The organism is Subtercola boreus (assembly GCF_006716115.1).
In the GTDB taxonomy this organism is placed as follows: Bacteria; Actinomycetota; Actinomycetes; order Actinomycetales; family Microbacteriaceae; genus Subtercola; species Subtercola boreus.
Map to the genome: position 1 here is coordinate 3475188 of NZ_VFOO01000001.1, position 114979 is coordinate 3590166.

105 protein-coding genes (2 of these 105 only partly in view) are annotated in these 114979 nt (G+C 68.7%); 69 read left to right on the plus strand and 36 right to left on the minus strand.

Features of this window, described 5'->3' with window-relative positions; genetic code table 11:
• A protein-coding gene (nirB, locus tag FB464_RS16270; protein ID WP_246093106.1) for a nitrite reductase large subunit NirB crosses the window boundary here: on the minus strand, positions 1 to 1088 show its start. 1504 nt of this gene lie to the left of the window's left edge; the window shows 1088 of its 2592 coding nt (coding positions 1-1088); the start codon lies at positions 1086 to 1088; the stop codon falls past the left edge of the window.
• Between the two features lie 160 nt (positions 1089 to 1248).
• On the opposite strand from nirB, the gene nirD reads away from it, so the two are divergent.
• From nirD to FB464_RS16285, 3 genes are all read left to right on the plus strand, one after another.
• Positions 1249 to 1572: a nitrite reductase small subunit NirD gene (gene nirD / locus FB464_RS16275; RefSeq protein ID WP_116416103.1), complete on the plus strand. Its 324-nt coding sequence runs from the start codon at positions 1249 to 1251 to the stop codon at positions 1570 to 1572.
• Positions 1569 to 2330, plus strand: coding sequence for a sirohydrochlorin chelatase (locus FB464_RS16280; RefSeq protein WP_246093107.1), 762 nt, complete (start codon positions 1569 to 1571; stop codon positions 2328 to 2330). Before nirD ends, FB464_RS16280 begins: the two co-directional genes overlap by 4 nt.
• 130 nt (positions 2331 to 2460) lie before the next feature.
• Positions 2461 to 3714 carry an NADH:flavin oxidoreductase/NADH oxidase gene (locus tag FB464_RS16285; RefSeq protein WP_116416102.1) on the plus strand — a complete coding sequence of 418 codons (1254 nt, stop codon included), beginning with the start codon at positions 2461 to 2463 and terminating at the stop codon, positions 3712 to 3714.
• A 393-nt stretch (positions 3715 to 4107) separates the two neighbouring features.
• Here the strand turns inward: FB464_RS16285 and FB464_RS16290 are convergent, their stop codons facing one another.
• The gene (locus FB464_RS16290) at positions 4108 to 5199 is read right to left on the minus strand and encodes a medium chain dehydrogenase/reductase family protein (RefSeq protein WP_211327419.1); all 1092 of its coding nucleotides are present in this window, start codon (positions 5197 to 5199) and stop codon (positions 4108 to 4110) included.
• Between the two features lie 68 nt (positions 5200 to 5267).
• On the opposite strand from FB464_RS16290, the gene FB464_RS16295 reads away from it, so the two are divergent.
• From FB464_RS16295 to FB464_RS16320, 6 genes are all read left to right on the plus strand, one after another.
• Positions 5268 to 5996 carry a TetR/AcrR family transcriptional regulator gene (locus FB464_RS16295; protein ID WP_116416101.1) on the plus strand — a complete coding sequence of 243 codons (729 nt, stop codon included), beginning with the start codon at positions 5268 to 5270 and terminating at the stop codon, positions 5994 to 5996.
• A 55-nt stretch (positions 5997 to 6051) separates the two neighbouring features.
• Positions 6052 to 7488, plus strand: a complete 1437-nt coding sequence (locus tag FB464_RS16300; RefSeq protein WP_246093108.1) for an MFS transporter — start codon at positions 6052 to 6054, stop codon at positions 7486 to 7488.
• A gap of 191 nt (positions 7489 to 7679) precedes the next feature.
• Positions 7680 to 8732, plus strand: a complete 1053-nt coding sequence (locus FB464_RS16305; RefSeq protein ID WP_116416100.1) for a sugar ABC transporter substrate-binding protein — start codon at positions 7680 to 7682, stop codon at positions 8730 to 8732.
• Between the two features lie 96 nt (positions 8733 to 8828).
• Positions 8829 to 9902 carry an ABC transporter permease gene (locus FB464_RS16310; RefSeq protein WP_116416099.1) on the plus strand — a complete coding sequence of 358 codons (1074 nt, stop codon included), beginning with the start codon at positions 8829 to 8831 and terminating at the stop codon, positions 9900 to 9902.
• Positions 9903 to 9904: 2 nt separating this feature from the next.
• The gene (locus FB464_RS16315) at positions 9905 to 10696 is read left to right on the plus strand and encodes an ATP-binding cassette domain-containing protein (RefSeq protein ID WP_116416098.1); all 792 of its coding nucleotides are present in this window, start codon (positions 9905 to 9907) and stop codon (positions 10694 to 10696) included.
• A gap of 5 nt (positions 10697 to 10701) precedes the next feature.
• Positions 10702 to 11814, plus strand: a complete 1113-nt coding sequence (locus tag FB464_RS16320; RefSeq protein WP_116416754.1) for a transaldolase family protein — start codon at positions 10702 to 10704, stop codon at positions 11812 to 11814.
• A gap of 56 nt (positions 11815 to 11870) precedes the next feature.
• Here the strand turns inward: FB464_RS16320 and FB464_RS16325 are convergent, their stop codons facing one another.
• Complete coding sequence (locus FB464_RS16325; protein WP_116416097.1) at positions 11871 to 12632, minus strand: GntR family transcriptional regulator; 762 nt, start codon at positions 12630 to 12632, stop codon at positions 11871 to 11873.
• 186 nt (positions 12633 to 12818) lie between these two features.
• On the opposite strand from FB464_RS16325, the gene iolC reads away from it, so the two are divergent.
• From iolC to FB464_RS16360, 7 genes are all read left to right on the plus strand, one after another.
• Positions 12819 to 13775 (plus strand): 5-dehydro-2-deoxygluconokinase, encoded by a 957-nt coding sequence (gene iolC, locus FB464_RS16330; protein WP_116416096.1) that lies wholly within the window; start codon positions 12819 to 12821, stop codon positions 13773 to 13775.
• A gap of 1 nt (position 13776) precedes the next feature.
• Positions 13777 to 14688, plus strand: a complete 912-nt coding sequence (locus FB464_RS16335; RefSeq protein WP_170152002.1) for a class I fructose-bisphosphate aldolase — start codon at positions 13777 to 13779, stop codon at positions 14686 to 14688.
• 82 nt (positions 14689 to 14770) lie between these two features.
• Positions 14771 to 16315 (plus strand): CoA-acylating methylmalonate-semialdehyde dehydrogenase, encoded by a 1545-nt coding sequence (locus FB464_RS16340; protein WP_116416095.1) that lies wholly within the window; start codon positions 14771 to 14773, stop codon positions 16313 to 16315.
• Positions 16316 to 16382: 67 nt separating this feature from the next.
• Positions 16383 to 17303, plus strand: coding sequence for a 5-deoxy-glucuronate isomerase (gene iolB, locus FB464_RS16345; RefSeq protein ID WP_116416094.1), 921 nt, complete (start codon positions 16383 to 16385; stop codon positions 17301 to 17303).
• Positions 17300 to 19210, plus strand: coding sequence for a 3D-(3,5/4)-trihydroxycyclohexane-1,2-dione acylhydrolase (decyclizing) (gene iolD / locus FB464_RS16350; protein WP_116416093.1), 1911 nt, complete (start codon positions 17300 to 17302; stop codon positions 19208 to 19210). Before iolB ends, iolD begins: the two co-directional genes overlap by 4 nt.
• Before the next feature lie 51 nt (positions 19211 to 19261).
• Complete coding sequence (locus tag FB464_RS16355) at positions 19262 to 20275, plus strand: Gfo/Idh/MocA family protein (RefSeq protein WP_116416092.1); 1014 nt, start codon at positions 19262 to 19264, stop codon at positions 20273 to 20275.
• A 10-nt stretch (positions 20276 to 20285) separates the two neighbouring features.
• Complete coding sequence (locus FB464_RS16360; protein WP_116416091.1) at positions 20286 to 21155, plus strand: sugar phosphate isomerase/epimerase family protein; 870 nt, start codon at positions 20286 to 20288, stop codon at positions 21153 to 21155.
• Positions 21156 to 21210: 55 nt separating this feature from the next.
• On the opposite strand, the gene FB464_RS16365 is transcribed toward FB464_RS16360, so the two are convergent.
• The 6 genes from FB464_RS16365 to FB464_RS16390 all read right to left on the minus strand — a co-directional run bounded on the left by FB464_RS16365 (position 21211) and on the right by FB464_RS16390 (position 27609).
• Complete coding sequence (locus tag FB464_RS16365) at positions 21211 to 22272, minus strand: Gfo/Idh/MocA family protein (protein ID WP_116416090.1); 1062 nt, start codon at positions 22270 to 22272, stop codon at positions 21211 to 21213.
• Entirely contained in the window at positions 22272 to 23291 is a 1020-nt protein-coding gene (locus FB464_RS16370; protein ID WP_116416089.1) for a sugar phosphate isomerase/epimerase family protein, read from the minus strand. The genes FB464_RS16365 and FB464_RS16370 overlap by 1 nt, the downstream gene beginning before the upstream one ends.
• Before the next feature lie 50 nt (positions 23292 to 23341).
• Complete coding sequence (locus tag FB464_RS16375) at positions 23342 to 24271, minus strand: sugar phosphate isomerase/epimerase family protein (RefSeq protein ID WP_116416088.1); 930 nt, start codon at positions 24269 to 24271, stop codon at positions 23342 to 23344.
• Positions 24272 to 24328: 57 nt separating this feature from the next.
• Entirely contained in the window at positions 24329 to 25771 is a 1443-nt protein-coding gene (locus FB464_RS16380) for a sugar porter family MFS transporter (RefSeq protein ID WP_246093109.1), read from the minus strand.
• 130 nt (positions 25772 to 25901) lie between these two features.
• Positions 25902 to 27191, minus strand: a complete 1290-nt coding sequence (locus tag FB464_RS16385; RefSeq protein ID WP_116416086.1) for an ATP-binding protein — start codon at positions 27189 to 27191, stop codon at positions 25902 to 25904.
• A 13-nt stretch (positions 27192 to 27204) separates the two neighbouring features.
• Positions 27205 to 27609, minus strand: a complete 405-nt coding sequence (locus tag FB464_RS16390) for a DoxX family protein (protein ID WP_116416085.1) — start codon at positions 27607 to 27609, stop codon at positions 27205 to 27207.
• Between the two features lie 221 nt (positions 27610 to 27830).
• Here FB464_RS16390 and FB464_RS16395 point away from each other — a divergent pair, with 221 nt between their 5' ends.
• Both FB464_RS16395 and FB464_RS16400 read left to right on the plus strand, forming a co-directional pair.
• Entirely contained in the window at positions 27831 to 29345 is a 1515-nt protein-coding gene (locus tag FB464_RS16395; protein WP_116416084.1) for a SulP family inorganic anion transporter, read from the plus strand.
• Positions 29346 to 29363: 18 nt separating this feature from the next.
• The gene (locus FB464_RS16400; RefSeq protein ID WP_116416083.1) at positions 29364 to 30065 is read left to right on the plus strand and encodes a PDDEXK nuclease domain-containing protein; all 702 of its coding nucleotides are present in this window, start codon (positions 29364 to 29366) and stop codon (positions 30063 to 30065) included.
• Positions 30066 to 30097: 32 nt separating this feature from the next.
• Here the strand turns inward: FB464_RS16400 and FB464_RS16405 are convergent, their stop codons facing one another.
• A complete protein-coding gene (locus FB464_RS16405; RefSeq protein WP_170152001.1) occupies positions 30098 to 30688 on the minus strand; it encodes a TetR/AcrR family transcriptional regulator in 591 nt (196 codons plus the stop codon).
• A 196-nt stretch (positions 30689 to 30884) separates the two neighbouring features.
• Here FB464_RS16405 and FB464_RS16410 point away from each other — a divergent pair, with 196 nt between their 5' ends.
• From FB464_RS16410 to FB464_RS16445, 8 genes are all read left to right on the plus strand, one after another.
• The gene (locus tag FB464_RS16410) at positions 30885 to 31904 is read left to right on the plus strand and encodes a hypothetical protein (RefSeq protein WP_116416081.1); all 1020 of its coding nucleotides are present in this window, start codon (positions 30885 to 30887) and stop codon (positions 31902 to 31904) included.
• Between the two features lie 131 nt (positions 31905 to 32035).
• Positions 32036 to 33187 carry an ABC transporter substrate-binding protein gene (locus FB464_RS16415; protein WP_116416080.1) on the plus strand — a complete coding sequence of 384 codons (1152 nt, stop codon included), beginning with the start codon at positions 32036 to 32038 and terminating at the stop codon, positions 33185 to 33187.
• Positions 33184 to 34986 (plus strand): ABC transporter permease, encoded by a 1803-nt coding sequence (locus FB464_RS16420; protein WP_116416079.1) that lies wholly within the window; start codon positions 33184 to 33186, stop codon positions 34984 to 34986. The genes FB464_RS16415 and FB464_RS16420 overlap by 4 nt, the downstream gene beginning before the upstream one ends.
• Entirely contained in the window at positions 34983 to 35840 is an 858-nt protein-coding gene (locus FB464_RS16425) for an ABC transporter ATP-binding protein (RefSeq protein ID WP_116416078.1), read from the plus strand. Before FB464_RS16420 ends, FB464_RS16425 begins: the two co-directional genes overlap by 4 nt.
• Positions 35837 to 36562 (plus strand): ABC transporter ATP-binding protein, encoded by a 726-nt coding sequence (locus FB464_RS16430; RefSeq protein ID WP_116416077.1) that lies wholly within the window; start codon positions 35837 to 35839, stop codon positions 36560 to 36562. The genes FB464_RS16425 and FB464_RS16430 overlap by 4 nt, the downstream gene beginning before the upstream one ends.
• On the plus strand, positions 36559 to 37563 hold the full coding sequence (locus FB464_RS16435; protein WP_116416076.1) for a putative FMN-dependent luciferase-like monooxygenase: 1005 nt from the start codon (positions 36559 to 36561) through the stop codon (positions 37561 to 37563). Before FB464_RS16430 ends, FB464_RS16435 begins: the two co-directional genes overlap by 4 nt.
• 20 nt (positions 37564 to 37583) lie before the next feature.
• Positions 37584 to 38189 (plus strand): CMD domain protein, encoded by a 606-nt coding sequence (locus FB464_RS16440; RefSeq protein ID WP_116416075.1) that lies wholly within the window; start codon positions 37584 to 37586, stop codon positions 38187 to 38189.
• Positions 38186 to 38788 (plus strand): alkylhydroperoxidase domain protein, encoded by a 603-nt coding sequence (locus FB464_RS16445; protein WP_116416074.1) that lies wholly within the window; start codon positions 38186 to 38188, stop codon positions 38786 to 38788. The genes FB464_RS16440 and FB464_RS16445 overlap by 4 nt, the downstream gene beginning before the upstream one ends.
• Here FB464_RS16445 and FB464_RS16450 read toward each other — a convergent pair.
• The 3 genes from FB464_RS16450 to FB464_RS16460 form a co-directional block, all read right to left on the minus strand.
• Positions 38751 to 39740 carry an LLM class flavin-dependent oxidoreductase gene (locus tag FB464_RS16450; protein WP_116416073.1) on the minus strand — a complete coding sequence of 330 codons (990 nt, stop codon included), beginning with the start codon at positions 39738 to 39740 and terminating at the stop codon, positions 38751 to 38753. The two genes, FB464_RS16445 and FB464_RS16450, sit on opposite strands and share 38 nt — an antisense overlap.
• 23 nt (positions 39741 to 39763) lie before the next feature.
• On the minus strand, positions 39764 to 41296 hold the full coding sequence (locus tag FB464_RS16455; protein ID WP_116416072.1) for an APC family permease: 1533 nt from the start codon (positions 41294 to 41296) through the stop codon (positions 39764 to 39766).
• A gap of 122 nt (positions 41297 to 41418) precedes the next feature.
• Positions 41419 to 42324, minus strand: coding sequence for a LysR family transcriptional regulator (locus FB464_RS16460; protein WP_116416071.1), 906 nt, complete (start codon positions 42322 to 42324; stop codon positions 41419 to 41421).
• Between the two features lie 126 nt (positions 42325 to 42450).
• On the opposite strand from FB464_RS16460, the gene FB464_RS16465 reads away from it, so the two are divergent.
• The 5 genes from FB464_RS16465 to FB464_RS16485 are packed head-to-tail and all read left to right on the plus strand — an operon-like array spanning position 42451 to position 46735.
• On the plus strand, positions 42451 to 42948 hold the full coding sequence (locus FB464_RS16465) for a YjbQ family protein (RefSeq protein ID WP_116416070.1): 498 nt from the start codon (positions 42451 to 42453) through the stop codon (positions 42946 to 42948).
• A gap of 2 nt (positions 42949 to 42950) precedes the next feature.
• On the plus strand, positions 42951 to 44429 hold the full coding sequence (locus FB464_RS16470; RefSeq protein WP_246093203.1) for an FGGY-family carbohydrate kinase: 1479 nt from the start codon (positions 42951 to 42953) through the stop codon (positions 44427 to 44429).
• Positions 44426 to 45235, plus strand: coding sequence for a sugar phosphate isomerase/epimerase family protein (locus FB464_RS16475; protein ID WP_116416068.1), 810 nt, complete (start codon positions 44426 to 44428; stop codon positions 45233 to 45235). Before FB464_RS16470 ends, FB464_RS16475 begins: the two co-directional genes overlap by 4 nt.
• A complete protein-coding gene (locus FB464_RS16480; protein ID WP_116416067.1) occupies positions 45232 to 45957 on the plus strand; it encodes a triose-phosphate isomerase in 726 nt (241 codons plus the stop codon). Before FB464_RS16475 ends, FB464_RS16480 begins: the two co-directional genes overlap by 4 nt.
• A 10-nt stretch (positions 45958 to 45967) precedes the next feature.
• A complete protein-coding gene (locus FB464_RS16485; protein WP_116416066.1) occupies positions 45968 to 46735 on the plus strand; it encodes an SDR family oxidoreductase in 768 nt (255 codons plus the stop codon).
• A 128-nt stretch (positions 46736 to 46863) separates the two neighbouring features.
• On the opposite strand, the gene FB464_RS16490 is transcribed toward FB464_RS16485, so the two are convergent.
• From FB464_RS16490 to FB464_RS16505, 4 genes are all read right to left on the minus strand, one after another.
• The gene (locus FB464_RS16490) at positions 46864 to 48741 is read right to left on the minus strand and encodes an amidase (protein WP_281279789.1); all 1878 of its coding nucleotides are present in this window, start codon (positions 48739 to 48741) and stop codon (positions 46864 to 46866) included.
• A 113-nt stretch (positions 48742 to 48854) separates the two neighbouring features.
• Complete coding sequence (locus FB464_RS16495; RefSeq protein WP_116416065.1) at positions 48855 to 49754, minus strand: DUF808 domain-containing protein; 900 nt, start codon at positions 49752 to 49754, stop codon at positions 48855 to 48857.
• Positions 49755 to 49845: 91 nt separating this feature from the next.
• On the minus strand, positions 49846 to 50751 hold the full coding sequence (locus FB464_RS16500) for an alpha/beta hydrolase fold domain-containing protein (protein WP_116416064.1): 906 nt from the start codon (positions 50749 to 50751) through the stop codon (positions 49846 to 49848).
• Between the two features lie 191 nt (positions 50752 to 50942).
• On the minus strand, positions 50943 to 51905 hold the full coding sequence (locus tag FB464_RS16505; protein ID WP_116416063.1) for a siderophore-interacting protein: 963 nt from the start codon (positions 51903 to 51905) through the stop codon (positions 50943 to 50945).
• Between the two features lie 36 nt (positions 51906 to 51941).
• Between FB464_RS16505 and FB464_RS16510 the strand changes: the two genes are divergently transcribed.
• From FB464_RS16510 to FB464_RS16530, 5 genes are read left to right on the plus strand one after another with little or no spacing between them, the layout of a single operon-like run.
• Positions 51942 to 52952: a FecCD family ABC transporter permease gene (locus FB464_RS16510; protein ID WP_116416062.1), complete on the plus strand. Its 1011-nt coding sequence runs from the start codon at positions 51942 to 51944 to the stop codon at positions 52950 to 52952.
• A complete protein-coding gene (locus tag FB464_RS16515; RefSeq protein ID WP_116416061.1) occupies positions 52949 to 54022 on the plus strand; it encodes a FecCD family ABC transporter permease in 1074 nt (357 codons plus the stop codon). The genes FB464_RS16510 and FB464_RS16515 overlap by 4 nt, the downstream gene beginning before the upstream one ends.
• On the plus strand, positions 54019 to 54879 hold the full coding sequence (locus FB464_RS16520; protein ID WP_246093110.1) for an ABC transporter ATP-binding protein: 861 nt from the start codon (positions 54019 to 54021) through the stop codon (positions 54877 to 54879). The genes FB464_RS16515 and FB464_RS16520 overlap by 4 nt, the downstream gene beginning before the upstream one ends.
• A gap of 21 nt (positions 54880 to 54900) precedes the next feature.
• The gene (locus FB464_RS16525) at positions 54901 to 55923 is read left to right on the plus strand and encodes an ABC transporter substrate-binding protein (protein ID WP_116416060.1); all 1023 of its coding nucleotides are present in this window, start codon (positions 54901 to 54903) and stop codon (positions 55921 to 55923) included.
• A gap of 44 nt (positions 55924 to 55967) precedes the next feature.
• Complete coding sequence (locus FB464_RS16530; RefSeq protein ID WP_246093205.1) at positions 55968 to 56669, plus strand: alpha/beta fold hydrolase; 702 nt, start codon at positions 55968 to 55970, stop codon at positions 56667 to 56669.
• Between the two features lie 3 nt (positions 56670 to 56672).
• On the opposite strand, the gene FB464_RS16535 is transcribed toward FB464_RS16530, so the two are convergent.
• Entirely contained in the window at positions 56673 to 57941 is a 1269-nt protein-coding gene (locus FB464_RS16535; protein WP_246093111.1) for an acyl-CoA dehydrogenase family protein, read from the minus strand.
• A 97-nt stretch (positions 57942 to 58038) separates the two neighbouring features.
• Between FB464_RS16535 and FB464_RS16540 the strand changes: the two genes are divergently transcribed.
• Together FB464_RS16540 and FB464_RS16545 are read left to right on the plus strand one after the other, a co-directional pair.
• Positions 58039 to 58515: an Lrp/AsnC family transcriptional regulator gene (locus FB464_RS16540; protein ID WP_116416058.1), complete on the plus strand. Its 477-nt coding sequence runs from the start codon at positions 58039 to 58041 to the stop codon at positions 58513 to 58515.
• A 90-nt stretch (positions 58516 to 58605) separates the two neighbouring features.
• A complete protein-coding gene (locus tag FB464_RS16545) occupies positions 58606 to 59061 on the plus strand; it encodes a DUF805 domain-containing protein (RefSeq protein WP_116416057.1) in 456 nt (151 codons plus the stop codon).
• Positions 59062 to 59109: 48 nt separating this feature from the next.
• Here FB464_RS16545 and FB464_RS16550 read toward each other — a convergent pair whose 3' ends face one another.
• Positions 59110 to 59985: an SMP-30/gluconolactonase/LRE family protein gene (locus FB464_RS16550; RefSeq protein ID WP_116416056.1), complete on the minus strand. Its 876-nt coding sequence runs from the start codon at positions 59983 to 59985 to the stop codon at positions 59110 to 59112.
• A gap of 247 nt (positions 59986 to 60232) precedes the next feature.
• On the opposite strand from FB464_RS16550, the gene FB464_RS16555 reads away from it, so the two are divergent.
• Both FB464_RS16555 and FB464_RS16560 read left to right on the plus strand, forming a co-directional pair.
• The gene (locus FB464_RS16555; protein WP_116416055.1) at positions 60233 to 64762 is read left to right on the plus strand and encodes an ExeM/NucH family extracellular endonuclease; all 4530 of its coding nucleotides are present in this window, start codon (positions 60233 to 60235) and stop codon (positions 64760 to 64762) included.
• Positions 64763 to 64861: 99 nt separating this feature from the next.
• On the plus strand, positions 64862 to 65710 hold the full coding sequence (locus FB464_RS16560; protein ID WP_116416054.1) for an alpha/beta fold hydrolase: 849 nt from the start codon (positions 64862 to 64864) through the stop codon (positions 65708 to 65710).
• Between the two features lie 10 nt (positions 65711 to 65720).
• Here FB464_RS16560 and FB464_RS16565 read toward each other — a convergent pair whose 3' ends face one another.
• Entirely contained in the window at positions 65721 to 65981 is a 261-nt protein-coding gene (locus tag FB464_RS16565) for a DUF4190 domain-containing protein (protein WP_116416053.1), read from the minus strand.
• A gap of 104 nt (positions 65982 to 66085) precedes the next feature.
• On the opposite strand from FB464_RS16565, the gene FB464_RS16570 reads away from it, so the two are divergent.
• From FB464_RS16570 to FB464_RS16585, 4 genes are all read left to right on the plus strand, one after another.
• Positions 66086 to 67654 carry an FAD-binding oxidoreductase gene (locus tag FB464_RS16570; protein WP_116416052.1) on the plus strand — a complete coding sequence of 523 codons (1569 nt, stop codon included), beginning with the start codon at positions 66086 to 66088 and terminating at the stop codon, positions 67652 to 67654.
• 114 nt (positions 67655 to 67768) lie between these two features.
• Positions 67769 to 68419, plus strand: coding sequence for a dCTP deaminase (gene dcd, locus FB464_RS16575; RefSeq protein WP_116416051.1), 651 nt, complete (start codon positions 67769 to 67771; stop codon positions 68417 to 68419).
• 117 nt (positions 68420 to 68536) lie between these two features.
• Positions 68537 to 69598: a hypothetical protein gene (locus tag FB464_RS16580; RefSeq protein ID WP_116416050.1), complete on the plus strand. Its 1062-nt coding sequence runs from the start codon at positions 68537 to 68539 to the stop codon at positions 69596 to 69598.
• A gap of 68 nt (positions 69599 to 69666) precedes the next feature.
• On the plus strand, positions 69667 to 70401 hold the full coding sequence (locus FB464_RS16585) for an HAD-IA family hydrolase (RefSeq protein ID WP_116416049.1): 735 nt from the start codon (positions 69667 to 69669) through the stop codon (positions 70399 to 70401).
• A gap of 115 nt (positions 70402 to 70516) precedes the next feature.
• Here the strand turns inward: FB464_RS16585 and idi are convergent, their stop codons facing one another.
• Entirely contained in the window at positions 70517 to 71083 is a 567-nt protein-coding gene (gene idi / locus FB464_RS16590) for an isopentenyl-diphosphate Delta-isomerase (protein WP_116416048.1), read from the minus strand.
• A 33-nt stretch (positions 71084 to 71116) separates the two neighbouring features.
• Between idi and FB464_RS16595 the strand changes: the two genes are divergently transcribed.
• From FB464_RS16595 to FB464_RS16620, 6 genes are all read left to right on the plus strand, one after another.
• Positions 71117 to 72190 carry a polyprenyl synthetase family protein gene (locus FB464_RS16595; protein ID WP_116416047.1) on the plus strand — a complete coding sequence of 358 codons (1074 nt, stop codon included), beginning with the start codon at positions 71117 to 71119 and terminating at the stop codon, positions 72188 to 72190.
• Complete coding sequence (locus FB464_RS16600; protein WP_116416046.1) at positions 72187 to 73125, plus strand: phytoene/squalene synthase family protein; 939 nt, start codon at positions 72187 to 72189, stop codon at positions 73123 to 73125. Before FB464_RS16595 ends, FB464_RS16600 begins: the two co-directional genes overlap by 4 nt.
• Positions 73122 to 75137 carry a phytoene desaturase family protein gene (gene crtI, locus FB464_RS20325; protein WP_246093112.1) on the plus strand — a complete coding sequence of 672 codons (2016 nt, stop codon included), beginning with the start codon at positions 73122 to 73124 and terminating at the stop codon, positions 75135 to 75137. Before FB464_RS16600 ends, crtI begins: the two co-directional genes overlap by 4 nt.
• Before the next feature lie 82 nt (positions 75138 to 75219).
• Complete coding sequence (locus FB464_RS16610; RefSeq protein ID WP_116416044.1) at positions 75220 to 75576, plus strand: lycopene cyclase domain-containing protein; 357 nt, start codon at positions 75220 to 75222, stop codon at positions 75574 to 75576.
• Positions 75573 to 75905 carry a lycopene cyclase domain-containing protein gene (locus FB464_RS16615; RefSeq protein ID WP_116416043.1) on the plus strand — a complete coding sequence of 111 codons (333 nt, stop codon included), beginning with the start codon at positions 75573 to 75575 and terminating at the stop codon, positions 75903 to 75905. The genes FB464_RS16610 and FB464_RS16615 overlap by 4 nt, the downstream gene beginning before the upstream one ends.
• Entirely contained in the window at positions 75902 to 76768 is an 867-nt protein-coding gene (locus FB464_RS16620; protein WP_116416042.1) for a prenyltransferase, read from the plus strand. The genes FB464_RS16615 and FB464_RS16620 overlap by 4 nt, the downstream gene beginning before the upstream one ends.
• A gap of 22 nt (positions 76769 to 76790) precedes the next feature.
• Here the strand turns inward: FB464_RS16620 and FB464_RS16625 are convergent, their stop codons facing one another.
• Positions 76791 to 77288, minus strand: a complete 498-nt coding sequence (locus FB464_RS16625; RefSeq protein ID WP_116416041.1) for a MarR family winged helix-turn-helix transcriptional regulator — start codon at positions 77286 to 77288, stop codon at positions 76791 to 76793.
• Between the two features lie 119 nt (positions 77289 to 77407).
• Between FB464_RS16625 and FB464_RS16630 the strand changes: the two genes are divergently transcribed.
• Positions 77408 to 78169 (plus strand): SDR family NAD(P)-dependent oxidoreductase, encoded by a 762-nt coding sequence (locus FB464_RS16630; protein ID WP_116416040.1) that lies wholly within the window; start codon positions 77408 to 77410, stop codon positions 78167 to 78169.
• An 85-nt stretch (positions 78170 to 78254) separates the two neighbouring features.
• On the opposite strand, the gene FB464_RS16635 is transcribed toward FB464_RS16630, so the two are convergent.
• The gene (locus FB464_RS16635) at positions 78255 to 79598 is read right to left on the minus strand and encodes an MFS transporter (RefSeq protein WP_116416039.1); all 1344 of its coding nucleotides are present in this window, start codon (positions 79596 to 79598) and stop codon (positions 78255 to 78257) included.
• Positions 79599 to 79787: 189 nt separating this feature from the next.
• Here FB464_RS16635 and dnaK point away from each other — a divergent pair, with 189 nt between their 5' ends.
• The 5 genes from dnaK to FB464_RS16660 all read left to right on the plus strand — a co-directional run bounded on the left by dnaK (position 79788) and on the right by FB464_RS16660 (position 84753).
• On the plus strand, positions 79788 to 81662 hold the full coding sequence (dnaK, locus tag FB464_RS16640; protein ID WP_116416038.1) for a molecular chaperone DnaK: 1875 nt from the start codon (positions 79788 to 79790) through the stop codon (positions 81660 to 81662).
• Positions 81663 to 81664: 2 nt separating this feature from the next.
• On the plus strand, positions 81665 to 82312 hold the full coding sequence (locus tag FB464_RS16645) for a nucleotide exchange factor GrpE (RefSeq protein WP_116416037.1): 648 nt from the start codon (positions 81665 to 81667) through the stop codon (positions 82310 to 82312).
• Entirely contained in the window at positions 82305 to 83318 is a 1014-nt protein-coding gene (locus FB464_RS16650; protein WP_116416036.1) for a DnaJ C-terminal domain-containing protein, read from the plus strand. Before FB464_RS16645 ends, FB464_RS16650 begins: the two co-directional genes overlap by 8 nt.
• An 84-nt stretch (positions 83319 to 83402) precedes the next feature.
• Complete coding sequence (locus FB464_RS16655; RefSeq protein ID WP_425472432.1) at positions 83403 to 83819, plus strand: heat shock protein transcriptional repressor HspR; 417 nt, start codon at positions 83403 to 83405, stop codon at positions 83817 to 83819.
• Between the two features lie 52 nt (positions 83820 to 83871).
• Positions 83872 to 84753 carry a hypothetical protein gene (locus FB464_RS16660; protein ID WP_116416034.1) on the plus strand — a complete coding sequence of 294 codons (882 nt, stop codon included), beginning with the start codon at positions 83872 to 83874 and terminating at the stop codon, positions 84751 to 84753.
• 1 nt (position 84754) lies between these two features.
• Here the strand turns inward: FB464_RS16660 and mptB are convergent, their stop codons facing one another.
• On the minus strand, positions 84755 to 86302 hold the full coding sequence (gene mptB, locus FB464_RS16665) for a polyprenol phosphomannose-dependent alpha 1,6 mannosyltransferase MptB (protein ID WP_142206742.1): 1548 nt from the start codon (positions 86300 to 86302) through the stop codon (positions 84755 to 84757).
• Positions 86303 to 86449: 147 nt separating this feature from the next.
• Between mptB and FB464_RS16670 the strand changes: the two genes are divergently transcribed.
• The gene (locus FB464_RS16670) at positions 86450 to 88615 is read left to right on the plus strand and encodes an ATP-dependent Clp protease ATP-binding subunit (protein ID WP_116416032.1); all 2166 of its coding nucleotides are present in this window, start codon (positions 86450 to 86452) and stop codon (positions 88613 to 88615) included.
• 164 nt (positions 88616 to 88779) lie between these two features.
• Here FB464_RS16670 and FB464_RS16675 read toward each other — a convergent pair whose 3' ends face one another.
• Positions 88780 to 89937, minus strand: a complete 1158-nt coding sequence (locus tag FB464_RS16675) for a zinc-binding alcohol dehydrogenase family protein (RefSeq protein WP_246093113.1) — start codon at positions 89935 to 89937, stop codon at positions 88780 to 88782.
• 143 nt (positions 89938 to 90080) lie between these two features.
• On the opposite strand from FB464_RS16675, the gene FB464_RS16680 reads away from it, so the two are divergent.
• Positions 90081 to 91835, plus strand: coding sequence for a M28 family peptidase (locus tag FB464_RS16680; protein ID WP_116416031.1), 1755 nt, complete (start codon positions 90081 to 90083; stop codon positions 91833 to 91835).
• Positions 91836 to 92059: 224 nt separating this feature from the next.
• Here the strand turns inward: FB464_RS16680 and acs are convergent, their stop codons facing one another.
• The 3 genes from acs to FB464_RS16695 form a co-directional block, all read right to left on the minus strand.
• On the minus strand, positions 92060 to 94225 hold the full coding sequence (gene acs, locus FB464_RS16685) for an acetate--CoA ligase (protein ID WP_170151999.1): 2166 nt from the start codon (positions 94223 to 94225) through the stop codon (positions 92060 to 92062).
• A 408-nt stretch (positions 94226 to 94633) separates the two neighbouring features.
• Entirely contained in the window at positions 94634 to 95227 is a 594-nt protein-coding gene (locus tag FB464_RS16690) for a nitroreductase family protein (RefSeq protein WP_116416029.1), read from the minus strand.
• Positions 95228 to 95362: 135 nt separating this feature from the next.
• Positions 95363 to 96433 carry a threonine aldolase family protein gene (locus FB464_RS16695; RefSeq protein WP_116416028.1) on the minus strand — a complete coding sequence of 357 codons (1071 nt, stop codon included), beginning with the start codon at positions 96431 to 96433 and terminating at the stop codon, positions 95363 to 95365.
• Positions 96434 to 96538: 105 nt separating this feature from the next.
• Here FB464_RS16695 and FB464_RS19900 point away from each other — a divergent pair, with 105 nt between their 5' ends.
• A complete protein-coding gene (locus FB464_RS19900; protein WP_170151998.1) occupies positions 96539 to 96709 on the plus strand; it encodes a hypothetical protein in 171 nt (56 codons plus the stop codon).
• 67 nt (positions 96710 to 96776) lie between these two features.
• On the opposite strand, the gene FB464_RS16700 is transcribed toward FB464_RS19900, so the two are convergent.
• From FB464_RS16700 to FB464_RS16715, 4 genes are all read right to left on the minus strand, one after another.
• Positions 96777 to 98225, minus strand: coding sequence for a DUF6421 family protein (locus tag FB464_RS16700; protein WP_116416027.1), 1449 nt, complete (start codon positions 98223 to 98225; stop codon positions 96777 to 96779).
• 197 nt (positions 98226 to 98422) lie between these two features.
• The gene (locus FB464_RS16705; protein WP_116416026.1) at positions 98423 to 98842 is read right to left on the minus strand and encodes a hypothetical protein; all 420 of its coding nucleotides are present in this window, start codon (positions 98840 to 98842) and stop codon (positions 98423 to 98425) included.
• The gene (locus FB464_RS16710; protein WP_116416025.1) at positions 98839 to 99252 is read right to left on the minus strand and encodes a nuclear transport factor 2 family protein; all 414 of its coding nucleotides are present in this window, start codon (positions 99250 to 99252) and stop codon (positions 98839 to 98841) included. The genes FB464_RS16705 and FB464_RS16710 overlap by 4 nt, the downstream gene beginning before the upstream one ends.
• Before the next feature lie 7 nt (positions 99253 to 99259).
• The gene (locus FB464_RS16715; protein ID WP_116416024.1) at positions 99260 to 99706 is read right to left on the minus strand and encodes a YdeI/OmpD-associated family protein; all 447 of its coding nucleotides are present in this window, start codon (positions 99704 to 99706) and stop codon (positions 99260 to 99262) included.
• Positions 99707 to 99818: 112 nt separating this feature from the next.
• On the opposite strand from FB464_RS16715, the gene FB464_RS16720 reads away from it, so the two are divergent.
• The 4 genes from FB464_RS16720 to FB464_RS16735 all read left to right on the plus strand — a co-directional run bounded on the left by FB464_RS16720 (position 99819) and on the right by FB464_RS16735 (position 104947).
• Positions 99819 to 102113: an acyltransferase family protein gene (locus tag FB464_RS16720; RefSeq protein WP_170151997.1), complete on the plus strand. Its 2295-nt coding sequence runs from the start codon at positions 99819 to 99821 to the stop codon at positions 102111 to 102113.
• 32 nt (positions 102114 to 102145) lie between these two features.
• Positions 102146 to 103075, plus strand: coding sequence for an AEC family transporter (locus FB464_RS16725; protein WP_116416022.1), 930 nt, complete (start codon positions 102146 to 102148; stop codon positions 103073 to 103075).
• Positions 103076 to 103195: 120 nt separating this feature from the next.
• Complete coding sequence (locus tag FB464_RS16730; RefSeq protein WP_116416021.1) at positions 103196 to 103735, plus strand: hypothetical protein; 540 nt, start codon at positions 103196 to 103198, stop codon at positions 103733 to 103735.
• 129 nt (positions 103736 to 103864) lie between these two features.
• Positions 103865 to 104947 carry a GNAT family N-acetyltransferase gene (locus FB464_RS16735; RefSeq protein WP_170151996.1) on the plus strand — a complete coding sequence of 361 codons (1083 nt, stop codon included), beginning with the start codon at positions 103865 to 103867 and terminating at the stop codon, positions 104945 to 104947.
• A gap of 127 nt (positions 104948 to 105074) precedes the next feature.
• Here the strand turns inward: FB464_RS16735 and FB464_RS16740 are convergent, their stop codons facing one another.
• A complete protein-coding gene (locus FB464_RS16740; protein WP_116416019.1) occupies positions 105075 to 105914 on the minus strand; it encodes an exodeoxyribonuclease III in 840 nt (279 codons plus the stop codon).
• 203 nt (positions 105915 to 106117) lie between these two features.
• On the opposite strand from FB464_RS16740, the gene FB464_RS16745 reads away from it, so the two are divergent.
• The 5 genes from FB464_RS16745 (at position 106118) to FB464_RS16765 (ending at position 112514) form a co-directional block, all read left to right on the plus strand.
• A complete protein-coding gene (locus FB464_RS16745; protein WP_116416018.1) occupies positions 106118 to 107161 on the plus strand; it encodes an alcohol dehydrogenase catalytic domain-containing protein in 1044 nt (347 codons plus the stop codon).
• A 198-nt stretch (positions 107162 to 107359) separates the two neighbouring features.
• Positions 107360 to 107908 carry an orotate phosphoribosyltransferase gene (pyrE, locus tag FB464_RS16750; protein WP_116416017.1) on the plus strand — a complete coding sequence of 183 codons (549 nt, stop codon included), beginning with the start codon at positions 107360 to 107362 and terminating at the stop codon, positions 107906 to 107908.
• A gap of 38 nt (positions 107909 to 107946) precedes the next feature.
• Positions 107947 to 108642 (plus strand): septum formation family protein, encoded by a 696-nt coding sequence (locus FB464_RS16755; RefSeq protein ID WP_116416016.1) that lies wholly within the window; start codon positions 107947 to 107949, stop codon positions 108640 to 108642.
• Positions 108643 to 108695: 53 nt separating this feature from the next.
• On the plus strand, positions 108696 to 110648 hold the full coding sequence (locus tag FB464_RS16760; RefSeq protein WP_170151995.1) for a DUF2207 domain-containing protein: 1953 nt from the start codon (positions 108696 to 108698) through the stop codon (positions 110646 to 110648).
• 99 nt (positions 110649 to 110747) lie between these two features.
• Complete coding sequence (locus tag FB464_RS16765) at positions 110748 to 112514, plus strand: hypothetical protein (RefSeq protein ID WP_116416014.1); 1767 nt, start codon at positions 110748 to 110750, stop codon at positions 112512 to 112514.
• A 54-nt stretch (positions 112515 to 112568) separates the two neighbouring features.
• Here FB464_RS16765 and FB464_RS16770 read toward each other — a convergent pair whose 3' ends face one another.
• The 3 genes from FB464_RS16770 to FB464_RS16780 form a co-directional block, all read right to left on the minus strand.
• Entirely contained in the window at positions 112569 to 113369 is an 801-nt protein-coding gene (locus FB464_RS16770) for an HAD-IIA family hydrolase (RefSeq protein WP_116416013.1), read from the minus strand.
• 95 nt (positions 113370 to 113464) lie between these two features.
• Positions 113465 to 114337, minus strand: a complete 873-nt coding sequence (gene ypfJ / locus FB464_RS16775; RefSeq protein WP_116416012.1) for a KPN_02809 family neutral zinc metallopeptidase — start codon at positions 114335 to 114337, stop codon at positions 113465 to 113467.
• 55 nt (positions 114338 to 114392) lie between these two features.
• Positions 114393 to 114704 carry a hypothetical protein gene (locus FB464_RS16780; RefSeq protein ID WP_116416011.1) on the minus strand — a complete coding sequence of 104 codons (312 nt, stop codon included), beginning with the start codon at positions 114702 to 114704 and terminating at the stop codon, positions 114393 to 114395.
• A 94-nt stretch (positions 114705 to 114798) separates the two neighbouring features.
• On the opposite strand from FB464_RS16780, the gene FB464_RS16785 reads away from it, so the two are divergent.
• Positions 114799 to 114979: the 5' portion of a metal-dependent transcriptional regulator gene (locus tag FB464_RS16785; protein ID WP_116416010.1), read on the plus strand. It continues 500 nt past the right edge of the window; 181 of the gene's 681 nt are visible here — the first part of the coding sequence; the start codon lies at positions 114799 to 114801; its stop codon lies beyond the right edge, outside the window.

Genomic DNA, 114979 nt, shown 5'->3' on the forward strand with positions numbered 1-114979 from the left:
TTCTGGTAGACCCCGCGCACGGGATCGGCATAGACCACTTCGAGTGCACCCACCGTCGCACCGAGCGCATCGCCGAAGCTCGCGACGTCGACACCGGCGAGCTTCAATTTGGTCGCGTCGTCGACCGTGGTGAACTCGGCCCCACCGCCGAGGATGCGGTCGGCCGCCACCTCGGCCATCGCATTGGCCGGAGCGACGAGCCCGGTGCAACGACCCTCGAAAGAGGCGACCTCACCGATCGCGAAGACGTCTGGGGCCGATGATCGGCAGTCGGTTCCGATGACGACGCCGCCCCGCGGCCCGAGTTCGAGCCCTGCCTCGGCAGCCAGCTCGTCCCGGGGCCTGATCCCGATGGCGAAGACGACGAGGTCGGCCTCGAGGCGCTGCCCGTTGTTCAGCCGCACGCCCACCACGGTGCTACCGTCGGCGGCGAGTTGGATGTCGCGGGGCCGGGTTCCGAGGTGGAGCGCGATGCCTTTGCTGTCGATGACCCGCCCCAACGCCTGGCCGGCGCCCTGGTCGAGTTGTGCAGACATCAGCCACGGCCCGGAGTGCACGAGAGCGGATTTCGCTCCGAGGGCCACCAGCCCGCCGGCCGCCTCAAGTCCGAGCAGTCCGCCGCCTGCGACCACAGCGCGCGGCGGACGACCCAGCGCGTCTGCCAGCCGGGCGACTTCGGCGCGCAGCCAGTCGACGTCGTCGATGGTGCGGTAGACGCGGATCTGTTCGGCACCGGGGATGTCGGGCACCGGCGCCGACGATCCGGTAGCCAGCACGAGCTGGTCGAACGGCAGACGCTGGCCGTCGCTCGTCTCGACGATGTGCCCGATCGGATCGATCGAGGTTGCAGAGATCCCTGACAGCACACGCACATGATCGGGATGCCATTCCGTCTGCGCCTGGAGTGACAGGTCGATCTCCGCATGCAGCCGTTGGCTGAGCGCCACCCGGTCATAGGGCGCGTGCGTCTCCTCGGAGATCACCGTGATCCGCACAGCCAGCTCGGGGTCGCGTGCACGAAGGGCGTCCGCGGCACGGTGGCCGGCAGGGCCTCCACCGATGATGATGATCTCGCGGGTCGTCGACATGTATTCGAGGCTACGTTCGCGGCATGACGCCGTCGTTTCTCTCATGTGACGGTCGCGTGACAGACACCCCTCACTCCGAACCGGTCACTGTGAGGCCCGTTTCACGCGCGCGTAACAGGGCAGCGCGCCAGCCGTAACACAGCCGTCGTAGCGTCGGATCATGACCTGGACCACCGCCTGCGCCACCGCCGAACTCGAGCCGCTCTGGGGCGAGACCGTTCTGCTCGACGGCCACCAGATCGCGCTCATCAAGATCTCCGACGATGAGCTCTACGCCGTCGGCAACCAGGACCCCCACACCGGCGCCTTCGTGATGGCCAGGGGCATCGTCGGCTCCCGCGGCGACGTCCCCACGATCGCCTCGCCGCTGCACAAAGAGGTCTACGACCTCCGAACCGGTGCCGGGCTGTCTCATCCGGACTTGCGGATCGAGAGCTATCCGAGCCGGGTGGTCGACGGCATGGTCGAGGTGCACCTCCCGTGAGCGCGCCCCTGGCAATCGATCCGCCGGCGCTCCTCGCGATCTCCCACGGCACATCGTCGACGATCGGCCAGCGCGCCGTGGCTGCACTCGTCGATGCGGTGGCGATCGGATGCCCGGTCACCGCCCTGCCCGGGCATGTCGACGTGCAGCAGCCCGACGTTCCCACTGTGCTCTCCTCTCTGCCCCGAGGCCGGGCCGCCGTGATCGTGCCCCTGTTGCTGAGTGCAGGGTTCCATGTTCACGTCGACCTGGTGAACGATGCGTCCGTCGACGACCGCATCGTGACCGTCGCCCGTGCTCTGGGGCCCGACGACCGTCTCGTTCGTGTGCTCGCCCGACGCCTCGGTCAGGCGGGCCTCCTCCCTGACGACGCCGTCGTGCTCGGCTGCGCCGGGTCGAGCGATTCGCGCGCCGTCGACGACTGCTTCGAGATGGCCCGCCGCCTCGGAGTGGTGCTGCATCGGCCGGTGACGGTCGGATTCATCAGCGCCTCCGCACCCGCACTGCCCTCCGCCATCGCCGAAGCGCGACGGCTGAACCCGGGCCGCAGGGTGGTCGTCAGCACCTATCTGCTCGCCCCGGGGTACTTCAACGACCTCGCCCACGCGATGGATGCCGATCTGGCCACCGACCCGCTGCTGGTGCAGGATGCCGCGGCGCCACCCGAGATCGTCTCGATCGTGCTCGATCGCTACGCCGAGTCCGCCGCCGAAACCGCTGCCAGGCAGAGACCTCACACGCGCCTCGTGGCCTCGTGAGCAGAACGTTACCGGGCGGCAATCGCCACGAAACCGCCGCCGGTGGTTGCCGATGGTCGACTGTGACCACGACCCACCCACGCTCCGCCCCATCCTCTCCTCACACTCACCCGCTCTCGAAAGGAACCCGATGCCGAATCTCTTCACCCCCTACACGCTGAAAGGCGTCACGCTGCGGAACCGCATCGCGATGTCGCCGATGACCATGTACCGCTCCACCGATGGGAAGCTCGACGACTTCCACCTGATGTACCTCGGGGCCCGCGCGGCCGGCGGCTTCGGTCTCGTGTTCCCCGAACAGATCGCCATCACCCCTGACGGGCGCACCACCACCCACTGCGCCGGTCTCTACAACGACGATCAGATCGAGGGCCACAAGCGCACCGTCGACATGATCAAATCGATGGGCGGCGTAGCCGCCATCCAACTCGGCCACACCGGCCGCAAAGGCAGCCTCGTCACCCCCTGGGAAGGCGGGCACATGCTTCCCCCGGAGCACGAAGCCGGCTGGGAGACCCGCGCGCCCTCCGCGATCGCCTACGGCGGGGACATGCCCTACGTGCCCCGCGCACTCACCGTCGAGGAGATCGCGCAGCTGATGCAGGACTATGCAGACACGGCAGCGCGGGCGGTCGAAGCCGGCTACGAGTGGATCGAGATGCACTTCGCCCACGGCTACCTCGGCAGCGAGTTCTTCTCCCCCCTCGCCAACCAGCGCACCGACCAGTACGGCGGCAGCCTCGAGAACCGCACCCGCTTCCACCTCGAAGCGCTCGACGCCGTGCGCGCGGTGCTGCCCGACCGCATCCCCCTCACCATGCGCCTCGGCATCGACGACCTGCACCCTGACGGCGTCACCGTGGACGAGTCCGTGACCGCGATCGGCTGGATGAAAGACCACGGCCTCGACCTGGCCGACCTGAGTATCGGATTCAACACCGACAACATGAGCGGCGACATCCCGATCGGCGTGCTCGGCGGCATGGTCAAGAACGCCACGCGCGTCAAAGAGGAGGTGGGCATTCCAGTCGCCACCAGCTGGAACCTCGGGCAGCCCGAGATCGCCAACCGCGTCATCGAAGAGAACCTGCTAGACCTCGTCTACCTCGGCCGCCCGGCCCTGGCGAACGCGCACTGGCCGGTCTACGCGGCCCGCGTGCTGGGCTACGCCGACCCCTTCAGCCTGGTGCCCGAGGACTGGGCCTGGTGGCTCCGCAACCTCCGCGGTGCCGATGAAGCCATCGGCTGGCCCGCCGCCACCAACGGCGCCTCCCTCACCCAGGTCGCCGGAGTCGCCGCATCGGCCCCGGTCATCGAAGAGTCGCCGGCCCCCGTGAGCATCGACTTCGCCGAGGAGCGCGAAGAAGAGCTCGAGGTCGCCTGACCTCCAGGCTGATAAACAATGAAGGCTCGAGCCCCCGGGAGGGCTCGAGCCTTCATTGTCTTACCGCAGACGGGTCCCAGTTGAGGAGCTATTGAAGCTTGCGTGTCGATCCTCGGGTCGACTAAGACTCGTAACCAGTGCCCCAGAAAGGTAAGGTTTTCGAGACACAGGACGTGACTGTGGGATGCCGTGCTGAAACGTGTTGTTTTGCAGGAGCCGTGTGTCTAGAAAACTCGTCTTGCTGCACTCGGTGTCTTGTCCCTGATTGGGAGGGTTATTGAGACGCAGGTCGGCGTTTCATTGAACGCCGGGCAGCACCGCGATGGATATGGGCTGGGTGTAGGAGACGACCGTCATGGCGTTGGGGGGACCCGTCGCGCCGGTGCGGGGGCGTCAGGGCAGCAGGATCACCTTTCCGTTCAGGGTGCGGGACTCGGCGAGGGCGAGGGCGGCGGCGGCTTCGGTGAGGGGGAAGCGGGCGGCGATGTTGGCGGCGATGGTGCCGGTGCGGAGGAGCTCGAAGACGTGACTGAGGTCCTCTTCGAGATGACGACGGAAGCGGGCGGGGCGGAACCGGTGGCCCGCCCACAGGTCGTAGAAGGTGGCCTTCTTGCCGTTGGGCAGGGCGCTCCAGAGCATGGCCTTGCCGATGGCTTTCATGAACGGGAGGAGGAGGGGGCCGTCTCCGGCGGCGTCCTTCAGGATGGCGTAGGTCACCAGGGTTCCGCCGCGGCGGAGGAGCGAGAACGAGAGGGCGGTGTTGTCGCCGCCGATGTTGTCGAAGACTGCGGCGACGCCGGCGGGGGAGTGCTGGCGCACGAGAGTGGCCAGGTTCGGGTCGGCGTAGTCGACGGGGATGACGCCGGCGCGAAGGAGCGCATCGTGGTGGCGGGGGGAGGCGGCGTCGATGACGGTGACGCCGTGGTGCTTTGCGAGTTGGAGGAGGATGCCGCCCACCCCTCCGTTTGCGCCGAAGACGAGGATGGTCTGGCCGGGCTCGACCTTCGCAGTGCGGTGAAGCATCTGCCAGGCGGTGACGCCGTTGACGACGACGGTTTCGGCGTCCTCTGGGGTGATTCCGTCGGGCACGAGGATGCTGTCGCGGGCCTCGACGACGACGTGGGTCGCCCATCCGCCGGTCTTGGTCATGGTCGCCATCCGCTTGCCGATCAGTTGCTGGTCACCGCCGGGACCGACGGCGAGAACGCGGCCGACGAGGTCGTAACCGGGGGTGAAGGGGAAGGCGGGCTGGCCGAAGTAGCGGCCACGACGCATGGACTGCTCGGCAAAGGAGATTCCGGTGGCCTCCATCTGCACGAGGAGTTGGCCAGCGGCGGCCGTCGGGGTCTGGCCGGTGGCGAGCTGAAGGCCCGACGGGTCGACCAGGCCGGGCAGCACCACCCGGGTGGTCGTGGTGGGAAGGAGTGTGTCTGAGGGGATCATGGTCATCTTCCGGATCGTCACCACATCGTGGCGAGCTGTCACGAAGTTAGTGGTCTTCACATTAGTGAAGGCCTGTTACTCTGTCAATAACACTTCGGAAGGGTGGCGGCATGAGTTCGACGGCCAGGCCCACAAGGCGCGATGAGCGGCGAGCCCAGACGGTGCAGGAGATCAAGCAGCTCGCCATGGAACAGATCAGGGTGGGCGGCCCCGACGCCGTGTCCCTGAGCGGGATCGTGCGCGAGATGTCGATGTCGCCCGCAGCGGTGTACCGGTACTTCGCGAACCGGGATGCCCTCCTGGCCGACCTCGTCGTCGATGCCTACGACGAGCTGGCCGACTACCTCACGGATCTGGGAGGCGCGCAGGGGTCGCCGGAAGGGCGGTTGGGTGCCGTACTCCGCGGCAGCCGAACGTGGGCCCTCGAGCATCCGAATGCCTATCGGTTGATCTTCCAGACCAGCATCGGCTCCGGCAAGGATTTCGCTGCGGACCGCACCATCCCCGCGGCATCCCGGAGCATGACGGTGATCATCGGCGCCCTGGCGGGAGTGGCCGGGCACGCGACATCCAAGCCCGCGACATCCGGGCCCGCAGGCAGCGGCACGCCCGTGAGCGCAGAGGTGACCGAGACCTTCCGCGTCTGGGCGGAGCGCTCGGGTCTGACCGAATTCCCCGCCGACGTTCTGATGCTCGGGTTCCTCACCTGGACGAGGGTGCACGGAATCATCAGCCTCGAACTCGGCGGCCACCTCGCGGCCACCGGCATCGGCGCCGAGGTCATCTTCGAGACCGAGGTGGCGAACATCCGCTCGCAGGCGGAGCGCCTGCCCCGGTGACGCGTGAGCCTGTTCGGTGCGTGGAGGACGGCGGAGACTGGCAGACTCACATGCTGTGACGTCGCCCCGAACATCCAGGAACCTCGCGCTGCTGGTCGCGGGCACGTTCTTCATGGAGAACCTCGACGGCACGATCGTCACGACGGCGGCGCCCGCCATCGGCAGCTCGCTCGGCGTGAGCCCTTCGGCGGTGGGCGTGACGATCACCGCGTACCTGCTCACGCTGGCGGTGCTGGTGCCGATCAGCGGCTGGATCACGCGGCGGTTCGGCGCCCGCCGGGTGTTCGTGCTCGCGATCGTGGTGTTCACGGTCGGCTCGATCCTCTGCGCGCTGAGCGCCGACCTGCTGCAGCTGACCGCTTTCCGGGTGCTGCAGGCGGCGGGCGGCGCGATGATGGTGCCGGTCGGCCGGCTCGTGGTTCTGGGGGCGACAGAGCGGAAGGATGTGCTGCGGGCCATCGCGCTGCTCACCTGGCCGGCGCTCGCGGCCCCCGTGATCGCGCCGCTGGCCGGGGGCATCATCGTCACGGTCGCGTCGTGGCACTGGATCTTCCTCATCAACGTGCCCCTCGGGGCTGTCGCGATCGTCGCCGCGCTCCGGCTGATGCCGCGCACGGCCCGCGAGGGCTCCGAGCGGCTCGACTGGCTGGGGTTCGTGTTGATCGGGCTGGGCCTCGGCCTGCTCGTGGGGGCCGGTTCGGCGCTCGCTGACGGTGCGGCCGTGGCCGACGGCACGGCGGGTGGGATGTTCGTGCCGATCGCCGCGGCGGCAGGGGCTGCGCTGACCATCCTGGCCGTGCTGCATCTGCTCCGCGCCCGGCATCCGCTGCTCGACCTCCGCGCGCTCGGGATACCGAGCCTCCGGGTGTCGAACGCGGGCGGATCCGTCTTCCGGCTGACGATCAGCGCCATGCCCTTCCTGCTGCCGCTGCTCTTCCAGGAGAGCTTCGGCCTGACGCCGGTGCTGTCGGGAACGCTCGTGCTGTTCCTGTTCGTCGGCAACCTCGCGATCAAACCGGCGACGACGGGGCTGATCCGGCGGTTCGGGTTCCGGGCGGTGATCGTGGCGGCGACCGGGGGAGCGGCGCTCAGCATGTTCCTCACGGCCACGCTCGGCGGCGACACCCCGCTCGGGCTGATCATCGTGCTGATGGTGTTCAGCGGGGTGGTGCGCTCGGTCGGTTTCACGGCCTACAACTCGATCGCCTTCGCCGATGTGCCGGCCGGGGCGATGACCGAGGTGAACACGCTGACGTCGACGCTGCAGCAGCTGGCCGCGGGGCTCGGGGTGGCCGTGGGCGCGCTGGCGCTGAGGTTCGGCGAGGTGGTGCAGGCGGCGGGGGCGTCTGCCGCCGCTCCGGATGCCGCACCGGCGTTCGGCGCGTACCCGTTCGCTTTCGTGCTGCTGGGCATCCTGACTCTCGTGGCCACCGTCGAGGCGCTGCGTGCGCCCGCCACGATCGGCGCGGGGATCCGCCCGCCCCGCTCCTAGCTGCATTCGGCCCTGGGCCATCGATTCCGCGACCGAGCAGAGGTCACGATCGGGTAACGACGTAAGTATGTCTTGACATTCTAACGAAGGCGAACATACGATCAGCACACCCTGGTGTTAGCAAAGCAGCTATCCGTTCGGTCGCAATGCAGCTACCCCGATGACTCAAAGGAAAGGAGCCCAGGGAAATAATGACGTTCTCCAAGCTCTCCAAGCCCCAAGGCCTCACCCGCAAGCGCCTGCGCAACGTGCTGTTGGTTGCACCAGCAGTCGTCGCCATGGCAGCCCTCGCCGGCTGCTCCCCCCAGAACGGCGGCACTGCCGCCTCGACGGGTTCCGCCGACGACTCCAATGTGAACCTCGTCGTCATCGGCGGTGCGTCGGATGACGTGTTCTTCTCGACGGTCAAGCGCGGCATCGACGACGCGGCCAAGGTGCCCGAGGCATCCGGTGCGAAGGTCACCTACCTCGCGCTGAAGAACTACGACAACCTCGGCCCGGATGTGGCCCAGCTCATCACCAACGCGCTCGGCATGAAGCCCAGCGCCATCGCCGTACCCGACTGGGTGCCGACCGCTGAGGACCCGGCGATCCAGTCGGTCATCGCCGCGGGCATCCCCGTCGTCATCTACAACGCCGGAACGTGGGACCAGGCCGACAAGCTCGGCGCGATGACCTACATCGGCACCGACGAGTACCTCGCGGGCAAGGCTGCCGGCGAAGCGCTCGGCAAGGCCGGATCTAAGAGTGCTGTCTGCGTCAACACGGTTCCCGGCTCGACGAACCTCGAAGACCGCTGCTCCGGTGTCAAAGACGGCATGACGGAGTCCGGCGGAACATCCGAGCAGCTCGCCCTCCCCGCGACGAGCTTCGGCAACGCCACGGCCGTGACCCAGGCCATCAAGTCGAACCTGCAGCAGAACACCGCGACAGACGCCATCGTCACCGTCGGCGGTTCCGACTCCGAGGCTGCCTTCGCCGCCCTCACGCAGGCCGGCTCGAGCGCCAAGTTCATCACCTTCGGCAACTCGACGACGGTGGATGAGCGCATCCAGGCCGGCACGCAGCTGGCCTTCATCGACCAGCAGCCGTACGCGCAGGGCTTCTACAGCGTCTCCGCCATGTGGCAGTACGTCGCCTACGGCCTCGAGCTGCCGACCAAGCCGATCCTCACCGGCCCGGCCGTCATCACGAAGGACAATGTCGCCGCTGTCGTCAGCGGTTCGCAGGCCGGCGTCCGCTGACCCTCGCTCCACCCGGGTGCCGGGCCCTCCACCAGGGCCCGGCACCATCCCCACCTCGCTAGCCCCACACCCTTTTCACGTTAGGAAACAGGACACATGGCAATCGCCGCTCCCTCGGAGGTGAAGACAACCAGGCCGGTTGCCGCACCGCCCGCCCCCCGCAACCAGACGTCGTTCGGCCGGCTGTCCCGTCGTCCTGAGACGGGCGCCCTCGCCGGAACCGTGCTGGTCTTCGTGATCTTCACCGTTCTGGGTGGCTCGAACTTCGTCTCCATCGGCGGTGTCGCCAGCTGGATGAACGTCGCTGCCGAGCTCGCCATCATCGCCCTCCCCGTGGGCCTGTTGATGATCGCCGGCGAACTCGACCTCTCGGTGGGCTCTGTGCTCGCCGCCAGCTCGATGACCATGGCCATCGTGTCGGGTACCTACGGCGCCCCGATGATCGTCGGTATCGTCGCGGCCCTCGCCGTCGGCGCGGCCGCCGGGTTCATCAACGGCCTCATCGTCTCCCGCACCAACGTGCCGTCGTTCGTCGTGACGCTCGGCATGAACTTCGGCCTGGCCGGCATCACCCTCGGCCTCTCCCGCCTGATCACGGGCACCACGAACGTTCCGCTCGACCCGGGCCCCTTCTTCAAGGGCCTGTTCGGCAGCCTCCTCGGCGGCCAGTTCGAGGTCGCCATCTTCTGGGCCATCGGCGTCGCACTCGTGATCGTCTGGCTGCTGCAGATGACGCCCTTCGGCAACTGGGTCTTCGCGATCGGCGGCGACAAGGAGAGCGCGCGCGCAACCGGCATCCCGGTCACCCGCGTCAAGATCTCCCTGTTCATGATGAGTGCGATCGGCGCTGCGCTGGTCGGCATCATCCAGACCTGCCTCTACAACGGAGCGCAGACCTCCACCGGCCAGTCGTTCGTGTTCAACTCGATCATCGCGGCGGTCATCGGCGGCGTGCTGCTCACCGGTGGCTACGGCTCCGTGCCCGGCATCATCCTCGGCACGCTCACCTTCGCCATCGTGAGCCAGGGCATCTACACGACCTCGCTGAGCTCCGACTGGGCCAGCTTCATCCTCGGCGCCCTCCTGCTGGCTGCCGTGCTCATGAACAACACGTTCCGCAAGCTCGCTCTCTCCAGCGGCGTGCGGGCCCCGAAGACGAAGAAGGCGTAGCCATGACCGAACCACTGCTCAAGCTCTCCAACGTCGGTAAGAGCTATGCGGGCACCGACGCCCTCGCTGACATCTCGCTGCAGGTGGAGCCCGGCAAGGTACTGTGCCTGCTCGGCGACAACGGCGCCGGCAAGTCGACCCTGATCAAGATCCTCTCGGGCTTCCACACGCCCACGACGGGCACCGTCGAGATCGGCGGCAAGCCCGTCGTCTTCCACAGCCCCCGGGATGCCAGCGCCAACGGCATTGCGACCGTGCACCAGTACGGCGGAACCTTCCCCCTGATGACCGTCGGCCGCTCGTTCTTCGTCGGCGTCGAGCCGACCAAGGGCTGGGGACCGTTCAAGCGGTTCGACAAGGCGAAGGCGAACGAGATCTCGGTGCGCGAGCTGAAGAGCCTCGGCATCACGCGTATCAACGACGGCAACCGCCTGGTCGGTGGTATGTCGGGTGGTGAGCGCCAGTCGCTCGCGATCGCCCGCGCCGTGTACTTCGGTGCGAAGCTGCTGATTCTGGATGAGCCGACCGCCGCCCTCGGTGTGAAGGAGGCCTCGCACGTGCTCCGCATCATCATGCAGGCCCGCAGAAAGGGCATTGCCGTGGTCTTCGTGACGCACAACGTGCTGCACGCGATGACCGTCGGCGACAACTTCTCGGTGCTGATCCACGGCCGGCTGGCCGACAGCTTCGCGAAGGGCGAGCGCACCCGCGAGCAGATCACCGACCTGATGGCCGGTGGCGAGGCGATGGCGGAGCTCGAAGCCGAGATCGCCCAATACGAACAGGAGGCGTGATCGCCATGACGACGATCACCGAGGCGCCGGCCCCGGCATCCACTGCCGACACCGACGTCGAGACGCTTCGTCTCGCCACCCGCTCCACCCCCACGGCCCTCTGGAACGACTCGGCCGACCCTGACGAACTGTCGCGGTCGATCGGTTTCGGTGCCGTCGGTGCCACCTGCAACCCGGTGATCGCGCTGGCCGCCATCCGTGCCCACATGGATGTCTGGGGCCCGCGCATCACGCAGCTCGCCGCTGAGCATCCCACCGCCGGCGAGTCGGAACTCGGCTGGAAGGTCGTGGAGGAACTCTCCGTTCAGGCCGCCGCCCAGCTGCACCCCGCGTTCGTCGCGAGTGGCGGGCGGAACGGTCGCCTGTCGATCCAGACGGATCCGCGGCTGCACCGTGACGCCGACGCCCTCGTCGAACAGGCCGTGCGGTTCAGCGGTCTCGCCGAGAACATCATCGTGAAGATCCCGGCGACCGAGCTCGGAATCCGCGCCATCGAAGAAGCCACGTTCCGCGGGGTGAGCATCAACGTGACGGTCTCGTTCACGGTGGCGCAGGCCGTCGAGGCGGCCGCGGCGATCGAACGCGGGCTCGACCGGCGCACCGCCGCAGGACTCGACGAGCGCGAGTTCGGTTCGGTGGTGACGCTGATGGGCGGGCGCCTCGACGACTGGCTGAAGACGTCGGTCGCACGGGACAGGATCCTGGTCGACCCCGGCTACCTCGAGTGGGCCGGTGTCGCTGCGCTGAAGAAGGCGCACGCGATCTTCACCGAGCGCGGGTACCGCTCCCGCGTGCTCTCTGCAGCATTCCGCAACCACATGCAGTGGTCGGAGCTGCAGGGCGGCGACCTCGTGGTCTCGCCCCCGTTCGACTGGCAGGCCCGCATCAACGAGAACAGGCTGCCCGTCGAGAACCGCATCGACGTGCCCGTCGATCCGCGGATCATCGAGACGCTGCTCGCGAAGGTGCCGGAGTTCCGTCGCGCCTACGAGGTCGACGGGCTGACGCCGGCCGAGTTCGACACCTTCGGGGCGACCCGGGTGACGCTCCGGCAGTTCCTCGACGCCGACGCCCAGCTCGATGCACTGGTGCGCGACATCCTCATCCCCGCAGCGTGATCACGGTGCAGCCCGGCACACGCGGCCGGGTTGCACCGTCCCGCTCGGGGCGGGGGTCATTTGGCGACGAGGGTCGTCTCGAAGCTGTACATGTCGGGGCGGTAGGAGTGGTGACCGTACTCGATGGCGCGACCCGAGCTGTCGAAAGCAACACGTTCCATGGTCAGCACGGGGCCGCCCTTGTCGATCTCGAGCAGTTCCGACTCCTCCCGGTGGGCGCGCCTCGCGCCGATCTTCTGCTGGGCGATGCGGATCGTGACGCCTCGACCACGGAGGATCTGGTAGAGCCCACGCTCCTCGAGCTGCTGGGTGGTGATGTCGGAGAACTCCGGCGGCAGGTAGTTCTCGAGCATCGCCACGGTCACGCCGTCGGTGCTGCGGGTGCGACGCATGTAGACCACGTCGGAGCCTGGTACGACGCCGAGGCTGGTGGCCACGACCTCGGTCGCCGGGCGCATCCCGTGCTCGATGACGTGGGTGCCCGGCTCGTGGTGGGCGCTCTGCAGGTCTTCGTAGAGACTCGTCAGTTCGACCTGCCGGGTGACTGTGCCCTGCACGACCTGGGTTCCGATGCCGCGGCGACGAACGAGCAGGCCTTTGTCGACGAGCTCCTGGATGGCCCGCCGCACGGTGGGGCGGGAGAGGCCGAGGCGCTGGCCGATCGCGATCTCGTTCTCGAGCCGCGCGCCGGGCTGAATGGCTCCGGAGCGGATGGCCGCCTCCAGTCGGCTGGAGACCTGGAAGTAGAGCGGGATCGGCCCGTTGCGGTCGAGATCGAGGAAGAGTTCCTCGGGCCAGACGGTCTCGTCGTTCGCCATTCCAGCTCCTTTGATCGGACATTCGCGACGTTACCGCATATTGTCGGAACAATATTACTCGGCGCGCACTTTGTCGTATCGAACATCGATCACAGCATTGACGAAATGGGACCTTGTGCTATTGTTAGGACATACCTACGGCAGCAATGCCGGCCCACCCTCGATCTGAGAGTTGTACACCGGAGTATGACGGACACACTTCTTTCCTACGACGTTCTGGCGATCGGCCGACTGGGTGTCGACATCTACCCGCTGCAGAGCGGTGTCGGCCTCGAAGACGTGCAGACGTTCGGCAAGTACCTCGGCGGCAGCGCGGCGAACGTCAGCGTGGCAGCCGCCCGCTACGACCACCGCGTCGCCCTGGTCTCCCGTGTCGGCGACGATCCGTTCGGCCGCTACCTCACCCGCGAGCTCGGCCGCCTCGGTGTCGACAGCCGGTACGTTCCCACCGATCCGAACCTGAAGACGCCGGTGACGTTCTGCGAGATCTTCCCGCCGGATGACTTCCCCCTCTACTTCTACCGCGAGCCGAAGGCTCCTGACCTGAACGTCGAGACCGACGACCTCGACATCGACGCCGTGCGCGCCGCCCGCGTCTTCTGGCTGACCGTCACCGGGCTCAGCCAGGAGCCGAGCCGTGCCGCGCACCACGCCGCCCTCACCGCCCGCGGTCGCGCCGAGCACACCGTGCTCGACCTCGACTACCGCCCGATGTTCTGGGAGACCCCGGCCGCGGCGACCGAGCAGGTCGCCTTCGCCCTCGAGCACGCCACGGTCGCCGTCGGCAACCGCGAAGAGTGCGAGGTGGCCGTCGGCGAGACGGAGCCGCTCCGCGCCGCCGACGCTCTGCTCGAACGCGGCGTCACGCTGGCGATCGTCAAGCAGGGCCCGAAGGGCGTGCTCGCGAAGACAGCCGACGAGACCGTCGAGGTTCCCCCGTACTTCGTCGACGTGGTCAACGGCCTCGGTGCCGGCGATGCGTTCGGCGGGGCGCTCTGCCACGGCCTGCTCGAAGGCTGGGGCCTCGAGCGCATCCTGAAATTCGCAAACGTGGCCGGGGCGCTCGTCGCCTCCCGGCGCGAATGCTCCACCGCGATGCCGACGACCGCTGAGGTCGACGCCATCCTTCTGACGGGAGTCTGACATGGGCACCGCCCTCAGCGAATCCGATTTCACCCGTCTCCGCGATCTGCGGGCCAGCCGGCCCGGTGCCATCGCCGACGCCCTGGCCGCGCGAACGCGCCGCGAAGTGCTGCGGGGTGATGGCCGGATCTTCATCGTCGCCGCCGATCATCCCGCCCGCGGAGCCCTCGCGGTCGGCACCGACCCCACCGCGATGGCGAACCGGTACGAGCTGCTCGACCGGCTCGCGATCGCGCTCAGCAGGCCCGGCGTCGACGGAGTGCTCGGCACTCCCGACATCATCGACGACCTCGCTGCTCTCGGCCTGCTCGACGACAAGATCATCGTCGGATCGATGAACCGCGGCGGTCTCCGCGGTGCTGCCTTCGAGATGGACGACCGCTACACCGGCTACGACGTGGCCTCGATGGCGGCGGCGGGCATCGACTTCGCCAAGACGCTCATCCGCGTGAACCTGGCGGATCCCGCGACCGCGCCCACTCTCGAAGCGACCGCCCGAGCTGTGACCGAGGCCGCAGCCGCAGGCCTGCCGATCATGCTGGAGCCGTTCATGAGCCGCTGGGTCGACGGCCGGATCGTCAACGACCTCACCGCCGACGATGTGATCCTCTCGCTCTCGATCGCAGCGGGGCTCGGCGCGAGCAGTGCCTATACCTGGATGAAGCTGCCCGTCGTTCCCGACATGGAACGGGTGATGGCGTCCACCACCATGCCCACCCTGCTGCTCGGCGGCGACTCGGGCGCAGACCCCGACGAGACCTTCGCCGCCTGGGAGGACGCGCTGACGCTTCCCGGCGTGCGCGGCCTGACCGTCGGCCGCACGCTGCTCTACCCGCCCGACGGTGACGTGGCCGCTGCGGTGGACACGGCGGCGCGCATGGTGCACCCGAGCGTGCTCTCCCGGGCATCCTGAACCGCCTGGCCCGCTACACCGCCTGAACCGCCCGGCTCGCTGAACCGCCTGACCCCCGAACCCCCGAATTGAGGAAGAACCCATGAGTACGATCGACCTGAACCCCGACACCACCACCGACGACGCCGTCACCGAACTGCCCACCGTGCCGCACTGGATCAACGGTGCCGCGTACCCCTCGACGAGCGGCCGGGTCGGCGATGTCTACGACCCCGCCCTCGGAGTCGTCACCAAGCACGTCGCGCTCGCCGACAAGGCCGAGATCGAAGCGGCGATCGCCAGTGCCGCCGCGGCCTTCCCCGCCTGGCGCGACACGTCGCTCGCGAAGCGCCAGACGATCATGTTCAAGTTCCGCCAGCTGCTCGACGACCGCAAGGGCGAGCTCGCCGAGATCATCACGAGCGAGCACGGCAAGGTCGTCAGCGACGCCCTCGGCGAGATCAGCCGCGGCCAGGAGGTCGCCGAGTTCGCGACGGGTCTCGCGCACCACCTGAAGGGCGAGTTCAGCGAGCAGGTCTCCACCGGCATCGACGTGTACTCCACCAAGCAGCCGCTCGGCGTGGTCGGCATCATCTCGCCGTTCAACTTCCCGGCCATGGTGCCGTCGTGGTTCTTCCCGATCGCGATCGCTGCGGGCAACGCTGTCGTGCTGAAGCCCAGCGAGAAGGACCCGTCGGCCGCCAACTGGCTCGCAGAGCTCTGGAAGGAGGCCGGTCTTCCCGACGGCATCTTCACCGTGCTGCACGGCGACAAGGAGGCGGTGGATGGCCTCCTCACCCACCCCGAAGTGAAGTCGATCTCGTTCGTCGGTTCCACGCCCATCGCGCGCTACGTCTACGAGACCGGAACCCAGCACGGCAAGCGCGTGCAGGCCCTCGGCGGGGCGAAGAACCACATGCTGGTGCTTCCGGATGCCGACCTCGACCTCGTGGCAGACGCCGCCATCAACTCGGGCTTCGGTTCGGCCGGTGAGCGCTGCATGGCGATCTCGGTCGTCGTGGCCGTCGAGCCGGTCGCCGACCCGCTGATCGCGAAGATCACCGAGCGCATGGCGAAGCTCCGCACGGGGGATGGCCGCCGCGGCTGCGACATGGGACCGCTCGTCACCAAGGTGCACCGCGACAAGGTCGCCTCCTACATCGAGATCGCCGAGGAAGACGGCGCGACGATCGTCGTCGACGGCCGCGATGTCGTGCCGGACGGGGACCCGAACGGCTTCTGGCTCGGCCCGACACTGATCGACAGCATGCCGACCTCCTCGCGGGCGTACACCGAGGAGATCTTCGGCCCGGTGCTCGCCATCGTGCGCGTCTCCACCTACGAAGAGGGCGTCAAGCTCATCAACGACGGTGCATTCGGCAATGGAACCGCGATCTTCACGAACGACGGGGGAGCGGCACGCCGCTTCCAGAACGAGATCCAGGTCGGCATGATCGGCATCAACGTGCCGATCCCCGTGCCGGTCGCGACGTTCTCGTTCGGTGGCTGGAAGGCCTCCCTGTTCGGTGACACCAAAGCACACGGCGCCGAAGGTGTGCGATTCTTCACCCAGCAGAAGGCGATCACCAGCCGCTGGCTCGACCCGAGCCATGGCGGCATCAACCTCGGGTTCCCGCAGAACGACTAGCACGAGTCACCCGCACCACCGCAAAGCACCACCGCCTTCAGCACCACCGCCTTCCCAGGAGCAGCAGATGACCGACCAACGATGGTTCCACCGCCGCGGCACGCTCGCGCAGGGCGGCTGGCAGAGCGTCGTCGACGCCTCCACTCCGGGCTGGGCGCACACGGGCATCCGTGTCGCCGAGCTCGGGGAGGGCGGTGTGCCGAGCCTCGATCTCGCCGAGACGGGGATCGAGCGCATCGTCGTTCCCCTGGCGGGCTCATTCACGGTGACATATTCCGAGAACGGAATGGATGAGGTGGTCGAGCTCGCGGGGCGGCCGACGGTCTTCGACGGCCCCACCGATGTGCTGTACCTGTCGGCCGCGGCCACCGCGACCATCTGGGGAACCGGGCGGGTCGCCGTGGCGACCTCGCCGACCACGGAGCTCCACCCGACACGGCACATTCCGGCGTCGGACACTCCCGTCGAGTTGCGGGGGGCCGCGGCATCCAGTCGCCAGGTGCACAACTTCGGCACCCCTGCGGCTCTGGATGCGGCCCGGCTGATCGTCTGCGAAGTCATCACGCCGGCCGAGAACTGGTCGTCGTACCCGCCGCACAAGCACGACGAACACGTGCCCGGCCACGAGTCGCGGCTCGAGGAGATCTACTACTTCGAGTCGGCGCCGGCGCGGAACGGCAACGCTGCACCCACGCCGGAAGCCTCCTTCGGCATGTTCAGCACCTACTCGTCGCCCGCCGGAGCAATCGAGATCGACGCCCGGGTGCAGACCGGCGACATCGCCCTGGTGCCCTACGGCTACCACGGCCCGGCCGTGGCAGCCCCGGGCTACGACCTCTACTACCTGAACGTCATGGCCGGACCCGATGCCGAACGCATCTGGCTGATCAGCGACGATCCCGCCCACGCCTGGGTACGCACCACCTGGGAGGGCCAGGCGGTCGACGCCCGCCTTCCCTACACGAACCAGAAGGACCAGACCTCATGACCACCAAGCGCATGACCGTGAGCCAGGCACTGGTCGAGTTCCTCGGCCACCAGTACACCGTCGACGGCGACATCAGGGAACGCACGATCCCCGGGATGTTCGGCATCTTCGGCCACGGCAACGTCGCCGGCATCGGGCAGGCGCTGAAGCAGTTCAACGTCGACCAGCCCGACCTGATGCCCTATTACCAGGCGCGGAACGAGCAGGCGATGGTGCACCAGTCTGTGGGCTACGCGCGGATGCACCGCCGCCGGGCGACGTTCGCGTCAGCTGCCTCGGTGGGGCCGGGCGCGGCGAATATGCTGACCGGTGCAGCCCTGGCGACGGCGAACCGGATGCCCGCCCTGCTGCTCCCGAGCGACACCTTCGCCACGCGCGTGGCCGACCCGGTGCTGCAGCAGCTCGAACTGCCGCACGACATCGGCATCACGGTGAACGACGCGTTCCGCCCGCTCTCGCGGTTCTTCGACCGCGTGCAGCGGCCCGAGCAGCTCTACTCCATCGCCCTCGCAGCGATGCGCGTGCTGACCGACCCCGCAGAGACCGGGGCGGTCACGATAGCCCTCCCCGAAGACGTGCAGGCCGAGGCCGTGGATGTTCCGCTGGAGTTCCTGCAGGACCGCGAGTGGCACATCCGTCGACCGCTCCCCGAGCGTGCAGCCCTCGCCCGTGCCGTCGCGGCGATCCGCGCGGCGAAGCGACCGCTGATCGTGGCCGGCGGCGGCGTGCTCTACTCGAGCGCCGAGGGCGCGCTCCGTGCCTTCGTGGAGGCCACGGGCATCCCGGTCGGCACTTCGCAGGCCGGCGGCGGCGTGCTCGACTGGGACCACCCGCAGAACCTCGGCGGCATCGGCGCGACGGGAACCCTCGCCGCCAACCGCATCGCCGCGGAGGCCGACCTGATCATCGGCATCGGCACACGCTACAGCGACTTCACCACGGCCTCACGCACGGCCTTCCAGAACCCGGGCGTGCAGTTCGTGAACATCAACGTGGCCTCGTTCGACGCCTACAAGCACGGCACGCAGCTGCCGGTCGTGGCGGATGCCCGGGAGACCCTCGAAGCGCTCTCGACGTCGCTCGGCGACCTCCGCGTCGACCCCGCGTACGCCGAGCGCATCCGTTCGGAGAAGGCCGCGTGGGACGCGTCGGTCGACGATGCCTTCGCGCCGTCGGGGCTCGCCCTGCCCGGCCAGACCGAGATCATCGGCGTCGTCCAGTCGTCGAGCGATCCCGAAGACGTCATCGTGCAGGCCGCCGGATCACTGCCCGGGGACCTCCACAAGCTCTGGCGCACTCGCGACCCGCTCGGTTACCACGTCGAATATGCCTTCTCGTGCATGGGTTACGAGATCGCCGGCGGGCTCGGCGCGAAGCGCGGCGCCCTCGCCGACGGCTCCGACCGCGACGTCATCGTGATGGTCGGAGACGGTTCGTACCTCATGCTGAACACCGAACTCGTCACGGCCGTCGCCGAGGGCATCAAGGTCATCGTCGTGCTCATCCAGAACCACGGTTACGCCTCGATCGGTCACCTGTCGGAGACGGTCGGTTCCGAGCGTTTCGGCACGTGGTACCGGGAATACGACGGGGCGGCGAAGAACTTCCAGGGAGAACAGATCCTGCCCGTCGACCTCGCGATGAATGCGCGGAGCTACGGCCTCGACGTCATCGAAGTCGAGCCGGGTGCCGGCGCGATCGACGACCTGCGGGCTGCCATGGCGGTGGCGAAGGCGTCGGAGCGTTCCACGTTCATCCACATCAACAGCGACCCCCTGCTCTACTCGCCTGACGGCGCGGGCTGGTGGGATGTGCCCGTCGCCGAGGTCTCGACGATCGAGAGCACGCGGGCCGCCCGGGTCGACTATCTCGAAAGCCAGTCGCACCAGAAGCCGCTGCTGGGCTGACCTTCCCACTCTTCACAGAACAACGACCACAACCTCACAGGAGAAAAAGACATGACTGAAGATCTGCGCGTCGGCGTCGTCGGCGCCGGCCTCATGGGAGCCGACCACATCGCCCGAATCACGAACCGCACGAGCGGAGCCATCGTCTCGGCCATCGTCGAGCCCGACGCGGGCCGCGCTGCTGCGGCAGCCGCGAACGCTCCGGGTGCGCTCACGTTCACGCGCATCGAGGACGCCATCGCCGCCGATGCCGTCGACGCTGTGCTGATCGCGACACCCGGCCAGTTCCACGAGCCGGTGCTCGTGCCCGCGCTCGAGGCGAAGCTGCCGATCCTCTGCGAGAAGCCGCTCACCCCCGACTCCGCCACGTCGTGGAAGATCCTCGAACTCGAGCAGAAGCTCGACCGGCCGCACATCCAGGTCGGCTTCATGCGCCGCTTCGACGCGGAATACCAGAAGCTCCGCGAACTCATCACCTCGGGCGACGCCGGCGAACTGCTGATGCTGCGCGCCGTGCACCGCAACCCGTCTGTCGGCGACAGCTACACGCAGTCCATGCTGATCACCGACTCCGTCGTGCACGAGTTCGACGTCGTGCCGTGGCTCGCCGGCTCCGGAGTCAAGACCGTCGAGGTGAAGTACCCCCGCCGCAACGACCTCTCGCCCGAGCACCTGCGGGAGCCGATCCTCGTGCTGATGGAACTCGAGAACGGCGTCTTCGTCGACGTGGAGATGAACGTCAGCATCCAGTTCGGCTACCAGGTCGCCACCGAGGCCGTGTTCCAGAAGGGTCTCGCCCGCATCGGCCAGCCCTCGGGCCTCCAGACCTGGAAGGACGGAAAGTTCGAGGTCGCCGAGCACACCAGCTTCGTCACCCGTTTCGCCTCGGCCTACGACGTGCAGGTGCAGCGCTGGGTCGACGCGGTTCGCGCCGGTACGCTCGTCGACGGGCCGAACTCGTGGGACGGCTACCGCGTCGCCCTCGCCTGCGAGGCCGGCGTGAAGGCCCTCGACGGTGGCATCATCTCGGTCGAAGCCCCCGAACGCCCCGCGTTCTACGCGTAAGGAGCCAGCCATGGTGCGCATCGCCCTCGACCCCACCCCCTACCACCACGACTTCGGGCTGCTCGAGTTCCCCGACATCGCGGCGCGGCTCGGCTATGAGCACCTGCAGCTGACGCCGCACGTCGACTTCACGCCGTTCTTCCGGTACCCGAAGGCCGACGATGCGCTGGTGCGTGCGCTTGCCAAGCGGGCCTCGGACGCCGGGGTCACATTCCCGGCGATCCTGCCGGTGCAGCGTCTCTCCTCGCCCGACGAGCAGCTCAGGCTGACCGCGGTCAAGAACTTCCACCGCGTCATCCAACTCGCCGTGCAGCTGGAGATCCCGGTGATCAACACCGAGTTCTCGGGCCGGCCCGAGCTGGCCGAGGAGTCGGAGGCGGCGTTCTACCGGTCGATGGATGACCTGCTGCCCCTCCTCGAATCGGAGGGGCTGCGGATCAACTTCGATCCGCACCCCGACGACTTCGTCGAAGACGGGCTGGAGGCGTGGCGGGTGCTCCGCGGGCTCAACTCCCCGGCCGTGGGCTTCGTGTACGTGGCCTCGCACACCTTCCACTACGGCGACCGGGCGGCCACGCTCATCCCGGAGCTCGGTGACCGCCTGGCCACCGTCTACGCAGCCGACACCTTCGACCACCACCGTTCGCACGGGCTGCGCTACATCTCGAACCCGCCCGGCAACACGGCACGTGTACACCAGCACCTGCGGATCGGCGACGGCGACGTCGACTTCGAGGCGCTCTTCGCCCTGCTCGGCACCTCGGGCTTCCTCGACCGCCCCGACTCCCTGATCGTGTCGAACGTCTTCGCCGAAGACGAGGCCGCCGACGAGGTCTCGCGCTTCCAGCTGCAGCGCCTGCGGGAGCTCGCCGGCCTCTGATCGCCCGGTGCGGGTGCGCCGCACCTCGTCCTGCGAGCGGGGGCGGGGTGGGTGGTCAGGGGAGGGGGAGGGTGACCGAGCGGCCCTCCGTGGCGCTCTGGCGCGCGGCATCCAGGATCTCGAGGGTGTGGAGGGCCTCAGTGAGCAACACCGGGGGCGGGCCTTCCCCGCGTACGGCCGCGAGCAGCTGCACGTAGTACTGCGTGTAGTCGCCCGCAGCGGAGGGGATGCTGCGGGGGCCTGCGGCGGTGCGGAGGGTGCCCCAGCGTGCGGGCTCCTCGACGCCCCAACCCGATCCGTGGGTCGCGGGGCGGAGTCCGCTGAAGAGCTGGCGCACCTGCACGTCGGTCATCGCTGAGACGTAGGAGCCGGCGCTGCCATAGGCGAGGATCTCGCGCTCGTGCAGGTGGTTGAGCTTGCTCGACGAGACGGTCGTGTAGACGCCGTTGGCGTGGTGGAGGTTGACGACGAAGCCGCAGTCGACCTCGACGCCATCGATGCGGGTGAGGTCGAGGTGAGCGTCCACGCGGGCGACGGGGCCGAAGAGGTGCGTCATCTGGTCGACGAGGTGGGCTCCGAGGTCGCGGAGCAGCCCGTGGGCGGGCCCGGTCTCCAGGGTGGCGGGGTCGTCGAGATCGAAGCGGGAGTTGACACGCCAGACGTCACCGAGCCCGCCTTCAGTGATGAGGGCTCTGAGGGTCACGATGTCGGTGTCGAGGCGCCTGTTGTGGAAGACGGTGAGGATGCGGCCCGACCGGGCAGCGGCGTCGGCCAGCAGCCGTCCCGCCGCGGCATCCGGGGCGAACGGTTTGTCGGCGACGGTGTGCACGCCGCGCTCCAGGGCCCGGAGCACGAGGTCCTGGCGCGTCTCCGGGGGAGTGGTGATGACGACGGCGTCGACCCCGGCATCGAGCAGGGCGTCGAGCGAGTCGAAGGCGGGGACGCCGGGAGCTTCGGTCGCGAGCAGGGCCCGCCGGTCATCCGATCGTGTGACGACGCCGGTGAGCTCCCAGCCGGGCACGGCCTGGATGAACGGGGTGTGGAAGAAGTGGCCGCCGGCGCCGTAACCGACGACACCGATGCGGCGGCGGTCGGCCGCGCCTATCCGGTCGCCCATCAGGCGGACCCGACCAACGAGGCGCTGAGCGCCGCATCCGCCTCGAGCAGCACGGCGGAGGCCACCTCGAGCCCTTCGATGCGGCCGAGCGAGACGTCTTCGTGCTCGATGTTCACGAGCATGTCGGGGTCGACCTCGTGGAGGGCCCGCAGGAACTCGGTCCAGTAGGCGACGTCATGGCCGCGGCCGAGCGCGACGAAGTCCCACGCGGCATCCTTCGGCCACTCGTTGGCCCACTCGTCGCCGCCCAGGTTGGTACGCGGTTCGTCGGGGGAGAGCCGGCGGAACCGGTTGTCGAGCACGCCGTAGAGCGCCGCCGCCGCGGTGTTGATGCGCACGTCTTTGGCTGCCGCGTGGAAGATGAGGGGGCCGAGATGGCGGATGACCGCGACGGGATCCATCTGCTGCCAGAAGAGGTGGGAGGCATCCAGTTCCACGCCGAGGTTTGTGGCGCCGGTGAGGTCGACGAGCTTCACGATGTCGGCCGCGTTGAAGACGAGGTTCTGTGGGTGAAGTTCGAGGGCGACCTTCACGTCGTGGTCGGCGGCGAGGCGGTCGGTCTCCCGCCAGAAGTCGGCGGCGATCCGCCACTGGTGGTCAAGTACGTCGAGGGCGGCCGAGTTCCAGGCGTTCACGATCCAGCTCGGTTGAGTGACGCCGGGTTCGCCGCCGGGCAGGCCCGACATGGTGACGACGCGGTGCTGGCCGAGACGTTCGGCCAGTCGGATGCTGCGGCGCACGTCTTCGGCGTGCCTGTCGCCGATCGCGGCTGTGGGGTGCAGCGGGTTTCCGTTGCAGTTTAGCCCGGCGATGCTGACCCCGGTGCCCTCGAACAGCCCGAGGAAGTCGTCACGTGCAGTGTCGGAGACGAGGATGTCGTCGAAGGTCGGGATGTGCGTGGCGGGGAGGAATCCGCCGGAGTTCAGCTCGATGCCGGTGAGGCCGAGCCCCGCAATGACCGTGATCGCCTCGGGCAGGGTGCGGTCGTGCAGGATCGCGTTGTAGACACCGAGCTTCATCTTCAGTTCTCCTTCGATGGCGACGAGGTACCCGTCAGTTCTTGTGCCGGTCAGTGGATGCGCGCGTGCGAGGTGCAGCTGAAGATGTTCTCGCGGGTGCGCGTCGCGATGCCGAGCGGCAGATCGATGTCGGTGCCGTACATGTCCTGCTCGACGATGCCGAAGATCGAGGAGTCGAGGGCTGCGACGGCATCGATGATCGGGCCGAGCTCGGGCACGCCGGCATCCGTGCTGCCCGGCTCGCACATGATGCCCTCGGTGACGGCTGTGGCGAACGGCACGTCGTTCTTCAGCACGTCGAAGAGCAGTGACGTGTCGACCTGCTTGAGGTGCAGGTAGCCGATCCGCTCGGGGTAGGCCGCGATGAGCTTCAGGTTGTCGCCGCCGTAGTAGGAGAAGTGGCCGGTGTCGAGGCAGAGGTTCGTGAACGCGGCATCCGTCTCGTGCAGGAAACGCTCGACCTCCTTGTAGGTGCCCACGTGGCTGTCGGCGTGCGAGTGGAACTGCTGCTTCACGCCGAATTCCTCCAGCAACGCCTTTCCGAGCTTGTCGTGGCCCGCGGCGAGCTTCTTCCAGTGCTCGTCGTCGAGGGTGCGCGCCTCGAGCACTTCGCTCGTCGAATCGCTCCGCCAGAGATCGGGGATGACGACCAGGTGCTCGGCGCCGAGTTTCGTAGCGAGCCCTGCCACCTCGAGAGCCTGGTCCCAGGCGCGCTTCCACTGGTCCTCGCCCTTGTGGAATCCCGTGAACACGGTGCCGGCCGAGAGCTTCAGCCCGCGGGACTCGAGCTCGTCCTGCAGCTGGTTCGGGTCGGTCGGCAGGTAGCCGTAGGGTCCGAGCTCGATCCACGAGTAGCCGGCCTTCTGCACCTCGTCGAGGAAACGCGGCCACGGGATCTGGCCCGGGTCGTTCGGGAACCACACCCCCCAGGAGTCAGGGGCGGTTCCGATGCGGATGCTGTGGGTGGATGAATCGGTCATGGCAGTGCTGCTCCTTCGAAGCAAGGGTGTGAGAGGGGGCGAATCGGGCTGCGCGGTTCAGCGCCGGGATTTGGCGAGGGCCGCGTTCACCTGGATGGTCGAGATGGCCTGCGTGCGGAAATCGTTCTCGATCTCCTCCAGGGAGCGACCCTTCGTCTCGGGCACGGTGCGAGCGACGAAGACGAGCGAGATCAGGTTGATCAGCACGAACAGCGCGAAAGTACCGGTGGAGCCGAGCGCCTCGTTCACGATCGGGAACAGGAACGAGATCGCGGCGTTGACGGTCCACAGCACGAAGACGGCGATCCCCATCGCGAAACCGCGGATGGCCAGCGGGAAGATCTCCGACAGCAGCAGCCAGACGCAGGTGCCGATGAAGCACTGCACGAAGGCGACGAACAGCATCATGCAGGCGAGGATCAGGTAGCTCGTGGCATCCGACTGCGGCAGGGTGAACGTGATGGCGAGCAGGGCCTGCGCGGCGACGACGCCGGAGAACCCGATGATCAGCATCTTCTTGCGCCCCACGAAACCGAGCAGCCAGATGCCGAGGATGGTCGTGACGACGCTCGTCGCACCGACACCGATGGTGGCGACCAGCGATGCGCTCACCCCGAGCCCGCTGGACTCCAGGATCGTCGGCGCGTAGTAGTTCACGGTGTTGATGCCGGTCGCCTGTTGCACGATCGCGAGGCCGCAGCCCACGTAGAGCAGGCGCCTCATCCAGCGGTTGGCCTTGAGGTCGCGCCAGGCCTGGCCGCGCTCCTGCGAGGCGTTCTTCGTGCTGGTGACGATCTCGTCGTAGTCGTGCTTCGCCTCGGAGCCCGTGCGGCTCAGTTCGAGGATCTCGCGGGCCCGGTCGAAACGACCCTTGATGGCGAGGAACCGCGGTGATTCGGGCAGGACGAGCATTCCGATCAGCAGGGCGAGCGCGGGGATCGTCGCGACACCCAGCATGACGCGCCAGACCGAGGGGTCGTGGATGAGTGCATCGAGCGCGGCGTTGATGGCGAACGCCAGCATCTGGCCGGTCACGATCATGAGTTCGTTGATCGTCACCATGCGACCGCGGAGGTGCGTGGGCGCCATCTCGGCCAGGTACAGCGGGCAGGTCACGGCCGCGGCCCCCACCCCGAGGCCCAGCACGATGCGGGCGATGATCATCACGGCAACGGTCGGCGCGAGCGCGCAGCCGATGGCACCGATGAAGAAGGTGATGGCGCAGGCGATGAGGGTGCCGCGTCGGCCGATCCGGTCGGCGAGCCGGCCACCGATCAGGGCGCCGCCGGCGGCGCCGGGGAAGAGCAGGGCGCTCACGACGAGCGCCTCCTCGACCGAGTTCATCTGCAGGGCATCCTTCATGTAGAGGAGCGCGCCCGAGATGACCCCGGTGTCATAGCCGAAGAGCAGGCCGCCGAGGGTCGAGATGATGGTGAGTTTGACGAGATAGCCGCGGTGTGCGCCGCCGGCTCGCTGCGAGCCGAGTGAAGCCGAAGTCACGTGATGAACCTCTCCGTTGAGATGAACCGGACCGAGAATCGGTCTCCTCATAAGTTCTAATGTAATGACATAGTAACCCACGAGGTGCGGGAGAGGTCAAGCGGGCGGTCGGTTCGGCCCGGGTAGTGGCTCAGAGCCTCGCGATCCGGTCGATGTCCTCGAGGAACGCTGCCGCGACATCCGCTGACACCGTCGCCCGGGTCTCGCCGATGGCGTGCAGGTAGTCGGCGGTCTGCGGGCCCGACGCGCGAGGCGCGCCATCCTGCTCGGGGTAGAGCGCCGCCTCGAGCGCACGCTGGGAGGCCTTCCGCGCCGCGTACTCGATGTCGGCGGGGGAGAAGCCCTCGGTGCGGGCGACCAGCGCTGCCAGGTCGACGCCGTCGAGGGACTGCGCCGGGATGTAGCGTGCCCAGATCGACGCCCGGGCATCCTCGTCGGGCAGACCGATGGGAATCACATAGTCGAAGCGGCCGTGCCGGAGGAAGGCGGTGTCGAGCGAGCGGATGAAGTTCGTGGCGCACACCAGCAGGCGGTTCGGCTGGTCGCGGAAGGTCGGGATGATCTTCAGCAGTTCGTTCGTCACGCCCTGCATCGCCGACGGCGGCTCGCCGCCCCGCTGCACGGCGATCTCCTCGACCTCGTCGATGAACACCACGGCGTGCTCGAGGTCGGCGATCTTCGTGAACGTCTCTCGGAGGGCGCCGGCGAGGCCCGCCGGATCGCTCGCCAACCGGGACGGGAACACCTCGACGAACGACCACTCGAGCCGCGAGGCGATCGCCCGGGCGAAAGTCGTCTTGCCGGTGCCGGGAGGGCCGAAGAGCACCACCGCGCTCGGCGGTTGCACGCCGAACTGGTCGGCGAGATCACTGTTTGCGAGTGGCATCACCAGCCGGCGTTCGAGCAGCTCCTTCTCCTTCGCCATGCCGCCGATCGAGGTCCAGAGCCCGCGCGGCAGGATCCGTCCGCCCAGTTCGCTGAGGGCGCTGAGCTCGTTCCTCTGAACCGGGATGCGGCGTTCGAGATAGCGGAGGTTCTTCTTCGTCTCGAAGCCCTGCTCGCTGAACGCGCCCACCCGCACGGCTGTCTCAGGCAGCAGCACAGACAGCTTCGACAGGCCGAGCGGCGCCATGCGCTTCTCGAGGGCGGCAAGGAGCGTGCCGCCGATGCCCCGGCGCTGGTGCTTCTCGGCCGTGGCGAGGAACACGATCCAGCCTTGGGCGTGCGCGGCTCGGCCGACGGCTGCACCGATCACCACGTCGTCGACGACGGCGACCACGGCATGGTCCTGCTGGCACGAGGCCAACACCTCGGGCAGGCTGTAGACCGGTTCGGTCTGGGCTAGCCGCATCTCCTCCCAGAGGTGCAGGATGCGGTCGATGTCGTCGGGCTGGAAGTCGCGGATGCGCACCGTGGTCATGGCGGGAGGCCCGTCAGGCCCGGGTGCGCGTCGACCAGAGCGCGACCGCGATGAGGAGCGGCTGGAAGACCAGGCGGATGGCGCGCTTCCGGTCAGTGTCGAGCCCGAAGGCGTCGCGGTGGTGCACGAGCTGGGCGATGTTGCCCGGGAACACTGCGGCGAAGAACGCGGCCGCGATGCCGCCGACGGTTCGGCGGGCGCTGCCCCGCGTCACGAGGAGGGCGGCGCCGAGGCCGATCTCGACGACGCCGGAGGCCAGCACGGTGGTGTCGGTCTTCAGCGGCACGAAATCAGGCACCTGCGCGCGGAAGTCGTCGCGGGCGAAGGTGAGGTGGCTGGCGCCCGCGAAGACGAGCGCACCGCCGAGCAGGAGGCGGGCGATGGTGCGTGCGGGGGAAGTCGACGATGAGCGGGCCATCGCGCCATCCTATCGACGCGGCTTCGCAGTCGTCACCCTCCCGGTCGCCGGGCCGCGGGATGCCGACCTCGTCGTCGTGTCGGATGGTGCGGAGGGACATGCTTGACTTCTCTGCGAGCTCACCGATCCGCGTCATCATGGATGTTCGCAGAACGGTGCGCCGTCTCAGTGCCCACCGGCGCCCCGGCCTTCGAGGCGGGTGCCCACCTCCGAAGGACCTCATGCCCCCCGCCAGTGCACCGAAATCCGCCGCGACGCCGGGGCTCCCCGCGACGTTCGGCGTGCGCGACGTCCTGCGCTCGCCCAGGCTGCTCACCCGTGAGGCGCTCGCGGGCATCGTCACCACGCTCGCGCTGGTACCCGAGGTCATCTCGTTCTCGGTCATCGCCGGCGTCGACCCGCTCGTCAGCCTCGTCTCCTCGATCGTGCTCGTGCTGACGATGACGTTCCTCGGCGGTCGCCCCGCGATGGTCACCGCCGCAGCCGGATCCGTCGCCCTCGTCGTGGCGCCGCTGGTGCACGAACACGGCACGCAGTACGTGCTCCCGGCGGTCATCCTCGCCGGCATCGTGCAGATCGTCTTCGGGCTCACCGGTCTCGCGCGGCTGATGCGGTTCATCCCGCGCTCGGTCATGATCGGGTTCGTGAACGCCCTGGGCATCCTCATCTTCGTGGCGCAGGTGCCGCACCTCATCGACGTGCCGTGGATCGTCTACCCGCTGTTCGCGGTGACGGTGGCGATCATCCTGGTGCTGCCGCGGTTCACGAAGGCGGTTCCGGCGCCGCTGGTCGCGATCGTTGTCGTCACGGCCCTGGTCGTGGCGGCTGGGCTGATGGTTCCGGATGTCGCGGACGAGGGCCCCCTCACCGGCGGGTTGCCCGGCCTCACCCCCTTTCTCGTTCCGCTGAACCTCGAGACGGTGCAGATCATCTGGCCGACAGCGCTCAGCGTGGCGTTCGTCGGGCTCATGGAGACCCTGCTCACCGCGAAACTCGTCGACGAGCTCACCGACACGCCCTCCCACAAGGGTCGCGAGTCCTGGGCGCTCGGGGTGGCGAACATCGCGGCCGGTTTCTATGGCGGCATCGCCGGCTGCGCCATGATCGGCCAGACCATCGTGAACGTGAAGATCGGCCGGGCCCGCACGAGGGTCTCGACGTTTTTCGCAGGCCTTGTGCTGCTCGCGCTCGTCACCGGGCTGAGCGGCGTGATGGGGCGCATCCCGATGGTGGCGCTCGCCGCGGTGATGATGATCGTAGCGATCACGACGGTCGACTGGCACAGCGTGAGGCCGTCGACGCTCCGGCGGATGCCCGTTCCCGAGACCCTCGTGATGGTCGTGACCGTCGTGGTGGTGGTCGCCACCGGCAACCTCGCGATCGGCGTGATCGTCGGGGTGGTGCTCGCGATGGTCCTCTTCGCACGGCGGGTCGCGCACGTCATCCGTGTGGAGCGCCTTGTCGCGGACGACGGGCTGTCGGTGCACTACGTCATCGACGGGCCGCTCTTCTTCCGCAGCAGCAACGACCTCGTCGACCGGTTCTCGTACGCCGACGATCCGCCCGTGGCGACGCTCGACTTCAGCCGGGCGCAGGTCTGGGACGCCTCCAGCGTCGCCGCGCTCGACTCGATCGAGACGAAGTTCGCCGCCCACAGCGTGGCCGTCACCATCAGCGGCCTCGACGACCGCAGCGCGCGGATGCACCGCCGCCTCACCGGCACCCTCGGCGCCTGACCTCCAGCCCCGTCCCTCCTGCGGCTTCGTGACGGGTGGGGCAGCGGTGTGATTGCCCGCCTCGCGGTGGATCTGCGGGCTGAATTCCCGCAGATGACGGGACTTTCGCGAAGCAACCTCCACTACATGCGCGGCTTGGCGGCGGCGTGGCCGGAGCGGTCCGCAATTGTCCAACAGCCTGTTGGACAATTGCCGTGGGGTCATATCACCGTCCTGTTGGACAGGTTCGAGCAACAACCCGCCCGGGACTGGTACGCCGCCGAGGCCGTTGCGCACGGTTGGTCCCGCAACGTTCTGCTCAACCAGATCAAGAACCGCACGCTGGAGCGCTCGGGGGCCGCTCCGAGCAATTTCGAGGCCAAGCTCCCGCATCCCGACTCTGAGCTCGCCCAGCAGATCGCCAAGGATCCCTACGTCTTCGACTTCCTCGGGCTCGGTGAGGAGGTGGCCGAACGGCAGCTTGAGAGGGCGTTGACCGACCGGATGGAGGAGACCCTCCGTGAGTTGGGGCAGGGCTTTGCCTTCGTCGGCAGGCAGGTGCACTTCGATGTCGGCGGTGACGACTTCCTGATCTGCGGCAGCCGCAACGACCACACGGTCCGATACTCGCTCGGCCGGTCGGACTCGCCGATGGCCGTCGCGACCTACGCCTACGAGTCGTTGCCACCCGCTGAGCAAGCGGCTCTTCCAGACGCCGACGTTCTCGTCTGGGCGCTCTGATCTGGGTGGGGGCTGGGGGGGTGGAGTGCGGGTCAGTGCGGGAGCACGCGGTGCACCGAGGCGATGTAGGCGTCGGCGTCGAAGGCCGGGAAGACCGCCGACTGCACGATGTAGCCCTGGGCGAGGCCGATCGCCGCGGGCATCAGGGCCGCCGTCCATTCGCGCGCCGCGTCCTCGGCGAGTGATTCGTGCTCGACGGCCCAGCGCATGAAGTAGTGGTCGTAGGCCTCCCGAATGTCGCCGAAGACCGTCCAGAGCAGTTCGCGCACGCCGTCTTCGACCATCGCCTGGGCCCACACCTGAAGCAGCAGTGGCGGTTTCGCGACGTCGCCGGACAGTCCGGTCATCATGCGCGAGACCACGTCGGCTGGGGAGGGGGCCGCGTCGCCGGAGAGTTCGCGGAGGTCGGCGACTCGGTGGCCGATCACCTCGCGCGCGGCCGCCATCATGATGTCGTGTTTGCCCTCGAAGTGACCGTAGATCGCGCCGGCCGAGAGCCCGGACTCCGCAATGATGTCGGTCATGGATGTCGCGGCGAAACCCCGTGCCTGGAAGCAGCGCAGCGCCGCGGCCGTGATCTCGTCACGCCGGGCCTCACGGTATTCGGCGGTCACCTTGGGCATCGTCACCTCATTCGAAGAAAAAGAATGTTCGTTCTTGACGCCGAGTCTAGGCGCAGACATCATATAAAGAAAGAACGTTCTTTTTTGAAAGGCTCATGATGACTGACAACACCCTCACGACCACACCGCCCACCCCCACGCCGTGGCGTCGCATCGTCGGCGTCGGAGTGGCGCTCGCAGTGGTGTCGGAATCATCGTGCTCGCCTTCTCGTGGCCGTCCGTCACGTCGTCGGTCAAGAACCTGCCGCTCGCTGTGGCGGGCCCCGAGTCTGCGGTGAGCCAGGTGGAGTCGGCGCTCTCAACTGCGTCCCCCGGCACCTTCGCTTTCGTCGGTGCCGACGACCGGGCCGGTGCCGTGTCGAAGATCGAGTCCCGCGAGGTCTACGGGGCGATCGTGCTCGACTCAGCGCCGGAGGTTCTCACGTCGTCGGCGGCGAGCCCGGTGGTGAGCCAGTTGCTCACGGGGCTGGCGCCGAAGCTCCAGGCGCAGCTCAGCGCCGCGGCGACCGCAGCCGGTGGGTCGGCCGTGACCGTCGCTGTCACCGATGTGGTGCCGCTCGCCGCATCCGACCCCCGCGGTTCGGGTCTGACGGCCGCGGCGTTCCCGCTGACGCTGGGCGGGATGCTCGGCGGGATCCTCGCGACGATTCTGATCGTCGGCGCGTGGCGGAGGGTGGTCGCGATCACCGTCTACGTGGTGGTGGCGGGGGTCGCGCTCGAGGGGATCCTCGGCGGCTGGTTCGGTGCGCTGCAGGGCGACTTCTTCGTGAACGCGGGTGCGATCGCGCTCACGCTGCTGGCCGTCAGTGCCACGATCGTCGGCGTCGCCTCGCTCGTCGGCCGGGCGGGGATCGCGGTGGGGCCGGTGCTCTTCCTGCTCATCGCGAACCCGATCTCGTCGGCGACGCAGCCGCTGGAGTTCCTGCCGCAGCCGTGGGGCGCCGTGGGCCAGTGGTTCCCGCGGGGGGCGGGTTCGACGCTGCTGCGCGACCTGTCGTACTTCCCGAGCGCGAACCTGCTGTTCCCCTGGCTCGTGGTCGCCAGCTGGGCGGCGCTCGGCATCGTGCTGGCGTTGGCGGGCCACTTCCGGGAGGGCGTCCGCGCCCGGTTCACCAACGAAGTGCTGCCGGAGCACGCCGTTCACGGGGCGCACGCCGCCACGCCCGCGCACCCGGCGCACACCGCCACGCCCACTCACCCGGCCCACGCCGCCTGACCCGCCCCCGGGGCGGGGCTTTGTAACGGCGTATTACGGGGCGGCGGCGGCCGGTGCCAGCGGGCTTCTAGCATGGCGAAAGTACATGCAGGGCAATCACCCGCTCACCCTCCTCCCCGAAAGGCCTCGTCATGAAGAAGATCCTCCGACGCGCAGCCGTGACCTCCGTCGCCACCCTCGCCATCCTGGGTCTCGCCGCCTGCAGCACCGCGGAGAACTCGTCCGCCGGTTCCGCTGACGGAACGGTCTACTTCGGGGTCTCCGCGGCGCAGACCGGCCAGTACGCGCAGTACGGCCAGCAGTTCAAGGAGGCCTTCGACCTCGCGGTCGACGAGGTGAACGCGAACGGCGGGATCAACGGCCAGAAGGTCGCCCTGAAGTACGAGGACTCGCAGTCCGACCCGAAGCAGTCGGTCGCGGTGGCGCAGAAGTTCGTCGGCGACAGCGACATCAGCCTGGTGTTCGGGGACTACTCCTCCGCGGCATCCATTCCGGCCTCGCCGATCTACACGCAGGGCAAACTGCTGCAGTACGGCTTCAACAACTCGAACCCCGACTTCACCGCCAAGGGTTCCGACTACCAGTGGTCGACCTCGATCACCACGACGGCGAGCTACGTCTGGACGGCCGACTACATCAAGAAGCAGGGCGTCAACACGGTCGGCCTGACCTACCTGAACACGGCCGACTGGGGCATCCCGGCCTACAACGCGTTCAAGGACGAGGCCGACAAGATCGGCCTGAAGATCGTCGACGCCGAAGGTGTGCTCGACACCTCCGACGACTACCGGCCCTCGCTCAGCAAGGCCGTCGCCGACTCTCCCGACGCCTTCGTGCACATCGGCTACGGACCCGATGCCGCGAAGATCGTCACCCAGCTCCGTGCGATCGGCTACGACAAGACGTTCTACGGCGGGCAGGACGAGCAGTCGTTCGACGGCACGCCCGATGCTGCAGGATCCGTCATCGGCGCCCAGTTCATCGAGACGAATCCCGACCCCGCGGTCGCGAAGTTCGTCGCGGCGTTCAAGGCCAAGTACCCGAACGAGACCGCGGTGACGAGCTTCGAGGCCGGTGCCTATGACGCCCTCTACGTGGCGGTGGCCGCTGCGAAGGCCGGCGGCGCCACGCGCGACGGCATCCTGAAGGGCTTCCAGGAGCTGAAGGACGTGCCGAGCGTCGTCTACGGAACGATCAGCCTCGACCCGACCACGCGCCGGGTGCAGTCGCCGCAGCTCACCCCGACCATCCTCACCGACGGCAAGTGGGTCGCCGAGAGTTGATCGACACCCTGATCGCAGGACTGCTCCGGGGGAACGTCTACGCCCTCGGAGCGGTCGGCATCTCGCTGGTCTTCGGCGTGATGAACGTCGTCAACTTCGCCCAGTTCTCGTTCTTCGGCCTGGGCGCCATACTGGCATGGTTCTTCGTGGCCGAACTCGGGCTGCCGTTCTGGATCGCGCTGCCGCTTGTTCTCGTCATCTGCGCGGGGCTCGGGCTCGTGATCAACATCTCCGTGGTGCGCCCGCTCGCGAAGTACCTGCCGCTCGCGGCGATGCTCTCGACCTACGCCGTCTCGCAGATCCTCGACAACGTGTCGCAGATCGCGTTCACCGCCCAGTTCCAGGTGTTCCCGAAGGTGCTGCCCACGTCGAACCTGCAGATCGGCAACATGCGGTTCGGCACGTCTGACGTGGTGATGCTCGGCACGACCGCGGTCATCATGGTCGGCATCTCGCTGTTCCTGAAGTACGGCAAGCTCGGCCGCGCCATCCGTGCCACCTCCCAGGACCAGGAGGCGGCCCTGCAGATGGGCATCCCCGTCGGGCTGGTGCAGAACGTCTCGTTCGTCATCGCCTCGGCGCTCGGCGGCCTCGCGGGCGTGTTCATCGCGCTCTACGTGGGGGTCGCGAACCCCGGTTCGGGGCTGAACATCGGCCTCACAGCCTTCGTGGCAGCGACCCTCGGCGGCCTCGGCTCGCTCGTCGGGGCTGTCGTGGGCGGCTTCGTGCTGGGCATCCTCGAAGCCTTCGGCATCCACTTCTTCGGCGACACCGCGCGCCAGATCATCGTCTTCGTGGTTCTGATCGTGGTGCTCATCGTGCGGCCCGGCGGTCTGTTCGGCAAGGTGCCGCTGCTCTCGGCGGAACCGTTGACGGGCACGTTCCTCGGAAAGGGGAGACCGCTGCGCATCCCGCGCTGGGTCTGGCCGGCCGCGTTCGTCGTGCTCGGAGTGCTGGTTCCCGTGTTCGCGAACAACTACATCCTCACCACGGGCACGCAGGTACTGATCTACGCGATCATCGCCGCCGGGTTCACGGTCACGGCGGGCCAGGCGGGCGTACTCGCCCTCGGACAGGCCGGCCCGATCGCCATCGGCGCCTACATGTCGGCGGTGCTGACGCTCTACCTGCACTTCCCGTTCTGGGTGGCGTTGCCGCTCGCCGGGCTCGTGTCGGCGATCGTCGCCTCGATCCTCGCCTCGCCCATCTGGGGCGTGAAGGGGCACTACATCTCGATTGCGACGCTCGGCCTGGGGATCGCGATCGTCGCGGTGATCCAGCTGGTCTTCCCGCAGGGCATCTACAACATCCCGGTGCCCGAGTTCTTCGGCACCCCGCTCTCGACCCCGCTGGCGTACTACCTGATCGACTTCGTGGTGCTCGTCATCACGCTGGTCATCATGTGGCGCATCCGCGGCTCGCACCTCGGCAAGGTGATCTCGAGCGTCGGGGCGGATGAGGTCGCGGCCCTGGCGTCGGGCGTGCGGGGGCGCAACTACAAGGCGCTCGCGTTCGCGATCTCGGCATTCTTCGCGGGTATCGGCGGGTCGCTGCTCGCGCACCAGTACACCTACATCGATCCGACGATCTTCACGATGATGATGTCGCTGCTGGTGGTGACCATCGTGATCCTCGGTGGCATCAACCTGCCCTACGGCGCGGTCGTCGGGTCGATCATCCTGATCGGTGCGATGGAGCTGCTGCGGTTCACGCCGGAACTCCGGATCATCGTCTACGGCCTGGTACTGATCCTCGTGGTGAGGTTCCGTCCCGGGGGAATCCTGGTGAGGAAGTCATGAGCGATCAGCTGCTGCAGGTCGACGGTCTCGAGCGGCACTTCGACGGGTTGAAGGCGGTGGACGGCATCTCGTTCAGCGTCGCGCCGGGCGAGGTCGTGTCGATCATCGGCCCGAACGGCTCGGGCAAGACCACCACGCTGAACCTGGTGAGCGGCGCGATCCGCCCGCACGGCGGATCCATCACCCTCGCGGGCGCGCGCATCGACAGGGCCGACAGTGCGCGCATCGCCGAGCACGGCATTGCGCGCACCTTCCAGAACGGGCGTGTCTTCGCGACCCTCTCGGTGGCCGACAACATCGAGGTGGGGATGCACTCGACACTGACGGCCAGCCGGCCGTTCCGCGGGCTGTCGAACCTGTTCCTGCTGCGCTGGATCCCGCTGCTCGGCGAACTGTTCATCGCGATCGTCGGCACTCCCGCCTCACGGCGCGAGGGGCGGATGATCGCCGACGGTGTCGATGCGGAGATCCACCGGTTCGAGGCCCGCCTCGGGCCGCGGCGGCACGACCCCGCCTACTCCCTGAGCTACGCCAACCGCCGCCGCACCGAGATCGCGCGGGCGATGGCGCAGAAACCTAAGCTGCTGGTGCTCGACGAACCGACCGCGGGAATGAACCAGTCCGAGACATCCGAGGTGCTGCAGCAACTGCTCGACCTGAAGGCCGAGGGGCAGGCGATCCTGCTGGTGGAGCACAAGCTCGACCTCGTGATGCGGGTCTCCGACCGGGTGATCGTGATGGACGGCGGGCGGATCATCGCCGAGGGCGCGCCCGAGGTCGTGCGGCACGATCCCGCCGTGATCGAGGCCTACATCGGGCGCCGGCGCGAAGCGAAACGGGGTGGTGCAGCGTGAGCGCACTTCTGGAACTCGACGACGTGAATGTGTTCTACGGGCCGTTCCACGCGCTCCGCGGCAACAGTCTCACGGTGGGCGAGGGAGAGATCGTCTCGCTGCTCGGCGGCAACGCGAGCGGCAAGTCGACCACGATGAAGACGATCCTCGGTCTGATCAGGGTGAAGTCGGGCACGGTGCGGTTCGCGGGGGCCGACATCACGCACTCCTCCACGAGGCGCCGGATCGCGTCGGGTATCGCCTCGGTGCCGGAAGCGCGCCGGGTGTTCCCGCAGATGACGGTCGACGAGAACCTGCTCGCGGGGGCGTACACCCGCTCCGACCGCGCCGGCATCGCCGACGACCTCGAACGGATGCGCGAGCACTTCCCGCGGCTGGCCGAACGGCGCAAGCAGGAGGCCGGCACCCTCTCCGGCGGCGAACAGCAGATGCTCGCCTTCGCCCGCGCGCTGATGAGCCGCCCGAAGCTCATCTGCATGGACGAACCGACCATGGGGCTCTCGCCGAAACTCGTCGACCAGGTGCTCGACGAGATCGTGCGCATCAACACCGAACTCGGGGTGGCCGTGCTGTTCGTCGAGCAGCAGGCCGAGCTGGCCCTCTCGATCGCCTCGCGCGGCTACGTGCTGGCGACGGGCGCGATCGTGCTGGAGGGCACGGCGCGCGAGTTGCTCGACGATCCCCACATCCAGGAGGCCTACCTCGGAAAGGCGGCGTCATGACGTCCCCTCGTCTCGGCTATTTCACCCGGCTGCTCGGCGACGCACCGCCGCGGGAGCGCTATCGCAACGCCCTCGCGCAGTTCGTGCGCGCCGAGGAGCTCGGGTTCGACACGGGGTGGGTGGCGCAGCACCACTTCCACCGCGATGAGGGCGGCTTGCCGTCGCCGTTCGTCTTCCTCGCACAGGTGGCGGCCCGCACGTCTCGCATCACCCTGGCCACGGGCATCGTGACGCTGCCGCTCGAAGCACCGCTGCGGGTCGCCGAAGACGCTGCCGTGCTGTGGCTGCTCAGCGACGGCCGCTTCGAGCTCGGGATCGGGTCGGGGGGCACCGCGACATCCTTCCCGCCGTTCGGACTCGAGGTGGATGACCGGCCGGCCACCTACGTCGCCAACAAGCAGATCGTGCTGGGCGCGCTCCGCGGTGAGACGCTGACGACCGACGACGGTGCGCTCTACCCGCCCGCCCCCGGCCTCGCGGACACGCTCTGGGAGGCGACCTTCTCGGTGAGCGGCGCAGCACGGATCGGCGCCGAGGGGCACGGCCTGCTGCTGTCGCGCACCCAGCCGAGGCCCACGTTCACCGGTCGAGGCTCCGCGCCCGACCAGCTCGCCCTCGTCGAGGCGTACCGGGCGGCCCTGCCCACCGGGGTGGCACCGCGCATCATGGCGTCGCGCTCGGCGCTGGTCGTCGACACCGATGAGGATGCCCGGCGGTGGCGTGCGCAGGGCATCGACCACTCGCGGCCGATGCTCGCCGCGCAGGGTGTCCCGGTGCCTCCTGAGGTCGATGACGCATCGCTTGCGGCGTACCTCGACCTGCACGTCGGCACCGTGTCGCAGGTTCTGGCGTCACTCGGCAGCGACCCGATCCTGCCGCTCGCGACCGACATCGTCTTCCAGCCGCACCCCGTCGACCCGCCGCACGAGGTGGTTCTGCGCTCGCTCGAACTGCTCGCGCGGGAGGTCGCGCCGGCGCTCGGCTGGGTGCCCCAGAGCTGATGAACCCCCGAAAGGACACCATGGCCCCCTCCATCACCCACGTCACCGACGTCATCGACCACCTGATCGGCGCAGAGGAGGGCGACGCGCTCTTCGCGCTCCGCACCCAGCGTCCCGACGCGAAGCAGAACGCCCAGGCGAGCTTCGACGCCCTGTTCGCCTCCGACGACCTCTCGCAGGTCAGTCAACTCGAACGGCTCGCCGTCGCGTACTTCACGGTCGCGCTCTCGCAGAGCCCCACCGCCGGTTTCTACTGGGACCTGCTCGACGCCGAGTCGCCCGAGGTGCTCGGGGCGCTCGCGGCGGCGCTGCCGACCGCCGTCACCACCGGCCCGTACGGCGACTACCCCGAGGGGCCGCTGTCGGTCGAGAATGTCGCCGGGTTGCACTGGGCTCCGGATGCCGCACTCACGGCCGTCGTCGGGGAACGTCTCGGCGCCGCCCTCGCCCACACGCACCTGCTCGTGTACCGGCCGCGCGAATCGTCTCCGGATGCCCTGCAGGCGCTGCTTGACGCAGGCTGGTCGACCACCGGAGTCGTCACGCTCTCGCAGCTCGTCGCGTTTCTCAGCTTCCAGCTCCGCGTGGTCGCGGGCCTCACCGCCCTGAAAGGGGAACTCGCATGACCGACACCGTGATCCGGCACACGTTCGACGCGCCCAACGCCTTCACCCAGGCCGAGCTCGGCTGGGAGCCCTGGCTCGAACCGCTGCCGCTCGGCGAGCTCACCGAGCGGCACTACCTCGGCCTCGTCGACAAGCGCCGCGCCTCGAACCCGTACTTCCGGCTGCTCGTGCGGGACCCCGACATCCTCGGCGCCCGCACCCGCACCGACAACGACATCTTCTACAACGAGAAGGGCGGCCTGTCGCGCGCCCTGCGGGAACTGTCTGCGGCGAGTGCCTCACGCACGAACGGCTGCATCTTCTGCGCCTCGGTGCACTCGCGGTTCGCGGCCCACCACTCGAAGCGACCTGACGACGTGCAGCGCCTGCTCGACGACGGCACGTCCGCGCCGCAGGACGATCCGGCGTGGCGAGCGGTGATCGATGCCTCCGTCGCCCTGACGGTCACCCCCGGCGAATTCGGTGCGTCACAGGTGCGCGCGCTCCGCGAGGCGGGCCTCGACGACCTCGCGATCGCCGACGCCATCCACGGCGCCGCCTTCTTCAACTGGGCCAACCGGCTCATGCTGTCGCTGGGTGAGCCGACTCCGCCGCAGTAGCAAGCACCTGTGCGAGCGCGGTCACCGCAGCGAACGGATCCGGTCCGACCGGGATCATCACCGAGGAGGTCACCCCCGCTTCGTGGAGTTCCCGCAGGCGGTGGATGACCGTTGCGGGGCTTCCGGCGAGGGAGAGCTGTGCCACCCACTCGTCGGGGAGCCGCGCGGCGAACTCCGCACGGCTGCCCGCTTCCGCCCTGAGGCGGGCGAGGTCAGTCGCGAAGGCCAGCGGAGCGAGGTGCGGGGCCCAGTCGGGCTCGCCGATCCATTCGAGTCCCGGGCGGGCGGCGGCCCAGGCCTCGGCGTCCGTGTCCCTGACCACGGCCACGTTGTACGCGACGATGCGGTGCGGGGTCGGGCTGGCGATGCGGCCCAGGGCCTCGCGCACGTACTCCGGGGTGCTGGGCTCGGCGAGCACGGTCCCGTCCGCGATGCGCCCCGACGCCGCGAGCGACCGCGGCCCCCGCACCCCGAGCAGGATGTCCGGCACGACGGCGGGGAGGGCCGAAGCATCCAGTCCCACATCGTGGAGCTCGACGCGGCCGTCCGCCGTGACGCGCTCACCGTTCAGCAGCGATCTCAGGGCGCGCACGTGTTCCTCGAGGAGCTGCAGAGGGCGTGCCTGCCACGCACCGACCGAGGCGATCCAGGCCGGCATGCCGTGGCCGATCCCGACATCGACCCGGCCAGGGTACAGCTGCGCGAGGGTCGCGATCTCCATCGCCTCGAAGGCGACGTTGCGCACGGCTGCGGGCAGGATGCCGATGCCGACCCGGATCCGGTCGGTGCGGGCGAGAACGGAAGCGGCCTGGGCTATGCCTCCGCGGAACCCGAGATCTTCGACGACCCACAGTTCGTCGAACCCGAGCTCCTCGACCCGCGAGGCGAAGCGCAGAACGTCTGCTGCAGCGATGTCCCGGGGGAGCATGATGCCCTGGGCGAACCCGGTCATGCTCACCCTCCTCCCCGCCTCGGTCATCGCACCTCGACGGCTTCGTCGTCAGGGTGCTCCTGCGCATAGGCGGCGCCGGCGTGGCCGGTACGCACACGACGCCTCACGACAATGATGTACCAGAGCGCCGCGAGAACGAGGATCCCGCCGAACACGAATCCGTTTCCTGCGAACGCCGGCAGGAACAGGAGGGCCATCTCCACCGTCAGGAACACGATGAGAGCGACGACGAGCAGCGGGATCCGCGCTCGTCCGAGGTTGAACGTTCCCGGTTCCGGCTCGGGCACCCTGCCGCGCACCGACGCGATCAGCAGTCCGACGGTCTGCAACACGTAGGTGGTGAAGAAGGCGAGGGTGGCGATGCCGAGGAAGTAGTTGAACGCCTGCGGGCTCACCAGGGCAGAGAGCAGCATCAGCACGGAGACGACACCCAGCGTGATGACAGCAGTCGACGGGGTCTTGCGCTCGGGCGAGACGTGCCGGAGGGCCCGGGAGAAGGGCATCATGTTGTCCCGCGACATCGAGTAGAGCAGTCGGGTGCCCACCAGCACGTTGGCGAGCAGGCAGACGAGGATGTTCGTGAGGGCCACCGCGACGACGATCTTCGCGAACACCGGTCCGAGCTGCTGGGAGATGATCTCCTCGATCGGCGTGGACGACCCGGCGACGGCCGACGCGTCCTTGATGGCGAGCACGTAGACGAGGTACATCAGGAACTCGATCACACACGACGTTGCGAAGGCGTAGAACATGGTGCGCGGGATGACCCGCCGTGCGTTCTTCGTCTCTTCTGCCACATCGGCGACGGCCTCGACGCCCACGAGCCCGAAGAACGGCCCGAGAGAGGCGGCGAGCCAGGCGAGGATGTACGGCGTCGCCTCATCGGAGCTCTTGCCCTCGAAGAGCGACGAGAACGGCTGCGCGTTGTCGGGGACGAGAAAGACCACGACCGCGATCACCAGAGTGACGCCCACCGTGACGACGATCTCGAGCCCGACGCCGATGTTGTTGATGAAGGTCGCGAGGCGCACCCGGTAGGCGTTGATCGTCACGCAGACGAGAACGACGCCGATCGCGATGAAGATCTGCCCGGCCTGGGTGAGATCCCAGTCGAAGACGCTGCCGAGGTAGCCGGCGAAGATGTAGCCGAGGCTCGTCATGCCGCTGACCCAGCCGATCAGCGCGGCGAACCCGGTGAACCAGCCGAAGCCGGGTCCGTTGAGTCGGCTCGTCCACTGGTAGGCGTAGCCCGCCAGGGGAAGCTTCGCTGCGATGTCTGCGGCGATGAGTGTCCAGAGCAGAAAGACGGGTATCGCCAGGAACAGGGTCCAGATGAACGGGGATCCGGCGTTGAGGTATCCCGCCCCGAATCCGGTGAACACGGCCGTTGTCGCGCTGATGGTGGAGAAGCCGATGGCGAACGAGGCCACTCTGCCGACCGAACGGTCGAGCTTCTGGGTGTAACCGAACTCCGCCAGGCGAGCGTCTTCATCGCCTGCCACGAAGCCCGTCGATGATCTGCCGACGTGTTCGGAGGGAGGTACCGGATCAATCATGGGTGTTGCTCCTCGCTTCATGGTGACACGGCCCGGACGGTCCGCGTCTGTGAAGTGAAGTGAAGCGGGATCGGCCCCCGGCGGGAAGTCGACATTTCCTATCTATTCATAACCAGAACTGATCACTGTCCGGCATCAGGGCGCGGAGGCACGCGGTCGAGCATGTGCTGCACCAGCTTTCGGGCCGACGCCGACAATCGCTCCGGGTTCCAGGCCAGGGCTGTATAACTGATCGGCCGGTCGACGATCGGCACGAAGCGGATGCCCGGCCGCACGTACAGCCGCACCATCGACGACGTCGTGAAGCTCACCCCGATCCCGGTGGAGACCAACATCGTCTCGGCCTCGTAGGTCGCCGCCTCGGCGGCGATCACAGCGGGTCGGCCCTGCCGGGCATCCAGAGCCATCCAGTAGTCCCGCCAGATTCCGGCGGACGACGGCGCGACGACGATCGGTTCGTCGAGCAGTTCGGCGATGCGGAGTTCGGTCCGCTCCGCCAGTCGGTGAGTGCGCGGCAGGCAGGCGACCCAGGTCTCCTCGGCGACGACGGCCATCTCGAGCCCGAGCACGTCGACGGGAGGGCGGATCAGGGCCACATCCGAGGTGCCGGCCGCCAGTCCCGCGGTCGGATCGGAGAAGTTGTGCTCGATGGTCTCGACGGTGATGCCCGGGAGTTCCGCCTCCAGGCCCTCGATGAGCTGGAAGAGCAGGTCGGCTCCCGTGCCGATGAGGTAGCCGATCCGCACATGTCCGCGATCGACGAGGGTCGAGGCCGCATCGAGTGCCGCATCCACTCCGCGAAGGGCGGAGCGCACGGAGGGCAGCCACTCCGTGCCGAACCCTGTGAGGGTGACGGAGCGGGTGTCCCGGTCGAACAGCCGCGCCCCGATGAGCTGTTCGAGCTGGCGGATGGCCGCCGAGAGTGCGGGCTGCGAGATGTAGAGCGTCTCAGCGGCCCGGCGGTAGTTCAGTTCCCTGCTGAGGGCGTCGAAATACCGCAGGAGTTGCAGGGTGACGTTCTGGCTCATGAAAGGCCACCACCTCCGATTGATAGCTTCCGGTTATCGCATCATCGTACCTGTGAACTTCCGCCCTCCCACAGGTGCACGCCAAGCTGATCCGACATCCGCACCCGATGGAGAGCTGGAAACGACATGGTCACCCACCGCCGCACGATCACCCTCGAGACACCGGCCCGCCAGGAGTTCTTCGACGTCACCCCGCAGCTGCTGGAGTTCATCGCCTCGTCAGGTCTGACCGACGGCATCGCGATCGTCTACTCCCCGCACACCAGCTGCTGCGTGCTCATCCAGGAGGAATCCGAGGACACGACCTACTACGGCACCCAGCTGGTGCTGCAGGACACCCTGAACGTGCTCGCGAAGATCGCTCCGCCGACCCGGCACGAGGGCCAGTACCTGCACCCGGGCCCGATCCACATCCGGAACGCCGCCGAACTCCGCGGCGAGCTGCCCGAGTGGGGGCTGAACACCGACGGTCACATCCTGTCGTCGATCCTCGGGCGTTCGGAAGTCGTTCCCATCGCCGACGGCGCGGCCGTTCTCGGAGAGTTCGGCCGGGTCTACTTCGGCGATCTCGACGCGGTGCGGGCCCGCACGCGCTCGGTGCACGTCCAGCTCATCGGGGGTTGAGCGTGCTGGTCTATGCGGTGGATGTCGGCACGACCAACGTGAAGGTCGTGCTCTACGACGAAGTTCTCACGAGGTTGGCCGTCGCCTCCGCAGAGGCCCAGTACTCCCGTTCCGGCAACCGGGTCGAGTTCGATCCGGCCGGGCTCTTCGAGCTCGTGCTCGGCCTGATCGCCGAGTGTGCGGGCGCGGTGCACGGCACGGTGGGCCAGGATGCGGTCATCTCGCTCACCGGGCAGGCCGAGTCGCTCGTGCTGAACGATTCCGCCGGCTCGCCCGTGCGCCCGGCGATGTCGTGGCTCGACGACCGGGCCACCGCCGAAGCCGCGGAGCTCGGCGCGCACTTCGGCGACGACGAGGCCTTCGCCATCACCGGGGAGCCGTTCCCTTCAGCCACCTGGCCGGCGGCGAAACTGCGCTGGCTCCGCCGGCACGAACCCGAGACACTTGCGGCCACACACGAGGTGCTGATGGTCAAGGACGACCTGGTCAGACGCTTCACGGGCACCGCGGCCGGGGAGCTCACCACGCGCGGCTTCACCTACTTCTGGAACGTGCCGGCCGGTGAGTACTGGGATGACATGCTCGCCTTCTGCGGAGTGCCCGACGATTCCCTGCCGCAGGTCGTGCCGGCGGGCACCGATCTCGGCCCCGTCGCATCCGCTGTCGAAAGGCGCCTCCCGCCCGCCCGGAGCTACCGGCTGAATGCCGGTGCACTCGACCACTTCGCGGCCATGGTCGGCACGGGCTCGTACGCTCCGGGAGTCGTGAGCGAGTCGGCCGGCACCGTGCTGTCGCTGTCGATGCTCGACACCGAATGGTCTTTCGACACGGCGACGAAGGTCTCGTTCCATCCGTCGCTGGATGCCCGGGGAACGCTCCTCTTCAGCGGAGCGGACAGCGGGGGAGTCGCGCTGGAGTGGTACCGCCGCGAGGGATTGGACGGGATGACGTTCGCCGACCTCGAGAAGAGTCTCAGCGCGCGCACCGTCGCCACGGCAGAGGCCCCGATCTTCCTGCCCTATCTGACCGGCATCAACCCACCCGACTTCCACCCGAGTGCGCGAGGCGCCTTCCTCGGCCTCGAACTCGGCCACGACCGCATCGACCTGGCCTACGCCGTCGAAGAGGGAATCGCGCATCTCCTCCGCCGGAACGTCGACTATCTGGGGGGAAGCGTGCGCGAGATCGTCTCCACCGGCGGCGGAGCGGACTCGCCCTTCTGGAGCCAGCTGAAGGCAGACGTCTGCAACGTCGGTGTGCTCGTGCCCGACGAGCGGGAGGCCACCTGCCGGGGGGCGGCGGTGCTGGCGCTGGTGGCCGCCGGCGAACTCGCCAGCCTCAGCGACGCGGCTGCCCTCAGCCAGCCCGCGGTCTCGCGGTTCCGGCCATCCCCCTCACCCGAGCGCGAAGCGCGCTACCGCCTCTTCGACGACTACCTTCACCGCCTCTACCCGAGCGCTTCCGAAACGGAGAACCGATGATTACGCTGGCCTGCTCCTCACCCATGGTGCCGGGCTCGACCCTCACCGAGAAGGCCGAACTGCTGGGCCGCTGGGGCTACGGCGGGATCGCCGTCTTCCAGCCGCTGCAGGACTGGACCGAGGATGTTCGTGCCGAACTGGTCGCGCTCGAGGGCAGAACCGGTGTGCGCCCGGTCGAGTTCGTGCTGGTCGACGAGATCTACGGCAGAGCGATGTCGGCCGATCCTGACCTCCGGGCGCGCTGCCGCGCGATGTACCGCGAGGCGGCCGGAGTGTGCGCCGAGCTCGGTGCCGTCACGGAGATCGAGTACGAATACGGGCCGCAGGATCCGCTGCCGCTGTTCGAGCCGTTCCAGCAGCTCGACGACGAACAGAGGGCCGGGTTCATCTCCTTCTACCGGGAGTTACTCGACATCGTGCAGGGAACCGCGGGCCGGGTGCTGCTCGAGCCCTTGAACCGGTACGAGAGCCGGTACCTGAACCTCGCGGCAGACAACCTCGCGATCATCGATGCGGTCGCCCACCCGAACGCGGGCCTCCTGCCCGACACCTTCCACATGTCGATCGAGGAGGCGGACATCGCCGAAACGCTGCGCCGTGCCGGATTCAGGATCGCCCACGTGCATCTCGGCGACAACAACCGCCTGCTGCCCGGGCACGGCCGACTGGACTGGCCGGGCATCTTCGGGGCGCTGGCAGAGGTCGGCTACGACGGCTGGGTCAACCTCGAGTGCTCGACCGAAGGCGATCCCGCCCTCACCCTGCCGGCGAGCGCCGCCTTCCTCCGAACGCTGATCGACGCATGAGCGCCGTGCTGGCCGGGCCCTTCTTCGAGATCGGGCCGAAGAACCTGCTGCGGCGGGTGCAGATCGAGGCGCTGGCGCGAGCCGCGGGCCTGGCGGGTGCAGACTTCGGTGTGACCGTCGTGATCACCGTTCCCACGGCGCTCATCGCCCCCATCGCCGACCTCCGCACCGGCGTGCTCGTCTACGCGCAGGAGCTCGGAGCAGACCTCCCCGGGGACTCGTTCGGCACCGTGACGGCCGAGGCCCTCGTCGACGCCGGTGCCGACGGAGTCATGCTGAACCACGACAGGCACCCGCTCGACGACGCCGGCCTCCGGCAGGCCGTCAGCCGAACAGAGGGCACAGGCCTCGGCAGCATCGTCTGCGCCGGGTCGGAGGCCGACGCGCTGCGGTTCGCAGGGCTGGCGCCGGACGCCATCCTGTTCGAGCCGCCGGAGCTGATCGGCACGGCCGGAGCGGCTGGGGTGGCCCCGCGCGACTGGATCCCCCGCTCGAACCACGCCGTCAGGCAGGGCGCCTCCGGCGTGCTCATGATGCACGCCGGAGGCGTCACCTCACCCGCGGTCGTGCGTTCGATCATGGCCGCCGGCGCCGACGGCTCGGGATCGACCAGCGGCATCCTCGGTTCCGCCGATCCCCGGGCCGCCGCGCGGCTCTACATCGAAGCCGCGCGTGCCGGCTGGAACGACGCCCACGACACCCCTTCGCACCCCACCCATTAAGGAGCACACAATGCAGACCACACTCACCGGCAAGACGGCCGTCATCACTGGAGGTGCTCGCGGGATCGGACTCACCGTGGCGCGCGCCCTCGCCGCCGATGGCGCCGACATCGCACTGTTCGACCTGCTCGACACCGTCGAGGAGACCGCCCAGCAGATCGCAGACGAATTCGGCGTGCGGGCCATGGGCCAGAAGCTCGACGTCACCGACCAGGCGGCGACGGCTGCCGCCTTCGCTGCGGTCACCGCGCGTCTCAGCGTTCCCCAGGTGCTTCTCACGGCCGCGGGCATCGAGATCAACGGCGACTCCGTCGACGTCACCGCCGCCCAGTGGCGGAAGGTGATCGACGTCAACCTGACGGGCACCTTCTTCTCTGCGCAGGCCTTCGGCCACGGACTGTTGGAGGCGGGACTGCCCGGAAGCGCCATCCTCATCTCGTCGATGTCGGGGCTCATCGTGAACGTTCCCCAGTGGGCGGCCTCGTACAACTCCTCCAAGGCGGCTGTGGCCCATCTCGGGAAGTCGCTGGCCGTCGAATGGGCCTCGGCGAACATCCGGGTCAACTCGATGGCGCCCGGCTATGTGCTCACCGACCTGACCCGACAGATCATCGAGAAGGAACCGTCGCTCCACGACGAGTGGGTCGCACTCATCCCGCAGCGCCGCATGGCCACGCCCGACGATCTCACCGGACTGGTGAGCTTCCTCGCGTCCGACGTCTCGAGCTACATCACCGGCCAGCAGATCGTCATCGACGGCGGCTACACGGCGATCTGAGCCGATCGCCGCCCCGCAGAGCCGCGATCTGATCTGCAGCGCCCGTCTGGAGTGCCCGAAGGGACCCATATCGTTCCATGCTCGGTCGCATTCATCGATATGGGTCCCCTCGCCGGCGCCAGGCCGGGTCAGTTCGAACGCAGGTTGCGCCTCCGGCGGGTGAGGCCGAGGGTCACGGCGCCTCCGATGAGCAGCACCAGGCCGGCGAGGCCGCTCGCGGCGGCGCCATCCATTCCTGTCGCGGCCAGCGTGGGGTTCGAGCCCCCGGCGACGGCCGTTGAAGACGGCGACGGCACGGCGGTCGGGGCGGCGGTCTCAGTCGGCGTGGGCGTGGGCGTGGGCGTCGCCGGGATCGCGTGCACCAGCTCCGGCGTCGTCGACGGCGCGAGGCGGTGCAGGGTGGCCTGCTCGTAGTCGTACGACATCGACAGCAGTTCGGCGTCATGACTGCGCTGGGCCACGAGCTCGAGCCCCGCGGATTCGCCGGTCGACGTGAATCCGGCCGGCAGCGAGACCGACGGCACGCCGGTGTTCGCGCCCACGTCGCAGAAGGTCGTGCCCGACCAGTCAGGCGTTGCGGAGCCTGCGCTGGTGGGCATGGCCAGGGCGTCGAGGTCGTGGTCGACGAAGTACTCGTCCATCGCCTTCTTGCCCGCCTCCTGCTCGGCGATCGCCGCGTCGTAGGTGGGGTTCGGGATGTCGGCACCGGCCAGGAAGAAGTCGATGTCGCCCTGCGTGAGGGACGACTTCCCGTCGGCGATGATGTCTTCGAAGGTGAGCTTGTCCTTCGGCTCGGCCAGCGCCGCGAGGCCCTCGGGCCAGGTCGCTTCGGTCGTGGCGAAGAACGAGGCGATGCTGGAGCGCATGTCGGTGTAGCCGGCGCTCTTCAGCGTGCCCGAGACGAAGGCGTGGTTGAAGTCGGGCACGGGAACGATTTCGGCGCCCTGGGCCTTCAGGTCGGCGACGGCCTTGTCGAAGAGCGCGATCTGCTCGGCGAACCCGGGGCGGGCCTGCTCGTCGGCGGTGTAGTCGTACTGCACGTAGCCGATGCGCTTGCCCTCCAGCGCGGTGTCACTGAGGCCGGAGACGAACGTGGCGGGGTTCTGCTCGTTCGCGATGACGGTTCTCGGGTCGGCCGGGTCGTAGCCGGCGAGCACCTGCATCAGCAGGGCCGCATCCGTGACCGTCTTGGTCATCGGGCCGGAGACGTCCTGCGGCGCGCTCAGCGGCACGACCCCGGCGACACTCGTAAGGCCCATCGTGGGGCGGTAGCCGACGAGGCTCTCATGGGCGCTCGGGCCGACGATCGAGCCGCAGGTGTCGGTGCCGAGACCTGCGGGGCCGAAGCTCGCTGCGACGGCTGCGCCGGTTCCGCCGCTCGACCCACTGGCGCTGTTGGCCTGGTTGTAGGCGTTGTTCGTGCGACCCCGCTCCGAGCTGAGCGTGAAGGTGCCGTGCCAGGCGAATTCCGACATGTTGGTCTTTGCCAGGATGATCGCGCCCGCGTCACGCAGCCGAGCGACGGCGGTCGAGTCGAGTTTCGTCTGGTAGGTGCGGAGCGAGACGCTGCCGGCGGTCGTCGGCATGTCGAAGGTGGCGTAGTTGTCTTTGACGAGGATGGGCACGCCGTGCAGCGGGCCGCGGAGCTTGCCGGCCGCACGTTCGGCATCGAGCGTCGCCGCGGTTGCGAGGGCCTCAGGGTTCTCGCGGATGATCGCCGCGAGGCCGGGCTGCGTGCCGTACGGGGTGTCGTATGCCGCGATGCGGTCGAGGTACTCCTGCGTCAGCGCGACGGAGGTCGTCTCGCCCGACGCCAGCAGCGCGAGGATGTCGGTGACGCCGAGGTCGACGACATCGGGGGCGGCGACCGCTGGGGAGACGGCGGTCGGCGCGGCGAAAACGGCAGGGGCGAGGACGGAGGAGGTGACAGCGAAACCGGCGCAGATGGCGGTCACGGCAGCGGCGCGGGAGAAGGTGCGCAGAGAGGTGGTTCGAGGGGGCAACACGGTTCCAAACTCTGAGAGAACTGACAGTGGATTGCCAGTTTCATGCAGGCAGATTTCGCCGGTGTTTCCGCAGTGGGTCGGTCTCATGACTGTGGCGGGCGCGGCCCACCGCGTCACGTGCCGCTTGTCGCCCCGACCCGTCGCCCGCGCTTCAGAAGGCGCGACGCGCCCATCACGATCACGGCGACGATCGCACCGAGCACCAGCCCGAACACGGCCGACAGCGCGGTGTCGGCGATCCACACGACGACGGGGCCGGCCGCCTCGATCGCATCGGTGACGGCGTGCACCAGGTCGGCCGGGGCGTGCCAGAACGTCTCGGCCAGGTTCGCGATCACCAGGTGCCCGCCCACCCAGAGCATGGCGACGGTTCCGACCACGCTGATCACCCGGAAGACGGTGGGCATAGCCGCGACGATCCGCGCGCCGGCTCGACGGATCCGCCTCTCCCCGCTCTTCATGAGCCGCAGCCCGATGTCGTCGATCTTGACCAGCAGGGCGACAGCGCCGTACACCAGCGCCGTCATACCGAGGCCGATCACCACCAGGGCGGCCAGCGTCATCCAGATTTCCGCTTCGGGGTCAAGGCTCGCCAGCGCGATGAGCATGATCTCCGTGCTCAGGATGAGGTCGGTGCGGATGGCGCCGAACACCAGCTTCTTCTCGTCCCGCGGTTCGGCATCGTCGCTGGCGTGGTGCGCGCCGAACCATTCCGAGACCTTCTCGGCGCCTTCGAAGCACAGGTACGTGCCGCCGACGAGGAGAAGGAACGGGAGCACGCCGGGGGCGAACGCGGAGAGCAGCAGCGCGAGCGGGATGATGATGACGAACTTGTTGAACAGGCTGCCGAGCGCGATGCGCCAGACGACGGGGAGCTCGCGGGCAGGCGTCAGCCCCTGCACGTACTGCGGGGTGACGGCCGCATCGTCGATGACGACCCCGGCGGTCTTCGCGCTCGCCTTCAGGGCAGCGGTCAGGATGTCATCGACGACGGCGAGGAGGCCGACCGACATGGTGTTCTCCTAGGCGGGACGGGTCGTGCTGCGACCGGGGCGGCGGGGACGGTTCCCACAGTAGCGTCTGCCCGGAGAGGGATCCTGAGCGCTACTGCTCGAGGGCGGTGTGGAGGGTGCGCACGATCTCGGCGCGTGCGGTGCGACCGGTACGGGTGGGCAGCAGCGGGTAGACGTGCACCTCGCCGGTGCCCTCGCGGAAGTCGAGTGCGACGCCCGCCGCAGCCGCCTTCTCGACGAGCAGGTGCGCATCCGGGTTCAGCACATCACGGGTCCCGGTGTAGAGCGTCAGCGGGCCGAGCCCCGCCAGGTCGCCGAAGAGCGGGCTGACGACCGGGTCGAGGAGGTCGCGGTCACCCCGCCAGAGCTCGGCCAGCACCTTGCCGCCCGGCGTCGCCAGCCACGGATCGGTCGGCTGCACGACCGGGATGCGCGGGTTGCTCCAGCTGAGGTCGAGGGCCGGCGAGATCAGCACGGTGCGCGGCACGGTGATTCCGTGGTCGTCGCGGAGGGCCAGGGCGGCCGAGAGCGCGATCTGCCCGCCCGCCGAGTCGCCCGCCAGGCAGGTGGTGCCGAACTGCTCCCGGGAACGTCGAACGAGGTCGACGACCCCGGCGGCCGCTTCGGCTGCGTCACCGAACGGCACCAGCGGATAGATCGGCAGGATGACCGTGGTGCCCGACTCGGCCGCGATCTGTGCCGCGAGCTGCCAGTGCTGGCTGACGATCTCGTTCACCCAACCGCCGCCGTGCACGTAGACCACGCAGCCGTCCGGCGCACCGGTCAGCGGGCTGATCGTGTACACCGGCCACGACAGATCGGTGCGCCAGACGTCGACCCGCACATCCTCGCGCAGGCGGCCGGGCGGCCCGTAGGAGGCTGGCCGGAGTTCGCGCTCCCGCACCCGCCGCCTGGCGGCCTCCGCAGTCACGAAGATGCGGTTCGCCCGCATCGCGCGGAGCGCCGGGGGGATGAAAGAACTCGGAACGGTCACCATCGCCCCATTCTGCTCCTCCCCGCCCCCCGCCCACCCTCCGCGCGGGCTCGTCATCGAATCGATTCGATGGGACGCAAACTGCTCTCAAGCCGCCCCAGAGCAGCAGTTGGGGTCCTTTCGAATCGATTCGACGCAAGGGGAGAGGGCGCGGAGGCGCGCGGGAGCGCGAGGCCGCGGGGGCGCGGGGCGGGTCAGTGGGCGGCGGGGGCGTGCTTCCAGAAGCCCGAGAACGTGATGCGCGACTTCGGCAGGCCGGCCCGGTGCAGGGCGCGGCGACCCTCGGTGGCGAGCGTCGACTCGCCCACGATGAACGCATAGTCGTGCGGATGCGGCGTGATCTTCGCGCGCAACGCCTCGAGCGCGCCGTGTCCGGGTGATGGATGCCCGGCCGCCCGGTCCGCACGAGCGTGGTGCCGGGCGGGACCGGCACCGGCCGGAACGCTGCGGAGCGCTGACGGCGCGGCCGCGGCATCCTCCGCCCCGGCACTCGTCTCGGCCGACGACCCGGGTGATGGATGCCCGGCGGCACCGCCGCGCACCACCCACGTGACCTCGACCCCCGCGGGCGCCCGGAGCGTCTCGACATCGGCAGAGGACGGCACCTCGATGATGGCCGTGCCGGTGACGCCCGGGTCGAGGTCCCGCAGAATGCCGCGGAGCGCCGGCAGACCGCTCTCGTCGGAGACGAGGTGCACGCCGCGCAGGTCGGCCGGCGGGTCGAACATCGGCCCCTGGTCGAGGAGCGCCACCGGCGAGCCGACCGCGGCGGTGGTCGCCCAGATGGCCACGCCGCCCGTGACCTCGCCAGCGGCATCCCGGTGGATCACGACGTCGATGTCGAGCTCGGTGCGCCCGTCGACCGTGCGGAAGTCGGCCACGGTGTAGTTGCTGCAGTGCGGCCGGGTCTCCTCGGGAATAGCCAGGTAGTGCTTGTACCAGCCGCGCCCGGTCACAGCGGGCAGGTGCAGCGGTGAACCTGCGACCGGGGGCAGGAACAGTCGGAACCAGTGGTCGAAACCGGTCCATTCGAATGCCGAGAGCGTATCGCCCGTGATCGTCACGCGCTGGAACGACGGCGAGAGCCGTTCGGAGCGGGAGATCACCGCGCTGAACAGCTGGGGGTCGGTCGGCATGAGTCGGGGATAGCGGGCCATGCAGACAAGCTTATTAGGTAAGGCTACGCTTACAAGATGCACCGCACTCAGACTCGTCGATCCTCGCGCGCCGTCGTGCTGATCGTGCTCGGGGCGTCGGTCGTCGCGTTCTCGTTCCTGAGCCTGATGCTCGGCAGCAACCTGATCGGTCCCGATGCCGTCGTGACCGGGCTCTTCGATCCGTCCCGCGATGTCGGCGCCGTCGTCTGGGGCTCCCGCGTGCCGCGCACCGTGCTCGGCCTCCTCGTGGGGTTCTGTCTCGGCGTGGCCGGCGCGGTCATGCAGGGCCAGACCCGCAATCCGCTCGCCGATCCGGGGCTGTTCGGTGTCTCGGCCGGCGCCAGCTTCGCCGTGGTCATCGGCGTGTACGTGCTCGGCACGAGCTCGGTGCTGACGACGCTCTGGCTCGCGCTCGTGGGGGCCACGGTGGCGAGCGTCGTGGTGTTCGGGGTCGCTGCGATGGGCCGGGGCCTCTCCAGCCCGGTTCCGCTGGCGATAGCAGGCACCGCCGTCTCGGCTCTGCTGGTCGCGCTCACCTCGTTCCTCGTGTTGAGCGACGAGACGACACTCTCGGCGTATCGCATCTGGGTCGTCGGGTCGCTCTCGGGTCGCTCGCTCACCGGTGTGGATGCCGCACTGCTCTTCGCGGGTGTCGGAATGGTCTTCGCCGCCGCCAACATCCGGTCGCTCAACAACCTCGCCCTCGGCACCGAACTCGCCAGCGGTCTCGGCGAGAGCCTGCTGCGCGCCCGCCTCGTGGGTCTCGCCGCGATCACGCTGCTCACCGCCGCCGCGGTCGCGATCTCGGGTCCGATCGGTTTCGTGGGTCTGACGGCCCCGCACATCGCGCGCCGCCTGGTGGGCGGCGATAACCACTGGCTGCTTCCGGCCTCCGGTCTCGTCGGCGCCTGCGTTCTGCTCGCCGCCGACGTGCTGGGCCGGATGATCGGGGGCAACGCCGAGGTCTCGGTGGGTGTCGTGCTCACGGTGATGGGCGGCATCGTCTTCATCTCGATCGTGCGGCGCGGAAAGATGGCGACCCTGTGACGAAGCAACTCGACCGTCCCGTCTACGCCGACGGCCACCGCTTCTTCGGCCGGCACTGGCGGGGGCGCGTGGTGATCGTCACGATCGTGCTGCTCGTCGTCGTCGTGCTGCTCGGCATCCTGGGTATCCTCGCCGGGTCGTCGTCGCTGACGGTTCCGGATGTCGTCGAGACCCTGCTCGGGGCCGGAACGCGCGCCCAGAACCTCATCGTGATCGACCTCCGCCTGCCGCGCGTGGTCGGCGGCCTGCTCGTCGGCGCAGCACTCGGACTCGCGGGCGCGCTGACGCAGACGTTCGCGCGCAACCCGCTCGCGACGCCGGACATCATCGGCGTGACATCCGGAGCCAGCCTCGGCGCCGTCGCGGCCATCGTGCTCGCGGGCGGCACCTATTCCGTCGCCGCGGGCCTGCTCACGATCGGACTGCCGGCCATCGCCACCATCGGCGCCCTGGTCACCGCCGCGATCGTCTACGGCCTCTCCTGGCGGGGCGGGGTCGACAGCTACCGGCTGATCCTGATCGGGATCGGCGCCACCGCGACCCTCACCGGCATCACGAGCTACCTCATCGCGAAGGCGCAGATCACCGAGGCCGCGACGGCCGCCCAGTGGCTCGTCGGCAGCCTGTCGGGCATCTCGTGGGCGAGCGTCTGGCCGGTGCTGGTCGTGCTGCTGATCGTTACCCCCATCGCCCTCGTGCAGTCGACGAACCTCGACATCAGCCAGCTCGGCGACGACGTGTCGACGGGGTTGGGTGTCGCCATCCAGCGCCACCGCGTGATCGTGATCGTCTGCGCGGTGCTGCTGACGGCGGCGGCAGTGTCGGCGAGCGGGCCGATCGAGTTCGTGGCGTTCGTCGCCCCGCAGATCGCCCGGCGGCTGGCGAAGACCGGGCGGCCGCCGCTGCTCGCGTCCGGCCTCCTGGGCGCTGTCATCGTGGTCGGCGGCGACGCTCTGGCCCGCGGGGTGCTCCCGGGGGAGATCCCGGTCGGCATCATCACGGCGATCGTCGGCGCGCCATACCTGATCTGGCTGCTAACGCGGCGCAATTCCAAGGAGAGCAACGCGTGAACGCGACATCCACTGCTGTGCACACGATCGAGGCGACCGGCGTCGGCCTTTCGCCGAAGCTCGCGCTGGAGGCCCGGGGCGTCACGCTCGCCTACGAGCGCACCGTCATCTTCGAAGGGCTCGACCTGGCGATCGCCGAAGGCCAGGTCACCACGCTCATCGGGGCGAACGGCAGCGGCAAGTCGACGCTCCTGAAGGCGTTCGGGCGGCTGCTCGCACCGAGCGCGGGCTCCGTCGAGCTGAACGGGCGGCCGGTGAAGTCGATGGGCACCCGGGATGTCGCGCGGTTGCTCGCGATCCTGCCGCAGAAGCCGCTCACCCCCTCTGCGACGACTGTGCGCGACCTCGTGTCGCGCGGGAGGCACCCGCACCAGAGCCTCCTGCGCCCGTGGACGCCGAACGACTCCCGCGTGGTCGACGCGGCGCTCGCCGCCACCGGGCTCAGCGACCTCGAGGGCCGTGACGCCGGTTCGCTCTCGGGCGGGCAGTTGCAGCGGGCGTGGATCGCCCTCATCCTCGCGCAGGAGGCCCCGACCATCCTGCTCGACGAACCGACGACGTTCCTCGACCTCGCCCACCAGCTCGACGTGTTGCGCCTGGTGCGAACGATCAACCGTGAGCGCGGAGCGACCGTCGTGATGGTGCTGCACGACCTCACGCTGGCCGGCCGGTACTCCGACCGGCTGGTCGTGGTGGGGGAGGGCCGCGTGATCGCCGACGGCACGCCGTGGGAGGTGCTGACGCCCGACATCCTGAGCACGGCTTTCGGGCTCGACGCCCTGGTGATCCCCGATCCGAGCAGTGGGTCGCCGCTCATCGTGCCGGTGGATCCCGATCCCGGCTCGACCACAGCGTAAGGATAGGCTAACCTAACTTCTGTGAAACATTCCCGCGCATTGCGCCGCTCGGCGCTCATCCTCGCCCCTGTCCTCGCCCTCGCGGCCCTCTCCGGCTGCTCGTCCGCCTCGACGAGCGACGCCGGTGCCGCCGGTACCAGCAACGCCGCCGCCTCGGGCGAGTGGAGCTACACCGACGACACCGGCAAGACCGTCACCCTCGACCACCAGCCGGAGAACGTGGCGAGCTACGCCGACTACGCGCTCGGCCTGCTGAGCTACGGCATCGACCCGGTGGCGATCTTCGGCCGCGTCGACGTGGCGAGCGACGAGCGCTTCGCGCCCTACGACATTTCGAAGACCGCGATCGTCGGCAACAGCTACGGCGAGATCGACCTCGAGAAGCTCGCCGAGACGGCGCCCGACCTGATCATCACGGGCATCTACCCGACCGATCGCGAGGGCACCCTCGACCTCACCGGCCCGCTCTACGGGCTCGCCGACACCGAGCAGCAGGCCCAGCTCGAGAAGATCGCGCCCGTCGTGGCCATCGAGGTCGGCGGTAAGGGCATCGACGTCATCAACAGTCTCAACCGTCTCTCGGAGTCGCTCGGCGCCAGCGCCGACACGGTCGCCGCCGCGAAGACGAAGTACGACGCCGCTGCCGCCGACCTCACCGCGGCGACGGCCGAGAACCCGATCGAGATCACCCAGATGTACGCCGATGCCGACGGCATCTATGTGACCAAGACCGCCGACGAGCCCGAGACCGAGCTCTACGCGAGCCTCGGTGTGACGTTCACCAACAAGAACCCCGACGGCTACTACTACTGGGACATCTACAGCTGGGAGAACGCGGGCCAGGTGATGAGCGGCGATGTGCTGCTCGTCAACGTCGAAGGCTTCCAGAAGGACGACCTGCTCGCCCAGGCCACCTTCGCCAGCGACAAGGCGCTCGTCGCCGGCCAGATCCACCCCTGGAACCAGGCCGCCCTCGACTACGCGTCACAGGCCGCGCACATGACCGAGCTCGCCTCGATCATCCGCGACTCGAAGAAGCTCTGACCCTCCTGTATTCCGAGACGCTCGGTTCGGGCGAGCCGCTGCTCCTGCTGCACGGGGGTTTCGCCTCGCTCGAACCGCTGCGTCCGCTCGCGGTCGCGCTTTCGGCCGGGTTCGAGGTGCACACGCTCGAGCGCCCCGGCCACGGTCGCACGCCCGACCGCCCGGGCCCGTACGGCTACGACGAGATGGTTCTGGATGCGCTCGCCTTCCTCGATGCGTCTGCCCTGAATGCCGTGCACATCGTCGGGTTCAGCGACGGTGCCAACATCGCGCTGATGCTGGCCCTCGGGCATCCATCGCGCGTGCTCTCGCTCACAGCGATCAGCGGCAACCTCGACCCCGGCGGGTTCATCGGAACCGTGGCGGACGTCGACCCGAACGAGGAGCCGCCCGACTGGCAGGGCAGGGAGCGCGATGACTACAACGCGCTCTCGCCCGACGGCCCGGATCACGCGCGCACTGTCATCGGCAAGCTCCGCCGGCTCTGGGTGACCGAGCCGCAGATCGCCCCGTCGTCGCTGGCGGCCATCGCCGCACCGGCCCTGATCGTCTCGGGCGACCGCGACACCATCCGGGTCGACCACAGCGCCCTGATCGCCGCGTCGATCCCCAGCGCGCAACTCTGCATCGTGCCGGGCTCCACCCACGGCATCATCGAGGAGCGGCTCGACTTCGTGACCGACGTCGTGCGCGACTTTCTCGGGTCGCTCGCGGCCCGCGGTCGCGCGCCGTCTTCGACGGCGTGATGTTCAGAACGCCGAGATGCCCGTGATCGCCCGGCCGACGACGAGAGTGTTGATCTCGTAGCTGCCCTCGTAGCTGAAGATCGCCTCGGCGTCGGCGAACGCGCGGGCCATGCCGTAGTCGGTGCTGATGCCGTTGCCGCCGAGGATGCCGCGGCCGAGGGCCACGGATTCGCGCATCCGCGCACTGCAGGCGGCCTTCGCCAGCGCGGCCTGCTCGGAGTGCAGCGTTCCCGCCTGCTGGAGTTGGGCGATCCGCACCATCGTGCCGAGCGAGGTCGTCGCGTTCTCGAGCAGGCGCACCAGCTTGTCCTGCACGAGCTGGAAGGATGCCAGCGGCTTGCCGAACTGTTCACGCCCCAGCGCGTACTCGAGAGCGCAGTCGTAGGCCGCGAACTGCAGTCCGACCGACTGCCACGCCACCCACACCCGCGAGTTCATCAGCAGGCCGTTGGTCTCCCGGAAGCTGGTTGCACCGGCGAGCCGGTCGGCCTCGGGCACGCGCACCCGGTCGAGCAGGATGTCGGCGTTCTGCGTGATCCGCAGGGCGAACTTGTTCTCGATCTTCGACACGTGCAGCCCCGGGGCGTCGTGCTGCACGATGAACCCCTTGATCTCGCCGTCCGCGGTGTCGCGGGCCCAGACCAGGATGGTGTCGGCGAACGTGGCGTTCCCGATCCACCGTTTCGCGCCGCAGAGGATCCAGCTGTCACCGTCGCGGGTCGCCGTCGTCGTCATCGCCCGGGAGATGTCGGAACCGTGATCCGGTTCGGTGAGCGCGAAGGCGCCGACCGTGCGGAGGCTGAGCAGATCGGGGAGGTATCGCGCCCGCTGCTCGTCGGACCCGAACTGCTCGATCGCTCCCGCGAAGAGAACACTGTGCACGCCGAGGAACGTGGAGACCGATGCGTCGACGCGGGCGAGCTCCAGGTGCATGAAGCCGTGCAGCAGGGCTGAGCCGGTGCCGGCGCAGGTTCCGGTGCTGGCGCCCAGCCGCACGAGATCCAGGTCGGCGAGTGCGGGGAGGACCTCGAACGGGAACGTCGCCGCATTCCAGTGCCCGGGGATGACCGGGCGGATGTCTGCCTCGAACACCGCCTGCGCGTGCTCGAGCCGCCGGAGTTCTGACGGGTCGAGGAGGTCCCGGTAGCCGAGGAAGTCTCCCCGGGCATCCGTCGACGCGCGCTCGGGAGTGGCTGCGCGGGGACGGTCGTATCGCGTATCGGTTATCGTGCTCATCAGGTCCTCTTCGACTCGGTAGTGCAGGATGCTCATCCAGCCTCTCTCTCGCCGGAAGGTTGCACAACCTCCCGTCTTGACACAGTGCAGATCACCCAACCAACAGGGCTCAGGGAGTGGCAGAATGGGCGACATGCCCACCGTTGACGCGACCGACGCCCGAATCCTGCTGGCCCTCGCCGCCGACGCCCGACTCTCCGGCGTGGAGCTCGCCCAACGGCTCGGTCTGTCGCGCAACACGGTGCAGGCCCGACTGGCCCGGCTGGAGGCCGGCGGCATCCTCGGATCCGTCGACCGGCGCGTCTCCCACCGGGCGCTTGGCTACCCGCTGACGGCCTTCGTCTCCGCCCAGGTCGAGCAGAGTCACCTGGCCGAGATCGAGGAGGCGCTGGCTGGGATCGACGAGGTGGTCGAGCTGCACGGAGTGACGGGGGCCTCGGATCTGGTCATCCGCGTGGTCGCCCACGACACCGACGACCTCTACCGCATTGCGGGTGTGATCCTCGCGACGCCCGGTGTGCGGCGTACGGAGATCGCGCTCTCGATGCGCGAGATGGTGCCGTTCCGCACAGCGCCGCTCCTCCGGCGGCGGGCCGGGACCGGTCGCTAGCCGTTCGGTACATGCGGTCGCCAGCTGACCTGCCGACTCGCCGGTGTTCGGTGCTTCCGACCGGGGGGTCTCAACTGCAAGGATGAGCGCATGACGACGCCATCGATTGCTCCCGTGCCGCTCTCCCAGCCGTACTACAACGCTCCGTTCGGTGAGGCAGTGCGCCGGTTCTACAAGAAGTACGCGACCTTCTCCGGGCGGGCGAGCCGCGCCGAGTACTGGTGGTGGGCGCTCGTCGCCGCGATCGTCAATCTGGTGCTCCAGACGATCATCCAGGCCAGCGGCGTCGGCCGGCTGAACGCCGACGGGACCATGGGCAACCCGGGGCCGGTGGGCGTCCTGGCCGCGATCATCCTCTTCGTGTGGGTTCTCGCCACCATCGTGCCGACCATCGCGTTGACCGTGCGGCGCCTCCACGACACCGACCGGTCGGGCTGGTGGGTGTTCATCGCCCTCGTTCCGCTCGTCGGCGGGATCGTGCTGCTGGTGTTCACGCTGTCGGCGCCGGTGCCGGCTGGGGAGCGGTTCGACCTGAAGGCGGCCTGACGCGAGTCGGCGGCGGGCGTCGGGCGGCAGGCGTTAGGCGTCGGGCGCTCAGCCCGCGAAGGGCCGGGCCTCCACGCCGCGCACACCGGCTTGTGCCGTGAAGAGCGAGCCCGCGGCGGGCTCGTCGCCGACAGCCAGGTTCTCCCGCGACGTCGTGATGAACAGCGTGCTGCGGTCAGGGCCGCCGAGGCAGCACGAGGTCACCTTCGACACCGGCAGCTCGACGATGTCGGCGAGGATGCCGCGGCTGTCGTAGTGGTGCACGGCCGAGCCGCCGTAGAGGGCGACCCACACGCCGTCGAGTTCGTCGACCCACAGTCCGTCGGGAAACCCGCGCCCCTCCTCGATCGACGCGAACGGGCGCCGGCCGGTGAGCGCCGAACCCGCGTCGGCCTCCGCATGCACGTCGACGTCGAACACGTCGATGCGCCTGGTCTCTGAGTCGATGTAGTACATCCGCTCGCCCGACGCGGTGAAACCGAGCCCGTTCGAGGTCGTCACGTCGCCCCAGAGCCGCTCGGTGCTGCCGTCCGTGTTCAGGCGGAACATCTCTCCGCCGCCGGTGTCGCCGGCGTACGCGAGAGAGCCGCAGAGCATCCGCCCCTCCGGATCGCAGCCGCCTTCATTGAACCGGCGGGCGGAATCCGTCCAGAGCGGTGGGGTCGCGAATTCCTGCACATCGCCCTGCCAGAGCGTGAACTCGCGCTCGGTCACCACGAGCATCCCGCCGTTCAGTCGTGGCCTGACGGCCGCTGCGACGGGGGAGCCCACGGGCATCCGGGAGACCTCACCGGTGTCCGGATGCAGCGACAGCACCGCCCCGGCGAGCATGTCGACCCACTTGAGTCCGCCCCACAGGTCGCTCCAGACGGCACCCTCACCGTGATGGGTCACGGGGTCGGTGAGCTGCTCTGCCATCGCCATGTCTCCAGTGTGTTGCACAACGATCCGATTCTGAGAAGAGACACATTCGTTATCGATTCGTTATTTTTCCAAGCTAACCCCCCGAATGGGGGTCTGATCAGCGTTTTGCCTGACCAGGGCTCAGAGAGCTCTGCCAGAAGAACGGCGGGTGTACGGATCGGTAATGCGGAGTTCACATGAACCACGCAGGATCCATCACAGGCGCATCGACTCTCTGCGCGCCAGTCGACACAAGGAGACCACCCGAATGCGCCACAGATTCACCAGGCGATCCCAGCTGGGCATCGCCGTTCTCGCCGCCCTCGGGCTGGCCGCAGCGCCGCTCGCGGCCACGCCCGCCCTGGCGAACACCGCCGGCACCGGCGTCATCATCACCGAGGCCTACCTCAACGGCGGCAGCGCCGGAGCGACCTACCTCAACAAGTTCGTCGAGCTCTACAACCCGACGAACGCACCGATCTCGCTGTCGTCGATGTCGCTGCAGTACCGGTCGGCAACGGGCACCGCGAACCCGACCGCGACCCTCCCGCTCACCGGGACGATCGCAGCGAAGGGCCACTACCTCATCGGCGGTTCGTCGAACGCGGCCAACGGTGCCGCGCTCCCGACTCCCGACCAGACCATCGGCGCCTCGTTCGCCGCGGGCGGCGGAACCCTGTTCCTCGCGAACCAGACCACCGCGCTGACCGCCCCGCCCACCGGCTCGGTGAAGGGCAACAGCGCCATCGTCGACCTGCTCGGCTACGGCACGTCGAACACGTTCGAGACCACGGCTGCCCCCGCGGCATCCGTCACCACCTCGCTCGCCCGCACCAGCAGCGGGACCGACAGTGACAGCAACGCGGCCGACTTCACGGCAGGTGCGCCGACGCCGCAGAACGCGGCCTCCGACGCGGGCACGCCGACACCGACGGATCCGCCCACGCCGACCGACCCGCCGACACCGACCGACCCGCCCAGCACGGGCACGCCGACGCCCGGCGACACGGTCACGATCGCCCAGATCCAGGGCACCACCGACACCTCCCCGCTGGCCGGCCAGACCGTGACCACCACCGGTGTCGTCACCGCGAGCTACCCCACGGGCGGCTTCAACGGCTACTTCATCCAGACCCCCGGCACGGGCGGCGCGCGCGACTTCAGCACGCAGAAGGCCTCCGACGGTCTCTACGTGTTCTCCTCCGCGACTGTCGGCCAGGCCACCATCGGCAGCCACGTGAAGGTCACCGGCGTCGTCTCCGAGTTCTCCGGCCTGACCGAGCTGACCGTCAACGCGGGCGGGCTCACGGTGCTGAACGACTCAGTCGCAGCCCCCCTCCCCGTGACGAACGTGCTTCCGACGGCTGCCGCCGAGCGCGAAACGCTCGAGGGCATGCTGCTCGCCCCGGCCGGCGACTTCACCGTCACCGACAACTACGACACGAACTTCTACGCGTCGATCGTTCTCGCGCAGGGCACGAAGCCGCTGGACACACCCACCGCGGTGACCGAGCCCGGCAGCGCCGAGTACACGGCACTCGTGGCGGCGAACGCTGCCCGCAGCGTCACGCTCGACGACGGTTCGAGCCTGAACTTCAACACCGCAGCCAACAAGGCGATCCCGCTGCCGTTCTTGTCGACCACGAACCCGGTGCGGATCGGCGCAGCCGCGACGCTCACCAAGCCCGTCGTGCTCGACTACCGGTTCGGCACCTGGAACTTCCAGCCGACCCAGCAGCTCACCGCCGCGAACGCCGCCACGGTGCAGCCTGCGACGTTCGCGAACACGCGCACCGCGGCTCCGGCCAACGTGGGCGGCGACGTCACGCTCGCCTCGTTCAACGTGCTGAACTACTTCACCACCACTGGCGACTCGATCAGCGGATGCACCTACTACACAGACCGCGCCGGAAACCCGAACACGGTCAACACTGGCTGCGACGCCCGGGGTGCGGCGAACGCCGACGACCTCGAACGCCAGCAGGCGAAGATCGTCTCGGCGATCAACGCGCTCGACGCCGACGTGGTGTCGCTCGAGGAGATCGAGAACTCTGCCCGCTTCGGCAAGCCCCGTGACACCGCCCTCTCCGCTCTGGTCAGCGCGCTCAACAGCGCAGCCGGTGCCGGCACCTGGGCGTTCGTGCCCTCCCCGGCCACCCTGCCGGCGTCGGAGGACGTCATCCGCACGGCGTTCATCTACAGGCCCGCCGTGGTCGAGACCGTCGGCGCGTCGAGCATCCTGGATGATCCCGCCTTCGTCAACGCCCGCCAGCCACTCGCCCAGGCGTTCAAGCTGAAGGGCGGGGCGGACACGACCTCGTTCCTCGCCATCGTGAACCACTTCAAGTCGAAGGGTTCCGGCTCGGGAGTCGACGCTGACACAGGCGACGGCCAGGGAGCGTCCAACGTCTCCCGCGTCAACCAGGCCAAGGCGCTCGTCGCCTTCGCCGACACGCTGAAGGCATCGTCGAAGATCGACCGCGTCCTGCTCGACGGCGACTTCAACGCCTACCTGAAGGAAGACCCGATCGACGTGCTCGTCGCGGCCGGCTACGTCGACCTCGGTTCGACCACGGGCAAGTCGACCTACGCCTTCGACGGCGCGGTCGGTTCCCTCGACCACCTGTTCGCCAACGCTGCAGCCAACACGGCCGTCAACGCCGTGGACGTCTGGAACATCAACTCGGTCGAGTCGATCGCCCTGGAGTACAGCCGCAACAACTACAACGCGACCGACTTCTACCAGGCGAACCCGTACCGTTCGAGCGACCACGATCCGATCGTCGTCGGCCTGAACCTCGCCCCGAAGGCCGACGTCGTCGACCTCAACCTGCTGAACATCAACGACTTCCACGGTCGGATCGATGCCAACACGGTGAAGTTCGCCGGAACCATCGAGCAGCTGAAGGCCGAGAAGGGCGACGGCTCGAGCCTCCTGCTGAGCGACGGCGACAACATCGGCGCGAGCCTGTTCGCCTCCTCGTCGCAGCAGGACAAGCCCACGATCGACGTGCTGAACGCCCTCGGGCTCACGGCCTCGGCGGTCGGCAACCACGAGTTCGACCAGGGTCTTGCCGACCTGACCGGTCGGGTGACGGACGCCGCGAACTGGGACTACCTCGGTGCGAACGTCTACCTCAAGGGCACGACCACGCCGGCGCTGCCGGAGTACAAGGTCGTCACTGTGAACGGCGTGCGCATCGCCATCATCGGTGCGGTCACCGTCGAGACGCCCACGCTGGTGTCGCCTGCCGGCATCGCCTCCCTCGACTTCGGTGACCCCGTCGCCGCCGTCAACCGGGTGGTCGCGAACCTCGAGGCCACGGACGCGGCCGATGTGTTCGTCGCCGAGTACCACGAGGGTGCAGGAGCGGGAACGCCCGACGGTGCCAGCCTCGAGCAGGAGGTCGGGATGACCGACAGCGCCTTCTCGAAGATCGTCACGCAGACGAGCGCTGACGTCGACGCCATCTTCACCGGCCACACTCACAAGCAGTATTCGTGGGATGCCCCGATCCCGGGCCAGGCCGGCAAGACCCGTCCCGTTCTGCAGACCGGGAGCTACGGAGAGAACATCGGCCAGGTCGTGCTGAGCGTCGACCGCAACGCAGATGACGCCGTCGTGAAGTACACCGCCCGGAACGTCGCCCGCACCACAATCGCCGACACCACTCTGGTCGCCACCTACCCTCGGGTCGCAGCGGTCAAGACGATCGTCGACGCCGCCATCGCGAGCGCCGCGACCATCGGCAACAAGCCGGTCGCGACGATCACGAAGGACATCACCACCGCCTACACCGCTGCCGGAACGGTTCGGGATGACCGTGCGAGCGAATCGACGCTCGGAAACCTCGTCGCCGACTCGCTCGTCTCCGCCCTCGCGCCGTCGAACCTCGGCGGTGCCGAGATCGGCGTCGTGAACCCGGGAGGGCTCCGCAGCGACCTGCTGTACAAGTCCTCCTCGCTCGGCGAAGGCGATGGTGTGGTCACCTACGCCGAAGCCAATGCCGTGCTGCCGTTCGTGAACAACCTGTACACGACGACGCTGACCGGGGCGCAGTTCAAGACCGTGCTCGAGCAGCAGTGGCAGACGGATGCCTCAGGCACTGTGCCCTCGCGCCCCTACCTGGCACTCGGCCTGTCGAAGAACGTGACCTACACGTACGACGCCAGCCGGGCATCCGGTGACCGCATCACCTCCATCACGGTGAACGGTGCGGCCCTGGATGTCGCGAAGGCCTACCGCATCGGTTCGTTCAGCTTCCTCGTGCAGGGCGGCGACAACTTCCGCGAGTTCCCCAAGGGAACGAACACCCGTGACTCGGGCCTGATCGACCGTGACGCGTGGATCAGCTACCTCGCAGCGAAGAGCCCGGTCTCGCCGGCATTCGACCGCCGCGGGGTCTCGGTGACCGGTGCGCCGACGGCCGCGGTCGTCGCGGGCAGCACGGTGACGCTGAACCTGTCGAAGCTCGACCTCAGCTCACTCGGCAGCCCGGTGAACACCCGGGTGACTACGACGCTCGCGGGCAACACCGCGGCCGGCACGGTCACCGCGGTGAGCGGCGGCGCGGCCACTGTGACCTACACGATCCCCGCGAACGCCTCCGGCGCGAGCACGATCGTGATCACGGCCAAGGAGTCGGGCACCACGGTGCGGGTTCCGGTGACGGTCACGCCGAAGGTGGTCACGCCGCCTCCGGTCGACCCGTTCACCGCCTGGCTGCAGGCCGTTGCCAACGCGATCTACGCCTACCTGGCGGCGCTGCTGAAGGCGCTGTTCCCGTGGCTCGCCTGACCGATGCGCGGCTCGGGTAGCGCCTGAGTGAACGGCGGACGGCCGCTGGGATCCCCTCCCGGTGGCCGTTCGTCGTTCCGCGCGACTACGATCGCAGGCATGGACGCAGAGCAGCTGACCGTCACGACCGACGATGGCACGCGAATCGCGGTGACCCGTCGGAATTCCGCCGGCGCCCCGTCGTCTGCGCGAGCGGTGGTCTTCCTCCACGCCGGTGTGGCTGACCGGCGAGCGTGGACCGGTGTCATGGATGCGCTCCGCGATGACGGGCTCGACCTGGTCGCCTACGACCGGCGCGGGTACGGCGACACCGCCGCCGCTGCCGACCCTGCCTCGTTCACTCACGTGTCAGACCTTGTCGCCGTCCTCGACGAGCTCGGGCTCGACCGCGTGCTGCTCGTCGGAAACTCGATGGGCGGGGCGCTCGCCCTCGACACCGCACTGCTTCACCCCGGGCGGGTCGGTGCCGCACTGGTCATCGGAAGCGCCGTCTCGGGCATGACCGACGACGACACGCCGTTCGACTGGCAGCTCGACCCGGCGACAGCGCCCCTGCTGCAGCGAGCCGAAGACGCGGCGGCGCCGGTCGACGACAGGATCGCGGCTCTCGCTCACCTCTGGCTCGATGGTCCGGCCGCGCCCGAGGGTCGGGTGGCGGGTGCGCCACGAGAGTTGTTCGTCTCGATGAACCGGCGCATCCTCGAGGTCGCTGCGGCAGACGGTGCGGGTGACGCCGGTGTCGACGCCTGGACCAGGCTCGGCGAGATCACCGTGCCTGTGCTCTGCAGCTGGGGCGATCTCGATGTGCCGGCCGACGTACCGTTCTACGTCGAGACCGCGCGCCGACTCGGTCAGGAGCCGGCGCGCGTGCTGGCGGGTGTCGCGCACCTTCCCGGGCTCGAGAAGCCCGGAGTCGTCGCCCAGCTGGTCAGGGACCAGCTGGGCTGACCCACCGCGGTCAGTAGCCGGCGCTCATCGCCGCGCCCGCCACGGCGCCGATGATGCCCACCAGCGCGTAGATGACGATCAGCGCGATGCCGACGATGATGCCCGCCAGGGCCAGGCCGTGCCCGCGCTCGCCGGTCTCCTTGATCTGGCGGAGCGCGAAGTAGCCCACGACGATGCCGACGAGCGGCACCAGGAACCCTCCGATGATCGCGACGATCGAGAGGGTGTTGAGTTTGGCCGGCGCTGCACCGGTGTAGGGGGTCTGGGTCATGGTCAATCCTTTTTCGTGAAGAAATGTCAGTTGTTCCAAGAATACGAGGATTCATCACAGAAGTACATTCGAATCGGCTGTGACCGCACCGCTACAGTTGCGGCATGTCCGCTCTCTCCCGTCGCCGGTTCCTCCTTGCTGCGGGTGGGTCCGCCGCCACGGCCGCGCTGCTGGCCGCCTGCACCGGCCCGTCTCCCACGCCGACGGACGGCGCGTCGGGGAGTACGAGCCCGACGCCCGCCGGGCCGCCCGTCTGGAGCGAACTCGCCTCCGCGGTGACGGGCACCCTCCTGCTCCCCGCCGCCAGCGGGTACGCGGCCGCAGCACTCACCGAGAACCCGCGATTCGACGATGCGCAACCGCTCGCCGTGCTGGAGGCGTCCGGCCCGGCAGACGTGGCCGCGGGGCTCGCCTTCGCGGCGAAGTACGGTGTGCCGCTCGCGCTCCGCTCCGGCGGGCACAACTACATCGGCTCTTCGGCGGGCGGAGCATCCGGAACCGGCGTCGCCCCCTCCCTCGTGATCAGCACCGCGACGCTCACCGGCGTCACCCTCTCCGCCGACGGAACGACGGCCACCGTCGGCGCTGGCGCGAGCCTCGTCGCGGTCTACAGCACACTGGGTGAAGCGGGCCGCGCCTTTGCGGGCGGATCGTGCGCGACCGTCGGTGCCACCGGCCTCACCCTCGGCGGCGGGGTCGGCGTCCTGGTGCGCTCGTTCGGGCTCGCCTGCGACCAGCTCACCGCCGTGGAGATCGTCACCGCCGACGGCACCGTGCACGAGGCCAGCCGCGACACGGATGCCGACCTGTTCTGGGCGTGCCAGGGCGGCGGCGGGGGCCAGTTCGGCGTGGTCACGAAGCTCACCTTCGCCACGCAGCCGGCTCCCGATGTGAACACCTGGTACGTCGAGTGGCCGTGGAGCAGTGCATCCGAAGTCGTCGACTCCTGGCAGGGCTGGGCTCCGGGAGCGGACAACCGGCTGTGGTCGACCCTCAAGCTCCTCGGCGGCGAGACGCACTCCGGCACCCCGAGCGTCTCGGCCTCGGGCACCTGGACCGGCGACCTCGGCGACCTCGCCGAGCAGCTGAAACCCCTGCTCGCGGGAGTCGACGCCCCGCCGACCGACAACCAGTCGTTCCGCCACACCTACCTCGAAGCGATGATGACGGAGGCGGGGTGCGAGAACACGCCGCTCGCCCAGTGCAAGACCGGCCCCGACGGGGCGTTGACGCGCGAGCCGTCGTCCGGCACATCCAACGTCGCCTACGCGGCACTCGACGCGTCGGGCATCTCCGACCTGGTCGCTGCCGTCGAGCAGGCGCAGACCGTGACGGGCATGACGGAGGGCGGCATCTCGATGGATGCCCTCGGCGGCGTCGTCTCGTCGGTCGACCCGTCGGCGACCGCGTTCGTGCACCGCAAGGCGCTCATGACGGTGCAGTACACAGCCACCTTCGCGGTCGGCGCCGACCCCGCGCCGTTCGACGCCTACGTGCGCGGATTCCGCACCACGATGACGGCCCACTGGCAGAACTGGGCGTACGTGAACTACTGCGACGCTACGATTCCGGATGCCCAGACCGCCTACTTCGGAGCGAACCTGCCGCGCCTGCAGCAGCTGAAGCAGCAGTACGACCCGCGCGGCCTCTTCACCCAGCCCCAGTCGGTCTGACCCGCCCCCCGCCCGCCCACCCCCCGGGTGAGCGGGAGCTGATCGGCGGGCCGCGGCAGGGGGGCGCCGTCGGGGGAGGAAGGGAGGGGCAGGGCCGGGCAGTAGGCTGGCCGCATGCTCCTCAGTGACCGAGACATCAGGGCCGAATTGGGCAGCGGGCGGGTCGGGCTCGAACCCTACGAGCCCCGCATGGTGCAGCCCTCGAGTGTGGATGTCCGCCTCGACCGCTTCTTTCGCCTCTTCGACAACCACAAGTACCCGTTCATCGACCCCGCCGAAGACCAGCCCGAGCTGACCCGGCTGATCGAAACGAAAGCGGATGAGCCGTTCATCCTGCACCCCGGCGAGTTCGTGCTCGGCTCGACCTTCGAGCGCGTGACCCTTCCCGACGACCTCGCGGCCCGCCTGGAGGGCAAGAGCTCGCTCGGCCGCCTGGGCCTCCTCACGCACTCGACGGCCGGGTTCATCGACCCGGGCTTCTCCGGACACGTCACCCTCGAACTGTCGAACGTCGCCACCCTGCCGATCAAGCTCTGGCCGGGGATGAAGATCGGCCAGCTCTGCTTCTTCCAGCTCAGCTCGCCGGCCGAGCATCCGTACGGCTCGGGCGAGTACGGCTCCCGCTACCAGGGGCAGCGCGGCCCGACCGCCTCCCGCTCGCACCTGAACTTCGTGCGCTCCGACGTGTCGGCGGGCACCGCGGGCGCGGCTCCGGATGCCCGCCCCTCCACCTCCGAGCCGACGACCCTCGGCGGCCACGGCTGACCCGCTCCTCTTCGTCGATCCCTGCTCGTCGTGACGGGCTGGCGTGGTGGGTCCGCGCGGGTGATGATGGGGTGAGCCGCGAGGGCGGCGAGGCGGGGCGAAGAGGGCGGAGCGACGATGACCGGATGGCACGCCCGCTTCGAGCGCGACGCGCGCTTCCGGCAGGCCGTCGAGACGGAGTACGAGGGCCCGTACGACGTCGGTGATGCCGTCTGGTGGCTCGATCATCCCTCGGACGACGCGCCCTCGGGGGAGCCGTCACCGCGCCGCGTGCTGTCCGCGCTGCAGCGTGACGCATTCGCCCGCCCGGCCGGCGCGGGCGACGAGTCCAGGTCGCTGGAGGCCCTGGCCGAGCTCCAGTCGCTCACAGCCGCCCTCGACGCCGACCGCGACGAGACGCAGCGGGCGGTCGATGAGGCGCTGGCGGTTCTGGATGCCCGTCCCGCCCTCCGCCGCAGAACCACCGTGCTGCTCGCCGGGGCCTTCATCGCGGCCGGCTGCCTGGCGGGAGGGGCGGTCTTCGCGGCGACGAGCGTGATCGCGACGGGAGGTTTCGGGGGCGGCGCCGGAAGCAGCGCCGACGGCGGGAGCAGCAGCACGAACGGTCCGGGAGGCTCGGCCGGCGGCGGCCCGGGCACGAGCCAGGGCGACAACGGTGACAACGCTGCGGAGGCCGCCGCCGACGGCGCGGGCACGGCGGCGGACGGCGGGTCGAGCTACAGCGCCACCGGCGGCGACGGTTCCGCCGCTCCGGCACCGCGGCTCACGGCGGCGCCGTACCCGAACTTCCCACCGGGCGTGGGGGCCGACTCGTACGCCGCGATCTTCTCCCACGGGCAGCTCGTCGCAGACCTTCCGCCCTCCGAACCCGCGGCAGAACTGCTGGTCGCGACCTTCCGCGCGCTGAACATCGGCCAGAACAGCCCGGGTGCGGTCTATGCGGCGGTGAACACGTCGAACCAGGTGTGCCTGGTGGTCTACGGAAACCCGGTGGACTACGGCTACACCTGCGACGACGTCGACCGGGTGGCGACCAGCGGGCTGCAGGTGTCCCTCGCGACCCGGGACCACACGGATCCGGCCTCGGGCGTGGTGACGCCCGGCGTCGGGCTCTCGGCGCGCTGGCTGCCCGACGGCGCCCTCACCCTCGACTCGTCGCTGCCCTACGACCGCGACTGACTCGCAGACCGGTCGGATCCCGCCATGACCTGGCGCGCGGGGCCGATACGCTGGAAACGGAGGCCCCGATGACCCAGCAGCACCCCGAGCAGACCGCCCACCCGATCAGCCGGCAGGACGCAGATCCGAGCGACGCGGGGGCGGAGCGCACGGCGGCCCCGGGCATCCGTGACCGCGTGTTCGCGGCAGCCCTGTTCGACATGGACGGCACGCTCATCGACTCGACTCCCGCCGTCGACCGCTCGTGGACGACGTGGGGGCAGGAGTACGGCCTCGACCCCGCATTCCGCGAGGGCATGCACGGCAAGCCGGCGATCGGCCTGGTCAGCGCTGTCATCGCGCCGGAGCATGTGGAGGAGGCCTTCGCGCGCATCCTGCACCTCGAACTGGTCGACGTCGACGGCATCACTCCGCTCGGCGGCGCCGCAGAACTGCTCGGCAGCCTGCCCGAGGAACGCCGCGCGATCGTGACGTCGTGCACGCGCGACCTCGCCCGGGTGCGGATCGGAGCCGCGGGCATCCCGGCGCCGGCCACGGTCGTGACGATCGACGACACCCCCCGGGGCAAGCCGTTCCCCGAGCCGTTCCTCGAGGGCGCGCGCCGGTTGGGCGTCGACCCGCGCGACTGTGTGGTCTTCGAGGATGCCCCCGCCGGGCTCGCCGCCGGCCGGGCTGCAGGATGCACGACCGTCGGCGTGGTCGGAACGCATTCCGCGGCGGAACTCGACGCCGACCTCGTGGTCGACAGTCTCGCCGACGTCCGTTTGGTCCCGTCCCCCGGCGGCTTCCGCCTGGCGTACTGACCCTCCCCGCCCCCCGCCCTTTCCATCGAGTGGGCAGTTTGGGCCCCAAAACTCCGCGTTTGGGGCCCAAACTGCCCACTCGAGAAGGAAAGGGAAGGGGGAGGGGGAGGGGGGGTCAGGCCGCGAGGGTGGCGCGGGCCGCCATCAGGGCGGGGAGTTGCAGGGTGAGCCAGGGGCTGAACGCCCAGGGCGTCGCCTCGATCGAGGCCAGCAGGGCATCCGGTTCGGCCCACTGCCACTCGGCGACCTCGTCGGGGCTGGGCTGCAGGGCATCCGGGAGCCCGGCGACATCTGTCAGCACCGCTGTGTAGACGGGGCAGATCTCGTTCTCGACGATCCCGCTCGCGTCGACCGCGCGGTACCGGAAGTCGGGCAGAGCCACGCGGATCGAGGTGAGGCCGCTCCCGATGCCGAGTTCGTCGTGGGCACGACGCGCCAGGGCGGCATCGAAGCTCTCTCCGGGCGCCGGATGCCCGCAGAACGAATTCGTCCAGACGCCGGGCCACGTGCGTTTCGCCAGCGCGCGCCGCGTGACGAGGATGCGCCCGGCCTCGTCGAAGACGTGGCAGGAGAAAGCGAGGTGCAGCGGGGTGTCGGTTGTGTGCACCGTCGCCTTGTCGGCGACACCGATGGGTTCTCCGCCGTCGGACAGTAGCACGACCTGCTCATCGGAGGCAGCCATAACGCCCTCTCTCACTCGGTGGGTTACGCTCAAATGGTGGACCCACAGGATCTCGTGGTGGCAAGCTCGCGGCGACAGAAACATGTCGACGACGTACTTGACCGCTTCTTCAGCCTAGCCAAGAACCGCGCTGCGGCGATCGGGCCACGATACGTGACGCTCTGGCAGACCCTCGAACGGAACACTTCGGGCGGCAAGCGTTTCCGGCCGGGCATGGTCATGGGGGCATATGAGTCCCTCGGCGGCACCGACAGCGAGGCCGCGGCCCACATCGGGGCGGCATTCGAACTGCTGCACACGGCCCTCATCGTGCACGACGACGTGATCGATCGGGACTTCATCCGCCGCGGCGGGGTGAACGTCTCCGGGGTCTACCGGGACTTCGCTCAGACCGCGGGCATCCCGGTCCCGGCGGCCGAGCACCGGGGCCTCTCCGTCGCCGTCATCGCCGGCGACCTGGCGCTCTCGAACGCGTTCCGGATGATCGACAAGGCCGGTGTCGGAGACGAGATGCGCCGTCGCCTCCACGACATCTTCGACGAGGCTCTGTTCGCCTCGGCCGCCGGTGAGCTCTTCGACGTGGACTTCTCCCAGCTGAAGTCGATGCCGACGGTGGACGAGGTCGTCGACATGGAACGCCTGAAGACCGCCGTCTACTCGTTCGAGAGCCCCTGTGAGGCCGGCGCCGTGCTGGCCGGTGCGAGCGACGAAGCAGTGCGCGCCCTCGCCTCCTTCGGTCGCAACATCGGCATCGCCTACCAGATCGTGGACGACGTGCTCGGCGTCTTCGGTGACGAAGCCGCCACGGGCAAGACCACCATCGGCGACCTGCGGGAGGGCAAGCGCACAGTTCTCATCGCCTACGCCTCGGGCTGCCCGGAGTGGCTGGAGATCTCGCAGTGGCTCGGCCTCCCCGACCTCACGCGCGAGCAGGCCGGCGTGGTGCGACGCTCCCTCGAGGCGTGCGGCGCCCGCCAGTACGCGGAGGATCTCGCCCGCGAGTTCGCTGACCGCGCCATCGAGGAGCTGGCTTCGGATGCTCTCCCCGACGCCACGCGCGACGAGTTCCAGCCCGTGATCGACGCCGTGCTGCGGCGGGTGCGGTGAGCGGCGAGACCGCCGATCTCGCCCGGGCGCGGTCGCTCTACGACAGGGTCGCCGTCGAGACGGCGGGCATCGTCATCCATCGATATTCCACATCGTTCGGCCTCGCGTCGAGGTTGCTCTCGCCGTCGGTGCGCCGTCACGTCGACAACATCTACGCCCTGGTGCGGCTCGCCGACGAGGTCGTCGACGGTGTCGCGGCCTCCGCGTCGCTCCAGGCGCCCGAGATCGCCCGCCTCCTCGACACTCTCGAGAAGGAGACGCTCGACGCGATCGCCGTCGGCTACAGCACCAACCTCGTCGTGCACGCCTTCGCGCTGACCGCCCGGGAGGTCTCGTTCGGGGCCGAGCTCGTCTCGCCGTTCTACGCCTCGATGCGGGCCGACCTCACCGAGACGGAGCACACGCCCGAGTCGTTCACGGAATATGTCTACGGCTCCGCGGAGGTCGTCGGGCTGATGTGCCTGTGTGCATTCCTCGAGGGGCATACAATTCCGGATGACCGGCGAACCACCCTCGTCGACGGTGCCCGGCATCTGGGCGCCGCGTTCCAGAAGATCAACTTCCTGCGCGACCTCTCCGCCGATTTCGCGGGGCTCGGGCGGAGCTACTTCCCCGGCGTCAACGTGTCGACCTTCGGGGAGACGGCGAAGCGCGACATCCTCGACGACATCGACAACGACCTCCGGATTGCGCGCGCCAGCCTTCCGCTGCTGCCCGCGTCTTCGCGGCGGGCGGTGGCGCTCGCACAGGGTCTGTTCGGCGAACTGACCCGTCGGCTCCGCCAGACCCCTGCTGCCGTGCTCGCCGAGACGCGCATCCGGGTGCCGAACCCGGTGAAGCTGCGCATCGCCGCCTCCGCTGCCGCCGGCCGCCTGCCGCGCGAATTCCCGCCCGCTTCCCCCCTTTCACCACGCACTGCCGAGGAGACCCGTTGACCCGCGAGCACGACGATCCCCGGCCACAGGATGACGAACCGGGCAACTCCTTCGACGACATCGTCGACGGTGAGACAGAGGTGATCGAGCGCCTGCCCGACGACTACGTGCTCGATGCCTACGCCGCCCGCCCCACAGCGGCAGCCGAGCGCGCCGCCGCGGCCCTCCGTCCGGGTGCGGGCAAGACAGCGGTCGTCATCGGTGCGGGGATCAGCGGCCTCGCGACCGCCGGACTCCTCGCCCGCGACGGCTACAGCGTCACGGTCGTCGAGAAGCAGCAGGCGGTCGGCGGTCGGGCAGGGCTCTGGGAGAAGGACGGCTTCCGCTTCGACGCCGGCCCCTCCTGGTACCTGATGCCCGAGGTCTTCGACCACTGGTACAAGCTCATGGGCTCCTCGGCTGCCGCGGAACTCGACCTCTCGAAGCTCGACCCGGGCTACCGCGTGCTGTTCCAGGACGAGTTCCACCCGGTCGACATTGCGGCGAACCGGGAGGACAATCTCGAGCTCTTCGAATCGCTCGAACCCGGATCCGGCGTGCGCATGGCCGGGTACCTCGACTCCGCCGCCGAGACGTACGAGCTGGCGAAGGAGTACTTCCTCTACTCGACGTTCGAGGACTTCCGACCGCTGCTGAAGGGCCCGGTGCTGAAACGTTCACCCAGGCTGGTGCGGCTGCTGCTGGAGTCGCTCGACAGTTTCGCGGGACGTACGGTGCGCGACCCGCGCCTGCAGCAGATCCTCGGCTACCCCGCGGTGTTCCTCGGCTCGTCACCGTATTCCACTCCGAGCATGTATCACCTGATGAGCCACCTCGACCTCGACGACGGGGTGCTCTACCCGCAGGGCGGGCTCGCGCGAGTCATCGAGAGCATCGAGCAGCTTGCCGTGTCTGCCGGAGTCACGGTCGTCACGGGTGCCACCGTCAGCCGCATCGTGACCACCGACGACCACGTCGACCCAGCCGCGCTGGCGGCACCCGAGCCCGGGCCCTACGACTACCCGACGAATGAGTTCGACACGAACGTGATCGACCGCGACGAGCTCCGGCGCGTGCTGGAGGGGGAGGCGGAGCCGACAGAGGATGCACCCGCGGCACCCGCGGCACCCGCGGCACCTGCGGCCCCAGCAGCTGCCGCCAACACCGGCGTGAGCGCCGCTGCCGCACCCTCGCCGACGCCCGTGCGCGTCGCGGGCATCCAGTACCTCGACGCCACCGGTGCCGCCCACACCCTCGAAGCGGACATCGTCGTGGCCGCAACAGACCTCAAGCACGTCGAGACCACCATGCTCCTCCCGGAGCTGCAGACCTACCCCGAGAGCTACTGGGCGAAGAAGACGGCCGGGCCGAGCGCCGTGCTCATCTACCTCGGTGTCTCCGGCGAGATCCCCGAGCTCCTTCACCACACCCTCTTCTTCACCAAGACCTGGAAGACCGACTTCGAGCAGATCTTCGGCAAGGGCGGCGTCGCCGCCGGCCTGCTGAAGGGTGTCGGTATCGGCCGTCCGGTGACCACGAGCGTGCCCAGCCCGGCCTCGATCTACGTCTGCCGGCCGAGCGCCACGGATGCCTCGGTCGCGCCCGAGGGCTCGGAGAACCTGTTCGTGCTGGTGCCGATCCCCGCCGACCCGGGCATCGGGTCGGGCGGCGAAGACGGATCGGGTTCCGCCCAGGTCGAGGCCATCGCCGACGCCGCCATCGCACAGATCGCCGAGTGGGCGGGCGTGCCCGACCTCGCCGAGCGCATCACGGTGCGCCGGACGGTCGGCCCGGCCGACTTCGCGAACGACCTGAACACGTGGAACGGTACGGCTCTCGGCCCCGCGCACACCCTCGGGCAGAGCGCGTTCTTCCGTGCGGGCAACGTGAGCAAGAAGGTGGGCGGTCTCTACTACGCGGGCGGATCGACGATCCCCGGCATCGGTCTGCCGATGTGCCTGATCAGCGCCGAACTGGTGATCAAGCGGCTGCGCGGCGACATCTCGACGACTGCCCTGCCGGAGCCGCTGTGAGCCCGGTCGGAGCTGGTCTGCCCGGCGGCGGGTCGGGCAGCGCCGGACCAGGCCGCGGCAGGGATGCCCGGGGGCGGCGCTGATGGGCATCCTGTACCTGCTCGCCCTGCTGGTCGCGCTGACCGGGATGGTGATGCTCGACCGGCGGTTCCGCCTGTTCTTCTGGCAGGACGCCCGCCGCGCCGCCATCGTGCTGGTCGTGGGCGTGCTGTTCTTCCTGGCCTGGGATCTCTCCGGCATCACCGCGGGCATCTTCTTCCGCGGGGAGACCTCGTTCATGACGGGGGTGCTCGTCGGACCGGAGCTGCCTCTCGAGGAGGTCTTCTTCCTGACGATGCTCTGCTACCTGACGATGAACCTGTTCGAGGCGGTCAGCCGGATGCTCGCCCGCACCAGCCTCACCGCGCGAACCCGCTCGATGGAAGGGAGGCGCCCGTGACCTACTGGACACTCAACGCGATCTTCCTCGTGGTCACCGTCGCGCTGGCCATCGCCGCGCGCCTCGTCCGCCGGCGCCCGCGACTCCTGCCCCTCGCCGTCACGGTGCTGGTGCTCTTCGTGATCAGCGTCGTCTTCGACAACGTGATGATCGGTGTCGGCCTGGTCGGCTACAACCGCGATCTCATCTCGGGCGCCTTCCTCGGCATCGCCCCCCTCGAGGACTTCGCCTATGTCTTCGGCGCCGTGCTTCTCCTGCCGGCCCTCTGGTATCTGCTCCCGACAGCCCGGCGCCGCTCGGCCGACCGCCGATCGGAGTCGAACTCATGAGTAAGCTCGGCCAGGTCATCCTGTCCTCACGGCCGCTGTCGTGGGTGAACACTGCATTCCCGTTCGCGGCGGGCTATCTGCTCACCACGCGCGAGATCGACCTGACGTTCGTGCTCGGAACCCTCTACTTCCTCGTTCCGTACAACCTCGCGATGTACGGCATCAACGACGTGTTCGACTACGAGTCCGACATGCGGAACCCGCGGAAGGGCGGCGTCGAGGGCGCGGTGCTCAGCCGCTCGATGCACCGCATCACGCTCGTCAGCGCGGCAGTGACGAATATTCCGTTCCTGGTATATCTCGTGATCGTCGGTTCTCCGCTGTCGTGGCTCGTGCTCGCCGTGAGCGTCTTCGCCGTCATCGCGTACAGCGCACCGAAACTGCGCTTCAAAGAGCGCCCCTTCGTCGACTCGCTCACCTCGAGCACGCACTTCGTCAGCCCGGCGGTCTACGGCCTGGTGCTCGCGGGCGCGGTCTTCACACCGGGACTGTGGGCCATTCTGGCTGCCTTCTTCCTCTGGGGCATCGCCAGCCACGCCTTCGGTGCGGTGCAGGACATCGTGGCCGACCGCGAGGGTGGCATCGCCTCCATCGCCACCGTCATCGGCGGACGCCAGACCGTTCGCTTCGCTTTCTTCGCCTATGTGCTGGGGGGCATCCTGATGCTCTTCACCGGCTGGCCCGGCCCGCTCGCGGCCCTGCTCGCCCTGCCCTATGCCTTCAGCGTGCTGCCGTTCTGGTCGATCAGCGACGCGGATGCCGAACGCGCCAACGCAGGCTGGAAGAGGTTCCTCTACCTGAACTTCGCCACCGGCTTCCTGGTGACGATGCTGCTGATCTGGTACGTGCTGATCAGCGCCTGATCAGCACCTGATCAGCGCCTGATCAGCCCAGCTCGACCGGCAGGTCGTACGGCGGGTGCCTCAGCTGGGCATCCTGTGCCCGCAGGCGAGCGAGGAACGCCCCCACCGGGCCGAGCTCGGACTCCCCGAGGTGCACGGCGAACTCCCGCTGCACCACTTCGAGCACGAGCCTCGTCGACAAGGTGAAGGTCGTTTCGCCGTGCTCTGTCGGTGTGATCAGGATGCTCCGCCGGTCATCCGGCGACGGTCGGCGCTCGACGAGCCCGGCTTTCACCATGCTCGACACGAGGTTGCTCGCCGATCCACTGCTGTAGAGCAGGGTGCGGGAGACGGCGCTCACGCTCAGCGTGTGTGCGGGCGCCGTGCCCAGGTTGTAGAGAAGGTCGTACTGCGCCCAGCTGATCGCCAGTTCGGACTTGAGGGCCTTCTCCACCGTGCGCATGACCCGTGTGTAGGCGAGTACGAAGTCCGCCCAGACAGCGAAGTGGGCGGCATCCGGGGCGGGCGACTGGTCGGTCATCGTGTTCCGAGGATAACCCCACGACCCGAGGGGTCCCGGGTCGCGAAGCAGGCGTAGAGTGATACCTGTAACTACAGGCAAATGCCTGCAAGTGTTTTGAGAAGTGGAAGAAGGAACAGATGTCAGCCCAGCGGTTCGACGACAAGGTCGTTTTCGTCACGGGAGGAGCCTCGGGGCTCGGTGCGGCGGCCGCCGGCAAGTTCGCGGCCGAGGGTGCCAAGGTGGTCATCGCCGACCTCAACATCGACGGCGCCACAGCGTTCGCGGCGACGCTGCCCGACGGTTTCGCGGTGAAGGTCGACGTCTCCGACCCCGCTAGCGTCGAGGCCGGCTTCGCGAGCGCGATCGAGCACTACGGCCACGTCGACGTGATCTTCAACAACGCGGGCATCGATGGCAAGCAGCAGAAGCTGCACGAGATGGACCTCGCGAACTGGGAGAAGGTGCGGAACATCAACGGAGACGGCGTCTTCTTTGTGCTGAAGTACGGAATCGCCGCACTGCTCGCGTCCGGTGGCGGCAGCATCGTCAACACCTCGTCCACGGCCGGCCTGACCGCACAGGACAACATCTCGCCCTACACGTTCGCCAAAGCCGGCATCGTCGGGCTCACGCGATCGGCTGCCGTCGAATACGCGAAGTCGAACATCCGTGTCAATGCGGTCGCGCCCACCGTGGTTCTGACGCCGCTGGTGCAGAACTTCATCGACACCGCACCCGACCCGAAGGCCATGGCGGAGCGGATGGCGAACTTCAACCCGATCCCCGGGATGCCGACGGCAGACGACGTCGCGAACGCGGTGCTGTTCCTCGCCTCCTCCGACGCGGCCTGGATCACCGGCCACACGCTGCCGATCGACGGCGGCTACGTGGCGGTCTGACGACCGGACTGGCCCGGGCCCGTCACCCCAGGGGCCCAGGCCAGTCCTCTTTGTCATCAGCGCGGCGCAGCGGCCCGCCGGCGGCTCAGTCGCTGAGCTGTTTCTGCTTCGCCGAAACCGGCAGCAGCACCAGGAGGCCGACGAGCAGCACCAGCACGATTCCGAGGATGCCCCAGTACTGGGCGCCTCCGAGGGTCACGAAGAGAGCGAAGGCGGCCGGCGCGAGGAACGTCGCCGCCTTGCCCGTCGTCGCGTACAGGCCGAAGATCTCGCCCTCGCGGCCGGCCGGGATGACGCGGCCGAGGAACGAGCGGCTGGCCGACTGGGCCGGACCGACGAACAGGCAGAGCGCGAGCCCGAAGACCCAGAACGCGCCCTTGCCCGCGTCGTGCAGGAAGAAGACGGCCGAGCCGCAGATCACCAGGCCGATGAGCGCGACGACGATGACGGGCTTCGGGCCGACCCGGTCATCCAGTCGCCCGACGATCACGGTGGAGACGCCGGCCGTGACGTTCGCAGCGATCGCGAAGATGATGACCTCGCTGGCCGAGAAGCCGAACGTGCCGGCGGCCAGCACCCCGCCGAACGTGAACACGCCGGTCAGGCCGTCGCGGAAGACGGCGGAGGCGATCAGGAAGTACACGGTGTGGCGGTTCGTGCGCCAGAGGCCAGCGATGTCCCGACCGAGTCGGGCGTACGAGGCGAAGAAGCTGACCCTGGGGCGCGCGGCCGAGCCGTGCGGCTCCAGTTCCGGAACCGAGATCAGCACCGGCAGAGCGAAGATCGCGAACCAGACCGCCGCGATGAGCATCGAGACGCGCACCGAGAGCCCGTTCTCGCTCGTCACGCCGAAGAGCCCGACATCCGGGTGGATGAAACCGAAGTACACGATCAGCAGCAGAACGATGCCGCCGAAGTACCCCATCGACCAGCCGAAGCCGCTGACCTTGCCGATGGTGCGCCGGTTCGACACGCTCGAGAGCATCGCGTTGTAGTTCACCTCGGCGAACTGGAAGAACACCGACCCCGCCGCCAGCAGCAGCAGCCCGAGCCAGAGGTATTCGGGAGCGGCCTGCACGAAGAACAGGCCCGCGATGATCGCCACCACGATGTAGGTGTTCACACCGAGCCAGAGCTTGCGGTTTCCGGAGGTGTCGCTCCGCTGGCCTGTCACCGGGGCGAGCAGGGCGACGATCAGGCCGGCAACGCCGAGCGTCCAGCCGAGCTGGGCGGAGACGAAGGCCTCGTCGCCGAACGGGTGGTTCACCGCATTGCCAGTCAGATAGACCGTGAAGACGAAGGTCGTGACGACAGCGTTGAACGAGGCTCCGCCCCAGTCCCAGAGCGCCCACGCGATGATGCGCCGCCGGGGTACGACGCGGTCGTCGGCTCCGGATGATCGTGCCGGTGTCGGGGAGGGTGCTGTCATGACTGAACAGTACATTCCTCGCGTAAACAGCAGTGAAACTCCTGAGAGTTGAGCCACTGTGACTCAAGTTCTGCGATCCGGGCTTGACACCAGGGAGCCTCCCGGTAAACTTGATGCCATGGGACTCAACTTCAGGGTTGGCCCACAGGACTTGAAAACCGGCCGTGAGGCCAAGAAGGAGAATCGCACATGGCTCGTGCAGTAGGAATCGACCTCGGAACCACCAACTCTGTTGTCTCCGTGCTCGAAGGTGGAGAACCCACCGTCATCGCGAACGCCGAAGGCTTTCGCACCACCCCCTCCATCGTGGCCTACACGAAAGACGGTGAAGTGCTCGTCGGCGAGACCGCGAAGCGCCAGGCCGTCACCAACGTCGACCGCACCATCTCCAGCGTCAAGCGCCACATCGGCACCGACTGGACCGTCGCGATCGACGACAAGAAGTACACCCCCCAGGAGATCTCGGCGCGCATCCTCGCGAAGCTGAAGCGCGACGCTGAGTCGTACCTCGGCGACAAGGTCACCGACGCTGTCATCACCGTTCCCGCGTACTTCAACGACGCCGAGCGCCAGGCCACCAAGGAGGCCGGCGAGATCGCGGGCCTCAACGTGCTCCGCATCATCAACGAGCCGACCGCCGCGGCGCTCGCCTACGGCCTCGACAAGGGCAAGGAGGACGAGCTCATCCTGGTCTTCGACCTCGGTGGCGGAACGTTCGACGTCTCACTCCTCGAAGTGGGCAAGGACGACGACTTCAGCACCATCCAGGTGCGTTCGACCGCCGGCGACAACCGCCTCGGCGGCGATGACTGGGACCAGCGCGTCGTCGACTACCTGGTCAAGCGCTTCAAGGACTCGACCGGTGTCGACGTCTCCGGCGACAAGATCGCCAAGCAGCGCCTGAAGGAGGCTGCTGAGCAGGCCAAGAAGGAACTGTCCGGTTCGCTCTCCACGACCATTCAGCTCCCGTACCTCTCGCTCACCGAGAACGGCCCGGCCAACCTCGACGAGACGCTCAGCCGCGCCAAGTTCGAAGAGCTGACCGCCGACCTGCTGGCCCGCACCGAGAAGCCCTTCCACGATGTCATCAAGGAGGCCGGTGTCTCGGTCGCCGACATCGCGCACGTCGTGCTCGTCGGTGGTTCCACCCGTATGCCCGCCGTCGTCGCCCTCGTCAAGAAGCTGACCGGTGGCCGCGAGCCGAACAAGGGCGTGAACCCGGATGAGGTCGTGGCCGTCGGTGCCGCGCTGCAGGCCGGCGTGCTGAAGGGCGAGCGCAAAGACGTTCTGCTCATCGACGTCACCCCCCTGTCGCTCGGAATCGAGACCAAGGGCGGCATGATGACCAAGCTCATCGAGCGGAACACCGCCATCCCGACCAAGCGCAGCGAGACCTTCACCACCGCGGATGACAACCAGCCGTCCGTCGCCATCCAGGTCTTCCAGGGCGAGCGTGAGTTCACCCGCGACAACAAGAACCTCGGAACGTTCGAGCTGACCGGCATCGCGCCGGCTCCGCGCGGCATCCCGCAGGTCGAGGTCACCTTCGACATCGACGCCAACGGCATCGTGCACGTGTCCGCGAAGGACAAGGGCACCGGCAAGGAGCAGTCGATGACCATCACCGGCGGGTCGAGCCTCTCGAAGGACGACATCGCCCGCATGGTGCGGGAGGGCGAGGAGCACGCTGCTGAGGACAAGAAGCGTCGCGAGGCTGCGGAGACCCGCAACACCAGCGAGCAGCTCGCCTACTCGATCGACAAGCTGATCAAGGACAACGAAGACAAACTGCCCGAAGACGTCAAGACCGAGGTGCAGGCCGATGTGGATGCTCTGAAGAGCGCCCTCGCCGGTGATGACGACGAGGCGGTGAAGACCGCGTTCGACAAGCTCAACGAGAGCCAGTCGAAGCTCGGCCAGGCCATCTACGCGAACTCCCAGGCCGACGAGGCAGCAGCTGCTGCCGGGTCGACCGAGGAGCCGGCCGCTTCGGAGCCTTCGTCCGACGAGGACATCGTCGACGCAGAGGTTGTCGACGACGAAGAGTCGAAAGAGCAGAAGTAACCGTGGCCGCCGACAAGTCGAACCGCGACGGCGAGAGCCCGAACGATGACGAGTCCGGTCGGTTCCCCGAGGCCGGGTCCGAGGCATTCTCCTCGGACCCGGCGACGGGCGAGCCAGTGGAGGATGGAGCCTTCGTCGAGGCCGAAGGGCCCGACGTCGAGACTCCGAGCAATGGTTCGTTGAACGACGACGACCTGAGCTTTCTCGACGCCGTGAGCTCCGGGCAGGCCGACGATCTCGCTGCGGAGCGGCTCGGCGACCTGCAACGGGTCACCGCCGAATACGCCAACTACCGCAAGCGCACCGAAGCCAACCGTGAGGTTGAGCGGGAGCGCACCGTGGGTGACGTGGTGAAGATCCTGCTTCCCGTTCTCGACGACCTCGACCGTGCCGAGAAGCACGGCGATCTCGCGGACGGGCCGTTCGCCTCCATCGCGGGCAAACTCCGCACCGGTGTCGAGCGCCTCGGCCTGAAGCCCTTCGGGGCGGCCGGTGAGGTCTTCGACCCGAAGGAGCACGAAGCGATCTTCCAGCAGCCGACCGCGGGCGTCGAGGTGGCCACCATCGCCGACGTCGTCGAGACGGGGTACTACCTCGGTTCGACCCTGCTGCGGGCGGCCAAGGTTGTCGTCGCGGTGCCGAATGGCTAGCCAGGACTGGTTCGACAAAGACTTCTACAAGGTACTCGGTGTATCCAAAGACGTCTCTGCGGCCGACCTGAAGAAGCAGTACCGCAAACTCGCCCGGCAGTACCACCCGGACTCCAACCCGGGCGATGCTGCCGCCGAGGCGAAGTTCAAGGAGATCAGCGAGGCCAACTCGGTGCTCGCCGACGCTGAACAGCGCAAGGAGTACGACCAGATCCGTGCGATGGGTTCCGGTGCCCGCTTCACGGCGGGTGGCCAGGGCCAGTCGGGCGGTTTCGAAGACGTCTTCGGCGGAATGTTCGGCGGCGGCGCCGGCCGTGGGGGCAGTGCGGGCGGCAGTGCCGGTTCGAACTACAGCTTCCAGCAGGCCGGCTACGACGATCTGCTCGGTGGCATGTTCGGTGGCAACCGCGGCTTCGGCCAGCCGAGCGGCGGTTTCCGCGGCTACGGCGGACCGACCCGCGGCCGCGACGTCACGGCCCGCACCACGGTCGACTTCGTCACGGCGACCAAGGGTGACACGATCAAGCTGCAGACCGCCGAGGGAACCACCATCACGGTGAAGATCCCGGCGGGTGTCTCCGACGGGCAGAAGATCAAGCTGCGCGGCAAGGGTGAGAAGAGCCAGGACGGCGGCGAACCCGGAGACATCGTGCTCACGGTGGCTGTACGCAAGCACCCTGTCTTCGACCGCGACGGGCTGAACCTCCGGGTGAACGTCCCCGTGACGTTCGTCGAGGCGACGCTCGGCGCCACGATCGAGGTGCCGACTCTCGGGGGAGACCCCGTGAAGTTGCGTGTCGGTCCCGGAACGCCGAGCGGCCGGGTGCTCCGCGTCAAGGGCCGGGGCGTCGAGACGCCGAAGGGCACGGGCGACCTGCTCGCCGTCGTGCAGGTCGCCGTTCCGTCGCACCTGTCCGACGAGGCGCGCGAGGCGCTGTTGGCCTTCCATGCGCTCGAACCGAACGAGAACCCGCGAGCGGAACTGCTCGCGAAAGCACGGGAGTGAGCGCCACGTTCCGGATGATCGTGCCCCCGATCATCCGGAACCCTCACCCGCGCCCAGACTCACCACGACGACGAAGGAATACCCGTGCCACAGCCCGTCGATGAGAACGCGCCTCTCTTCGCCATCGCCGTCGCTGCCGAGCTCGCCGAGATGCACCCGCAGACACTCCGGCAGTACGACCGGCTGGGGCTCGTCAATCCGAGCCGAACGGCCGGCAAGTCGCGACGCTACTCGCTCCGCGACGTGATGCAACTGCGCGAGATCGCGCGGCTCGGCTCCGAGGGCATCACGCTCGAAGGGATCCGGCGCATCCTGGAGCTCGAGAACCTCAACCAGGAGCTCGCGCGTCGCGTACGCGAGCTCGAGTCGGCGCTCGCCGACGAACTGCTGAACCGCCCCGGGCGCCGCGTCTTCGCGGCCGGAGCCGAGGGCGAGATCGTGTCGTTGAAGAACGGCACGCGCAGCCAGCGCCGCACGGAGGTCGTGGTCTGGCGCCCCTGACAACCCGGGGGACGTGAACGGGCGTGCTGTCGAACCTTGCAAGAATGGGGGCATGACGAACACCCCCGCGCTCGGTCTGCTGCTCGACATCGACGGACCGATCGCGTCGCCCGTCTCCCGGTCGATCGCCATCCCGAGCATCCTTGCCGATCTCGTGACGCTGGCGGCGGCGGGTGTCCCGATCGCGTTCATCACCGGCCGCTCGGCGGACTTCGTGCTCGACGAGGTCGTGGCGCCGCTCCGGGCCGCGGGACTCGACGACGCGCTCGCCGGAGGGGGACGGATGTTCGTGGTCTGCGAGAAGGGTGCCGTCTGGTTCGCGATGGCTCCCACCGGCCCGCAGCCCGTCGAGATCGATGCAACGGTGGCGTTGCCGGGCGAGTTCCGCTCGCACATCCGCTCGCTCGTCGAGGCGCGCTTCAGCGACTCGATGTTCTTCGACGAAGGCAAGCGCGCGATGGTCTCGGTCGAGCAGAGGACGGAGCTGAGTGCGGAGGAGTACCGCCCGCTGCAGCTGGAGTACAACGAGGTCGCCTATGCGGCGCTCGTCGAGCGGGGGCTCGGAGCACGCTACGGCGACCGGGAGGCCCCGAATGCGGCCGGCGACATCCCGTTCCGGCTCGACCCCACGATCATCTCGACCGACGTGGAATCGGTCACCCTCGACAAGGACAGGGGTGCCGAGCGTGCGGTCGGCTTCTTCGAGGAGCAGGGTGACCTGCCCCTCGTCTGGCGTACCGTCGGCGACTCGCGGAGCGACTACAAGATGGCCGACTACCTGCACGGTGCCGGATACGAGGTGGCGCACGTGGACGTGCGGCCGGCCGACGGCATCCTCCAGAAGCCGTACCAGGTGATCGTCGAGGGTGACCTCATCCACGATGAGGCTGGAGCGGCGTTCCTGTCGTACTGGGTGCAGAAGCTCGGCCTGTAGGTCAGACCGAGGTGCGGGTGTTCCCGGCCCCCGCAGCGGCGCGGTGCAGCTTCGCGACCGCGCGTCGCTCCCGGTAGGTTCGGATCCGCCGCACGATCAGCCCCACGGAGAGCTCCTCGTGGATGCAGTACGCGATGATCAGCGCCACACCGCCGCCCGTAATGAACACCGTGCGGATCACGTAGCCCAGGATGTCGCCCTGCACCGCATCCGAGATGTCCATGCCCTCGGCGATGCTCACACACGCGAAGAAGATCGATGCAGAGACCGCCAGATGCGTCGCCAGCCCCTCGCGGATGCCGACGACCGCGAACAGGATGATGCACCACGCCGCATACCAGGGGTGGATGACCGGCGAAAGGATGACCGTGGCGGTGAACGCCAGGGCGAGGCGCATCAGCGGGTCGAGGTTACGTTTCGTGAGCATCACCCACGCCACGACGATGACCATGACCCCGATGGCGGCGAACTTGATGATGTCGGCGGGCAGTTCGCCGTCGAGGCCGAAGGCGCCGAACGCTCCGCCGACCGCAATGGCGAGGATGTTGACGGGGGCGTACCAGTGCGAGACGGATCCGGGGGTCGCGAGGGTCAGCACCCAGCCGAAGCCGATCCCCATGAGGAGGCCGAGGGCGCCGAGCACTGCGCCGGAGAGGGCGACCGTGACCACCCAGTACTTGATCGTGCTGCGGAGCGTGCGGTTCTGGCCGGCCCAGATGATGCCCACGATCGGCAGCGCGAGCACCGCGATAGGTTTCACCCCGACCGAGGCGGTGATGAGCAGTATGCCGAGGATCGGATGCTTGCGGAGGGCCGCGTAGACCCCGGCGAGCAGCAGCGCGAGCATCAGCGCATCGTTGTGCCCGGCGACGACGAAGTTGAACATCACCACGGGGCTCGCAAGCACGAGCCAGAGCATCTTGTCGGGCGGGACCTGCCGCAGGACGGCGATCCGGTAGGCGAAGTAGGCGATGCCGAGGGCACTGACGATCGCGATCAACCGGAAGAGAGCAACCGCGACGATCGGGGACGTGCCTGCGACGGTGACCGTGGCCTCCTCGATGGCGAGGTAGACCGGCCCGTAGGGCGTCTTCGCGTTCGCCCACATGGGGTCGACACCGATGTTGAACCAGCCCTGGATGGCGGAGATGCCGTCGACGTAGGGGTTGAACCCCCCCGCCATGAGTCGCCCCTGGCCGACGTACGCGAACAGGTCACGCGAGTAGAGCGGCACGGCGACGGCGAGGGGAAGGGCCCAGGCGACACTCGTCACGATGACGCGCTTGAGGGCATCCGCGGGGTTCTTGCGCATGGCCGAGCCAAGCTTCAGCCAGGCGATGACGAGCAGCAGGCCCGCTCCGATGACCACGAACGTCGAGAGGTGGACGAGCAGATCGTTGCCCCGCAGGGTCTCGATGATCGGCCAGCCCCGCACGTTCGACCCCGGCCCGAGCCAGCCGACGGCCAGGGAACCGAGCGCGATGAAGACGGACCCCACCAGTCCGAGGAGGAGGGGGGAACCCAGCTCACGCCTCAAAATACTCTTCACTGTCAATACTCTAGGTCGATCCGGCTGGGAACGGGATGATCCGGGATGAACTGGTGGCGCTCAGCAGTCTTCTTCGCTAAAATTGAGCTAGGTCGACTCAAGTCTCACGGCCTCGATGAACAACACGATGGAAAGGTCAACCCTCCCATGCAGCCGCAGAGCGGTCAGCAGAACGTCGACGAGCAGAGCGCTCTCGAGAAGTACGGCGTCAACCTCACGAAGATCGCCGCCAGCGGCAAACTCGATCCCGTCATCGGGCGGGACGCAGAGATCCGCCGCGTCAGCCAGGTGCTGACCCGTCGCACCAAGAACAACCCCGTGCTCATCGGCGAGCCCGGGGTCGGCAAGACCGCCGTGGTCGAGGGACTGGCCCAGCGCATCATCGCCGGCGATGTCGCCGACTCGCTGAAGGGCAAACAGCTGGTCTCGCTCGACCTCGCGGCGCTCGTCGCGGGCGCGAAGTACCGCGGCGAGTTCGAGGAGCGCCTGAAGGCCGTGCTGAAGGAGATCAACGACGCCGACGGCCAGATCATCACGTTCGTCGACGAGCTCCACACGCTGATGGGCGCCGGCGGCGGCGAAGGCTCGGTGGCGGCATCCAACATGCTGAAGCCGATGCTCGCCCGCGGTGAGCTGCGGCTCATCGGCGCGACCACCCTGAACGAATACCGCGAGTTCATCGAGAAGGATGCGGCGCTCGAGCGCCGGTTCCAGCAGGTGTTCGTGGGCGAACCCAGCGTCGAAGACACAATCGCCATCCTGCGCGGGCTGAAGGAGCGCTACGAGGCGCACCACAAGGTCGCGATCGCCGACGCCGCTCTCGTGGCGGCGGCATCCCTCTCGAACCGGTACATCTCCGGTCGCCAGCTGCCCGACAAGGCCATCGACCTGATCGACGAGGCAGCGTCACGCCTCCGCATGGAGATCGACTCCGCACCCGTCGCGATCGACGAACTGCGACGGAGCGTCGACCGGCTGAAGCTGGAGGAGTTGGCGCTGAAGAAGGAGAAGGACGACGCGTCGAAGCTGCGACTCGAGAAGCTGCGCGCCGATCTCGCGACTCGCAGCGCCGACCTCGGCGTGCTGCAGGAACGCTGGGACCGGGAACGTGCAGTGCTGAACCGCGTCGGTGAGCTCAAGACGCAGCTCGATGCCGCCCGGATGTCGGCGGAGAAGGCCCAGCGTGAGGGCAACCTCGAGCGGGCATCCAAACTCCTCTACGGCGAGATTCCCGTGCTCGAACGGCAGCTGCGCGAGGCGGAGAGCGCCGAGAAGTTCCCCGACGGTGAGCGCATGGTGAGCGACCAGGTCACCGAGGCGGAGATCGCGGCCGTGATCGCGGCCTGGACGGGCATCCCCGTCGACCGCCTCACCCAGGGGGAGACGCAGAAGCTCCTGAACCTCGAGGCCGAGCTCGGCAAACGGCTGATCGGGCAGCGGCCTGCCGTTCGTGCGGTCGCCGACGCGGTTCGACGCACCCGTGCGGGCATCTCCGATCCGAACCGGCCCACCGGCTCGTTCCTGTTCCTCGGGCCGACCGGTGTGGGCAAGACCGAGTTGGCCAAGGCTCTCGCCGAGTTCCTCTTCGACGACGAGCGGGCGATGATCCGCATCGACATGAGCGAGTACGGCGAGAAGCACTCGGTCGCCCGGCTGCTCGGAGCCCCTCCCGGGTACATCGGGTATGAGCAGGGCGGGCAGCTCACCGAGGCGGTGCGGCGGCGGCCCTACTCGGTCGTGCTGATGGACGAGGTCGAGAAGGCCCACCCCGAGGTGTTCGACGTGCTGCTGCAGGTGCTCGACGACGGTCGGCTGACCGACGGGCAGGGGCGCACGGTCGACTTCCGCAACACGATCCTGATCCTCACCTCGAACCTCGGGTCGCAGTTCCTCGTCGACCCGTCCCTCAGTGACGGCGCGCGCGAGCAGGCGGTGCTGCAGGTCGTGCGGCAGACCTTCAAGCCCGAGTTCGTGAACCGGCTCGACGACATCGTGGTGTTCACGGCGCTCACCCACGACGACCTCGCGCAGATCGTGTCGCTGTACGTCGACCGGCTAGCGCGGCGTGTCTCCGAGCGCGGGCTGTCGCTGGCGGTGACCCCGGATGCTCGCAGCTGGCTCGCCGAGGCGGGCTACGATCCCGCGTACGGCGCCCGGCCGCTGAGGCGGCTGATGCAGCGCGAGATCGACGACCGGCTCTCGATGGCGCTGCTCTCCGGCGCGATCACCGACGGGGACACGGTCTACGTGGGCCTCGCCCCCGACGGCACCGCCCTCACGGTCGGCCCCGTCGTCCGCGTCCCCTCCCCCTGACCCCGCGTCCCCGCCCCTCCCACCCCCCTCGTTCCTCCCCTCTCCCCTCGTCTCGCGTCGTCCCACCGTCCGACGTTTCCATCGAGTGGGCAGTTTGGGCCCCAAAACGTTCGTCTTAGGGCCCAAACTGCCCACTCGATTGATGCGGAGGGGGGGACTGCAGGTCAGGGGAGGGGGAGGGCGGCTACGACGACCTTGCCGCGGGTGTGGCCTGAGGCTACGAGGGCGTGGGCTCGGCGGAGGGTCGCGGCATCCAGTGGCGACAGGATGTCGGAAGCCGTCGATCGCAGGCGACCCTCGTCGACCAGGTCGGCGATTCGGTCGAGCAGTTCGTGCTGCGCGAGCGGGTTCGTGAGACTGTCGTCGTCGAGGTGCTGGCTCACGGTGAACATCGACTCCCAGTGCCAGGCGATGCTCTTCGATTTGAGTGGGAACAGATCCTGGTGCTCGTCGTCGATCACGACGATGTGCCCGAACGGTTTGACGATGTCGGCGTAGAGCTCGATCTGGCCGGCCGACTTCGACGTGAAGAGGTAGTCGACCCCGTGCGGGGCCAAGGTGAGCACCTGCGCACGGAGGTCGCCGTGGTGGTCGACCCAGCCCTCGGCTCCGAGTTCGCGTACGTGCCGCTCGGCATCCGTGCCGTGGGCCGTGGCGATGACCGTGAGCCCGGGCAGCAGCGCTTCCGCGAGCTGCAGGATGACCAGGCCCACGCCGCCCGTCGCGCCGACCACGAGCAGGCAGCCGTCGCTGCCGTCGATGCCGGATCCGGTGCGCGGGGTGAGGGCGCCCGGGTCTGTGCCGCCCGCCCCGCCGCCCGCGCCGCCGCCCGGCGCGCCACCCGCGTGCGCGGGTACCAGCGCGAAGCGGTCGAACAACGACTCCCAGGCCGTGATGCTGGTCAGCGGCAGGGCCGCGGCCTCGGCGAAGCGCAGGGTGGCGGGCTTCCGACCGACGAGCCGTTCATCCACCGCCTGGAACGCCGCGTTCGAGCCGGCCCGGTCGACCGCCCCCGCGTAGAACACCTCGTCGCCGACGCCGAACAGCGTGACCTCGGAACCGACCGCGCGCACCACCCCGGCAGCGTCGAACCCGAGCACGCGCGGCTCACCCGACGCCGGTAGCGAGGCGCGCACTTTCACGTCGACGGGGTTCACCGACACCGCCCGCACCTCGACGAGCAGGTCGCGGAGGCCGGGCGTCGGCACCGGGAGCTCCACGTGCTGCAGGCTCCCGGGGTCGTCGACCGGCAGGCCGCCGAACGCCGCGACGGCGGACATGGTGGTGGGCAGGGCTGGTGTCACGGCATCGGATTCGCTCACCGGTCCAGCGTGCATCCAGAGCCCCCTGCCCTGTCAAGATGTGGCCGCCCGGAGTGACCCGCATATTTCGATTGTGTGAAACTTCACAGAAAACCGGCCCGATTCCGTTACGTTCGGATGACTGTCAACAGCGTCAGGAGAACATGGTGCACAGAACGCTCCGCAATGTCATCGCCTCATCGATCGGAGTGGGGGTGCTGGTCGTCGGAGCCGGTGCCTTCGGGTCCAGCGCGGCAGCCGCCGTCGACCCTGTCGACCTGAAGAACCGCGTCACCGTCGATGGCATCATGACGCATCTCGCGGCCCTGCAGGCCATCGCCGACGAGAACGACGGCAACCGCGCCATCGGCACGCCGGGCTATGAGGCGAGCGCCGAGTACATCGAGGGCGTTCTGGCCGCCGCGGGCTACGAGACCACCCGCCAGCCGTTCCAGACGTCGGTGCAGACGATCTTCGACTACTCCCTCGCCGTCACGGCCGACGGTGACGCCCTGCCGGTCGTCGGCATCCCGATGGAGTTCACCGGCTCGACCCCCGCCGAGGGGCTCACCGACCTCCCCGCGATTGCTCCGGCCGCAGTCAATGGATGCTCGGCCGACGACTGGGCGGGCATCGACGCCAGCGGGTCCGTCGCCATCGTGAGCCGGGGCGTCTGCCCCTTCGCCGACAAGGCCATCGCGGCCGGTGCCGCCGGTGCCTCAGCGATCCTGATCTACAACAACACCGAGGGCGACCTCAGCGGAACGCTCGGCGCGACGACCGTCGGCGCGGTGCCCTCGGTCGGCGTGACCGCGGCGGAGGGTGCATCGATCCTCACCGCGCTGGCCGCCGGCCCCGTCACCGTGTCACTGCAGCTCGACCAGGAGACGAAGACGGTCGACACGTTCAATGTTCTGGCCGAGACATCCACCGGCCGGGACGACAACACGGTCATGGTGGGGGCGCACCTCGACTCGGTGCCCGCGGGCCCGGGCATCAACGACAACGGGAGCGGATCGGCGACGATCCTCGAGACGGCTGTGCAGCTGGCCGCCTCGGGACCTCTGAACAACCAGGTGCGGTTCGCGTGGTGGGGTGCCGAGGAGGTCGGACTCGTCGGATCGACGTTCTACGTCGACGACCTCGTCGAGAACAACCCGGATGAGCTCGACGAGATCGCCACCTACCTGAACTTCGACATGGTGGCGTCGCCGAACTACGTGATCAGCGTGTACGACGCCGACCAGTCCACGTTCGAGGCCCCGGTCGAGGTGCCGGAGGGGTCGATCGCGACCGAGGCCGCGTTCACCGACTACTTCGACGCCTCGTCGCAGCCGTGGATCGACACCGCCTTCGACGGGCGGAGCGACTACGAGGCGTTCATCGCCAACGACATCCCGGCGTCGGGCCTGTTCACCGGGGCGGACGAGATCAAGACCCCGGAGCAGGTCGCCCTGTTCGGCGGGATCGCCGGCGAAGCGCAGGACCAGAACTACCACCAGGCAGGCGACAACCTCGAGAACATCAACACGGAGGCGCTAGGCATCATGGCGGGCGCGATCGGGTCGGTGGTCGGTTCGCTGGCGAACGACACGTCGGCGATCAACGGGGTGGTGCCGCCGGTGGAGCCGACGCCGGTGCCGACTCCGACGCCGACGTCGACTCCGGTGCCGACCGGGGCGCCGGTGCCGACCGCTTCGCCGACTGCGGTGCCCGCACCGACCTCCTCGGCGACGGCTGCTCCGGTTCCGCCAGCCGACCCGGGCTCCGGATCCGGTGGCTCGCTGGCGAACACGGGCTCTGCCGACGTGATCGCGGCGGCACTCCCGTTCGGCGTGCTGCTGTTCAGCGTCGGCCTGGCGGTCGCCCTGCTCGCGTCCCGGCGCCGCGCCCGCCCCACCGGCGGCTCCGGGGACTGACGCCCCGCCCCGCGCGCCCGCTCGCACCTACGCACGCGAATCCACCGCGCGTCGCGTACCCCGCGGGCGGCCCGAATCGATTCGATGGGGCGCCAACTGCGCCAATGCGACGCGATGCGAGCAGTTAGGGCCCCATCGAATCGATTCACGGCGGAAGGGTGCGTGGCAGGCCCCGTGCGCGCGAGAGCGGGGAGGGAGAAGAGGCGGGCGGCGGGGGAGGGGCGTCAGACGCGCGCGGCCAGGATGGCCGCGATGCGGGCGGGCACGGATTCGTCCTGCAGCGAGGTGGTGTCGCCGAGGGTGCGGCCGTCGACGAGGTCCCCGAGCAGACGGCGCATGATCTTGCCCGAGCGGGTCTTCGGGAGGTCCGGCACGACCACGAGGTCGCGCGGCTTCGCGATGGGGCCGATCTCATGGGCAACATGGGATCGGAGCACCGACCCCAGCTCGCGTTCGACGCCCGCCCAGAAAGCGGGGTCCGCGGCATCCTGAACCGAGACGTCCCGCGACGGGATCACGAACGCCGCGATCGCCTCGCCCGTCACCGGGTCGGTGACTCCCACCACGCCGGCCTCTCCGACCGCCGGATGCGACACCAGCGCCGACTCGATCTCGATGGTGGAGAGGCGGTGGCCGGACACGTTGATGACGTCGTCGACACGTCCGAGCAGCCAGATGTAGCCGTCTGCATCGTATTTCGCGCCGTCGCCCGCGAAGAAGTAGCCCTGGGCGGCGTACTTCTTCCAGTACGAATCACGGAAGCGTCCGGGGTTGCCCCAGACGCCGCGTGCCATCGAGGGCCAGGTGCCGTCGATCACGAGGTACCCGCCCGACGCGTTCGGCACCTGAACGCCCTCCTCGTCGACGATCAGCGCGCGGAGCCCCGGCAGCGCGAACGTCGCCGACCCCGGCTTCAGCACGGTGACGCCGGGCAGCGGTGCGATGACGGCGGATCCGGTCTCCGACTGCCACCAGGTGTCGACGATCGGCGCGCGGCCCCCGCCGACGTTCTCGTGGAACCACACCCAAGCCTCAGGGTTGATCGCCTCACCGACCGTGCCCAGCAGGCGCAGCGTCGACAGATCGAAGGAGGCAGGCAGGCCATCCGGGAACCACGTCATGAACGTGCGGATCAGCGTCGGCGCCGTGTAGTAGGTGGTCACGCCGTAGCGTTCGACGATCTCGAAGTGCCGCCCGGTGTGCGGGGTGTTCGGCGTGCCCTCGTAGATGACGCTGGTGGCGCCGTTCGAGAACGGTCCGTAGAGCACATAGGTGTGCGCGGTGACCCAGGCGAGGTCGGCGGTGCACCAGTAGACGTCGGTCGGTTTGGCGTCGAAGATGGCGGCGTGGCTCCAGCTGGCCTGGGTGAGGTAGCCGCCGCTGGTGTGCACGACGCCCTTCGGTTTGCCGGTGGTTCCGCTCGTGTAGATGATGAACAGTGGATGCTCGGAGTCGAAGTACTGCGCCTCGTGCGTGTCGGGCACCGACGCGATCGCGTCGTGGAACCACACGTCACGCCCCTCCTGCCACGGGATGTCGGGGGTGAGGTCGCCCGTCCGGCGTACCACGAGCACGTGCTCGATGGTGTTCACGCCGCCGGGTTCGCGCGGGCCGCTGACCGCCTCGTCGGCGTTGGCCTTGACCGCGACGGCTGTGCCGCGCCGGAACTGTCCGTCGCTGGTGACCAGCAGTTTCGCCCCCGTGTCCTCGACGCGGAACTTCAGCGCCTCGGCCGAGAACCCGCCGAAGACGAGGGAGTGGATCGCGCCGATCCGGGCGATCGCCAGCGTGATCACGATGGTCTCGGGGATGACCGGCAGGTAGACGACCAAGCGATCGCCGGCAACGATGCCGAGCGCTTCGAGCGCGTTCGCGGCCTGCGCGACACGGCGCTGCAGCTCGGCGTAGGTGATCTGCTCCCGGTCGCCCGGTTCGCCCTCGAAATTGATGGCGATCGTGTCGCCGCGACCGGCGTCGACGTGCCGGTCGACGCAGTTGACGGCGACGTTCAGGCGGCCGCCGACGAACCACTGGGCCTCGGGGATGCTGAGCAGCGGATTCCCGTCGTCGTCGAGCCCGGTGAAGGTGGAGCCGGCGGCATCCGCCGCGGCGGGGTCGACGCCCTCCTGCGTGGCAGCCTCTGCACGGGTGAGGGGGCGGGCCGGCTTCCACGTGTGGGCGGTGTGCCAGCGCTCGGCCCAGTCGAGCCGGTCGGCCTGCCGCTCCCAGTACGCCACGGGGTCGGCGGCGGCGCGGTCGTACTCGTCGGCCGAGACGTTCGCCGCGGCGGCGAAGGCCGGTGACGGCGGGTAGAGGCGGTTCTCGCTGAGCAGGTTCTCGATGGTGGCAGACACCCGTCTCACGCTACCGGTCGCCGCGCGGGCTGCCATGCAGTGCCGTAACCGCCGGTAACGCACTGGTTCGCGTGGGCATCCGGTGCCGCGGGGGATCCGGCGCCGCCGCGTCCTCTCGTCGTGACGGGAGCGCCGTCGCCGGGTATCCCGTGCCGCCAGCGGACCATCCGGGAGGAGGTGAGCCGATCCAACGCCGTATGTGCGTCGAGTTGGCCCAGGTCCTCCCGGGTGGGTGTGCGTTGGTGGATGTCGCCCCATCCGGCCTCGGCCGCGTCGGCGAACCGTCGGCAGCGCGCAAACGGACGAGCCTCGCCCCCGACGACGCGCCCTGCGACACCGTGGTTGCTGAGCCTCGTCCGTTTGGGTGGCTGGTCGACCGTAAGTGGGGGGCGGACGCCGGCGGAGACGCGGGGCGGGACTGGACGGGCCGCGCCGCGGGGCGGGCTAGGCCGTCGCGACGATCTCGGCGAGCGGCTTGCGCACGCGGGGCGCGACCTCGCGGGCGCGGGTCTTCTCGTCGGCGAGGCGGTCGGCGGGCGCGACGACACCGAGCGCGGTCACGGTCACGGGCTCCCAGCGCTCGCCGAGGTCGAAGGCCGCGCGGAGCCCCTCCACCTCGATGCCGCCCATCTGGTGAACGTGCAGTCCGTCGGCGTGCGCCTGGACGGTGAGGTTGGCGACCGCCTGGCCGAGGTCGTAGGTTCCCCAGCGGCGCGGCTTGCCGTCTTCGTCGACGACCTCGGCGATGTTGACGATCAGCACGCTGGCGTTCGGGGTCCAGACCTGGTTGAAGCCCATCAGGTTCTCGTTGATCAGGTCGAACGTGGGGGTTCCACGGCGGCCGACGATGAACTTCCAGGGCTGCGTGTTGGAGGCCGAGGCCGACCAGCGAGCGGCTTCGAGGGCGCTGGTCAGGGCGGTCTCGCTGACCTCGGCGGTCTGGTCGAAGGAGCGGGGGCTCCAGCGTTCGGCGAGCACGTCGAGGATCGGAGCGCTCGTCTCGGCTGTACGCGTGGGGGTGTTGTCTGTGAGGGTCATGGTGGCTCCTGGATGATCGGATGATCGGACGGTCGGATCTCGGTCAGGGCGCCATTGTCCTTCGGGTGGTGCAACCAACCGTACCGCGCCTTCATTCCATGCGTTCGCATGACGCGTGGAGGGACAGCCGCCAGCTCAGCCCTGCGCGGCCAGCAGCCCCTCCAGTGCCGCCGCGAACGCATCCACGTCGGACTCCGTCGTGTCGAACGCGCACATCCAGCGCACCTCCCCGGTCGCGTTGTCCCAGTCGTAGAAACGGAACACCTCGCGAAGCCGATCGGCCACCCCGGGCGGCAGGATGGCGAACACCGCGTTCGCCTGCGTCGGCCGCGTGAGCGTCACCCCGGGCATCCGTTCGACCGCTGCTCGCAGCCGGGCGGCCATCGCGTTCGCGTGCGTGGCGGATTCGAGCCACAGCCCCGACTCGAGGAGGGCGATGAGCTGCGCCGAGACGAACCGCATCTTGCTCGAGAGCTGCATGTCCATCTTGCGGAGGTAGCTGAGGCCTTCGGATGCCGCGGGCGAGAGCACCACGACGGCCTCGCCGTAGAGCAGGCCGTTCTTGGTGCCACCGTAGGAGAGCATGTCGACGCCGGCATCCGTCGTGAACGCCCGGAGCGGAACGCCGAGGGACGCGGCCGCGTTGGACAGGCGCGCGCCGTCCATGTGGAGCGCCATGCCGTGCCCATGGGCATGGTCGGCGATCGCCTGCACCTCGTCGACGGTGTAGAGCGTGCCGAGTTCGGTGGTCTGCGTGATCGAGACGGCGAGCGGCTGGGCGCGGTGCTCGTCACCCCAGCCCCAGGCCTCGCGGTCGACCAGCTCGGGGGTGAGCTTGCCGTCGGGGGTCTCGACGGTGAGGAGCTTGAGTCCGCCGATGCGCTCGGGCGCCGCGTTCTCATCGGTGTTGATGTGGGCGGTCGCCGCGCAGACGACGGCACCCCACCGCGGCAGCATCGACTGCAGGCTGAGCACGTTCGCACCGGTGCCGTTGAAGACCGGGAACGCCTCGGCGGTGTCGCCGAAGTGCGCTTTCATGACCTGCTGCAGGCGCGCCGTGTAGACGTCTTCACCGTAGGCGATCTGGTGCCCCTCGTTCGCAGCAGCGATCGCCTCGATCATGAGCGGGTGCACGCCCGCGTAGTTGTCGGAGGCGAAGCCGCGGAGGGCCGGGTCGTGCAGGCGGAGGGCCGGGTCGAAGTTCATCACGTCTCCAGTTTCGCGCACTGCGGCTGCGCGGGTGGTCGGTCGGGGGGAAGATGCGGCATAGTTCGTGGGGATGATGCCGAGTGGTGTCGGGGTGGTGGGAGCGTGCAGAGTTTCAGGACGGTGCTTTTCATCGCGGTGTCGGTGGTCGTGCTTGCGGCGATCGCTCTGGTGATCTCCCTGGTGGTGATGCAGGTGATTCCCGGGGCGCCGTTCAGCTCGGATGCCCCGCCCCGCGACATCCCCGCGCAGCAGGTGCCGCTGTCGGGAACGTAGCGGGACGGGAGCTGGACGGCGGGGCCGCCCAGGCTCAGGCGACCGCTGGACGGCGAGGCCGGCCGGCTCAGGCGAGCGCCGTCGTTCCGGTGATGCCCCGCGTCGAGTCGATCACGCCGGTCATCTTCTTCGCGAGCGCCTCGTAGAACATCGACAGCGGGAACTCGTCGGCCAGCACCGCATCGGTGAGACCCCGCGGCGGCCCGTCGAGGGGGAGGGCATCCGGCCCCTTCGCCCACACCGAGGCGGGGTTCGGGGTGAGCGTCGTCGACACCAGGGCGTAGGCCGCGAGCCAGTGCGCGGTCTTCGGCCGGTCGATCGAGCGCCAGTACAGGTCGTCGATCGACTCGCCGAGCGCGATCACCGCGTCGGCGACGTGGGCCCAGTCGATGGTGAGGCGGGTGTCGGTCCAGTGCAGCACCCGGCGCTGGTGGAGCCACGCGAACAGTAGTTGCCCGCCGAGCCCGTCGTAGTTGCGCACCCGGCTGCCCGTGATGGCGAAGCGGAAGATGCGGTCGAAGATGATCGCGTACTGCACGCGCTTCGCCGTTTCGACCGTCTGCGGCGAGTACAGGTTCTCGCGCTCGATGCGCACGGCCTCGCGGAACGCCGTCAGGTCGCAGCGCAGCTCTTCGAGCGAGTAGAGGAAGAACGGCATGCGCTGCTTGATCATGAACGGGTCGAACGGCAGGTCGCCGCGCATGTGGGTGCGGTCGTGGATGAGGTCCCACATCACGAAAGTCTCTTCGGCCAGGTGCTGGTCGCTGAGCAGGGTCCGGGCGTCGGCCGGCAGTTCGAGGCGGGTCGTCTCCGCCGCAGCCTTCACGACGAGCCGGAAACGCGCGGCCTCCCGGTCGGCGAAGATCGCGCCCCAGGTGAACGTCGGGACGGTGCGCATCGCGATCGTCTCCGGGAAGAGCACGGCCGAGTTCGTGTCGTAGCCGGCCGTGAAGTCGAGGAACCGGATGGGGACGAACAACGCATTCGAGTAGTCGGTCGCCTCGAGCTCGGCCACGAACTCGGGCCAGACGACCTCGACCGCGACCGCCTCGAACAGGCGCTCGGTGCTGCCGTTCTGCGTGTACATCGGGAAAACGACGACGTGCTGGAGCCCGTCGACGCGGTGCTGCTGCGGCTGGAAGGCGTTCAGCGAGTCGAGGAAGTCGGGCACACCGAAGTCGCCCACGGCCCAGCGTTCGAAGTCGACCGCCGCGGCGGCGAGGTAGGCGGCGTCGTGCGGGAACTCGGGCACGAGCATCCGGAGCGCAGCGGTGACGGTGTCGACGAGGGCGTGCAGTTCGCCGCGGTCGGCTGCCGGTTCGGCCGCACCGTCGGCCAGCTGCAGGCTCTGGATGCCCGTGACCGCCGTTCGGAGGGCGACCCAGTGGGGGCGTGCGGAGGCCGGCAGGCTCGCGGGGCGTGTTGTCGCGTCGTGGGTGCGGAGGTCTTCGACGACCTCCGGCTCGCCGATGACGGCGTCACGGGCCGCGGTGCTGAGGAGCGCTGGCTTGGACATGAGAACCTCCGTTCGCTGGTGAAGAGTGTGGAGCGGTTCCGCTCAGCAGCGAGCCTAAGCAGATTCACACCGCGGTATCCGCAGGGCGCAGCGACTATCGCGCGCAGAACGGGGGCTCGCGCAGGATCATTGCGTGCCTTCCGGGCGCGCACGCAGATGTGCTGGCCAGCCCGCCCGTGGTCCGACTCTTCGGTGCGTCAGCGGGTCTGGCCGAGCAGCAGGTCGACGCGGAGCCCCGCGCGGGACTTCACGATGGCGGCGGGAATGCGGGGCGACCGACCGGCAGCCTCCAGCCGTGAGAGTGTGTCGAGCGCCACGGCCTCGAGCCCGCGCGGAACGAAACCGACGACCGGAGTCATGCGCGAGTCGACGAAGAAACGCACGGCGACGGGCGCATCCGTTCGTTCCTCCTCGGCCGAACGCCGGGGGATGAACACCTGCAGTTCGTCGACACCTTTCGCCAGCACGTCGGCGATGGTCTGCTGGAAGGGGTCGCTGCCGGCCAGTTGCAGGGTCACCCGGGCGTTCTTCGGGCGCATGTCGTACCCGTAGTCGCCGAGTTTGCCCGAGCCCCGGTCCTTGCGGCCGAAGACCGGCTCGCCGACCTCGTCTGTCATTCGGGGCTCCCCTGCGGTGCCGCGTCGGGCTGCTCCATCCACCACTCCGTGAACTCGGTGGCGCGGTCATCCGGTGCCAGCCTGACCAGCCACAGGTTGCTGTAGGCCGGGCCGTCGACGTACACCGTCGTCGCCTGCACGAGCGCGATGTCGTCGGGAACATAGGCGTCGGGAGCGCGGAGGATCTGCCAGCTGAAGGTCGTCGAGCCGGGCGCGTCTTCGGCGGCGAGCCAGCCGTCGACGATCTCGTCGTAGCCGTGCCAGGCCGGGCTGTACGGCTCGGTGCGGTAGTCCGCATCCGGGGTGAAGAGGGCGCGGATGTCGTCGGGGTCGTTGGATTCCCAGGCGGTGCGGTAGCGCGCGATCCAGCCGGTGATTCCGGATGACCGGGGTTCGCTGTTGTCGGACATCGGGGGGTTAGAGCTTTCCGTTCGAGAGGTTCTCGATGGCCTTGTCGAGGCGACGCTGGCGCGTCTCGGGGGTCTTCGCCTCCTCGAGGGGAACGGTGAAGCGGCGTTTGTTGCTGTAGGAGAGGGTCTCGAAGAACGCGGCCGCTGCCGGGGCGCTGGCGAGGGCGACCTGGAGGTCGCCGGGCACGTCGACTTCACGGGGCTGGTCGTCGAGCACGATGTCGACCTCGAACTCGTCGCCGGGCGCGATCCCGGCACCCTTCCGCACGGCCGCGCTCACCGGGAGCATGATCTCGCCGCGGTAGGGGGTCACCGTGCTGCGGTAGGTGAAGTCGTTGATCGTCACGGCGACGGCGTGCTTCTTGGCGCTGCCGAGCGATTCGTAGACGTCGACGGGGACGACGATCCCGGTCGCGGACTTTCCACTCTCGAAGAGGGTCGTGCGGAATCTCATATCAAGGAGTATGCAGGGTCTTCTCCTCCACAGCCATCTCGTTCCGCAAGTTCTCCACCGCTCCGGGCGGGTGGAGGTTCCGCCCAGAGGCCGCAAAGTAGCATGGGGCCATATGAACGAGGCGCACACCAGCAGCACGGCTGCCCGAGAAGCAGGCGTCTCCGCGCACTTCCTCCCGCACATCCAGGGGCTCCGTGCCATCGCCGTGCTGCTCGTGGTCATCTACCATTTCTGGCCCGGCCGGCTCACGGGCGGGTACATCGGCGTCGACGTCTTCTTCGTCATCTCGGGCTTCCTGATCACCCAGCAGCTCTCGCGCGAGCTCGAACGCACCGACCGGATCCGGCTGCCCACGTTCTGGGCGAAACGGGTACGGCGGCTGCTGCCGGCCGCGCTGCTCGTGCTGCTGTTCAGCGCCGTGATGACGCTGACGATCATGCCGCTGAGCGCGCTGGCCGAGAACGTTCGCGAGATCCTGGCGAGCACGTTCTACGTCGAGAACTGGGCGCTCGCGGCGAACTCGGTGGACTACCTCGCGGCCTCGAACGATGCCTCGCTCGTGCAGCACTACTGGTCGCTCTCGCTCGAGGAGCAGTTCTACCTCGTCTGGCCGATCCTGCTGCTGGCTGCGTCGGCGTTCGGTGTGCGGCGTTTCGCGAAGAGGCGGTCTGCGGGCGGGCTGGTCGACGGCATCGCTGCGGGCGGCCCAGCCGTCAGTACCTCCGCGGGCGGCCCGGCCGCAGGGCGCGACCGCTGGAACGCGATGATCGCGCTGGTGGTGCTGGCCACCGTCGCCTCGTTCGTGCTCTCGATCGTCTTCACGAAGAACGACCCGGCCTCGGCCTACTTCGTCACCTACACCCGGGTGTGGGAGTTCGGTGTCGGTGCCCTGCTCGCGCTCCTGCCGAGGTTCCGCCCGACACGCGTCTGGCAGAGCAACCTCCTGGGCTACGCCGGAATCGTCGCCGTCATCGGCGCGGGGTTCGTCTACGACCGCAACACGCCGTTCCCGGGTTACGCGGCCCTGGTCCCGGTTCTCGGCACGGCGGCCATCATCGTCTCGCACCGGACCACCCGCCGCCTCGACGCCGCGAGTGTGCTGGGCAGCCGGGTGCCGCGCTTCATCGGTGACATCTCCTACTCGCTCTACCTCTGGCACTGGCCGCTGATCGTCGTGGCACCCTTCGTTCCCGGCTGGGGCCTGTCGATCTACAACCGCATCGCGCTCCTCGCGATCTGCTTCCTGCTCGCCTGGCTGACCAAGAAGTTCGTCGAAGATCCCACCCGCCGGTGGACCTTCTGGACGAAGCGCAAGCCGCGGGTCAGCTTCGCCTTCATGATCGCGGGCATGGCTGTGGCGAGCCTGGCGATCGGCGGCGTCTCCGTCGTCCAGCAGCCCAAGTACGACGCTGCGGCGAGCGAACTGGCGAGCGCGGTGGCGAACCTGCCCGACTGCTTCGGTGCGGCATCCGGTCCCACACCGGTGATCACCGGTGCGCTCTCCGGTTCTGCGGCGTCGGGCGCCGCCGGGGGCGCGGCAGGCACGGATGCTGCGGCGAGCGTGGATCCGCTCGTGCAACTCAGCGGAACGAACCCGGGCTGCACCGATCCGGCACTGGCCGACACGATCATCCCGTCGCCCGGCTTCGGCAACGCCGACCGGCCCGCCCACCCCGAGTGCCTCGTGACGCTGAACGACTCGAACCTGTACGCCTGTCACTTCGGTGCGGCCGACGGCACGGCCGGGGCGCCGAGGGTGGCCCTCATCGGCGACTCGCACGCGTACCAGCTCCTCGGTCCGTTCATCCAGCTCGCCGAACAGAACGGCTGGGCGCTGACCACCTACATCAAGGGCGGCTGCACCTGGAACACCGAGGCGATGACCGGTGCCGACGCCTTCTCGGTCTCGTGCAACACCTGGCGTTCGAACCTCACCGCCGAGCTGGCGACCGTGCAGCCGTTCGACGCCGTCTTCACCGCTTCGCTCGCCGAAGAGGGCGTGCCCGGAACCTCGGCCGACGGCCAGGCGCTCGCCGCCGGCTTCAGTGCGGCGTGGAACCAGGTCACCACGCTCGGCACGCCGGTGATCACGATGGTCGACAATCCGTCCTGGTCCGACGACCCGAACAAGTGCCTCCGCACCGGGAGTGCCGCGGACTGCGTCGAGCCCCGCGCCGATGGGCTGGTCGCCGACCCGCCTGTCGCGCTCGCGGCGGCCGCCTCCGCGGCAGCCGGGCAGAACGTCACGCTGCTCGACTTCACGAACACGTTCTGCACGGCGGAGGACTGCCTCGCCGTTGTCGGCGGCGCCAACGTCTACCGCGACCAGGACCACCTCACCAATACGTTCGCGATGACGCTGGCGCCGTACTTCAAAGCCGTGGTCCTCGCGGCTCTCGCGCACTGAGCGACCGCGGCCGGGGCGGGGAGGACTGACGTTTGGTGGGAGTACTCGTCGGTTTCGCGATCATCGGTTTCATCATCCTGGTCGGCTATGTCGTGCAGCGGGCGAAGATCCTGCCGGCCAACGCACCGACCTCGCTGAACCGTTTCGTCTTCTTCGTGGCGAGCCCGGCCCTGCTGTTCACCGTGATCGCCCGGGCCGACCTGAGCGTGATCTTCTCGTCGTTCCTCGTGGTCACGATCATCTGCGCGGCGGTGTCGGCCGGGATCTACCTGGTCGTGTCGAAGATCTTCTTCCGGAGGCCTCTCGCCGAGACGGTGATTGGCGCGGCCGGCTCCTCGTATGTGAACGCCAACAACATCGGGCTGCCCGTCGCCGTCTACGTGCTCGGCAGCGCGCAGTTCGTGGCACCGCTTCTGCTGTTCCAGCTGATCGTGCTCGCGCCCATCACGCTCACCCTGCTCGACGTCTCCACGCGCGGCCAGGTCTCGCTGAAGACGATCCTGTTGCAGCCCGTGCGCAACCCGATCATCCTCGGCTCCCTCGCCGGTCTCGCGCTCGCGCTCAGCGGCTGGCACGCTCCGGATGCCCTGCTCGCGCCCTTCGTGCTGATCGGTGGCGCGGCTGTCCCCGTCGTGCTGATCACGTTCGGTATGTCGCTGTCGGGCCAGCGCCCCCTCGCGGCCGGTTCCGCCCGCCGCGAGATCGTGGTCGCGATACTGCTGAAGGCCGTCGTGATGCCGGTCATCGCCTACTTGTTCGGGCATTTCGTGTTCCAGCTCGACGCCTTCCACCTGTTCGGCGTCGTCGTGCTCGCCGCCCTGCCGACCGCGCAGAACATCTTCAACTATGCGCACCGCTACGACGTGGGCGTCGCCCTCGCGCGGGACATCGTGCTGCTCACCACGATCGCGTCGATCCCTGTGCTGCTCATGACCGCCGCCCTGTTGGCGCCCGCCTCTTGACTGAGTATATCTCAATAGAGCGTCTGTGCGCAGATGAGAGTGGCGGCTCGGGCACGGTCCGAATCGGCTCGCTCGCAGCCCGGACCGGCCCGTCCAGAGGGGGCGCGCTAGATTGTGAGGGTGCCCGACGCCTCCCGCCCACGCCTGCCGAGCTATCTGCGCAGCTCTGTCGAGCTGCCTCTGCCGCGCATCCGGAGCCGTGTCTCGGCCTACCTCTACGGCAACATCCTCGTGCTCGCTGCGGTCATCGGGGCTGCAGAGGGAACGAGCACCCATTGGAGCGCCCTGCTCATCGTCGCCGCGACGACCGTCACAACGTTCCTCGCGCACGTCGTCTCGCACGGCATCGGCCAGCAGATCGGCCGGTCGGGTGAGGATGCCCGGCTGCACATCGGGCAGGAGCTGCGGGATGCCGTTCCGATCCTGAGCTCGGGGCTCGTGCCCCTGGTCGTGCTGGCCCTCGGAGCGCTCGGCGTGCTGTCGGTGCTCTGGGTCGAGATCATCGCCGGTGGTGTGCTCGTGCTGCGGATCGCTCTGACGGGCATCCAGGTCGAGCGCGTCTCCGACAACCGTTCGCCGGCGGGGGTGCTGTGGGCGGGCTTCGCACTGGCCGCCGTGAGTCTCGTGATCGTGGCGCTGAAGGTGCTGTTCACGCACTGAGGGCGCTGCGCGGCTCAACGAGTACGCTGCTGAGTGGTTCGGCTGCGGGCGGTTGCGGGTGGACTGGCTGCGGGCGGTTGCGGGGTGGGCCGGCTCGCCGCGAGGTGGGTCACAATCAGGAGGAATGTCGTGGGCGGGTTCTCGATCGAGCAGGCGACGATTCCCGCGTCGCTCGACGTCGATGCGGACGGCGCTGGCGACTTCCGCGCATCCGTCGCCGTGCAGAACGCCAGCGAGACCCGCGCCTACGGAACGACCGATGTGTCGTACACGGCGGAGGAGCTGTTTCCGAACTGGAACGATCCGCACCAGCCCAAGACACTCTGGCACGCCCGTGTCGACGGCCGCATCGTGGCGCGGGCGGTGCACGAGTCGCAACTCGGCACCGAGCGCGAGGTCGGTTGGCTCGACATCGACGTACACCCGGACTTCGAGCGCCACGGCATCGGCCGCGCCCTGGCCGACACTGTCGAGGCGCATTCCCGGGCGCTCGGCCAGGCGAAGCTGCTCACCTACGCGGTCTCGCCGGTCCCGCACGGCGGGCGACGGATGCTCGCTCCGCCGACCGGATTCGGCGCGGTGTCCGCAACCAACAGGGAGGTGCGCTTCCTCCTGGCCCGGGGCTGGCGGCTCGAGCAGGTCGAACGTGCCAGCCGCCTCGCGCTGCCGGCCGCCTCCGGCGTGCTGGCGCAGGCGGCGGTGGATGCCCGAGCCTCTGCCGGAGCCGACTACGACGTGGTCACGTGGCGTGGCACCACACCCGAGCCATGGCTCGCCGACCTCGCCGTGCTGCTCACGCGCATGTCGACCGACGCGCCGACAGCCGGTCTCGAGGAGCCGGAAGATCCCTGGACGCCTGACCGCGTCGCCGAACACGACCTGCGCGTCGTGGGGAGCTCCCGCGAGACGCTGACCGCCGCCGCGCTCCATGTCCGAAGCGGGCGGCTGGTGGCGTTCAACCAGCTCGCGGTTCCGGAGGATCCGGCGCGACCCGTCAGCCAGCAGGACACGTTGGTGCTCCGCGAGCACCGCGGCCACCGGCTCGGGATGCTCGTGAAGGTCGCGAATCTCGACCAACTGCAGCGGGTCGCCCCGGGGCATCCGTCTTTGCTGACCTGGAACGCCGAAGAGAACCGGCACATGCTGGGCATCAACGAGGCGCTCGGCTTTGTTCCGATCGGCTACGAGGGGGCCTGGCGGCTCGACCTCTGACCATCCGGCCGGCTCCCGCGCAGCCGAGCGGCGGCGACCGACTGGGGAGTTTCTGTCGCTCCGGGTTGCAGAATCCGACAGTTCTTCCCGACTCGACTGGCGGGCGGGGCGGGGCGGGCGGTCAGGGTCAGCCGAAGATCATCGGGCGATCGTCGTCGTCTTCCGGTTCGAGGGCGAGGTCGACCACCACGGGGACGTGGTCGCTCGGGGCGTCGCCCTTCCGTTCGTTGCGGTCGATCCGGGCATCCTGAACCAGCGACGCGAACGCGGGCGAGCCCATGATGAAGTCGATGCGCATGCCCTCATTGCGCGGAAAACGCAGCTGCTTGTAGTCCCAGTAGGTGTAGCCGGTCGGCGCCAGCGGTCGCACGACATCGCTGAGCCCCAGCTGCTCGAACTCGGCGAACGCTGCGCGCTCGGGAACCGAGACATGGGTCGAACCCTCGAACGCCGCCAGGTCCCACACGTCGGTGTCGAGGGGCGCGATGTTCCAGTCGCCCATCAGGGCGAGGGGGGTCGTCGGATGCTCGGCCATCCATGCCCGAGTGTCAGCAGCCAGCTGCTTCAGCCAGGCGAGCTTGTAGTCGTAATGCGGATTGTCGAGCTCCCTGCCGTTCGGAACGTAGAGGCTCCACAGTCGCACGCCATCGACCGTCACGCCCAGCGCGCGGGCCTCGGTCGGCAGCGTCCCGTTCTCGTCGGGCTTGCCGAAGCCGGGCACACCCTCGAAGCCGACGGTGAGGTCCTCCATCGGGAGGCGGCTGGCGAAGGCGACACCGTTCCACTGGTTGAGGCCGTGCAGTTCGACGTCGTAACCGGCCGCGGTGAAGGGCTCGAACGGGAACTGGGACTCCCGGCACTTGATCTCCTGCATGGCGAGCACGTCGATGTCCTCGCGCACCAGCCAGTCGGTGACGCGGCCGACGCGGGCCCTGATCGAGTTCACATTCCAGGTGGCAACACGCATTGCCCCAGCCTATTCGGTGCCGCCGACACCCCCTGCCGCGTCTGCCGCCGCCCCCCCGCGCCGCCCCTCGCTCATCGTCTGCCTCGTAGCTTTGCGCCTGGCATCACATCACCTCGGTCCCTGGCGGGACGTTTTCGGGATGCGGTGCCACAATTAAAAGGACGGGCACATTGGCCCGCCTCGAAGTAGAGGAGCACCGCACCGTGAAAGCCATTCAGTTCGTTCGGATCGGAACCGTCGAACAGGTCGAGGTCGACAAGCCGGTCATCGGTGCTGGAGAGGTTCTGATCAAGGTGACCGCCGCGGGCGTGTGTCAGACCGACGTCCACTTCCAGCACGCCACTGAGCAGATGATCGCCGACCACACGACCCTCGGTCACGAGATCGTCGGTGACATTGTGGAGACGGCTCCCGATGTCACGCATCTGACCGTTGGTGAACAAGTGATCGTGATGCCGTGCTTCGGTTGCGGCGTATGCGTCATGTGCATCGCAGGCAAGCAGAACGCGTGCCGGAACACGGGCGGGCGACTCTTCCCCGCTCCGACGCCGGGAGTGAGCGTCAACGGCGGGATGGCCGAGTACGTCGCCGTCCGGGCATCCGCCGTCGTTCCCGCGGCCGGGCTGGACCCGAAACTCGCCGCAGCTCTGACGGATGCGGGGCTGGTGCCCTTCCATTCGATCAACGCCACTAAGGACATCCTGCGACCGGGCTCGACCGCGGTCGTCATCGGCGTCGGCGGTCTCGGACAATTCGCCGTCGAGATCCTCCGGGCCGTCACCGGTGCCAGCATCATCGCCATCGATCTCAAGGACTCCTCGCTCGATGCCGTGCGCGACAAGGTCGCGCACACGTTCCGCTCTGACGACCCCGAGCTCGTGTCGAAGATCCTGGACACGACGGGCGGATACGGCGCCGACGTCGTCCTCGACTTCGTCGGAAACGACACCACGTTGGCCCTGGACGGCCACATCATCGCACCGTACGGAGCGATCCGGGTGCCCGGCCTCTCCGACGGCACCTTTGCGTTCGAGACGTCACAGACCCAGACATCCCTGCCCTGGGGCGCTTCGATCACACGCCCCTACAGCGGCACCTATCAGGATCTGTACGACCTGGTCGCCCTGGCCCGTACGGGCAAACTCGACGTGGACATCACGGAATACGCGTTCGACGACGCCCTGACGGCTCTGGACGACTTGCACGCCGGCCGCGTCGTGGGCCGAGCCGTCCTGGTGATGCCCTGACGGGAGGTGACGTCACACTGAGCCTGCGTAGCGTCCAACGTGCGGCCCTGGTGTTCGGCGGTGCGATGGGGTGCGGTGTGGTGCGGCCCGCGGCGACCGCGCTCGCCGCGTTCCGCGGTTCCCGGCGCCGGGCCGTTGGTCCGCGCCCGCGCTGCCAGCCGTTCGCCGCAGGGGCGGCGGTGAACATAAACTAACACCGTGACCGACGCCCGCGACCAGCTCATCAAGTTCATCTCCGACGAAGCCGTGTTCCACGGCGACTTCACGCTGACCAGCGGGAAGAAGGCGACCTATTATGTCGACCTTCGGAAGGTCAGCCTCGATCACCGCGTCGCACCGCTGATCGGCCAGGTCATGCTCGACGTGATCGCGGGCATCCCCGACGTGTTCGCCGTGGGCGGCCTGACGATGGGCGCCGACCCGGTCGCTGCAGCCATCCTCCACCAGGGTGCAGCCCGCGGAGCCACGTACGACGCGTTCGTGGTGCGCAAGGAGGCGAAGGACCACGGCCGCGGCAAGCAGGTCGAGGGTCCTGACCTCGAAGGCAAGCGGGTGGTCGTCATCGAGGACACGTCGACCACCGGCGGTTCGCCCCTGAAGGCCATCGAGGCGCTCGAGAAGGTGGGCGCGATCGTCGTCGGCGTCGCCGTGGTCGTCGACCGCAACACCGAGGCGCGTGCGCGGATCGAGTCCGCCGGGTACCCCTACTTCTACGCCATCGGTCTCGACGACCTCGGCCTGAGCTGACCCGTCCGGGCTGACGGAGGCGTCGTGGGGCTGCCGGCATGAGTGAGGCACCGGATGCCCGGCGGCACGATCCCGTCACGCCGGCCGTGCCTGCCGCGCCTGCGGGTGCGGCACCGGATGCCCTCCGCCACCGTCACGCCCCGCGGGCCCCGCGCCGCCGCGCACCCTGGCGGCCCGTGGCTGCGGGTGCGCTGGCCCTGATCGTGCTGGCGGGCCTGTTCTTCGCCGGGACGCGTCTGCCGGGCATCCTGAACCCCGGTGCGGCGGCACCGACGGCCGCACCGAGCGTCACCCCGACGCCCACCCCCACACCCACGCCCGTGCCGACGTCGACGTCGGGCCCACAGCTCGCCGGAACCTTCGAGTGGTTCGACCTCCGCGGCGGCGAGTGCATCGCCCCCTACACGTCGGCCTGGCAGCAGCGCTTCACGGTCGTGGACTGCGCGGCCCCGCACGGCGCCCAGGTGGTCGGCACGGGAACGCTCGGCGTCGACCCCGCTCTCGCCTTCCCGGGGCAGGCCGCGATCGCCCTGGACCTCAATCTGCTCTGCCAGCAGGGCGGAACCTTCTCGGCTGCACTGTTGGGGGCGTATCCGGATGTCGTCTGGCAGGCGAGCTACCCGGTGAGCGAGACCCAGTGGCAGGCCGGGCAGCGCAGTTGGTACTGCTTCGCGAGCCGGTCGAGTTCGCTGCCACTGGTCGGCAGCTTTGCCCCGCCCGCGCTGACCGGGTAGGTTCGGATGGTGAGCATCGAACGCGACAGAAGCTCAGGATGCGAGGCTGCGGCGTGACCAGGCGACAGGCGTTCCGGCGGGGGCCCCTCCGGATGCTCGGGGGGCTCGTGCTCCGGGGGCTTGTGTTCGGGGCGCTCGTCGGTTCGCCCGCACTCCTGGGCGCGGCCGGTGGGGCGGTGGCGGCTGAAGTGAGGGCCGCACCGGCGGCACTGGCATCGACTGCCGTGGCGCCCGCGGCAGCGGCATCCGGCCCCCGCGGCGAGGTGCTCGCCGCGGATGGCGACCTCGACGACTTCACTTTCAACAGCTTCAACGGCGACTACACGCTCGGTCGTGATGGCGAAGGGCACTCCACCCTGACGACCGTCGAGACCTTCGATGCCCAGTTCCCCGATTTCGACCGCAACCGCGGGTTCATCAGGGCGATCCCGGAGAAGTACGACGGGCATCCCACCGACCTCACTCTCGTCTCCGTCACCGACGGCAGTGGCGCGTCGCGGCCCTACTCGATCGACTCGGAGGACGGGCTCCTTCTCGTCACCCTGGCCGGCGACGCCTTCGTGCGCGGCCAGCAGACCTACGTGCTCACCTTCACCCAGAAGTACGTGACCGACTTCTTCGCCGACACGAACGACGACGAGTTCTACTGGGACACGATCGGCACTGCGGCGAAGCAGCCCGTGCTGAGCGCCACGGCGTCGGTGCACGTGCCGGCGGATCTCGTGCCGAGTCTCACCGGCTCGACCGCCTGCTACTACGGGCCGGCGGGCTCGACGAACCGGTGCGAGCTGGCCACCGCGCCGGGCGCGAGCGGCACGGATTTCCAGGTCGCACCGCGCGCGCTCGCCGCGGGGGAGAACGTCTCGGTCGTGGTCGGGTTCGCACCGGGCACCTTCACCGCGAGAGACGGTTCGTTCTTCGCCTCGGGCGCCGCGATCGCCTCCCTTGTGCTGGCTGTCATCGCGCTGCTGATCGTCGCGCTCGCCATCGTCAACCGGGTGACCCGGCTCCGCGATGCCCCCGGGCGACCGACGATCATCGCCGAGTACACCCCGCCGCGGGGGGTCAACCTGCTGCTTGCGTCGATCATCGCCAAGAAGACCCCGCGTGGTGCCGCGGCGGTGTTCGTCGATCTCGCCGTGCGACGCAACATCCAGATCGTGGAACAACCGCCGACCGGCCGGGGGGCGTCGACCTACTGGCTGCGACTGCTGACCGCCCAGGGGCTGGATGCGGCTGAGCGGGAACTGGCCACGCTCCTGTTCGGCGACACGCTCGTCTCGGGCGCCTGGAAGCAGCTCGAGAAGCGTGACGTGGCCCTCGCGAAGGGCATCAGTGCTCTGCAGGCCTCCGTGCGCAAGAGCTCCGAGGCCGACGGTTACTACCGCACCGCGGGCACGCACGCGCTGAGCTTCCTCTGCCTCGGGGGTGTGCTCGTGGCCGCGGTCGGCATCTTCCTCACCGGCGGCGTCGCGGTGAACGGAGACTACGGCGGCGGCTGGCCGTATGTGCTGTTCGCCGTCGCTGTGCTGTCGGTCATCGTCGTGTTCGCGGTCAGTTTCCGGAGGCCCCTCACGGCGAAGGGTGCGGAGCTCCGCGATCACATCGAAGGCCTCGAGCTGTACATCCGTCTCGCAGAGCAGGACCGTTTCGCCATGCTCCAGAGCCCGGAGGGTGCGCTGAAGACCCAGGTCTCCGCGCCCGACCGGGGGCAGGTGGTGCGCATCTACGAGAAACTCCTGCCCTACGCGGTGCTGCTGAACCTCGAGAAGGAGTGGTCCCAGGTGCTCGGCACCTACTACGAGAGCCTCGGCTCCCAGCCGGACTGGTACGGCGGCAACGTCGGCATGTTCAATGCCGCGCTCTTCGCGTCGAGCATCGGTTCCCTGTCGAGTTCGGTGAGCACGTCCCTGGCGTCGAGTACCGCGAGCAGTTCGTCGGGTGGATCGGGCGGCGGCGGGTTCTCGGGCGGGGGCGGTGGGGGCGGCGGTACCTCGGGGGTGTGACCCGGTGCGGTCGATGTGAGATCCGCTCAGTTCGCTCTTGTGGATGCCCGGTGTGGACTCTAAGCTGAGGATGATTCAGCAGAGCTTACGGGGGGTTCCATGTCCATCAGGTCCAGGGTTTTCAGCAGGTCGGCACGTTTCGGCCGGCCGGCCATCGTCGCCATCAGCGTGCTCGCGATGTTCGGCGGGGTATTCAGCACAGCGGGAGCGGCGCAGGCGGCAGGCCCGAATGTCCCATTCCCCGACGCGGGCCTCAAGGCGTGCGTGCTCGAGGCGCTGGGCGCACCCGGCCCGGAGGTGGCGCTCGCCGACCTCCAGACTCTGACGAACCTGCAGTGCCGGGAGCGCGGGATCGCCTCGCTGGACGGTCTCGGCCGCGCCTCGGCGCTGTCGGTCCTCGACCTCGAGAGCAACGAGCTCACCGACCCCGGCCCCCTGGCGGGCCTCTCCGAACTGAAGTCGCTCGACGTCTCCTACAACAGGCTGCAGGGAGTCTCCGTTCTCCGCGGGCTCCCCGGCCTGGTCGTGGTCGACGCGTCCTACAACTCGATCGGCACCCTCGGCGACCTGTCGGCGCTCGCCCATCTCGACCGGATCTCGCTCGCGCACAACTCCCTCTCCTCAGCGGCATCGTTCGCCGGCGGCGCGGTGCTGCGAGAGGTCGATCTGTCGTACAACCTGCTCGCCGACGCCTCGTTCGCGTCGCGCCTGACCCAGGTGCGCCTGCTGAGCGTCGCGGGCAACCGGCTGACGAGCGCCGTCGCCTTCGGCGGGCTGTCAGCCGACGTCGACCTTCAGAACCAGGTCGTGACGCTTACGTCCGTCGCCGTCGACACCCTCCAGACCCTGCCGGTGGTGCGAGCGGTGAACCTCGATGCCATCCAGACGAAACTGGCCGGGGACTCCCAGGCGTACGGCTACCAGACATCCGGCGGCTTCACCTGGCGGTCGAACGGAACCGGGCAGCTGGCCTGGCTCGACACCCGCACCCTGCCGGCAGGCAACGCCGTCACTTTCAGTGGGCGGCTCGTGCAGCCCGTCTCCCGCGGCACCCTGACCACCGGCACGCCCACGATCACGGGCTCGGCGGTGCGGGGCCAGGTACTGAAGGCGGTACCGGGATCGTGGGGCCCTGCGCCCGTGGCGCTCAGCTACCAGTGGCGACGTGACGGAGTCGACGTCGCCGGGGCGACGGCCGCGACCTACACGGCCGTTCTCGGAGACATGGGCACAAAACTGAGTGTCGCCGTCACCGGTACGAAGTCGTCGTACAGCACGGTCACGACAGAGAGCGCTCCGACCGCGGCAGTCCTGCCGAAGAGCCTGACCGCTACGCCGAAGCCGACCGTCGGCGGCACGGCGGCAGTCGGGCAGACGCTCGGGGCGACGGCGGGAACGTGGACACCCGCACCCGTCACCCTCACCTACCAGTGGAGTCGCGGTGGTGCGCCCGTAGCCGGAGCGACGTCGCCCACCTATGCCCTGACGAATGCCGACGCGGGTTCGACCATGTCCGTCACGGTGGAGGGCTCGAAGAGCGGCTATACCTCCGTCGGAATGACGAGCGCGGCCACCGGGCAGGTGAAGGGGGGTCGCATCGAGGGCCCTGACCCGGTCATCCAGGGCACCCCGGGTGTCGGCAAGACGCTCAGCGTGGCGACCGGCAGCTGGACGCCCGCCCCGGTGACGTTCACCTACCAGTGGAGCCGCGGCGGCACGGCGATCGCCGGAGCGACCGGTGCGACGTATGTGCCGGTGACGACGGATGCCGGGAAGGTCCTCACCGTGCGGGTGACGGGCAGCAGGAGCGGCTACGCCGCGGTGGACAAGACCAGCGCGGGAGTGACGGTGGCGATACCGAAGTAGGCGAGGCGTCGTGCGAGGCGGGTGCACATGCGCCGCACGCAGAGTGCCGTGCCGCTACTCCTCGTCGGACTCGACGGGCTCGGGGGAGAGGAGCTCGTAGACGCCCTTCAGGATCTCGTCGGGCCGGAACGGGTACTTCGCGATCTCGGCCTGGTCGCTGATGCCGGTCAGCACGAGGATCGTGTGGAGGCCTGCCTCGATGCCGGCCACGACGTCGGTGTCCATCCGGTCGCCGATCATGCCCGTGTTCTCCGAGTGCGCACCGATCTTGTTCAGCGCCGACCGGAACATCATCGGGTTCGGCTTGCCCACGACGTACGGCTCCTTGCCGCAGGCCTTGGTGATGAGCGCCGCGACCGCGCCGGTGGCGGGCAGCGGTCCCTCGGCGCTCGGGCCAGTGGCGTCGGGGTTCGTCACGATGAAGCGCGCACCGGCCTGGATCAGGCGGATGGCCCGGGTGATCGCCTCGAACGAGTAGTTGCGCGTCTCGCCGACGACCACGTAGTCGGGGTTCGTGTCGGTGAGGATGAAGCCCGCTTCGTGCAGCGCCGTCGTGATTCCGGCCTCGCCGATCACGAAGGCCGACCCGCCCGGCTGCTGTGACTTCAGGAAGGCCGCGGTCGCCAGAGCCGACGTCCAGATCGCCTCCTCGGGCACGGTCAGGCCGGAAGCGAGCAGTCGTGCACTCAGGTCTCGCGGAGTGAACATCGAGTTGTTCGTCAGCACCAGGTACGGCTTGCCCTCGTCGCGCCACTGCTGCAGCAGTTCGGCGGCGCCCGGGAGCGCCTGGTTCTCATGGACGAGCACGCCGTCCATGTCGGTCAGCCAGCATTCGATTTCATCACGGCGTGTCATGGTCGGCGCTCCTTCTGGTGCTCGCCTCTACAGTACTGCGAGTCGCCCCGGAGTCCGCTGGATGGCCGCCCTGCGCCAGCAGTGCGGGGCCGCCCTCACAACTCGCTCGCTCCGAACGTGTCGCAGTTGCCCGCCCCGCCGCTGAACCCGTTCGTGAACCAGCGCTGCCGCTGCTCGCTCGAGCCGTGCGTGAAGCTCTCCGGGTTCACGGTGCCGGAGGACTGCTGCTGGATGCGGTCGTCCCCGATCGCAGCGGCGGCGTTCAGGGCATCCGCGATCTGCGCCTCGCTGACCGGTTGCAGGAACGCCGTGCCGGTCGCATCGGTCGTCGACGATGCGGCTGCCGTCCAGGCCCCGGCGTAGCAGTCGGCCTGTAGCTCGGTGCGCACCGAGTCCGACGATGCCCCGGTGCCGCTCTGGTCGATGTCGGCGAACGTTCCCTCGAGCTGCTGGATATGGTGCCCCCACTCGTGCGCGACGACGTACATCTCGCTGAGAGTGCCGCCGGTGGCTCCGAACTGGGAGCGCAGCTCGTCGAAGAACGACGTGTCGACGTAGATCTTCTGGTCGGCGGGGCAGTAGAACGGGCCTGTCGCGCTCGACGCCTGACCGCAGCCGGTGCCGACGCCTCCCTCGAACAGCACGAACTGCGCCGGGGACTCGTAGCTGACGCCGAGCGCGGGAGCCTCGGTCTTCCAGTAGGCGTCGAGGGAGTTGGATGCGCCCACCATCAGGCAGTCGACGCGCGCATTCGCGTCGGCGCCGGTCTGGCAGTCGAGCGCTTCCTCGCTCGAGGAGCCCTGTGTGTCGGTGCCGCCGGCCAGTCCGGTCAGGTCGACTCCGAGCACCTGCGAGAGCAGGAAGAGGCCGATCACGACGACCGCTCCTCCGCCGCCGAGGGCGATCCCGGTCTTCCCGCGCTTGGAGACCCGGCTGGTGTCGAGCCGCGAGTTGTCGTTGAACGTCATGCCTCGACGCTAGTTCAGTCGGGCATCCGGATGCACGCCCTTGCGTACCGCGGACTCACAGTACTTTCGGGCGACCGACTTCGATGGTCACGACGGCGAAGACCGTCTTCGGCGATACCAGCAACAGTTCGACGCCGCGGCTGTGGAGCAGGGGAATGAGCTCCGTCTCGCGCCGTTCCACGATGCGCTCGGCCTGCGACCGGAAGATCTCTGCCATCTCTGCGGTGGCAAAGTATCGGTTTCCGTTGTGGTGCACGGTGCGGGTGTAGTCGCGGCTCGGGTGAGCGCTGTTCTGAGGCTTGGTGCTGGAGGGGAGAGGGAAGGAAGGGTGGCCGTCGTTGGCGTGGTCTGACTCTGTCTGTGACACAGGAATAAGTTTAGTTTTGCTAACTATCTGCCCGGGGGGACTTGATTTCCCGGTCGAGATATGGGTCCCCGGGGTCGCTCGGTAGAATCGGGGCATGGCCCTACCCCCGCTCACCAACGCCGCCCAGGACTATCTGAAGGTCATCTGGGCCGCCTCCGAGTGGGAGCCCGAGCCGGTGACGGTGAAGCAGCTCGCCGAGCGCACGGGTGTGAGTGCGGCAACCGTCTCCGATGGCATCCGTAAGCTCGCGGGCCTCGGAATGGTGGCACACGAGC

Excerpts from the sequence above, each read along its gene's own strand:
- nirD (WP_116416103.1), top strand. The coding sequence starts at position 1,249 with ATGACCTGGACCACCGCCTGCGCCACCGCCGAACTCGAGCCGCTCTGG.
- FB464_RS16285 (WP_116416102.1), top strand. The coding sequence starts at position 2,461 with ATGCCGAATCTCTTCACCCCCTACACGCTGAAAGGCGTCACGCTGCGG.
- FB464_RS16295 (WP_116416101.1), top strand. The coding sequence starts at position 5,268 with ATGAGTTCGACGGCCAGGCCCACAAGGCGCGATGAGCGGCGAGCCCAG.
- FB464_RS16305 (WP_116416100.1), top strand. The coding sequence starts at position 7,680 with ATGACGTTCTCCAAGCTCTCCAAGCCCCAAGGCCTCACCCGCAAGCGC.
- FB464_RS16310 (WP_116416099.1), top strand. The coding sequence starts at position 8,829 with ATGGCAATCGCCGCTCCCTCGGAGGTGAAGACAACCAGGCCGGTTGCC.
- FB464_RS16315 (WP_116416098.1), top strand. The coding sequence starts at position 9,905 with ATGACCGAACCACTGCTCAAGCTCTCCAACGTCGGTAAGAGCTATGCG.
- FB464_RS16320 (WP_116416754.1), top strand. The coding sequence starts at position 10,702 with ATGACGACGATCACCGAGGCGCCGGCCCCGGCATCCACTGCCGACACC.
- FB464_RS16325 (WP_116416097.1), bottom strand. The coding sequence starts at position 12,632 with ATGGCGAACGACGAGACCGTCTGGCCCGAGGAACTCTTCCTCGATCTC.
- iolC (WP_116416096.1), top strand. The coding sequence starts at position 12,819 with ATGACGGACACACTTCTTTCCTACGACGTTCTGGCGATCGGCCGACTG.
- FB464_RS16335 (WP_170152002.1), top strand. The coding sequence starts at position 13,777 with ATGGGCACCGCCCTCAGCGAATCCGATTTCACCCGTCTCCGCGATCTG.
- FB464_RS16340 (WP_116416095.1), top strand. The coding sequence starts at position 14,771 with ATGAGTACGATCGACCTGAACCCCGACACCACCACCGACGACGCCGTC.
- iolB (WP_116416094.1), top strand. The coding sequence starts at position 16,383 with ATGACCGACCAACGATGGTTCCACCGCCGCGGCACGCTCGCGCAGGGC.
- iolD (WP_116416093.1), top strand. The coding sequence starts at position 17,300 with ATGACCACCAAGCGCATGACCGTGAGCCAGGCACTGGTCGAGTTCCTC.
- FB464_RS16355 (WP_116416092.1), top strand. The coding sequence starts at position 19,262 with ATGACTGAAGATCTGCGCGTCGGCGTCGTCGGCGCCGGCCTCATGGGA.
- FB464_RS16360 (WP_116416091.1), top strand. The coding sequence starts at position 20,286 with ATGGTGCGCATCGCCCTCGACCCCACCCCCTACCACCACGACTTCGGG.
- FB464_RS16365 (WP_116416090.1), bottom strand. The coding sequence starts at position 22,272 with ATGGGCGACCGGATAGGCGCGGCCGACCGCCGCCGCATCGGTGTCGTC.
- FB464_RS16370 (WP_116416089.1), bottom strand. The coding sequence starts at position 23,291 with ATGAAGCTCGGTGTCTACAACGCGATCCTGCACGACCGCACCCTGCCC.
- FB464_RS16375 (WP_116416088.1), bottom strand. The coding sequence starts at position 24,271 with ATGACCGATTCATCCACCCACAGCATCCGCATCGGAACCGCCCCTGAC.
- FB464_RS16385 (WP_116416086.1), bottom strand. The coding sequence starts at position 27,191 with ATGACCACGGTGCGCATCCGCGACTTCCAGCCCGACGACATCGACCGC.
- FB464_RS16390 (WP_116416085.1), bottom strand. The coding sequence starts at position 27,609 with ATGGCCCGCTCATCGTCGACTTCCCCCGCACGCACCATCGCCCGCCTC.
- FB464_RS16395 (WP_116416084.1), top strand. The coding sequence starts at position 27,831 with ATGCCCCCCGCCAGTGCACCGAAATCCGCCGCGACGCCGGGGCTCCCC.
- FB464_RS16405 (WP_170152001.1), bottom strand. The coding sequence starts at position 30,688 with ATGCCCAAGGTGACCGCCGAATACCGTGAGGCCCGGCGTGACGAGATC.
- FB464_RS16415 (WP_116416080.1), top strand. The coding sequence starts at position 32,036 with ATGAAGAAGATCCTCCGACGCGCAGCCGTGACCTCCGTCGCCACCCTC.
- FB464_RS16425 (WP_116416078.1), top strand. The coding sequence starts at position 34,983 with ATGAGCGATCAGCTGCTGCAGGTCGACGGTCTCGAGCGGCACTTCGAC.
- FB464_RS16435 (WP_116416076.1), top strand. The coding sequence starts at position 36,559 with ATGACGTCCCCTCGTCTCGGCTATTTCACCCGGCTGCTCGGCGACGCA.
- FB464_RS16440 (WP_116416075.1), top strand. The coding sequence starts at position 37,584 with ATGGCCCCCTCCATCACCCACGTCACCGACGTCATCGACCACCTGATC.
- FB464_RS16445 (WP_116416074.1), top strand. The coding sequence starts at position 38,186 with ATGACCGACACCGTGATCCGGCACACGTTCGACGCGCCCAACGCCTTC.
- FB464_RS16450 (WP_116416073.1), bottom strand. The coding sequence starts at position 39,740 with ATGACCGGGTTCGCCCAGGGCATCATGCTCCCCCGGGACATCGCTGCA.
- FB464_RS16455 (WP_116416072.1), bottom strand. The coding sequence starts at position 41,296 with ATGATTGATCCGGTACCTCCCTCCGAACACGTCGGCAGATCATCGACG.
- FB464_RS16460 (WP_116416071.1), bottom strand. The coding sequence starts at position 42,324 with ATGAGCCAGAACGTCACCCTGCAACTCCTGCGGTATTTCGACGCCCTC.
- FB464_RS16465 (WP_116416070.1), top strand. The coding sequence starts at position 42,451 with ATGGTCACCCACCGCCGCACGATCACCCTCGAGACACCGGCCCGCCAG.
- FB464_RS16475 (WP_116416068.1), top strand. The coding sequence starts at position 44,426 with ATGATTACGCTGGCCTGCTCCTCACCCATGGTGCCGGGCTCGACCCTC.
- FB464_RS16480 (WP_116416067.1), top strand. The coding sequence starts at position 45,232 with ATGAGCGCCGTGCTGGCCGGGCCCTTCTTCGAGATCGGGCCGAAGAAC.
- FB464_RS16485 (WP_116416066.1), top strand. The coding sequence starts at position 45,968 with ATGCAGACCACACTCACCGGCAAGACGGCCGTCATCACTGGAGGTGCT.
- FB464_RS16495 (WP_116416065.1), bottom strand. The coding sequence starts at position 49,754 with ATGTCGGTCGGCCTCCTCGCCGTCGTCGATGACATCCTGACCGCTGCC.
- FB464_RS16500 (WP_116416064.1), bottom strand. The coding sequence starts at position 50,751 with ATGGTGACCGTTCCGAGTTCTTTCATCCCCCCGGCGCTCCGCGCGATG.
- FB464_RS16505 (WP_116416063.1), bottom strand. The coding sequence starts at position 51,905 with ATGGCCCGCTATCCCCGACTCATGCCGACCGACCCCCAGCTGTTCAGC.
- FB464_RS16510 (WP_116416062.1), top strand. The coding sequence starts at position 51,942 with ATGCACCGCACTCAGACTCGTCGATCCTCGCGCGCCGTCGTGCTGATC.
- FB464_RS16535 (WP_246093111.1), bottom strand. The coding sequence starts at position 57,941 with ATGAGCATCCTGCACTACCGAGTCGAAGAGGACCTGATGAGCACGATA.
- FB464_RS16540 (WP_116416058.1), top strand. The coding sequence starts at position 58,039 with ATGCCCACCGTTGACGCGACCGACGCCCGAATCCTGCTGGCCCTCGCC.
- FB464_RS16545 (WP_116416057.1), top strand. The coding sequence starts at position 58,606 with ATGACGACGCCATCGATTGCTCCCGTGCCGCTCTCCCAGCCGTACTAC.
- FB464_RS16550 (WP_116416056.1), bottom strand. The coding sequence starts at position 59,985 with ATGGCGATGGCAGAGCAGCTCACCGACCCCGTGACCCATCACGGTGAG.
- FB464_RS16555 (WP_116416055.1), top strand. The coding sequence starts at position 60,233 with ATGCGCCACAGATTCACCAGGCGATCCCAGCTGGGCATCGCCGTTCTC.
- FB464_RS16560 (WP_116416054.1), top strand. The coding sequence starts at position 64,862 with ATGGACGCAGAGCAGCTGACCGTCACGACCGACGATGGCACGCGAATC.
- FB464_RS16565 (WP_116416053.1), bottom strand. The coding sequence starts at position 65,981 with ATGACCCAGACCCCCTACACCGGTGCAGCGCCGGCCAAACTCAACACC.
- FB464_RS16570 (WP_116416052.1), top strand. The coding sequence starts at position 66,086 with ATGTCCGCTCTCTCCCGTCGCCGGTTCCTCCTTGCTGCGGGTGGGTCC.
- dcd (WP_116416051.1), top strand. The coding sequence starts at position 67,769 with ATGCTCCTCAGTGACCGAGACATCAGGGCCGAATTGGGCAGCGGGCGG.
- FB464_RS16580 (WP_116416050.1), top strand. The coding sequence starts at position 68,537 with ATGACCGGATGGCACGCCCGCTTCGAGCGCGACGCGCGCTTCCGGCAG.
- FB464_RS16585 (WP_116416049.1), top strand. The coding sequence starts at position 69,667 with ATGACCCAGCAGCACCCCGAGCAGACCGCCCACCCGATCAGCCGGCAG.
- idi (WP_116416048.1), bottom strand. The coding sequence starts at position 71,083 with ATGGCTGCCTCCGATGAGCAGGTCGTGCTACTGTCCGACGGCGGAGAA.
- FB464_RS16595 (WP_116416047.1), top strand. The coding sequence starts at position 71,117 with ATGGTGGACCCACAGGATCTCGTGGTGGCAAGCTCGCGGCGACAGAAA.
- FB464_RS16610 (WP_116416044.1), top strand. The coding sequence starts at position 75,220 with ATGGGCATCCTGTACCTGCTCGCCCTGCTGGTCGCGCTGACCGGGATG.
- FB464_RS16620 (WP_116416042.1), top strand. The coding sequence starts at position 75,902 with ATGAGTAAGCTCGGCCAGGTCATCCTGTCCTCACGGCCGCTGTCGTGG.
- FB464_RS16625 (WP_116416041.1), bottom strand. The coding sequence starts at position 77,288 with ATGACCGACCAGTCGCCCGCCCCGGATGCCGCCCACTTCGCTGTCTGG.
- FB464_RS16630 (WP_116416040.1), top strand. The coding sequence starts at position 77,408 with ATGTCAGCCCAGCGGTTCGACGACAAGGTCGTTTTCGTCACGGGAGGA.
- FB464_RS16635 (WP_116416039.1), bottom strand. The coding sequence starts at position 79,598 with ATGACAGCACCCTCCCCGACACCGGCACGATCATCCGGAGCCGACGAC.
- dnaK (WP_116416038.1), top strand. The coding sequence starts at position 79,788 with ATGGCTCGTGCAGTAGGAATCGACCTCGGAACCACCAACTCTGTTGTC.
- FB464_RS16650 (WP_116416036.1), top strand. The coding sequence starts at position 82,305 with ATGGCTAGCCAGGACTGGTTCGACAAAGACTTCTACAAGGTACTCGGT.
- FB464_RS16660 (WP_116416034.1), top strand. The coding sequence starts at position 83,872 with ATGACGAACACCCCCGCGCTCGGTCTGCTGCTCGACATCGACGGACCG.
- FB464_RS16670 (WP_116416032.1), top strand. The coding sequence starts at position 86,450 with ATGCAGCCGCAGAGCGGTCAGCAGAACGTCGACGAGCAGAGCGCTCTC.
- FB464_RS16680 (WP_116416031.1), top strand. The coding sequence starts at position 90,081 with ATGGTGCACAGAACGCTCCGCAATGTCATCGCCTCATCGATCGGAGTG.
- acs (WP_170151999.1), bottom strand. The coding sequence starts at position 94,225 with ATGGCAGCCCGCGCGGCGACCGGTAGCGTGAGACGGGTGTCTGCCACC.
- FB464_RS16690 (WP_116416029.1), bottom strand. The coding sequence starts at position 95,227 with ATGACCCTCACAGACAACACCCCCACGCGTACAGCCGAGACGAGCGCT.
- FB464_RS16695 (WP_116416028.1), bottom strand. The coding sequence starts at position 96,433 with ATGAACTTCGACCCGGCCCTCCGCCTGCACGACCCGGCCCTCCGCGGC.
- FB464_RS16700 (WP_116416027.1), bottom strand. The coding sequence starts at position 98,225 with ATGTCCAAGCCAGCGCTCCTCAGCACCGCGGCCCGTGACGCCGTCATC.
- FB464_RS16705 (WP_116416026.1), bottom strand. The coding sequence starts at position 98,842 with ATGACAGACGAGGTCGGCGAGCCGGTCTTCGGCCGCAAGGACCGGGGC.
- FB464_RS16710 (WP_116416025.1), bottom strand. The coding sequence starts at position 99,252 with ATGTCCGACAACAGCGAACCCCGGTCATCCGGAATCACCGGCTGGATC.
- FB464_RS16715 (WP_116416024.1), bottom strand. The coding sequence starts at position 99,706 with ATGAGATTCCGCACGACCCTCTTCGAGAGTGGAAAGTCCGCGACCGGG.
- FB464_RS16720 (WP_170151997.1), top strand. The coding sequence starts at position 99,819 with ATGAACGAGGCGCACACCAGCAGCACGGCTGCCCGAGAAGCAGGCGTC.
- FB464_RS16740 (WP_116416019.1), bottom strand. The coding sequence starts at position 105,914 with ATGCGTGTTGCCACCTGGAATGTGAACTCGATCAGGGCCCGCGTCGGC.
- FB464_RS16755 (WP_116416016.1), top strand. The coding sequence starts at position 107,947 with ATGAGTGAGGCACCGGATGCCCGGCGGCACGATCCCGTCACGCCGGCC.
- FB464_RS16765 (WP_116416014.1), top strand. The coding sequence starts at position 110,748 with ATGTCCATCAGGTCCAGGGTTTTCAGCAGGTCGGCACGTTTCGGCCGG.
- FB464_RS16770 (WP_116416013.1), bottom strand. The coding sequence starts at position 113,369 with ATGACACGCCGTGATGAAATCGAATGCTGGCTGACCGACATGGACGGC.
- ypfJ (WP_116416012.1), bottom strand. The coding sequence starts at position 114,337 with ATGACGTTCAACGACAACTCGCGGCTCGACACCAGCCGGGTCTCCAAG.